The sequence below is a fragment of the Pseudooceanicola profundi genome, assembly GCF_050897955.1.
Classification (GTDB): Bacteria; Pseudomonadota; Alphaproteobacteria; order Rhodobacterales; family Rhodobacteraceae; genus Pseudooceanicola.
Genome location: NZ_JBPAXZ010000001.1, coordinates 2,939,078 through 3,047,687, shown reverse-complemented (window position 1 = coordinate 3,047,687; position 108,610 = coordinate 2,939,078). Strand labels below are relative to the sequence as shown.

Here is a 108,610-nt window from a genome sequence, read left to right as displayed (position 1 = left end):
GGCGGTTGATGCCGCCATGCGCCTCGCCCTCGGGGCCGTCGAACCCGGCGGCGAGCGTTTCGACCGGGGCGGAGGCCAAAGCGGCGTCGCGGTCGGCGACACGGCCCAGCCAGGCGATGCGGCAGGTGTATTCGGTGAGCTTGAGGGCAGGCATGCGGGCTCCGGATCTTAAGTGGGCAGCGTGAGCGTAAAGAAGAGCCGGCGGAATGGGAACAGGGCGGTGCCATCGGGGCGCAGCGGATAGGCGGCGCTGACGGCTTCGTCGTAGATCGTGGTGATGAAGGTCTGTTCATCTTCGGCCAGCACGTCCAGCACGGGCCGCGCGAAGGTGGAGGAGGTGAACTGCCTGACCGGGTGGCCCTGCGTTTGCGCCGGAAGGTGCTGGTAGTATTCCGTTTCCCACAGCGACAGGGTACCGAGATCGTTCAGGATATCAAAGAACTCAACCGTTTCAGGGATGCCGGGGGCCTTGGCCGGGTCGAACCGGCCGGGGAAATGGGTCTGGACGAGATCGAGCCAGAGCCGGTGCGACGGCGCGCCGTTCTGATGCGGAACCTGCACGGCCAGCGTGCCGCCGGGCGTGATCTTGCCGGCCAGACGCGGCAAAAGACTGGCGAGATCGGGCAGCCAGTGCAGCGCGGCGTTGGAATAGATCAGCGCCGGCGGGGTTTCGGGATCCCATGTGTTGATATTGGCGTTCATCGTTGCCGTATAGGCGCCGGTGCCCATGGCGGCGGTCAGCATGGCCGGGGAATTATCGACCCCCATCCGGTCTCGCCTGTCAAACCGTTGTTTCAGCGCCGGACCGATGGAACCATTGCCACAGCCAAGGTCGATCACGGCACCGGGCGGCAGATCGGGCACACGGGCCAGAAGGTCGAGCGCCGGGCGCATGCGGACATCGGAAAATTGGGCGTAATGGGCAGGATTCCAGTCAGACATCTTGGCCTCACTTCATTGTATACCGCCGCATACTACACCCGCCCTGGCTGAAACGACAAGGGCCGGAGCGATGCTCCGGCCCTTGTGAATTTGATCCGATCAGGCGGTCGGTTCCGGTTCCATCCCGCCGGAGCCGGGCTTGGAGCGCGGCTTGGTCTTGGGGATCGCCGCGACGGAGGGGGCGGAGCCCGCATCGTTATCCTCATCCTCGCTGGAATGGGGCGGCTCGCCGTTCATGACGCGCTTGATCTCGTCGCCGGTCAGGGTCTCGTATTCCAGAAGGCCCTGAGCCAGACGTTCCCAGGCATCCTTGTGATCGGTCAGGATCTGGTAGGCATGGGTGTAGGCATTGTCGATCATGCGCTTCACCTCTTCCTCGATCAGCTCTTTCGTATGAGCGGAGATCGAGAAGCCACCGGCGCCATTGCCGTTATAGCCTTCGTGGGCCTGTTCGTAATCGACGTTACCGACCTTGTCGGACATGCCCCAGCGGAGAACCATGGCACGGGCCAGCGCCGAGGCCTGCTGGATATCGCCGGCCGGGCCGTTCGAGACCTCGTCATCGCCGTATTTCATGATCTCGGCCGCCTTGCCGGCCATCGTCATTGCAAGCTTTTGCTCACATTCGGATTTGTGCCAGTTCAGACGGTCGATTTCCGGCAGGGAGACAACCATGCCAAGCGCGCCGCCGCGCGGGATGATCGTCGCCTTATAGACCGGGTCACATTTCGGCAGGGTCAGGCCGACCACGGCATGGCCTGCCTCGTGATAGGCAGTCTTTTCCTTCTGCTCCGGTGTCAGGACCATGCTGCGACGCTCCGCGCCCATCATGACCTTGTCCTTGGCGTTTTCGAAATCGACCATGGTCACGAAACGGCGGCCGACACGGGCAGCCATCAGCGCGGCCTCGTTCACGAGGTTCGACAGATCCGCACCAGAGAAGCCGGGGGTGCCGCGGGCAATGATCCGCAGGTCCACATCGGGGCCCAGCGGGGTCTTGCGGGCATGCACGCCGAGGATTTTCTCGCGGCCCTTGATATCGGGGTTGGGCACGGTGACCTGACGGTCGAAACGGCCGGGACGCAGCAGCGCGGGGTCCAGAACGTCACGGCGGTTGGTGGCGGCGAGGATGATCACACCCTCGTTGGCCTCGAACCCGTCCATTTCGACCAGCAGCTGGTTCAGCGTCTGTTCGCGTTCGTCATTGCCACCGCCGTAGCCTGCGCCACGATGGCGGCCGACGGCGTCGATCTCGTCGATGAAGACGATACAGGGCGCGTTTTTCTTGGCCTGTTCGAACATGTCGCGGACACGGGAGGCGCCGACACCCACGAACATCTCGACAAAGTCAGAGCCGGAGATGGTGAAGAAAGGCACGCCAGCCTCGCCTGCAATAGCGCGGGCGAGCAGCGTCTTACCGGTACCCGGAGGGCCCACCAGCAGCGCGCCTTTGGGGATCTTGCCGCCGAGGCGGGAGAATTTCTGCGGATTGCGGAGGAATTCGACAATCTCCTCCAGCTCTTCCTTGGCCTCGTCGATGCCGGCGACATCGTCAAAGGTGACGCGGCCATGCTTTTCCGTCAGCAGCTTGGCGCGGGATTTGCCGAAGCCCATGGCCCCGCCCTTCCCACCGCCCTGCATGCGGTTCATGAAGTAAATCCAGACCCCGATCAGCAACAGGATCGGCAGCAGCGAGACGATGAAGGCCTGGAATCCCGACTCTTCCTGGCTCTTGGCCGAGACGGGGATGTTGTTGGCGATCAGCGTGTTCGTCAGCTCTGCATCATCGGGCTTGATGGTCACGTAATCCTGACCGTCGGTGCCGCGATAGCGAACCTGTTCTCCATCCAGTGTCACGGAGCTGACATTGCCAGCCTCTACGTTCCGGATGAATTCGGAATAAGCGATTTCGCGGCTCTGCAGCGTGCTGCCGGTGCCGCTGAACAGGTTGAACAGTGCCACGATCAGCAGCAGCAGAACGACCCAGAAAGCGAATTGTCTCGCGTTGCCCAAGGAAACGTCTCCTCCGATAGGGGATAGGCAGCGCCTATCACAGCGCGTCAGGACATTAAATAAGTATCATGCCGCAGGGTTCAATGTATCGCGAACGCTGCGTAAAAGTCCTTATCATCCCGCATCAATCTTGCGCTGAATCCGTTGTGGAATCCAGCGAGCGGTGCGCTGACAAGCGCGGTGTCGTCCCACAGGGCAGGAGCGGCGATGAGGCTGGTCCGGGGAAGATCGGCGTTTCTCCAGTCGGGGCAGTGGGTTAGCCCCTCCTCTCCGGTCGCCCGGATTTGCAGGCCATCTTTCGCCGGTCCGCTCAGCCGCCAGCGTCTGTCCCAGATTTTGGCGGGCCCGGCGACCTGTCGCGCCACGGCGGCATATTCACGGGTGACCCGCAGAATGCCGCGACGTACGGTCACAAGGCAGCCCGAGAGCGGCTGTGTCGCACCATTTTCCAACCCGTCGAGGATGACCGAGAGAGGCTGACGGCGGGCCGGGTATTCGGCCCCCGACACCCAGCCGAGCGCCGCCTGCACCAGCCTGCGGGCGATTTCCGGCGGCAGGTCGCGCAGGGCCGCGACGGGGATCAGCACATCGCCCCGGTCGAGCGTGACATGGTCCCGCGCGGCGTCCTGCGCGTAACGGGCGAGTGCGGCACGGGCGTCTGACAGGTTGGCGGCGACGGCCGACAACGCCTCCACCGTCAGCCCCTCGGGCTCCAGCTGTTCCAGCGCGCGGCGCATGCGGACGCGGTCATAGCGGGGGTCGGCGTTCGAGGGGTCCTCGGCCCATTCGATGCCGCGCCGCATCAGAAGCGCCTGCAGCTCGGCACGGCGGAAATCCATAGCGGGGCGCAGGAAGGTCACGCCGTTCTGCACCCAGCTGCGCCGCATGGCCGAGAGCCCGTCGACGCCCGCCTCCCGCGCCATGCGCATCAGCAGCGTTTCCGCCTGATCGTCTGCGGTATGGGCCAGCGCGATGCGGTAGATCCCTGCCTCCGCGCCCCAGTCCGCCAGCAGGGCATAGCGGGCGCGCCGGGCCATATCCTGCAGGTTGCCGCTGCCGTCCCAGTCGGTCCAGTGCAGCGTGGTATGGGGATGACCAAGTTTTGCCGCGAGGTCTGCCACCATCGCGGCCTCCTCCGCGGCTTCGGATCGCAGGCCATGGTCGACGGTCACAACGTGCAGCTCGCGGCCCAGATCATGCAGCAGCACCATCAGCGCAAGGCTGTCCGATCCGCCGGAGACGGCAACACCGAGGACCCCGGCCCCCTGCCCGAGGGTTTCGGTCAGAGCCTGCCTGAGGCCCTCGGATTTTGTCATGAACAGCCGAGTGTCGCGCGCTGCGCCTGAGCTTCGGCAACTTCGGGCGCGCCGGGGAAGCGGTTCGCGACCTCGCCCAGCGTCGTGCAGGCCTCGGCCGTCTGGCCCAGCTGACCAAGCCCCTTGCCGAGATTGAAAAGCGCAGAGGCCGCCACCGGCCCGTCGGGTGCGGCGGAGAAGGAGGCGAGATAGGCGCGGGCGGCCTTGGTGATCTCTCCCTGCTGTTCCAGCGCCTGACCACGGGCAAGATCTGCCAGCGGTTGCAGTGGCGACCCGGGGTAGGTCTTCACGAAATTCTCAAAGGCGGTGATGGCACCGGCGGCGTCCCCGCCGTCGAGCATCGCTTTGGCGGCTTCGAAATCGGCCTTTTCGGCGACGGCCAGCTCCATGCCGTCGATGGATGTGCCCCCCGTCGAGGCGCCCCCCGTCGCAGGCGGAGGCGTCGCAACGGCGGTCGCGCCTTCCGGCATTTCGCCGCCCAGCGTCGAGGTTTCGCCGAGCTTGGAGAGGTCACCGCCCTCAAGCTCCACCAGACGGAACTCCAGATCGCCGATCCGGTTGGTGCCATCGGCGACGATGGCATTGATGCGATTCTGCATCTGCTCCGTCCGGGCGGTGAGCCGCTGCGCCTCCGCCTCCAGCTGGTCCATACGTTCCAGGACCGACCCGCCCACCGTCACGCCCCCGGCATTGCCGGAGGTGGAGAGTTCGCGTTTCAGCTTCTGGATTTCCACGTTCAGCACGGTCAGCTCCTGCCGGATATCGGCGAGGGTCTGGTCGTTGGACTGGGCCCAGCCTGCGACAGGCAGGGCCATGAACACGGCGAGAAGGAGGGGGCGCAGGGTCATGCGATGCTCCGGATCAGCTCAGGCCGCCTGCCGCCAGAACGGTGACGGCGCGGCGGTTCTTGGCATAGCAGCTTTCGACCGAGCAGACCTCGATCGGGCGTTCCTTGCCATAGGAGACGGTTTTCAGGCGGGAGCCCGCAACGCCCTGGGTGATCAGGTATTCGCGGGCGGCATTGGCACGACGTGCGCCTAGCGCGAGGTTGTATTCCCGCGTGCCCTGTTCATCGGCATGGCCTTCGATTGTGGCGATATAGTCGGTGTTGGTGTTCAGCCACTGCGCCTGGCCGTTCAGGGTCTGGCGTGCTTCCGGCGTCAGGGTCGACTGGTCGACGGAGAAGAGCACGCGGTCACCCACGGCGGACTGGAAATAGAGCGGAGAGGCCGGGTCATTGGCCGACCCGGGGATCACGCCGCCTGCACCAGCGCCGGCACCGGCGCCAAGAGCCACGTCATTGTCAAAGCGCTCGTTCTGCGAACAGGCGGCCAGCGCCAGTGCGGAGATCAGAAGGATCGCGCGGGGGAAGAGTTTCATTCAGATGCCTCGTTCATGGTTGCCGCATCCTACCACGGGACTGCGGAGAGTGAAGTGCGGGGTCAGTTCTGCAGTGGCGACCAGGACGGGTCGGAGGCTGCCCCTTCGGTCCGGACCTGTTTCAGGTTCCGGCCGGTGATATCGACGGAATAAAGGGCCGAGGCGCCGGCGGCGCCCTGGGTTTCGCGGGTGAACATGATCACGCGTCCATTGGGCGACCAGGTCGGGCCCTCATCGAGGAAAGAGGCGGTCAGCAGACGCTCCTCCGACCCGTCGAGGCGCATGACGCCAATGTGGAAACGGCCCTTGTTCTGCTTGGTGAAGGCCACGAGGTCTCCACGCGGCGACCAGACGGGCGTGCCGTAGCGGCCCTGCCCGAAGCTGATGCGCGTGGGCTCTCCGCCGCCTGCGGGCATGACGTAGAGCTGCTGATTGCCGGAGCGGTCGCTCTCGAACACGATGCGCGATCCGTCGGGGGAGAAGCTGGGCGCGGTCTCGATGGAGGGGGAGGAGGTCAGCCGCGTCGACTGGCCGGAGTTGATATCCATCGAATAGATGTCGGTATTGCCGCCCTGGGTCAGCGAATAGACGATGGTCTGCCCGTTGGGCGAGAAGCGGGGGGAGAAGGTCATATCGCCTTCGCTGGAGGGCAGCGCGCGGCGGCCGACGCTGGCCACGTCCAGCACGTAGATGCGGGGGAAGCCCGTCTCGTAACTGGTGTAGAGCACCCGGTCGCCATTGGGCGAGAAACGCGGCGCCAGCACGATGGAGGCGCTGTCGGTCAGGTACTGCACATTGGCGCCGTCGTAATCCATGATGGCCAGCCGCTTGCGGCGGTCATCCTTGGGGCCCGTCTCGGCCACGTAGACAACGCGGCTGTCGAAATAGGGCCCCTCCCCGGTGATACGGGAATAGACGGCATCGGCCACCTTGTGGGCCATGCGCCGCCAACCCGCCTGGGTGCCCGCGAATTGCAGGCCGGAGCCCATCTCCTGACCGGAAAAGACATCGTAGAGCCGGAATTTCACCGTCACCCTGTCACCCTGCACGTTGACCGCGCCGGTGATCAGCGCCTGTGCGTTGATCGCCTTCCAGTCGGCATATTGCACGGGGCTGGCAAAGCTGGTGATCCGGCCGATGTGGGCGGAGGCCGGGATTTCGCGGAAGAGCCCGGTGCCGGAGAGGTCTTCGGAGACCACGCGGGACAGGTTCGCGGCAAGGTCGACGGCCGCGCCATTCTCCGCCTCGAAATTCGGGACGGCGAAGGGCAGCGGTTCGATCACGCCTTCGGTGATGGTGATCCTGAGCGGGCCATCCTGCGCCATGGCCGGTGTGGCCAGGGGGGCTGCCATCAGGGCGACGGCCAGAAAGGGCGCCGCAAGGGCGGAGAGGGTTCTGGTCATGGTGTTCATCATTTAATCCGCATGTTCTCTGGATCGAACGTCATTTCAATGTCGCGCCACTGGCCGAATTTGTCGACCGGCAGGCCAAAGCCTTTTGCCCCGCAGCGGATGATCGCGCGGCGGGCGGCCTCAAAAGCCTGCTGCGCCGCCTGGTTCGATCCGCCGGAGGAGGAGATCATCCGGATCGTTTCGATCCGAGGCGTGGCATTCTCATTCATCTCGACCCCCACGACGACGGAGGTGCGCAGCGCATCGGTCGACAGGCTGCCGGTGTTCCAGCAGGCCGAGACGGCGACGCGCAGCGCGTCCTTCTCGCCGGTGGTGAGCGGCGGTCCGGAGGGGCCGGCGGGCGGGGTCGAACTGTCGGAGGTCGAGGTAGACCCGGCCAGCGCCTTTTCCAGCGCGTCGTTGATGGCCGACTTCTGGGCAGGGTCGACCTTGGGCGCCTCAGCCGTCTTTTCTGCCGGTTTTTCAGCCGGTTTCGGGGCGGGCTTCGCCTCTTCCTTCGGCGCCTCGGCTACGGCTACGGGGCGGGAGGACGGCGGGCGTTTGGAGGATTTCGGCGGCCCGTCACCCTTTTCGGCCTCGGTCACGATCTTGGTCGTAGCCTCTTCGGGGGCCTTTTCCTCTTCCTGCGGGGGCTTCTGCTCCGCGGGTTCGGGGCTGGGCAGGGATTTGGGCGTGGCGACCTCATCAGGCGTCGCTTCCGGCGAGGGGCGTTCCACCGGGCGCGGGGCGACGCGTTTGATATCGCGCGGCGCCTCGTCGGATTTTTCGGGCACGAGGACGGCCACATCCTCCGTCGGGGGGGTGATTTCCGGCGTGCTGTCGGTCACCTCGGCGGGCGGCGTGGCGATTTCAGGTTTTTCGGGCGCGGGGTCGCTCTGCGGCGCGGCAGCCTCCGGCGGCGGGGCCTGTTCCGGTGCGCTGTCGGCGGCAGAGGCCAGTTCGGGCGCGTCACTGGCGGGCGCGGGCTGGGGCAGCTCCTCGATATTCGTATCGGCCCCCGGCGCAGTGTCGGCCGTGGTCAGGGCCTGGAATTCCTCAAGGCTGACGAGGTCCACGTCGGTGACGGCCACCGGTGGCTCCTCCGGCAGGGAGAAGCCACCGACGATCATCCACGCGAACAGGGCCAGATGGCCGGCCCCCGATATGATATGCCCTGTGTGCACGATGTGCCGCCCGTCAGTTGCCCGGGCCCGCGCCAGCGCCCATGCCGGGCCCGCCGGGGTCGGTCACCAGACCGATATTAGTGAAACCGCCCCGGTTGAGGGCGCCCATGACCTGCATGACAGTCTCATACGGCACGGAGCCGTCAGCGCGCAGGTAGATGCGGTTGCTGTCACGCTCTGCCGCGATGGCCTGCAGTTTGGGGATCAGCTCGTCCCGCGCGGTTTCCGTCGTCTGGATGGTGATCAGGCCATCGGCGGTGACGGTAACGGTCAGCGGTTCCTCCTGATCAGTCGGCAGGGAGGTGGCCGCCGTTTCCGGCAGTTTCACCGGCACGCCCACGGTCATGAGCGGCGCGGCCACCATGAAGATGATCAGCAGCACCAGCATCACGTCCACAAAGGGCGTGACGTTGATTTCGGCCATGGGGCGGGCACGACCGCCGTGACGGCGGCCCCTGCGGCCCCCGCCGCCAGATTTTGCTATGACGCCAGCGCCCATGTCTCAGGCATCCAGCTGGCGGCTGAGGATTGTGGAAAACTCGTCGGCAAAGGCCTCGTAGCCGCCGACGATCCGGTCCGCATCACCCGACAGTTTGTTGTAGAAGATGACCGCGGGAATAGCGGCAATCAGCCCGAGCGCCGTAGCCAGGAGCGCCTCGGCGATCCCCGGGGCGACAACGGCCAGAGAGGTGTTCTGGCTTTCGGCAATGCCCACAAAGGCATGCATGATGCCCCAGACCGTGCCGAAGAGCCCGATGAACGGGCCGGCAGAGCCGATGGTGGCCAGAACGTTCAGGCCGGATTGCAGCCCCTCGGATTCCTTGGCGATGGCCACGTCCATGGAGCGGTCGATGCGGGCCTGTGCGCCCGCGATCATGCCGCCGTCCTCGCGCTGCGAGCGGTTCCATTCGGTCATGCCGGCGGCAAAGACGCGATGCGCGCGGCCCGAAGGCTCCGGCCCGATGGCCTGATAAAATTCGTCCAGCGGCTCTCCGGACCAGAAGGACTGGTCAAAACGGTTGGCCTCGCGCCGGGCGGCGCGGTAGGTGATGATCTTCTGCACGATGATCGACCACGACCAGAAGGACGCGCCGATCAGCATCAGCATCACAAGTTTCACGGTAAAGGTCGCGCGGGCAAAAAGGGCCCACATGGAAAAATCCATGGCCTGCGCCGCGGCGAGTGTCTCTGCTTCCATATGCCTGCTCGTTCGAAACCGGGGTTTCAGCAATAGTGTTCGGGCCGATCTGTCGCAGCCTCGTTGCCCGGTTACATACAGTATCGCAAGGCGCAACGCCAACACATTGCTGAGAGCGGCCCGAAATGCTGAGGCGTCAATGCACCAGCAGGCGGATATTTGCCGGAAGCCGCGCGGGATGGCCGGTCTCTGTCAGGCAGACGATGGTGACATGAGAGGAAAACAGCACCTCACCGTCCCGCAGAACGTCCTGTTTCAGGATGATCCGGGCGCCGGTCACCGTCTCTGTCACCGTCTCCACCACCAGCTCATCGTCGAATTTCGCGGGGTGGAGATAGTCGGCCTCGACCCGGCGGACGGCAAAGACCAGCCCCTCTTCCGCCTTCATCTCCCGCTGATCCACGCCAATGGAGCGGATCCATTCGCTGCGGGCGCGTTCGATGAATTTCAGGTAGTTGGCGTAATAGACGATCCCGGCAAGGTCGGTATCCTCGTAGTAAACGCGCAGGGTAAATCGATGGGTCATTTTGGGTCCGTCTGGATCGGTCGGCGGGGTCGGGCGGACCATGCCCCCTGCCCCGTTCCCGGGCAAGCGAAAGCTCAGGCGGCGCGCCTTGTTTCGGGCATCGGGCCGGTATCCTGCACCGGGTCGACCAGCGGGCGGCGCTGGTTCTTGCGGTGACGGTTGACGAGATTGCGGGCCTTCTTGCCCTCGACCATCGGGCGGGCGGGGTCCATCTGCGGGCGGCCTTTGACGAATGGCACGTCGCCGATGAGGGTCTTTACCTCTTTCCACTGCGCCTGTGTCAGGATGTCCCGTGTAGTGCGGCCCACGTAAAGGCTTTCGCAGGGGGCATCTTCGGCCAGCAGGACCCGGTGGGCATCGACCAGCAGATGCATATAGCAGACCTCGGGCAGGTTGTTGGCCAGCGTGATCCCGGGCAGACCAATCAGGTGTTTGGCGGCAATCAGCACCTCCGGCACGCCGCAGACCTTTTCGACGATCTTGGATCGCAGCATCACCCGGTGCTGCTGCGAGACCATCAGATCCCGTGCGGGCAGACCGTCGCCAAGCGCCCCGGCGGCAATCCGGACCGGGCGGGAGCGGTCGTTATAATGCATTTCCAGCCGGTTCACGACGCGGTAGCCGGTCCAGCGCACAGGCACGCATTTGCCCTCCGCCGTGCGGACAAGATCACCCGGCCGCAGATCCTCCACCAGACGGGTGCCGGAGGGTGTGGCAATGCGCGTGCCCGCGGTGAAACAGACATAGAGAGAGCTGTAGGCGACGGAGGGGTCGTTTGTCGGCCCTTCGTTGATCACCTGATACTGCTGCCCAGGCTTCAGACGATGTTCGGTTACAATACCAGAGGCGCGACCGCTGGTATCCATGTCATAGGCGTAGACATAGAAATATTCGGACGGATCGGTCGAGCCGACAGGCCGCACCAGGTAGAAGTATTCGGGCGTGATGTCCGCCCCTGCCGGCCGCGTCGTCCCGTCCTGCGTGACGCTTTCGGCCAGATTCTGGGAGCCGTCCCCATCGTCGAACAGGCCGTCATTGTCGGTAATTGTGAAGGTGTCGGGTTCTGACGTGACCGAGAAAATCGCGCCGTTGGCAGACCCATTGGCGGAGAGGTCATCCTCAAACGGGTCGGACCCCGAATGAATGACGATATCGGAGGCATCGTAGCCTGCAATTGTATACGTCGCCATTGTACCACCCTAACACCAGGACCCCTCCATGCTCCTTAATGGGGGTCTGAAATTCCTCTTCACGGCATGTATACTTCTTCAATCTGGCAGCTTTCGGGCGGGACGGAAAATTTGACGCATACGCGCGCCAGATGAATGGCTCACTGACGCCACGTAACGTCAGGGTGATGCGGAGGCACTGTATTTGCAGAGCAAACAATTGCCCTTGCTGCATTGCATTCACTGCCATCCTTGCAAAAATAGACGGTACGACTTTGCAGGAAAGCAACTTATACGTGCACGGCCCGAAAAGGGGGACATGTTTCAGCCATAATTGCGCATGGCGCGGGCCAGAATCCGGAATGCAATTGCGGGGTTGCGCGAATCGTCCGGAAGGACCGGATCATAGGCGGCGCGCAGGACCGCGGAAATGTCCGGCCGCAGACGCGCGATGCCGTCGCCCCCCTGAACGAGAGGGGAGGTCTGAGCGAAAGCGGCGACAGACCAGTCGAGCATTGCTTTCACCGCCAGTTCCAGGCCGATCTCTTCCGCCGGGCGGCTGGCAAAATCGCCGGTCATGCGCAGAAAGACAAAGGCAGCACGGATGGCGCCGTTTTGATCAAAGCGGAACAGTCGGTACTGGCTGGCATCCGCCGCGATCAGCCTTGGGACAAGGGCGTCAAGTTCAGGCACCAGCCGGTCGAGGTTGTCCAGCGCCGTCAGCTCCTCCCAGTCCTTCAGGAAAAAGACCATGAGGTTGGTGCCCAGCTCCGGGTCGACCTCGGCCATGCGGTGCCCTGCGGCCAGCACGACCGCCTCGATCGCGCCTTTCAGCGGCGGGAGGCTGGCCTCTTCCACGCCGAAGATAACCGGAACAATCGGGTGCCCCCATCTGGAGAAGTGAAAAGTCCCGTCCTCGCGCGTGAAAAGACGCTCAATCTCTTCCGGGGCGGGCGGTGTCATCTCGGTCAAGGTAGCGGCCCCATTTTCGGTCGAAAGCTTGGGCCAGGTCGATGCCCTGCCAGTCCGCGAAGAGCAAGAGGAAACCAAACAGATCGGCCGCTTCGTCCTCCTGCTGGCGGCGCAGCGTGGCATCGTCTTCGCCCTCTGTCCGGGCCAGACCGGCCAGCTTGAGATGTGCCGCGACCAGTTCCCCCGTCTCCTCGGTCAGCTTGCCGATGTAGAAGGCCGCGTCCCTTTCGATGCCGAATGCCTCCGCATATAGCGTGCCGACACGGGCGGCGCGGGCCTGGAGGTTGTCCAGGCTGCGGGTCATTCGAAAAGCTGCCCCTGCCCCGCGGCGCGTGGCGGTTCCAGCCCGATGTGACGCCAGCCCTTGGCGGCCAGCATCCGGCCGCGCGGGGTGCGCTGGATCAGGGCCTGTTGCAGCAGGTAGGGTTCGATCACCTCTTCAACGGCATCCCGGCTTTCGGACAGGGCCGCACAGAGGGTTTCGATGCCCACCGGCCCGCCCTGATAGTCGACGCCGATCATATTGAGGTAGCGCCGATCCGCCCCGTCGAGGCCAAGCTGATCGACCCCCAGCCGGGTCAGCGCATTGTCCGCCAGTTTCTGGGTAATCGTGCCGTCGCCTTCGACCACGGCAAAATCGACCACCCGGCGCAGCAGCCGCCCGGCAATCCGGGGGGTGCCACGTGCCCTGCGGGCGATCTCCCGCGCGCCGGCGTCATCGGCGGGGGCGCCCATCTTGCGGGCGTTGCGGGTGACTATGTCGTGCAGTTCATCCTCGGTATAGAACTGAAGCCGGGTCGGGATGCCAAAGCGGTCGCGCAGCGGCGTGGTCAGCAGGCCGAGGCGCGTCGTGGCGCCGACCAGCGTGAAGGGCTGCAATTCGATCCGGACCGTGCGCGCGGCGGGGCCTTCGCCGATCACCAGATCAAGTTCGAAATCCTCCAGCGCGGGGTAGAGCACCTCTTCCACCGCCGGGTTCAGCCGGTGGATCTCATCAATAAAGAGGACATCGCGCGCCTCCAGGTTCGTCAGGATCGCCGCCAGATCGCCCGCCTTGGCCAGAACCGGGCCGGAGGTCATGCGGAAATTCACCCCCAGTTCGCGTGCCATGATCTGCGCGAGTGTCGTCTTGCCGAGGCCCGGCGGCCCGTGGAACAGCGTGTGATCCATCGCCTCCCCCCGCTGGCGGGCGGACTGGATAAAGACCCTGAGGTTCGCCCGCGCCTCCTTCTGCCCGATGAAATCGTCGAGCGTCTGTGGCCGAAGGGCGCGCGTGTCGTCGGCATCCTCTGGCAGGCGGTCGGGGCGGAGGGTGGGGTCGGAGCTCATCTTGCCAGACTATATGCCTTCGGCACGGGCGGCGCGCCAGCCCATGACGCAGAAGCCCAGCATGGCCAGGTTGGCGACAAAGTCGATCGCCATGCCTGCCGTGAACAGCGGCTCTATATAGAGGAACCAGTAGTTGAAGACGAAGAAAGGCAGCAGGGCCAGACCGTAGACCAGAAAGCTCCACCGCGTGAAGCGGGATGTGAGGATGAAGATGGAACAGAGCACGGCCTGCGCCCCGAAGGCGCCAAGCGCCACCGCGAGGATGCGGTCGTCCAGCCGCACCTCGGGCCGGAAGGCGACCCATTGGACAGAGGTGGGCCAGAGCAACGCCCATGCGCCAAGCGTCAGAAAAGGAACGGCAATCAGTAACTGCCACGTGCGGGCGGAAATCATTATCAGGTGTCCTTCGGAGCGAGTTTCCTGAGCGCCGCGCGGATCAGAGCGGGGGTGTCGGCCTCCGGGCTTTCCCCGGCGGCCTCTGCCACGGCCGCGGCGGCCTCGGACGGACTGTACCCGAGGTTCGACAGGGCCGAAAGCGCCTCTGCCTGCGCGGCGCCGGAGGGGGCGGCGGGCGGCGGGGCAGTCCGCGCGGTCGTCTCGATCACCTCGTCCTGCTCTGCCGGGGCCGTGGCCGTGGCAGGCGCAGTGCCCCCCATGGCCATGACGGCGGGGGCCTTGTCCTTCAGTTCCAGCACGATGCGCTGCGCGGTCTTGGGGCCGATGCCCTTGGCGGCCTTGACCGAGGCCTGATCGCCCAGGGCAATCGCGCGGTTCAGCCCGTCCGGCCCAAGCGCGCCGAGTATCGCCAGCGCCCCCTTGGCCCCCACCCCCTGAACGGAGGTCAGCAGGCGGAACCATTCCTTTTCGACCATGGTGGGGAAGCCGTAGAGCTGCAGCAGGTCTTCGCGCACCACAAGCTCTGTATAAAGCGCCGCCGCCTCGCCATTGCCCGGCAGGGCCATCAGCGTCCGGTCGGAGACAAAGACGATATAGCCGATGCCGCGCACGTCGATCAGCACGTGATCGGGGCCGCGCATCTCGATCCGGCCAGCGACGCGGCCGATCATGCGCGCACCTTTGCGGCGCGCGTCAGGGCGGCGGCCGATCCCATGTGATGGGCGTGACAGATGGCGATAGCCAGCGCATCGGCGGCGTCGGGCCCGGCAAAGCGGACGCCGGGGAGTTGCAGTTTCACCATGTGCTGCACCTGATCCTTGGTGGCATGGCCGACGCCGACGACGGATTTCTTGATCGTGTTCGGGGCATATTCGCCCACCTCCAGCCCGGCCTGGGCGGGCACCAGCAGGGCGATGCCCCGCGCCTGCCCCAGCTTCAGCGTACCGGCGGCATTGGTATTGACGAAGACCTGTTCGACGGCGGCGGCCTGCGGTTCATGTTCGGCAAACACGGCGGTCAGGGCGGAATGCAGGGCATTCAGGCGGTCCGCCATCGCCTCTCCCACCCCCTGGCACTGGCCGTTTGCGATGTGAGTGATTCGACTTCCCACCACGGAAATGACGCCCCAGCCGAGGCTGCGCAGGCCCGGATCGATCCCGATGACTTTCATTCCGTCCCTCTGTGCTGCCCGAGCCACAGTCTTTTTCCGACTGTTTTGCCACAAATAGCACGAAACGAGAACATAGGCCAAGCCTATGTGATCCGTCGCAAGACATTCAATTTGCGACCATTTGGTCAAAAACGGCGACGAACCCGTTTCATTTGCGACATTTGCCGTCAAAAAACGACGCGCCAGGGGGAAGATTTTTAACCAATTTTCAACAGCTTGATGGCGTTTTTGAGACATGCAGCCATCGCATGGGACCCATGCAGAAATGCCCCTTTCTCATGCAGCCATGCTCGAATATTGGGCGGTTTGTAAACTCATCGAACCCTATTCCTGATGGAGCCCTAAAATGACTGTGTACAATCACTCTTCCGCGCCGCTCTCCGGCGCTGCCGTTGTCTTCGGCCAGATCGGCCGTAGCCTGTCCGCCCTGCACCTGACGCTGCGCGACTGGAATGACCGTCGTGTGACCCGCCGCCTGCTGAACGGCCTGACCGACCGCGAACTCTCCGACATCGGCCTGATGCGCGGCGATATCGACGCCATCAACTAACCCCTTCTTCGGCTCCGGTGCCGATGAGAAAGGCCGCGTCCACTGGGCGCGGCCTTAATCATTTGGGGACTATGACGCTGCGGCCAGAGGGGGTCAGCCTGCGGCCGTGCCCTGAACAGGTTCGGCGGGCTCGGCGGACTGCGCGGGCTTCCAGGGCTGATCGCGGATCTGATCGGCGATGAAGGTGCTGACCGGGTCTGTCTGCATCAGGAATCGGCCCGCCCTGTCCATCACGCCGTCACCGCTGAACTGCTCCAGCCGCGATGCATAGGCTGCGTCGCCCATCCGGGACATCAGGAAGCCTTTGTAGCCCAGACCAACGGCCGCAATGATCAGCGCCGCCTTCCACGGAATGAACCGGCTGATATTGCGCCCGTAGTGGGGGACGGGGCGCAGTTCCACAAGCCCGGATTCGTCGATCTCGGCCCGCGCGCCTTCGCGCAGCGCGGCCTTCTTGCGGTCCAGGTCCCGGACCCTGCGGTCAAATTCGGAATATCCGTCGGTCATACTGCTCTCCACCCGGGTCTCTGCCCGTCAAATCTCGGTGGGTAAGATGCACCGCGAATACGGCCATAATTTGACGCGAAAGCAGATCAATTTTTCACCGCGTGATGCGCTTCGGCGTCAGGTCGGTTTTTGCAGCAGAAGCGTGGTCCAGTCGCCGATCTGCGTGGCCTCGGCCTGGGTCAGGCCCTGGACGATATAGGCCGCCGCGACCTCTTCGGCCTGATCGTTCAGAAGGCCCGACAGGATCGCATAGCCGCCCGGCGCCAGATGGGCGGCCAGATCGGGGGCCAGGTCGATCAGCGGACCCTTGAGGATATTGGCGAAGATCAGGCCATAGGGGGCTGCGGCGTGGATCGCCTCGTGATCGAACCCGGTGGCCTCAAGGCAGGTCACGCGGCCTGCCATGCCATTGGCGGCGAGGTTGGCCTCTGCCACCTCCACCGCGACCGGGTCGATATCCGAGGCGACCGGCACGCCCGGCCAGATGCGGGCGGCGGCCATGGCCAGCACGGCGGTGCCGCAGCCGATATCGGCGGTCCGGTCGGTCGAGAAGCCCTGCGTCGCCAGACGGTCCAGCGCCTCAAGACAGCCCTGCGTGGTGCCGTGATGGCCGGTGCCAAAGGCCATGGCGGCCTCGATCAGCAGCGGCTCGCAATCCTCGGGCACAGTGTCCGCGTCGTGGCTGCCATAGAGGTAAAAGCGCCCGGCCCGGACCGGGGCCAGTTCACGTTTGACCTTGGCGACCCAGTCGGTCTCCGGCAGTTCGGATACGGCGAAAGGTTTGGCGCCATGGATCGTGGCCAGCAGGGCGAGGCCCGCCGCATCCGGCGCCTCGTTGAAATAGCCGCCGACCTCAAAGAGGCCCGACCCATCCTCGATCTCGAAGACGCCCACGCCATAGGGTTCGGGGGTCAGGGCCTCCATCGCCTCGCCCAGAGCCTCGGCGGCGGGTTTCCCGGGAAGAGTGGTCAGGGCGGTATAGGTCGGCATGGGCGGTCCTTTCTGCGACCCCGGCGGGGTAAGCGGCGCGCGCGCCCGCGTCAAGCCGGGCCTATTCTGCGGCGGCAGGCAAAGGCCGGGCAAAGATCGTCTCATGCCCCGGTTCGGGGTGGCGCGGCATCAGCAGCGACAGGATCAGCGACCCGGCCGCCATACAGGCCGCCAGAACGAAGACGGCCCCCGGCGAGATCAGCCAGAGATAGCCCAGCCCCGCCGGCAGGAAGACCGCCGCGATATGGTTGATCGTAAAGGCCACGGCCGCCGTGGGCGCGATATCGCCCGGATCGGCGATCTTCTGGAAATAGGTTTTCAGCGCCAGCGCCAGCCCGAACAGCAGGTTATCGATCACATAGAGCGCGGAGGCCAGCAGCACGCCCCAGCCGAAATAATAGATCCCGCCATAGAGCGAAAAGACCGTCACCAGCCCGATGTATTCGAACCTGAGCACCCGCGCCTCGCCGAACCGCGCCACGGCCCTGCCCATCTGCGGCGCAATCAGCATATTGGCGACGAGGTTGATGAGGAACAGCCCCGTCACCTCATGCACGTCAAAGCCAAAGCGCTCGACCATCATGAAGCCCGCGAAAACGACAAAGATCTGCCGTCGGGCCCCCGCCATGAACTGCAACAGGTAATAAAGCCAGTAGCGTTTCCGCAGGATCATCTTCTTGTTCTGCGGATTGGGCGCCTCGAACTGCGGGAAGGCGATCAGCGCATAGATCGCCACCAAAGCGGTAAAGCCGCCCGACAGCATGTAGACGATATTATAGGTCAGCCCCAGCGGATCCCAGAGCAGCATGATCAGCCCATAGGCCACCAGCGTTGCGGCCGATCCGGTGGCCAGCAGCCGCCCCAGCACCCGGGGCGCCTCTGCCTTGGGCAGCCATTGGAGCTGCAGCGACTGGTTCACCGTCTCATAATAGTGGAACCCGATAGAGCTGAGCAGCGTGATCGTCAGGATGCCGCCAAGGCTGGGGAACCAGGCGGTGACCGCCGTGGCCACACCCAGCATGGCCAGTGACACCAGCCCCAGCACCTGTTCGCGGATAAAAATGATCAGCGCGATCACCCCGATGGCGAGGAAGCCCGGGATCTCCCGCACCGTATGCAACCAGCCGATGTCAGAGCCATCAAACTGGGCCACCTCGATGACGAAGTTATTCAGCAGGGCCGACCAGGTGGCAAAGGCCACCGGCATGGCCGCGGCCATGAGGAACAGCAGCGTCCGGGGGCGCCGCCACAGCGGCATCTGCCGCGCATCGTCAAGAGGGATCGTCTTCATAGCTTCAGCCAATACGCCTGACGCCGCGCCTTGGCGAGTGGAATGATCCACATCAATGCACAGACGCCCCTGCCCTGTCATAGCTCTCCGCGCAACAGGCGGAGGCGAAGATGGACCTGATCCCCCTGATCGACCGTATCGGCGAGGCCCCGGTGGCCGCGCTGATCGGGCTGGTGACCGGCGTGACCTTCGGCGTGGCGGCGCAGCGGTCGCGGTTCTGCCTGCGCGCCGCCACGGTGGAATTCGCCCGTGGCCGGATGGGCGACAGCGTCTCGGTCTGGTTCCTGACCTTCTCGACGGCGCTGGTCTGGGTCCAGGCGGCACGTCTCGCCGGTCTGCTCCGGGTGGAGGACGCGCGGATGATGGCCGTGCCCGGCAGCTGGTCCGGCGCGGTGATCGGCGGGCTGATCTTCGGGGTGGGCATGGTGCTGGCGCGGGGCTGCTCGGGGCGGCTGCTGGTGCTGGCGGCGACGGGCAATCTGCGCTCCGTCGTCTCGGGGCTCATCTTCGCGGTAGTTGCGCAGATGTCACTGGGTGGCTGGCTGGCGCCGCTCAGGGACCGCATCGCGGCGCTGGCCATCACCAGAGGCGGCCATAACCTCAACCTGCTGACCTGGGCGGGCCTGCCGGACTGGTCCGGCCTCGCCATCGGCATGGGGTTCGCGGGCCTTGCACTTGCGCTCGCCCGGCGCAACCGGATCGGACCGTCCCGGCTGATCTTCGGGGCGGGCGTCGGGTTCGCCGTGGCGCTTGGCTGGGTCCTGACCTCCGCGCTCTCGCAGGTGGCCTTCGAGCCGGTCCAGATCGAAAGCGCCACCTTTACCGGCCCCTCGGCCCATACGCTGATGTTCTTCCTCGACCGCGCCGCCGTGCTCGATTTCGACGTCGGCCTCGTCGCGGGGGTCTTTCTTGGCGCGGCCATCTCGGCAGGGCTGACAGGGGAATTCCGCCTGCAGGGGTTCGACGGGCCGGGTCCGATGCGCCGCGCCATGATGGGCGCGGCCCTCATGGGATTTGGCGGCATGCTGGCCGGGGGCTGCGCCATCGGCGCCGGTGTCACCGGCGCGTCCATCTTCGCAGGCACCGCCTGGCTTGCCCTTTTTGCGATGTGGATCGGCGCAATGACAACCGATCTGCTGCTGGATCAGCGCAGCACAACCGCCACAGCCTGATCGCGGCAGGTCTTCTTTGGTCCTGAAATATCCCGGGGACCGGCCCATGCCCCGCATGGGCCGGTGGGGCGGAGCCCCATAAAGCATGGAATGCGCCGCAGGCGCGCCTTTGGATCACGCCACCGCCACTGGCAAACTCAGAAGAACGACTGCGGGTCGATATCCACGGCAACGCGCAGGTCCTTGTCGGGGCGCAGCTGGGCGATCCAGCGCGCCATCGCCTCCTGCAGCGCCGCGCCCTTTTCGGCCTTCACCAGCATGCGCACCCGGTGCCGACCCCGGATCCGGGCAATCGGCGCGGGCGCGGGCCCGAAGACCTGGGCGGAGATCGCCTGCAGCGGCCGTGTCCGGTTCGCCAGATCCTGCCCGGCGCGAAACGCCAGCTCCGCCTCGGAGGCCGAGAGGATCACCGCCGCCAGCCGTCCATAGGGCGGCATGCCCGCCGCGCGCCGCCCGTCCGCCTCCGCCCGCCAGAAATCCTCCTCATCGCCGGTCAGGATGGCGCGGATCACCGGGTGTTCCGGCTGGTAGGTCTGCAGGATCGCCTCCCCCGGCGCCTCCGCCCGGCCTGCCCGGCCCGCGACCTGCCGCATCAACTGGAAGGTGCGTTCCGCCGCCCGCAGGTCCGATCCCTGCAGGCCCAGATCGGCATCGATCACCCCGACCAGCGTCAGCTTGGGGAAGTTATGCCCCTTGGCCACCAGCTGGGTGCCAATGACGATATCCGCCGCGCCCTCCGCGATCTCCACAATGGCCTGTTTCAGCGCCCTTGCCGAAGAAAAGAGGTCCGACGACAGCACCGCCACCCGCGCCTCCGGGAAGGTCTCCGCCACCTCCTCGGCCAGCCGTTCGACCCCGGGGCCGACCGGTGCCAGCTTGCCCTCGACCCCGCAGCTGGGGCAGGCCTCCGGCATCGGCTTCGTCTCTCCACACTGGTGGCAGACGAGGCGCTTCAGGAACCGGTGTTCGACCATCCGCGCGTCGCAATGTTCGCAGGCGATCTGTTCGCCGCAGGCCCGGCAGATCGTCACCGGCGCATAGCCGCGCCGGTTGAGGAACAGCAGCGACTGTTCCCCCTTCTCCATCCGCTGCCGCACCGCATGGGCCAGCGAGGGCGAGATCCAGCGGTTCGGCTGCATCTGTTCCGCCCGCATGTCGAGCGTCCGCATCTGGGGCAGGACCGAGGGGCCGAAGCGCGCTTCCAGATCGAGCCGGTCGTATTTCCCGGCATCCGCATTGGCCCAGCTTTCCAGCGACGGCGTGGCAGAGGCCAGCACAACCCGCGCCCCCGCGATCGCCGCCCGCAGCACGGCCATGTCGCGGGCATTGTATAGAACGCCATCCTCCTGCTTGTAGGAGGTGTCATGCTCCTCATCCACGACGATCAGGCCGAGATCGCGAAAGGGCAGGAAGAGCGCGGAACGCGCGCCCACCACCAGCTCCGCCTGCCCCTGCCCGATCATCTTCCAGGCGCGGCGGCGTTCGGTCATGGTCACGCCCGAATGCCATTCGACGGGTTTCGCGCCGAAGCGTGCCTCCACCCGCACGAGGAATTCAGCGGAAAGTGCAATCTCCGGCAGCAGCACCAGCGCCTGCCGCCCGGCGGCGAGGCAGGCGGCGACGGCCTCCAGATAGACCTCCGTCTTGCCGGACCCGGTGACGCCGCGCAGGAGCGTCGTGCCATAACCGCCGCTGGCGATCCCTTCGGCCAGCCTGCCCGCCGCCAGCGCCTGCGCCTCGGTCAGCGCCTTGCCGTGGCGGTCGGTGTCGAGCGGCGGATAGGGCGTGTCGCGCGGCGCCTCCTCCTCCCAGACCGCGCCGCTTTCGACCAGCCCCTTGACCACACCGGTGGAGACACCGGCCAGTTCCGCCAGCTCCTTCAGTGTGAAGGCCAGCCCGCCGTATTCGTCGAGCGTTTCCAGCACCCGGGCGCGGGCATCGGTCATGCGGGGCGGTTCGCGGTCGCCCCTGCGGTAAACCTTCTGCATCGAGGGCGGATCGGTCAGCCCCGGCGCGCGGGTCGCCAGCCGCAGCATGGCCGAATGCGGGGTCAGCGTGTAATCGGCGGAGCGGATCAGGAATTCCCGCATCTCGTCGCGCATCGGCGCCACGTCCAGCACCTTGTTCACCGCCCGGATTTTCGACAGGTCGTAGTTCCCCTGCCCCGGCCCCCAGACCACGCCCATCACCAGTCGCGGGCCCAGCGGGACCTGCACATAGGCCCCCTGGTAACAGCCCCCCTCCGGCGCGCGATAGTCCAGCAGCCGGTCGATGGGCTGGGTCGTCAGGACCGAGACAAGCGTGCCGGTGTCGTAGAAGGAGGGCAGGTCCAAGCGGGTCTCCGGAAGCGCGCGCGGCGGGCGGCAGGTGTTAGCGATAGCAGGCAGGGGGTTTCGGAACGCCCCCCTATCGGGTAAATCGCCGGTGACGACTTTCCAACCCCCGGCGCGTCACTCTGTCGTGGCCGGCCGCACCGAACGAGGTTCCGGATGAAGTTTTTCGTAGATACCGCCGATGTCCCGGCCATTGCAGAGCTGAACGCTCTGGGCATGGTCGACGGCGTCACCACCAACCCCTCGCTGATCAAGAAATCCGGCCGCAACATTCTGGAAGTGACCAAGGAGATCTGCGATCTGGTCGACGGCCCCGTCAGCGCCGAGGTCACCGCGACCGATGCCGACGAGATGATCGCCGAGGGCCGCAAGCTGGTTGAAATCGCCGATAATATTGCGGTGAAAGTGCCGCTGACCTGGGACGGGCTGAAGGCCTGCAAGGTGCTGTCGGGCGACGGGCATATGGTCAATGTGACGCTGTGTTTTTCGGCCAATCAGGCGCTTTTGGCGGCCAAGGCGGGGGCCACGTTCATCTCTCCCTTCATCGGGCGTCTTGACGATATCAACCTCGACGGGCTGGACCTGATCGCCGATATCCGCACGATCTACGACAATTACGGCTATGAGACAGAGATCCTCGCGGCCTCCATCCGGACGGCGAACCATATCGCGGACTGCGCCAAGATCGGCGCCGATGTGATCACCGCGCCGCCCGCCGTCATCAAGGCGATGGTCAGCCATCCGCTGACCGACAAGGGGCTGGATGCCTTCCTTGCCGATATCAAGGCGGCCGGGATTACCATTCTTTAACAACGTGTTTCTTTGAGGACGCACCCGGCGGACGCCGCACCGCCGGGGGCAGAAAATCCTGCCCATCTGCCCGGCCTCTCTGGTATCCAGAGAAAAACAAGACCGAGGCAGACAATGAGCACCCAGACAAGCATCGACGCGGATCTCCGCGCCCGTATCCTTGCCGAACCTTCTTCGATTCTCGACGATCCCGACCTGATGCAGGCGCTCGTGAAAGAGCATGACAGCATGGCCGGCTCCAATGTGGTTGATCTGCGCGGCATTGCCATGCAGCGGCTCGAAACCCGGCTGGAGCGGCTGGAGGACACCCATCGGTCCGTGATCGCTGCCGCCTACGAAAACCTCGCCGGGACCAATCAGGTGCATCGCGCGGTGCTCCGGATGCTGGACCCGATGGAGTTTGAGCCCTTCCTGCGCGATCTCGACGGGGAGGTGGCCGATATCCTCGGCGTGGATCACATGCATCTGGTGCTGGAGTCGGTCTCGACCGAGGAAGACCCAGTCGTGGAACGGCTGGGCGCGGTGCTCAAGGTCGTCTCACCCGGCTATTGCGAGATGTATGCCGATGGCGGGCGCGGCGCGCCGCCGCGGCAGGTCACGCTGCGGCAGGTCCGCGACGGGGACGAGCTGGTCTATGGCGAAGCGGGCGCGGATATCCGGTCGGAGGCGGTGCTGCGTCTCAACTTCGGCAAGGGCCGTCTGCCGGGCATGCTGGTGATGGGGTCCGAGGATCCGCATCAGTTCACGCCGCAGCACGGGACCGACCTCATGGCCTTCTTCGCCGGTGTCTTTGAACGGACGATGCGGCGCTGGCTGAAGGGCTAAGGCGGTGAGCCTCCTCATCTCCGACGCCGCGCGGGATGCGCTGTCCGACTGGCTGTCGGGCATGCGGTCGCTGCGCGGTGCGTCGGAAGCGACGGTGGAGGCCTATCGCCACGACCTGATCGATTACCTGTCCTTCATGACCGAACATCACGGCGGGCCGCAGGGGCTGGCTGCCCTCTGTGGCGTCGGCACCTCTGACATGCGGGCCTGGATGGCGCGCGAACGGTCGCAGGGGCTGGGCGCGCGGTCGCTGGCGCGGAAACTCTCGGCAGTGAAGACCTTCTACCGCTGGCTGGCCGAACGGGAGGGGCTGGATGTGACGCCGGTCCTGTCGGCCCGGGCCCCGAAATTCCAGCGCTCCCTGCCCCGGCCCCTGGCCGAGGATGCGGCGCGGGCGATGATCGATGCCGTGGGCACGGGCGACAATCGCGCCTGGGTGTCGGCCCGGGACGCAGCCGTGGTGACGCTGCTCTACGGCTGCGGGCTGCGGATATCGGAGGCTTTGTCCCTGACGGTGGATGACCTGCCGCTGGGCACGTCGCTGCGGATCGTCGGCAAGGGCGGCAAGGAACGGGTCGTGCCCGTCATCGCGCCCGCGCGCGCTGCGGTGGAGAGCTATCTGGCGATCCAGCCGCATCCGATGGCGGCGGGCGATCCGCTGTTCCGCGCGATCAAGGGCGGCGCGCTGTCGCCCCGCTCCGTCCAGAAGGCGATGGAGACGGCGCGGATGGCCCTGGGCCTTCCCGCCACGGCGACACCACATGCGATGCGACACAGCTTCGCCACGCATCTGCTCAGCGCGGGGGGCGATCTGCGCTCCATTCAGGACCTGCTGGGCCATGCCTCGCTATCCACCACACAGGTCTACACCGCCGTGGATACCGCAAGACTGATGGAGGTCTACGAGGCCGCGCATCCCCGGGCGGCAGGCGGCAAAGGCTGACGGCGAAACCGCCCGGGCCCGTCCGGCAAACAACACCCGCCCCCCTTCATCTTTCCAAAAAATACTCCCGCCGGAGGCAGGGTTCCGCAGGAACCCGCTGCCGGAACGGCAGCCAATTATGCCGCCAGAGGCTTGCGCGACATCCAGTCCCGCAGGATATCCGATACTTCATGCGCGGCCTCCAGCGTCGGCAGGTGCCCGGCGCCCTCGATCTGCGAATAGCTGCCGTGGCTCAGCATTTCGGCCATGAAGGCCTGCCGTTTCGGCGTGACCAGCGTGTCATGCGCGCCGCCGATCACCCGCACCGGGCAATGCACCATCCGCAGGGTCGCCTGATGGTCGCGGCGGCGCTGGAAGGCGCGGGTCTGGGCGATCATGCCCTGTGGCCCGAAACTGCGGGCCATGCGGCGGTAATAGTCCAGAACCTCGCTGCGATAGGGTCCGGGCGCCAGTACCTCCTCCGGCAGAGACACCGTCAGGGCATCGTCGATATGGCCGGCGCGGGCATGCACGATCACCGGCTCGCGTGCGGCAATGGCCTGCGGTGCCTCAACAAGCGCATCGGTGGAGATCAGACAGGCGCGGGTCACACGTTCCGGGGCACGGCGCATGATCTCAAGCGCCACGATCCCGCCGAGGCAGGCTCCGACCAGCGCGAAGCGCGGTGGCAGGGAGGGCAAGAGCGCAGAGGCCATCTCCTCGCACCTTTCGCCCAGCAGGGGCGCATTGATCACGGTATGGGAATGCGACAGGTGCAAGACCTGCGCGAGATACATCTGCGGATCGCACAGGTATCCCGGGAGAAACACAATCGGAGTGCTCATTTTCTGCTGCCCTGCCTCGGCATTATTATTGTTAACAGGGTCTCACATCCGCAGACCGAATCAAGCAAATCCTTTGGATTCGGCGGATTTCCGTGCAGTCAGGTCACAGATCCGGCAAAGGCGTCACAGCCGGGCCAGAACCTTTTCCACCGACTTTTCGATCAGCACCAGGCATTCCGGGTCGGAGAAGCGGTGGTCCGCGCCTTTGACAAGCGTCAGGCGGATATCCGGGCCCTCCGCCCGCTCCATCAGCCGGAGCGCAACCGATAGATCGACATCCGCATCCGCCGTGCCCATCAGGAATCGCACCGGGAAGGGCAGCGGGATGGTATCACGCAGCAGCAGGTGGTTGCGGCCATCCTCGATCAGGCGCTTGGTGATGATATAGGGCTCTCCGTATTCCGAAGGCAGGGCGACCTGTTCCACCATCTCCAGCGCATGGCGCTGTGCCTCGTCAAACCCGGCCCACATGCTGTCTTCGGTGAAATCGGGCGCAGCGGCGATGGTGACAAGGCCCGCGATCTGGTCGGGGATACGTTTGGTCATCAGCAGGGAAATCCACCCCCCCATGGAGGAGCCGACCAGCACCTGCGGGCCATCGGTCAGCTGCGTGATCGCCTGCTGCGCATCCTCCGCCCAGTCGCCAATGCAGCCGTCGGTGAAGGCGCCGGAGCTTTCGCCATGGCCGGAATAGTCGAACCGGAGGAAGGCGCGGCCGGTGCGCTTCGCCCAGGCCTCCAGCGCCACGGCCTTGGTGCCGCCCATGTCGGAGTTGAAGCCGCCGAGGAAGATGACCCCCGGCCCTGCCCCCTCCGTCTTATGGTAGGCGATGGTACGGCCCTGCGGGGTGGTGAGGGTCTGCGGTGCGGTCATCCGGGCCTCCTGTCTGCTGGGCCCGGTGTGCCATGCGAAGACGCAGGGCGCAACGTTCAGGCTTCAGCATCCTTGAGGGTCAGCGCGGTCAGCCCGCCGAGGGCAGCCATGACGGCGAACCCCGCCAGCGCCCAGCCCGGGCTGACCGATCCCAGCCCGCCGCCAAAGGCGCCGACCGCCAGCAGGATCAGCCCGATGGAGAGGTTCGCTGTTGCCGCATAGCCCGCCCGCTGTGCGTCAGGAGAGATATCGACAAGGTAGGTCGACCGCCCCTGCCGTACGCCGTGATAGGCGATCATCAGACCGAAGAGGACAAGCGGCCCGGCCCAGACGGTTGTCGCAAGACCAAGTGCAGAGAGCCCCAGCAGGATCAGCAGAGTGCCCGCGGCAGAAAAGCCCGCGAGGGACAAGACCAGTCGGGAGGACCTATCCGAAAGCCGCCCCCAGACGAAGGAGCTGAGGAAGGAGGCGGCGGCGGAGGCCAGCACCAGCGCACCCAGCTGTTTCAGCACAGCGCCGTCGCCGCTGCTGGACATCACAACGATCCAGGGCGGGGCTAGGGCGGTGGAGACAAGCAACCCGCGCACGAGGATGAACCGGCGGAGCATATGATCCTCGCGCAACATCGTCAGCACCGGGGGCAAGCCCGCGTCTTCGTCATGTTTGGCCTCCGGTTCTGCCAGGGTGGAGAAGAGCGCCCCGGCGGTCAGCCAGAAGACCCCCGCCAGCGCAACCGCGATCAGCACCGGCGTCTTCTGCTGAAGCAGCCCCGACATCAGCAGCAGCGCAAAGATCACCACGGCGATGGAGGCGGCAGAGCCCGCGAGCCCGGTCACCGCCCCCCGCCGGGTTTTTTTCACCGTCCGGCCCAGCACATCCTTGGTCGAGACGGAACAGGCGGCGCGGGATATGGCCAGCAGCGCCAGCAGGCCGCAGATGGCGTAGCCTGCCATGCTCCCCTCCAGCGTGAGTCCAGCCAGAGCTATGCCCAGTGCGGAGAGCCCCTGCCCCAGCGACCCAGCCACCCAGAGCCATTTGCGGTGGCGCAGCCGGTCATTGATCCCCGCGAACACAACCTGCGGCAGAAGCGCCCCGGCCTCCCGTATGGGAACCAGCGTGGCGGCGAGGGCCGCAGGCGCGCCGAGAGCGGTCATCAGCCAGCTGAGCACCAGCTTGGGGTCGATCAGCCCGTCAGAGATTTTCGTCATCGACAGGGCACCGATCAGGGTCAGACCATTGCGCCCCTCCGTGGCATCAGGCCCGTCACTCCCGTCCGCACCGCTGATACGGGCGAAAAGGCGGGCTGATGCAGAGCTGTCGGAGGGCGGGGCCTGAAGGGTGTCGGTCATCGGTTCGTCGGCCTTTCTATCTGGCGTCTCGCTGGACAGGGCATAGGGCATACGCGTCGCGCGGGCGTCCGGATGACAGGGCCCCGGCCCGCCGGTCCGCAGATATACCACTTTAACCAAACGGCTTACTGTACGGGGTGGTTCCCCGGCGCTGCGCTTTGTCGCAGATATTCGGCCTCGGGCACGCGGGCCGTTGACAAGCCCGCCCGACCGTCGCATCCCTGCCCCCGCAACATAACCCGCAACCGGGCGTTCCGTGGGCGCCAAACCGACGAGGAGGACTCTTATGTCCCAGATCACCCTCACCTTCCCCGATGGCAATTCCAAACAGGTTGATGCTGGCATCACGCCGGCACAGGTGGCCGCCGATATCTCGACCTCGCTGGGCAAGAAGGCCATCAGCGCGACGGTGAATGGCGCGCATTACGACCTGCAGTGGCCGATCGACGGCGATGCCTCTATCGCGATCCACACGATGCAGGACGACGATCAGGCGCTGGAGCTGATCCGGCACGACCTCGCCCATATCATGGCGCGCGCGGTGCAGGAGATCTGGCCGGACATCAAAGTCACCATCGGCCCGGTCCGCGACTATGGCTGGTTCTACGATTTCGACCGGGCGGAGCCCTTCACGCCCGAAGACCTCGGCCAGATCGAAGCGAAGATGAAAGAGATCATCAACGCCCGCGACGATGTGAAGACCGAGGTCTGGTCGCGCGCAGATGCCATTGCGCATTACGAAAAGACCGGCGAGCCCTACAAGGTCGAGCTGATCAACCGCATCCCCGGCGATGAGCCGATCCGGATGTACTGGCATGGCGACTGGCAGGATCTCTGCCGCGGGCCGCATCTGCAGTCCACGGGGCAGGTTCCGGCGGATGCTTTCAAACTGACCCATGTGGCCGGTGCCTACTGGCTGGGCGACAGCACGCGGCCGATGCTGCAGCGGATCTACGGCGTGGCCTTCAAGAACCGCAATGACCTCAAGGCGCATCTGACCATGCTGGAGGAGGCCGCCAAGCGCGACCACCGCAAGCTGGGCCGGGAGATGGACCTGTTCCACATGCAGGAAGAGGCGCCCGGTCAGGTCTTCTGGCATCCGAATGGCTGGACCATCTATACCACGCTGCAGGATTACATGCGGCGCAAGCAGCGCGCGGGCGGCTATAAGGAGGTCAACACGCCTCAGGTCGTCGACCGCAAGCTCTGGGAAGCCTCGGGCCACTGGGACAAGTACCAGCACCATATGTTCATCGTCGAAGTGGACGAGAGCCGCGATGGCGAGAATGACGATGCCGCCGCGACGAGCCGGGAACACACCCGCATCAACGCGCTGAAGCCGATGAACTGCCCCTGCCATGTGCAGGTGTTCAACCAGGGTCTAAAATCCTATCGCGACCTGCCGCTGCGGCTGGCCGAGTTCGGGTCCTGCGCACGGTTTGAACCCTCAGGCGCGCTGCACGGGATCATGCGGGTGCGCGGCTTTACCCAGGACGACGGGCACATCTTCTGTACCGAGGATCAGATCCAGTCGGAATGCGCGCGGTTCATCGCCTTCCTGGCCGACATCTATGCCGAGCTGGGCTTTGCCAAATTCGAGATCAAATTCGCCACCCGGCCGGAAAAGCGCGTCGGAACGGAGGAGAGCTGGGATTATGTCGAGGCGGCGCTGGAAAACGCGATCAAGGCTGTCGGGCATGAGTATACTTTGGAGCCGGGCGATGGCGCATTCTACGGGCCGAAGCTTGATTTCTACCTGACCGATGCGATTGGCCGGGTCTGGCAGTGCGGCACCTTCCAGGTGGACCCGAACCTGCCGGAGCGGCTGGGCGCAAGCTATATCGGGGCGGATGGCGAAAAGCACCGGCCCTTTATGCTGCACCGCGCGACGCTGGGGTCGTTCGAACGGTTCATCGGTATTCTGGTGGAGGACAGCGCGGGCCGGCTGCCGGTCTGGCTGGCGCCGCGTCAGGTCGTTGTCGCCTCTATCGTGTCGGATGCGGATGACTATTGCCGGGAGGTCGCCGCGATGCTGAGCGCTGCGGGCATCCGGGCCGAGGTCGATCTGCGCAACGAAAAGATCAACTACAAGGTCCGTGAGCATTCACTTGGCAAGGTGCCCTATATCCTCGCCTGCGGGATGAAAGAGGTGGAGGAGCGGACCGTTTCGACCCGTATCCTGGGGGAGAAGCAGACCAAGATGCAGACGCTGGAGGAAATTCTGGCAGAGCTGAAGCTGGGCGCGCTGCCGCCGGATCTGCGCGGCTGACCGGGACCGCCGGGGCCCGGTCGGGTGTCTTTGGGCCTGCGGTGTCGGACCCTGTAGAGGTAAGTTAAGCCTGCGCAGGTGGCGATGTCGGATGCCTCCGGCGGGAGTATTTTGGGAAAGATGAAGGGGGGCGTGGCGCGAAAAGACCATGCCCCCCAGTCATTATTCCTGTTATTCAGATCAGATGGCTACCAGCGCAGCCAGCGCCCGGCGATGGCGCCAATTCCGGTGCTGGCCAGAATGCCCAGAGTATACCAGGTGCCGTAGAAAAGCGGCGAATCCTCGGTGCAGAAGGTCGAATAGAGCGCGGCACCGAGCCCCCCGGCGGCCAGCCCGGCCAGTGCGCCTGCCAGATGAGGGCGCAGCGGCGCGCCGCGGCGCAGGGCGGCGATGAGGCCGGTCAGGATCGGCATGGACAGCAGCGTGATCGCGGGCAGGCAGACCGGGATCGAATGGCCCAGCCAGTCGGTCACACGTTGCGAGGCGGGCGTGGTCACAAAGGCCCAGACAACAAGCGCGGCGCCAATCACCGGAACCACCCAGATCAGCCGCTTCGGCGTGCCGGGGGCGGCGGCAGGGCGGGAGGCGCGCAGACCCAGCATCAGCGCCAGCGCAAAGAGCGCCAGCGGCAGCAGGGTCTTGGCCAGAATGACCGGCTGCATCATCGCGGCCTCCAGCCCCGCGCGCGGGCCCAGCACCAGCCAGTAGCCCAGCACCGCCACGACAAGGCCCGCGACAATGCCCAGAGCCGCCCGCTGCGCGACGGGTGCGGCGGGCTGGGGGGCGGCATCCTGTGCCAACATGGATATGAGGTCGTCGGTCTTCATCTGTCTCGTGTCTCTGGTCTTCTGTCCGTTCCGTTCGTTCCGCTAGCCGTCTTCCGACATGGCCAGGTCCTTCAGCCGCAGCATGGCGCGGTGGTAGGCCACCCGCACCGCGCCCTCGTTCATCCCGAGCTCTGCTCCGATCTCTCCGGCGCTTTGCCCTTCCAGCCCCAGGGCCTGCACGATCTGTGCCGACCTCTGGTCGATCTTGCCCAGCAGCACGCGCAGATCGCGGGCGGCTGTTGTCTCTCCCCCCTCCTCCGGCAGAACCTCGACCAGATCGTCGATGGGCACCTGCGGGACCGTGCGGCCCCGGCGGCGCAGAGCATCGGCCGCCTTGTAACGCGCAATGGCATAGAGCCAGGGCGTCACCGGGTCTTCCTCCCGCCATGTATGGCGCTTGGCGTGAACCGCAAGCAGGACCTCCTGCAGGATGTCTTCCGTATCTTCCGACCCGCCGGTCCGGGCGCGGACGATACTGCGCAGCACGGGGGCAATCTCTGACAGGAAGGCGGCATAGGCCGGACCTTCCCCACGCAGGCCCCTGCGCAGCAGATCGCTCCAACGGTCGTTGCGGTCGGGCATCTGCCACTCCATTCGCCCCCAAGTGGGCAAACGTTACAGCGGGGACGGAAAAAACTGCAATCCCATCACTCGTTCGTGAGCGGTGTAACAGATCGGGTCCGGGCGGCGAACAGCATGGCACGGACGCCAGAGAGGCGCCGCCACACCGCGCCATCCCGGCGCAGAGACCCAAACGCCGCAAGGCGTACATATACGGAGAGACCCATGTCCAACAAAGCTCTGATGCTGACCGCCATCGCCGCCGCCTTCACCGCAACCGGTGCAACCGTTGCTTCCGCCGAAAGCGCCGTGAAGTGCTACGGCATCTCCATGGCTGGCAAGAATGGCTGTGCCGCGGGCCCCGGCACCACCTGCGCCGGCACCTCCAAGGTCGATTACCAGGGCAACGCCTGGACGCTGGCCAAGGAAGGCACCTGCGAATCCGCCATGCCGACGCTGGCCGACGGCACCATGGTCGAGCTGCCCGAAGGCAAGATGGGCAGCCTGATGGCGCTGGAGCGTGACCTGCCGATGGAAGGCTGAGGCCATCCGCGCGGGGCGGGTTCTGCCCGCCCCGTCGCTTTCCGGGCCCGCGGGCCCCTGACCTGACGGAGGATCCCATGTTTCCCACGCAGCTTCCCGCCGCCCCCGGTGTCGGCTTCAAGCCCCAGCATTACGACGCGCTGATCGGCGATCCCGCGCCCGTCCGCTGGCTGGAGATCCATGCGGAGAATTACATGGGCGACGGCGGACGGCCGCTGGCCATGCTGCGCCACCTGTCAGACCGATTTGAATTTTCCGTGCATGGCGTGGGCCTGTCGATCGGCGGTGAAGGCCGTCTGGATCCGGACCATCTGGCACGGCTGAAACACCTGTGCGACTGGCTGCAACCGGCCAGCTTTTCCGAACATCTGGCCTGGTCGACCCATGACGGGGCCTATCTGAACGACCTGCTCCCCCTGCCCTATACGGAGGCCACGCTTGCCCGCGTCGCCGACCATGTCGACGAGGTGCAGGAGGTGCTGGGGCGGCCGATGCTGCTGGAAAACCCCTCCTCCTACCTCGCCTTTGCCGAGAGCACGATGTCGGAGACCGACTTCCTGCGGGAGGTCGCGCGGCGTACCGGATGCGGTCTGCTGCTCGATGTGAACAATGTCTTTGTCTCTGCGGTAAACCTCGGGATGGATGCGCGCGCCTATGTGGCCGATTTCGCGATGGACCGGGTGGGCGAGATCCATCTAGGCGGGCATGACGAGGATATGGACGACCTCGGCGCCCCGCTGCTGATCGACAGCCACGGGCGGGAGGTGGCCGATCCGGTCTGGGCACTGCTGGACGATGTGCTGGCGCGGTCCGGTGCGGCGCCGCTGCTGATCGAATGGGATACGGATGTGCCGGACTGGCCGGTTCTGGCGGCAGAGGCGCGCCGCGCCGCAGATGCGCTCAGCCGCGCCGCGCAGAGGGCTGCGGCATGACCACCGGGCAGACCATGCTGCGGTCCGCGATCCTCGACCCCGCACGCGCGGTGCCCACCGGGCTGACGGACGGTCAGGGGCGCCCCGCCGGGCGCCGGTTCTCCGTCTATCGCAACAATGTGGCTGTCAGCCTGACGGAGGCGCTGGCCGAAGGCTTTCCCGCCTGTCGCGCTGTCTTGGGGCCGGAGATGTTCGGCGGAATGGCCGGGGAATATCTGCGTCAGAGCCCGCCCTGCAGCCCGGTCATGGCGGATTACGGTCATGACCTGGACAAGTTCCTCGCAGCCGCGCCGCAGCTGGAGAAACACCGCTGGCTGGCGGACCTCGCCCGGTTCGAATACCTGCTGCGCGTCTCCTACCACGCGGCGGATGCGGTGCCGGTCTCGGCCGATCACTTCGCCGCCCTGCCGCCGGAAGAGCTGGGGGGTCAGCGTTTCGCCCTGGCCCCCGCGCTCCGGTTCCTGCAATCGCGATGGGCCGTGCTGTCGATCTGGCAGGCGGCGATGACCGGCGATCCGCTTGCCACCCTGCCGCAGCGTCCGGAAAACGTGCTGATCCTGCGGCCCGCCTATGACCCGGAGGCGCATCTGCTGCATCCCGGCGACGCCGTATTCCTGACGGTGCTGGGCGATGGTCAGACGCTGGAAAGTGCCGCGCTCGCCGCCGCCGCGATTGCCGAGGGACATGATCCGACCCGCCTGCTCAGCCTGCTGTTGCAGAATGGCGCCCTTACCCGCCCCAAGACGGAGACCTGAGATGACCGACCCGACCGCCCCCCTTGCCCGCCTATCACCGGTTCTGCCGCTGCTGGCTCGGGTCAGCTTCGCCGCCGTTCTGCTGGTCTATTTCTGGGCCTCGGCGCTGACCAAGCTGGGCAGCGGGATCACCGGGCTCTTCAAGCCCTCGCTCAACGCCTATGCGCAGATCTTTCCCCGCGCCACGGAGGCGGCAGGCTATGACCTGTCGCAACTTGGCATCTTTCACTGGCTGGTGGTTCTGGGCGGCACCTGGGCGGAATTCATCCTGCCGCTGATGGTGGTGCTGGGCCTGCTGACGCGGCTGTCATCGCTGGGCATGATCGGGTTTATCGCGGTGCAGACGCTGACCGACCTCTTCGGTCACGGTGCGCTTGGCCAGCCCGAAACGCTGGGCGCCTGGTTCGACCGGGTGCCGGATGCGCTGATCCTCGATCAACGGCTGCTCTGGGTGATGCCGCTGATGACGCTTGTGGTGATGGGCGGCGGGGTGCTGTCGCTTGACCGGGTACTGTTCAGAAATGCGCCTTCGGCTCATCCGGCTTCCCCGCAGCCAGCGCAATAACGCCTGCCGCGCCACAGAAGGCGATGGGGAAGAGCGTGAAGAACGTGATCCCGAACCCCAGGTACATGCCAAGGCAGGCCAGCAGCAGCAGCACCCCGCCCCAGAGCGCCCGCGCCTTGGCCATGCCTGCCCCGGCCAGGGCCAGAATGGGCGACAGCAGGGCGGCGGTGCGCAGCAGTTCGACATTGCCGACCTGTTCGAAGAGCCCCTCGATCTCGCCATATTGTTCGATGAACGTCGTATAGCCGAAGCTTAAGAAACCGACGATCAGCCCCATGAGGCCGCCGATCATGCCAAGGGTCAGCGCCGCATTGCGCATGGGTCAGGACCTTTCCGCAACTGCCGACTGGACATCCTTGGTCCAGCCCAGGAACAGGGCACCATCTGCCATGATCAGGGGGCGCTTCATCAGCGTGGGATAGGCGCGCAGCAGGGCGCGATCCTCCTGATTTCGCTGGCTTTCATCCAGCTCCCGCCAGGTCGTGGACCGGCGGTTCACCAGATCAGAGCCGAATTCCGCAAGCGCCGCGTCGAGATCGGCATCAGATAACGGTGATTCCCGAACATCGGAAAACTCTGCATCTGGCAATGCTTTGCGCGCCTTGCGGCAGGTGTCGCAATTTTTCAGCCCGAATATGCGCATGCCGTTCCTTTCATTAAGCGTTTCGACTTAGATAGGTAACAAATGCCAAGGATGCACCCGGGTTTCGCTTGCTTTTTACATCCACCCTACACTCTTCTTAACGTGTGACATGGGACGTCGGCATTTGCCCCGGTCAGGTAAGGCCCGCGCCTTTGCATGTCATGGCCCGCAATTCCGCGGGGGAGACGACAAAAGGAGATGCGGCATGCCGGTCGGCACCGTTAAATGGTTTAATACTACCAAAGGCTACGGGTTCATCGAACCCGAGGAGGGAGGCAAAGACGTTTTTGTCCATATTTCCGCCGTTGAGCGGTCCGGACTGACCGGGCTCGCCGATAACCAGAAGGTCGGTTACGAACTTCAGGATGGGCGGGACGGGCGTAAGATGGCGTCTGACCTCAAACTGCTCTGATCAGTTCCAGTGCGATGTGCCCCGGCCGCTGTGGCCGGGTTTCTTTTGGCGACTGCCTGTATCAGGCAGGATCGCGACCGGGTGTTTCGATCCAGGATTCACCCATGGCCACGATGCAGCTTTGTCCCGTGGCGTAGGTGATGACCATCGTCCAATCACCCTGTTGGTCTGTCCAGACCTCTACAATCTGTTCCGGCCCCCGAAGGCCCATAGAGTGGCGCGTGCTGCCCAGGGAAGTGGCCAGCTTCTGCTCCATCCGGGCCTTGGGTTCACAGATAACCTCGGCAATGGGGTTGGCGGTCAGCGGCGCGGCTGACAGGACAAGGGCAATTGAGAGAGCGAGACGGAGCAACGCGGGAGCCTGTTGAACTTGTTTTCTCAAGTGTAACAGAAATATGACGGCCTGCACATGTCTCTCTCTGCTCCGAGCATAAAAAAACGCGCCTCAGAGGCGCGTTCCACGCTCGTCTTGCAGATCGTGCCGCGTCCGGGCCCGACGTCGGTGTCAGTTCCGCGGAGATTTGGAGCCGTTCCAGCCCTGCGGAGATTTAGACCCGTAATAGGTCGGCGCCGGGGCATAGTAGCGCTTACGCGGCACGGGATGCGCCTGATACTGGGCGTATGTGACATTCTGGTTGGGAACGCCGCAGCAGATCACCCCACCCATCTGAATAGGCTGCAGCCCCTGCGGGCAGTAATTGGCCTTGGCCGGATAGGGGAAGAGCTTGGCATCCGCCGCGGCCGCGCCTGCGGTCGCCATCAGGCCAAGCCCTGCGATCATCAGAATTTTTTTCATTCAGTCTGCCCTCGTAATCAGCCGCTTCGGCGGCAATCTGCTGACAGATTAACACCTTGAGTCGAAAACGCAAAACCTTGTTTACATGCGAAAGATCATGCGGGTGATTATCACCCCGAGTACCGCAGCGACCCCCGTGAGAACCGTCCCCCAGGCCAGGTCGAGCGCGACCATCTTTGGTGCCCAGTCCTTGAGCGTGGCATAATTGGTGAATTCGTAGGTGCCATAGGCCATCGCGCCGATCAACGCGCCATTGCTGAGAGCCTGAAGGGGCGCATTCGCCCGCAAAGCGGGGAGGGAGACGAACCAGACCAGTGCACCCACGTAAAACAGGTAGAAGACTGCTGCGGGACCGATGCGGAGATCCTGCAAAAGCAGGTTGCCGATCCGGGTTTCGAACACCGGACGCATGACTTTTTTCAGCATAAGCGCATCGAGGCCCAGAAAGATCAGGGCGGTCGAGAGGTAGAGGGTCAGGGTCTGCATATCGGCCTCCTTTGCATGACATACGCCGGGCAACGGCAGCTGGATCATCGGGGCCGCGCGGCTTTCATGATGGATGTCGCCGGCAAGGGGCGGGCAAACGACCGGCTGCGGTGAGATCAGCTCCGCCGGCGCAGCAATTCCCTGGTCACGTAGCCTGTCCCCGTCTCCGCCGTGGCTGCGGCTGCCGATACCTCCTGCCAGTCAGCCTCTTCCAGCTGCGGGAAATAGGTATCCGCCCCCTCTACGCTCAGGTCGACCTCTGTCAGAAGCAACCGGTCCGCCAGCGGCAGCATCTCTGCGTAGATCGAGGCACCGCCAATGCCGTAGATGCGGAAATAGCCCTCCGCCCGGGCGACCGATACGGCCTCTGCCACCGATGCAACGACGTGATCCGTCAGGTCACTGTCGCGCGAGACGACGATATTCATTCTATTTTTCAGAGGCTTCACCGGAAGGCTCTCCCAGGTCCGGCGCCCCATGACGATCGCACCACCCGTGGTTTCACGCTGAAACAGCTTCATGTCGCCCGGCAGGTGCCAGGGGATGTCATTGTCCCGCCCAATCGCGCCATTGCGGTCGCGCGCCACAACAAGCGTAATCACAGGATCACCACGCCAGTTATCCGCGGCCGATTGCCCGCTGTTTGCCCTACCCCGGCACCTCTGTTCATCTGATCACTCCTTTGATCCGGCACCGTCACAGGCGGGACCTCAGGCCCGGCGGCACCCCGATGCAGCGCGCGCGCCATGCAAGGCCATCTCCGCTTCATTTCAACACGCTCACACGGCGACATCCGCGCGGATCGCGGCATGGGGCGCGTATCCCTCCACCTCGAAATCTTCGATCCGGTAGTCGTCAATGCTCTTTGCCTGACGCAGCAGCCGCATGCGGGGAAGCGGGCGCGGCTCCCGGGTCATCTGCTCGCGCGCCTGATCGAGGTGGTTCAGATAAAGATGTACGTCGCCGCCCACCCAGACCAGCTCTCCGGGTTGCAATCCGGCCTGCTGCGCCAGCATCAGCTGCAAGGCGGTGGCGCCGACATAGTTGAATGCCGCCCCCAAAAGCAGGTCGACCGAGCGCTGGAACAAAAGGCAGTTCAGCCGCCCGTCCGATGTCACGTGATACTGGTAGACCATATGACAGGGCGGCAGAGCCATGCTGCCCAGTTCGGGAACGTTCCAGCCATGAAACAGCATGCGGCGGCTGGAGGGGTTTTCCCGCAGCGTCCGAACCAATTCGGCGATCTGGTCATATTCCTTGCCATCCGCGCCCAGCCAGCGCCGCCACTGTTTGCCATAGACGGGCCCAAGCTCGCCCCAGCGTGCGGCAAACGCGTCGTCTTCGACGATCCGAGCCTCGAACGCCTCCTGAGAGATATCTTCGCCGGTTTCCTTCCGGTAGGCGGCCAGCGGCCAGTCCGACCAGATCCGGACATTTTCGCGCAGGAGCGGCTGGATATTCGTTCCCCCCGTCAGGAACCACAGCATTTCCTTGACCGCGGTCTTCCAGTAGACGCGCTTGGTCGTGAGGATGGGAACAGTGCCCTGCGACAGGTCAAACCGCACCATGGCCCCAAAGATGGACCGCGTCCCGACACCCGTTCTGTCGATACGTTCATCCCCGTTTTCAAGAACCTGTGCCAGAAGGTCGAGGTATTGATATTCAGGATGACGCATCGGCGGACCTCGCGGGGATGAGGGGGCAAGAGTATGGGACCGACCTTACCGAAGGCCGCCAACCGCTTCCAGCAGAGTGGCGGGTCCGAAACCGCAGAGCGGCTGGCACCCGTGCCGCCGGCCCTGCGGGCGCAGATGGCCGAGCGATACGATCCTGCAGGACCAAAAGCAGTTCTTTATTGTGACGCATGAACATCCTCGGGGCGGCGCGGGTCGACGAAGGCGCGAGTCCCTCCGGAGCATATCTTGTAAGGATACGGATTTAAACCGCAACATCGGGTAGAGACAAAAGCGCCGCACCGGGAAAGGAATCCGCCCGCACCGCCTTTGAAACATTGACTTACTGCGGCCCGGACGGGACTATCGCGCCAACGGGGCCGCAGAGCCCGCAGGATCGAGGCAGTTTGGAATGTTGACGCGTTTGGCGCTCTCCTTTGGTATGGTGGCTCTCCTTTCGGGATGTGCGGGCAGTACCAACCCTTTCATCGAAAACGACCCGGATGCCGAGGATACCGTCCGCGACGACCTGCCGCCGGGGACAGAAAACCCGAGCGCGCGGTCCGTGATCACGCGGTCCGAAGCCGAGACGGAAAGCGGCGGCGGCACCGCTCTGGGCTATGAATACCGGGGCGATACCGATGAATTTTACGTCGACAACCTGCCCTTTGACGCCGACAACGTCTATGCGCGCGGCACCTCGATTTCATCGATCGGGCCGACCTCGGCCTTTCAGGTCTATGAAAGCGACTCCGGCACGATCGACCCGGTGACAACGACTCCGGTCAGCACGTTTTCCTACCGTGCAATTTACGGGCAGTCGCGGTCCGGTCAGGTTCAGTTCGCAATTGTCCGGTCCGGAAACTACGTGGATTACGGGTTCGGCGGCTATGTCTACCAGCGCAATGGCGAGACGACCGACGGCACGGCCACGCCATTTGTCCTGCCGGACTGTTCCGGCGCCTGCCAGGCCGATTATCGCGGCGATTATGCCGGGATCCGGGTGTTCGAGGGCAGCGGCGGGCTGGAGTACACGCAGGGCGAGGCCCAGCTCAAGGTCGACTTCGAAGACTTTAACGAACAGCGCACCGGCGCCGTTCTGTTTGTCCGCGACCGCCGGCTGTTCGATGTGAACGGCAATGATATTACCGCCAGTTATCTGGCTGCTCTCGAGGATCTGGACCCGTCCACGCGGATCATCAACGACGAAGTCGAGGACGGATATATGCCGACCATAGTGTCTGTCGTCGATCCGACCAATGTCGATACGAATGGCGAGATTGCCGGCGAAATTTCCAGCTATGTCGGCGATTCAGGCGGTACGGTGACCGAGCTGGACAGCGGCAACTACTATGCGATTCTGTCCGGGGAAGGGGCCGAAAGCGAAGTCGTCGGCATCGTCGTTGTCGAAAGCAGCGATCCGCGATTTGGCGGCGCCGTATCGGTGCAGGAAACGGGCGGCTTTATCCTTTACCGCCAGTAGGCAACCGGCCATGGTCCCGTTGCGGCCCCTTTTGACCCTGCTCCTGATCGCGCGGCGCGCCCTTCTGGGGCTGGCGCTGGCATATGGATGCGGGGCTGCGGGCAGTGCTATGGCACAGGGCCAGGCGGTTTCACCCGGAGAATTACGGGAGCTGGCGGTCAAAGCGCTCGACGCAGGTTATCCCGCGACGGCGCTGGACATGACGTCGGCCCTCCTGCGGCGGGATCCGCAGGATGTGCAGACCCTGCTCATCCGGTCGCGCGCGGCACGGGACACGGGCGACCACCCCCTGGCCCGGGCGACTGCGCGCCAGGCATGGGATCTGTCTGCCACGGACGACCGGGTGCGCTATTCGGCAGCGCTTGCCATGGCTCAGGCCCTGAGTTCGGAAGGCAAACGCACCCGGGCGCAGATCTGGCTGCGGCGCGCGGCCCAGATCGCCCCCGATGCGCAGACAAAATCCCGCGCCGTCAGGGATTTCCGGTACGTTCGCAGCCGAAACCGCTGGACGACAGAGCTGAATTTTAACCTCGCTCCGAAATCCAATATCAATAATGGCAGTTCCCGATCGACCGTAACCCTTCTGGTGTTTGACCAGCCCATCGAGGTCCCCCTGCCCGGCGCCACCCGCGCGCTGTCCGGGCTGGAATATTCGGGTGGCCTGTCCACACGTTTCCGCCTGGCCGAAACCACGCGCCGGGCGACCGACCTGACATTTTCGGCGCGCTACACGACCTATACGCTCAGCGGGTCCGCCCAGGCGGCCGCACCGGGGACGCAAGGGTCGGATTTTGCGCTCGGAACCGTGTACGGCGGCCTTTCGCATAAATGGCTGACGCAGAGCGGCCGGGCCGAATACACCATCGCCGGCGCGTTCGGGCGATCCTGGTACGGGGGGCAGGCCTATGGCAACCACAGTAATCTGTCGGCCGGGGTCAATATGGCGTTTGGCAAGCGGGACCGGCTGGGCGTCACCTTCAGCGCCGATCTGACACGCGGACCGGCAGCGCCGCATGCGGATGCTTTTGCCGTGTCGCTGCGCCATACGCATCGGACCCGCAGCGGCGCGATGCTGGGGGTCTGGACCTCGGCCACGCGCAGCCAGTCCGACATTCCGACGGCCGATTTCACGGATTTCGCCGCCGGGATCGATTTTGCCCCCCGCATCCTTGTGATGGGGGCGCAGCCGCGTTTCGGGATCGGCCTGCGGAGCAGAGACTACCCGTTTTCAGCCTATGCCCCCGGCTACAGAACGGATTTCGAACAGAATGCGTGGATCGACCTGACGTTCAAGAAGATCGACTATTACGGATTCCATCCGACGGTGCGGATGCAGCTGGCGCGCCCGGATTCCAATATCAACCTGTTCGACGTCGACCGCTCCGGGATCTCTTTCGGGATCACATCCGCGTATTGACGGGGCCCTCAGCCGCGACCTGTCCGGACTGGCCCCTCGACACGGGCGCCGCTTCCACTATCCTCCTCCTCGTTCGGAATTTAGGAGCTGTTCATGAAAGTCCGCTATCTGCACACGATGGTCCGTGTGAAAGACCTTGAAAAGAGCATGGCATTTTATGAGTTGCTCGGCCTGAAGGAAACCCGCCGGATCGAGAGCGAGGCCGGCCGCTTTTCCCTTATCTTCATGGCTGCGGAAGGCGATGAAGACTGCCCCGTGGAACTGACGTATAACTGGGATGGCGACAACGACCTGCCCTCTGACAGCCGTCATTTCGGGCATCTCGCCTATGCTGTGGAGGATATCTACGCCATGTGCGATCACCTGATGAAGAACGGGGTGACGATCAACCGGCCGCCCCGCGACGGGCGCATGGCTTTCGTTCGCTCGCCCGACAACATCTCTGTCGAGCTGTTGCAGGCGGGGGACGCGCAGGCACCGGCAGAACCCTGGGCGAGCATGGAAAACACCGGACATTGGTAAGACTTTTTTCAGCCCTTGCAGCGATCCTGATTGGCGCTGGCACTGCCCAGGCCGAATGTCGGCTGGCGCTAGTGCTGGCACTGGATGTCTCTGCTTCGGTTGATGAAGGGGAATATCGGCTTCAGCGCGACGGGCTGGCTGCCGCGCTGGACCGGCCGGAGATCCGGCAGGCAATTCTGACCGGCGCGCCCGGCCATGTCGCCCTGTCCGTCTTTGAATGGAGCGGGCGGTACCATCAGCACGTTGCGCTGGAGTGGATGGCGTTGACGGATACCGCCGCCATAGACCAGGCGGTCGCCAGGCTTGCGTCGGTCACCCGGTCCTATTCCAATATGCCGACCGCGGTCGGCTATGCTCTGGGCTATAGCTCGGGGTTGCTGCGCCGGGGGCCCGACTGCGCGCGGCAGGTTGTCGATCTGTCAGGTGACGGCATCAATAATGAGGGGTTCGGGCCGGAGCTTGCCTATCGTAATTTCCCGTTCGACGGGGTGACCGTGAATGGGCTGGTCATCGAGGGCCGGAACCGGGAGCTTGTCACCTTCTATGACCAGGAAGTGTTGCGCGGACCGGACGCGTTTCTTGAGCTCGCCTCCGGCTTTGACGAATTTGCCGAAGCGATGGCGCGCAAGCTTTACCGGGAACTTGGCGGGCTGTCGGTGGGCGCGCTGGAGGACGAGACACGGGCACCGGGATGAGATGTGTTGCGCTCGCGATCTGGCTGATTGCCGCGCTCCCCTGCCTCGCGCAGTCGACGAATGCCTGCCGCCAGGCGCTTTTGCTGGCGATCGATGTCTCGGGATCGGTGGATGCGGAGGAATATCGGCTTCAGCTGGAGGGGCTGGCCGCCGCGCTTGAGCATCCTCAGGTGGTGGCCGCCCTCACCGCAATGCCGGATGCACCGGTTCGTCTGGCCGTGATGGAATGGTCGGGGCCGGATTATCAGCGCATGATCCTGCCGTGGCGGACGATCCGTTCCGCGGCCGATCTGCCCGAGCTGCGGCAGCAGCTGCGGGCGACCCGGCGGGTCGAGGCGCCGCTCTCCACGGCGATCGGGTCGGCGCTGCTGCGTGGGCAAGCCGAGTTGGCCAGGGCCGGGCAGGCCAAATGCTGGCGCCGGGTCATCGATGTTTCCGGTGACGGGAAATCCAACACCGGCCCCCTGCCCGGCCAAATCTCAGAGAGTCTGGGCGATGTGCTGGTCAACGGTTTGGTCATCGCCGAGGCGGTGCCGACGGCCGGAGAGGGACGGCAGCCGGAACCGGGAGAGCTGGTCGCGTATTTCCGGGCCTATGTCCTGCACGGGCCCGATGCCTTTTTGGAAACCGCCTTCGGGTTCCGCGATTTTGAAGCTGCCATGGTCCGGAAATTGCTGAGGGAACTTTCGATCGAGCCGCTCGCGTTTCGGATGGATACCGCCAACTGAGGGGGCGCCGGGTTCAGGGCCAGAAAGACGTAAAGGCGCATGCGGTCATCAGGCAGGCACGGCTGGTTCGCAGGCGAGACGGCTGTGGAATGCGGGCGGCTCCTTTGCCGCCATTTGGCGGCGGTCGCGCGATGTCGGCCGGGCGCTGCCCCGGCCCGCGCGTCGATCCAGCCTACAGCCCGCGCGTCGATGCAGCAGCCGGGCCTGGCGACCCCGGTTTCAATCGCAGAGGGGTGAGAGTGGGAGCCGGCCGGACCGGCCGGCTCCGCTCTTCTACCCACATATCTGCCAGAAAGCTGACAGCCCAAGACAGATGCCGGAATGCATCTCTCTCCCAAAAGTCCTTTCTGGACAGACACCACGTCGGGTGATCCTCTGACGCCTAGCGAGAGGCGGTTACTTAATAAATATAGCGAATCTGTTCCGTCCAGAATCGTTCGACCCGTCGCAGTGACGTATTGACGAGGTCGAGCCCGTTGGCATCCAGGACCTCCCTATCCTCTATGTCGCGCGCTTGCTGGGCAAAGAGTGCCGCGACGGTTTCCTGCACCTCGCGGCCCTTGGGTGTCAGCCTGACGCGGACAGACCGCCGGTCGATCTCGCACCGCTGGTGGTGCATGTATTCCATCTCAACCAGCTTTTTCAGATTGTAGCTGACATTCGACCCCTGGTAGTAGCCACGGCTTTTGAGCTCTCCAGCGGTTACCTCATTGTCGCCGATGTTGAACAACAGCAACGCCTGAACTGCGTTGATCTCCAACAGGCCGACACGTTCGAATTCGTCCTTGATCACGTCGAGCAGCAGACGATGCAGCCGTTCCACCATGGCCAGGGAATCCTGATAACTGTCCAGGAAGGCCTGTCGTCCCGCAGAATTCGGTACTGCGTTTTGATATGACATCTGGTGTCCCTCGTCGTTCCGCCTCGGAGGGACAATCGACGAAAATGACAAAAAAAGCGTTAACCCGTCAGGATTATTGAAATTTCGCGCCGGTGGAGACTGCGACGGAGATCCGCGCAATCATATCCGAGAGCTCTGCCGGTGCAGGCTGCTGGCCGGTAATCCACTGATAGAGGTCCTGATCGTTCTCCGAAAGAACCATGTCGTACAGCTCAAGCTCGGGGTCCGAGAGGGTTTCCAGATGCGAGTCTGCAAACCGAATCAGAAGGATATCCATCTCCTTGATGCCACGCCGCATTGATCGCATCCGCATCCTCCGGATGCGCTGGTCGCGGGGTTCGTTGGCAGGCCGCGGTTCAGACATCTTCTTTCAACTTTCCACGCAACTGCTTTTCCAGCACGGCGAGCCGGTCCGCCTTGACGGTAAGATCGACGCGCAGATCTCGGATCTCTCCCAGAATAGAGGCGATGTCGCCGGGAAGATCGCCCGCCTCTCCCGGCGGGGCCACGTCATTGCCGATCCCCGTCAGAAGCCATGGCAGAGAGACCCCAAGAACGCCGGACACCATCTGGAGCTTGTTGGCCCGCGGTTCTGTCAGATCGTCTTCCCAGCCCCGGACCGTGGACAGTTTTACGCCCAGCCGCTTGGCCAGCAGGCTCTGGCTCATGCCGGCGGCCTCGCGCGCGGCGGCCAGCCGGTCGCCAAAGGTCGCGCTTTCGGAACTGTACCATCCGGTGGTTTCGGTTGCGCTGTGCTGATCGGTCATGTTGCCCTTTCCGCCGTTCCCGCTTGAACGGCTTCCTCCACGCTTCTATGACAGGGCCCATCGAAACTCAAACCCCGGGGGCCCCCGATGCCTTTCCTTTCCGACACCCTGTCCCGCGTCAAACCATCGCCGACCATCGCCGTGACCAACAAGGCCCGCGAGCTGAAGGCGGCCGGCAAGGACGTGATCGGTCTGGGGGCCGGTGAGCCTGATTTTGACACGCCCGAGAATATCAAGGCTGCGGCAATTGCGGCGATCAATGACGGGAAAACGAAATACACCGCCGTCGACGGTATCCCCGAGCTGAAACAGGCGATCTGCGCCAAGTTCAAGCGCGACAACGGGCTGGACTATACGCCCGACCAGGTCACCGTGGGCACGGGCGGCAAGCAGGTGCTTTACAACGCTTTGATGGCGACGCTGAACCCGGGCGACGAGGTGCTGATCCCGGCGCCCTACTGGGTGTCCTATCCCGATATGGTTCTGCTGGCGGGCGGCGAGCCGACCTTTGTCGAGGGCCAGCTGCAGACGAAATTCAAGATCACGGCCGAACAGCTGGATGCGGCGATCACGCCCAAGACCAAGTGGTTCATCTTCAACTCGCCGTCGAACCCGACCGGCGCCGGCTATTCCCGCGAAGAGCTTAAGGCGCTGACGGATGTGCTGAAAAAGCACCCGCATGTCTGGATCATGACCGACGACATGTACGAGCATCTCGCCTATGACGATTTCGAATTCTGCACGCCCGCAGAGGTCGAGCCGGAGCTGTATGATCGCACGCTGACGGTCAACGGCGTCTCCAAGGCCTATGCGATGACAGGCTGGCGGATCGGCTATGCGGCAGGCCCGAAAGAGCTGATCAAAGCCATGGGCAAGATCCAGTCGCAGTCGACCTCCAACCCCTCTTCGGTGTCGCAATGGGCGGCGGTCGAGGCGCTGAACGGCCCGCAGGATTTCATCCCCACGAACAACGAAACCTTCGTGCGGCGTCGCAATATGGTCTGCGAGATGCTGAACGCGATCGACGGCATGACCTGCCCGGTGCCCGAAGGGGCGTTTTACGTCTATCCCTCCATCGCCGGGCTGATCGGCAAGACGACGCCCAATGGGGTGAAGATCGAGAATGACGAGGTCTTCGCGACCGCGCTGCTGGAAGACAAGGGCGTGGCGGTTGTCTTTGGCGCGGCCTTCGGCCTCTCGCCCAACTTCCGCGTGTCTTACGCGACCTCCGACGAGAACCTGAAAGAGGCCTGCACTCGCATTCAGGACTTCTGTGCCGGTCTGACGTGAGCGATCCGGCGATGCTCACGGGCGGCTGCCTCTGCGGGGCGGTTGCCTATGAGGTGCCGGATGCCTTCGACTACGCCCTCATCTGTCATTGTTCCCAATGCCGTCGCGCCACCGGTGCGGCGGCAAAACCGTTTGGCGGTATTGCCCGGGCGGCGCTGCGGGTCACGGCAGGCGGTGACCGGCTGAAGCTTTACGGCGACGGGCCTGACGCCTGCGACATGTTCTGTGGCGACTGCGGCTCCCTGCTCTGATCGGTGGTCCGTGACGGGTCCTTCGTCCATGTGACCTATGGCACGCTGATCGACCCGCCGACCCTCGGGCCGACCGCTCATATCTTCACCGGGTCCATGGCGCCCTGGGATCATATCGGCGACGATCTGCCCCGGCATGAGACCTTCTGACACGGCACCGCACCTGTATGCAGGTGGCGCGTTGACAAGCCCCGCCGGCCTTGCGCATTAGTCCCGCACGGTTAAAGGGGAGCGACATGTCAGCAGAATTGCCCGAATATTACTTCCGCGTGCGCGAAAACGGTGCGTTCGCCTTCCGCGTGGATACCGCCGACCGCGCCCGCCGGATCGAGATGGAGCAGATTGCCGTCGTGAACATTCGCAATGGCGAGATCAAGCCAAATGGCGACCGGGAGCTGACGGCCGAAGATCTGGCCGCGATCAAGACCTGGATGGAAGAGCGTCTGGCGATCCTCGCCGCCCGCGATATCGACGACATCCATCGTGCCGCCGACTACCTCAACCAGACCACGCACTGGGCGCAATCCAAGGCGACCGATGACCAGCTTGATCTGGTGACCGATACGCTGCTTCTGGCCATGCATGACCTGCGCACCGTGCTGGTCCGCAAAAAGGCCGACCGCGTGCTCAAGGCGCGCGGCATGGCCTGACGTCACGCCCCTCGTTCTTCGTGCACCTGGCGCCCCGGGGGGAGGCAGACACATGCGTTGCATGTGCCGGAGGGGGTAGCGGCCCCTTCCCCGGCCGATATTTGCACTTTCTTTGGAATAAGCCGCCGCGGTCGCAACAGGCCGCCACGTTTCGCCTCGGCGGCGCTGCAAACAACGGTTAGACTGGCCCCCTGCCCGGCCCGCCGCAGCAGCGTCAGGCTGTGACGGAGTCCCGCACCCGCAGGGCAGGAAAGACCCGCCCCCAGAACCACAGCATCATCAGCGCCGCGGCCAGTGCCAGCCCCGCCGCGAGACCCAGCCAGATGCCGACCCCTTCCCAGCCCAGACCAAAGCCCAGACCGTAGGCCACCGGCACGCCGACGCCCCAATAGCTGACCACCGCGATGATCATCGGCACCCGCGTGTCCTGGACGCCGCGCAGCAGCCCGACCGCCATGACCTGTGCCGCATCGGCCAGCTGAAACAGCGCGGCGGCCGCCAGCAGCGGGATGCCGATGGCGATGACCATATCCCGCGCCGGTTCAGAGGGATCGAGGAAGAGGCCGATCAGCGGCCTTGGCAGGCCGGTGAAGAGGATCACCGTCAGCACCACGACCAGCCCGGCCATCATCAGCGCCGTCAGCGCCCCGTCGCGCAGGCCGGCCCAGTCGCGGGCCCCGTTGGCGCGGCCTGCCCGGATGGTGGCCGCATTGGACAGGCCAATGTGGATCATGAACACAAAAGACGTGATCTGCAGCGCGATGCCATGCGCCGCCAGCGTGAGCTCCCCCAGCCAGCCCATCATGACCGACGAGGCGGTGAACAGCGCGACTTCCGACAAGGTCGTCAGGCCAATGGGCAGGCCCAGGGCAAAGATCCGCCGGAAGGCCTCCCAATCGGCGCGCCACATCCGCACGAACATCTCATGATCCGGCATCTTCTGATTGATGTAGCGGACCATGATCGCGGCCGAGGCCAGCTGCGTCAGGGCAGAGGCCAGCGCGGCGCCGCGGATGCCCATCTCCGGCAGGCCCAGATGTCCAAAAATAAGGAGATAGTTCAGCAGGCCGTTGATCACCGCCGCCGCCAGCGTGACCCAGAGCACGATCCGCGTCTGCTCCATCGCCGACAGGTAGCTCTTGAAGACCATGACGACCAGCGCCGGGAAAAGCCCCCAGCCCGCGATGCGCAGGTAAGACTGGGCGAGCTCTGCCACCGGCTCCGTCTGACCCGTCGCGCGCAAGACCGGGCCCGAAAACAGCAGCACCGGCAGAACCAGCGCGCCGAACAGGCAGACCAGCCAGAGCGACATGCGCGTGGCGCGGCGCGCCTGGGTGGTGTCGCCGCGCGCCTCGGCCTCTGCGACGATGGGGGTCACGGCCCAGGCAAAGCCTGACACGGTTATGAAAGCCACAAAGAAGACACCGCCGGCCAGCACCTGTGCGGCGAGCGCCGTCACATCGTACCAGCCCAGCATGACCGTATCGGTCATGGTGATGGCAAACTGCGCCACATGACTGCCGATCAACGGCAGGCCGAGGCGCATCAGCGCCCCCGCGTGGTCGCGGTATGACATCTTCTGTCGGGTCATGCCGGCATCCCTTAAGCCCGGCAGATGAGGACGGCAAGACAGGAAGCGGTCCCGCCCGGCCCCGGGTCAGAGTGACCGCATCAGCAGGTCGAACGACACCAGCGTCACAAGCAGCCCCGCGCCGAGTTCCAGCGCGGCAGCGGCCCGGGCCGTGGCCTGCGGGGATGGCAGCAGGGCGCCCAGCCGGTCGATCCCGGAGCGGCGCATCCAGCTGGCCGCAAGCGCGGCGGCAACCGTGACGGTCGCCGTACCTGCCCCCATGGCAAAGGCGCCGGCAATGCCAGCGGCAAAGATCTGCATCTGCCAGGCGATAATCAGCAGGAACAGGGCGCCAGTGCAGGGCCGGATCGCAATGGCCAGGATCAGCAGTACGGCATCGCGCAGGCTGCGGACATTTTCGGCCTGTTCGGCCGTCGGGCCATGCACATGGCCGCAACCGCAGGCCGATCCGGCGCTATGTGCCTCACACTGTGTGCCGTGGGGATCATGCGCGTGATCATGTCCGTGCGGCTGCCCCTGTTCCTGTTTCTGGCCCTGCCCCGCCCGGTTGCGCATCGCGTCCGGCGATGCGGGCAAGTGGGTGTGAGGATCACTATGCATGTGAACATGGGGGGCCGGGACCTGCGCCATGCCCGGAGCGGCAGCCAAAATGCTCTGCCCCCCGGGCAGGCGGATCGGCGGCAGGCTTTGCCACAGGGCCCGTGCGCCGCGCAGGGCCAGATAGAGGCCCACCAGCGCAACAGCAGCGTAGGAGCTTGAGGCAAGGGTGCCATCGGCCAGGGCCGTCATTTTCCCGCGGACAATCCCAAGCAGTCCGAACCCGGCGGCGACCAGCAGGACCGCCGTCGCGGCCTGCGCCATGCTCGACGCAATCGCCAGCCCCGACAGGCGCAGCGCCGCCACAGGCCGGGCCAGCCCGTAGCCGCCAAGCAGCAGCTTGCCATGTCCGGGCCCGGCGGCATGGAAAAGACCATACAGGAAGCACAGGGCCATAAGCGACAGGAACGCGCCGCCCTGCCCCTGCCGCAAGCCGCGCAGGGCGCCGGCCAGACCGGACTGCGCCTCTTTCTGTCCGGCCGCCGCCCAAGCCGCGATCTGCGCCATCCCCGGCCCGAGCCAGAGCCAGCCGGCGCATCCGATCAACGCCAGAAACGGCAGCCAGAGAATTACCCGGCGGAGTCGCATCGGACCTCCGCCGTTTCGGCAAACAGATGCCCCAGCATCGGCACGTCCGTGGCGTCCTCGGGATAGACGGCCATCAGGCTCCGCGCCTCCTGCGCGGCCTTGCCCTGATCCGGGGCCGTGATGGTCACAGCGCAGTCATCGGCAGAGACCGTGACCCCGAGGCTCAGCGCATAAGCGGTGTAAAACTCCGGATCATAGGCGCGTGCCGTCAGGCCCTCGACCGGGGTGGCCGGGCGGATCGACCGGCGATGACGGCTCTCGATCCGGCCGTCGGTCACGGTTGTTCCCAGATCTTCGGGCGCGCCCAGATTGACCTCCGCCCCCGTGGCATCGGTCAGGTAAAGATCGCCGGCGAACCCCTCCACCCAGGCCAGGTCCCATTTCTGGAGCGACTGCACCTCTTCTTCGGTGAGCACACCATCGGCATCGGGATCGAGGTTGCGATCCTCGAAGATCAGCAGCGAATAGAAATCGTCATAGCGCCAGGTCACCTCGACGGCCGTTGCCTGCCCCTCGGCATTTACCAGCAGGCGCAGGGCGGTATCGACGTAGATATGCGGATGCGTCCGGCCCGGCGCGGCTGCGCCGATCACCAGGCAGGTTCCCAGAATTGCGGCTGCGCGACGATACATGCCACTGCCTAGCCCGGCCCCGCGCGCCCGACAAGCCGGGGTTTGGCAGAAGGGCGCCAAGCCGCCGATCGCGGCGCCGCGACGCGGCGTGACAAAATGCCACGCACGGCTTACGCTCCCGAAAGCGGACCGCCTGACGGATGTCAGCCCGGCCCGCAGATGAATGGGAGGATTCACATGATGTTTTTGAAGAAGCCGGCTTTGGCCGGGCTGATGCTCTGCGCCTTTCTGGCAGGACCGGCGCTGGCCGAAAGCCATGCCGATATGAGCTGGACCGAGTCGCCCTACGGGCCGGACGATGAAATTGGCGCCGCCAATCTGCTGACCCCCGAGCGTGCCAAGGCTGCGGCCGGTCTGGTCACGGAGGGGAAGACCTATTCGCTGGGCCTTGTTCTGGACAGCACCGTGCCGGCCTTTGCGCCGCGCTCCATGTCGGTGGCGATCCTGCAGCCCGGCCAGGCGAATAATTCCGGGCTTGGACCGACGAAATCCACCTATAACGACGATATCTTCATGGGCTGGCTGGGGATCGGGTCTCAGATCGACGGGCTGGGGCACCTTGGCGTCGATCACGTCTATTACAACGGGAACAAGGCCAGCGATTTTGCACAGGCGGCCGGGCTGACCAAGCTCGGGATCGAAAAGGTGCCGCCCATCGTCACGCGCGGCGTGATGCTGGATATGGCCAAATTCTACGGTCAGCCTATTCTGGACGAAGGCACGGCCTATACGCGGGAGGACATCATGTCCGCCGCCGAACAGCAGGGCGTGGAAATCCGTGAAGGCGATGTGGTTCTGTTTCATTCCGGCTGGCTGGATCTGCTGAAGGAAGAGACCCGGGATGCCGCGCGCTACGGATCGGTGGAACCCGGGCTGGGGCTAACCGGGGCCGAATATCTGGCCGAAATCGGCGTGATCGCGATCGGCGCGGATACCTGGGGCATGGAGGCCGTGCCGTTTGAGGAAGGCGTCGGCATTTTCGAGGTGCACCAGTTCCTTCTGGCAAAGAAGGGCATCTACATCCTCGAGAACATGGTCACTGAGGAGCTCGCCGCCGATGAGGTGCATGAGTTCATGTTTGTCCTCGGCCAGGCCAAGGTCCGCGGCGCTGTGCAGATGATCATCAATCCGGTCGCCATCCGGTGACCACGAGGTACGGCCGGCGTCGGGCATGACCCGATGCTGACCGGAAGGCGGGCGGGTCGAGGAGGGCGACCAGCCCGCTTTTTTGTGGCCCGGAACCAGCGGCGCAGCAGGGCGGGCGTCACGACATCGGTCTTCCATCGGATCACAGGGGGCTGCGGTGCTTGCTGGTGTCCCGCCGCTTGCGTATGACATCCGCGACGGATGACGGCCCGGATGACCGGGCAAGACAGGGGGCGACCGCGACATGGCCGAAACCGGATATCGGTTCATCTGCCTGGACCCACGCAAGCGCAAGCGGAGCATGGTTGCCACTGTGCTGGACCCGCTGGGGCCGGTGCGCTGGCTGAGCCTTGCCCCGATGAGCCTGCGCTCCTTTCCGGAAACCCGGTCCCGGGCGATCGCGGCGGCGGCGGCGGCGATCCGGCAACCGCGCAGCGCCCTGGGTCGCGGGCTGAAGCTTCAGCTTCTGAAGCTGCAGTATAACGGCGCGCGGCGGCTGTTTTTGCGCAATCCCGACGCTGTTGCGGTGGCCTGGAACGGGCTGAACGGGACCCGCCGCGTCTTTATGGACGGCGCGCAGGATGCCGGGGTTCAGCGGCTCTTCTTTGAACTCTGCCCGTTTCCGGACCGGATCACCTGCGACCCGGAGGGCGTGAATGCCGCCAATATGCTGCCCGATACGATCGGGCCCTATCAGACGTGGCTCTCGGGCCGTGGGCAGGTGCCGGACTGGCGCGCCCTCGGCCGCGATTTTCGCCAGCGGGCGCCTGTGGTCGCCGCCCCGGCGGCGGCCTCCGGACCGGAAAGCGCCGGTGCGTTGCAGGATGCGCCCTCCCTGACCAAGCCATTCCTGTTTGCGCCGCTGCAGGTCGCAGGCGACAGTCAGCTGCGACTGTTCGGCGGCGCGTTTCCGACGGTCGAGACCTTCGTTCAGGCGCTTGGGCGGGCCTGCGCTGCCCTGCCGGCGGGCTGGCACCTCCGGATCAAGGAACACCCCTCCAGCAAGATCGCCTACGGCGATCTTATCAGGTCGCTTGCGGCAGATTTGCCCGTGATCCTCGATAACGAGACCGATACGTTCGATCTGGTGCGCGCATCGCGGGCTGTGGTCACGGTCAATTCCTCTGTCGGGATGGAGGCGATGTTTTTTGACAAGCCGGTTCTGGCCTGCGGGCGGGCCTTCTGGGCGATTGACGGTGTCGCCCGGCAGGCGGCGACGGAGGACGATCTGGCGGCGGCTTTCGCGCAACCGGACAGCATCACCTTCGACAGGGCGGCGCGGGACGCCTTCATGGGCTATCTGACGGAGGTCTATTATCCCCGCCTCAGTGCCTTTGACGGTCCGGACGGAGCCACTGAGGCCGACAAGATCCGGGCCAGGCTGATGCGAGGGCGGCCTGCCCTGCCCGGTCTCGGCCCCTCCGCCTGACAGAGCCCTGTCAGATCCCGGGTCTTATTTCAGCTGGCTGTCCTTTGACCCGCGCCTGTTGACGCCGCCGCGCTGCGCCGGGCGACCATCCCGTTCGGACTGACAGTCGATGCAGAGTTTGACGCCGGGTATCGCCAGACGACGCTTTTCGGGGATTTCCTCTTCGCATTCCGCACAGAATTCCAGGCTCTCGCCATGGGGCACGGGGCGGGATTTCATCCGCTTCAGCTCATCGGCGATGGATGCCTCGATCTGTTCGCTTACCGCACCGTCGCGGGCCCATCCTCCGGCCATGGCATCTGTCCTTTCCGATGTGTCGATGCATCCGGATATGGTGCCACTAACGGGCAAGGGCGCGCAAGATCAGCGCGCAGTGGTGTCTTATCTGACTGTCATCCGGTCGCGCCGCGGTGGCTGAAGGCGCCACGGCCCCGTCCTGGCCCTGCGCCGCCATCGCCGCGGTCAGATCGGAAAGCCCATGGATGGCGGACCATGTGAACTGTTCCTCTGGCGGGCCCGGCTTTCGGATGACCCCGGTTCGGTGCAGGTCTTCCAGGGCGCGGGACAGCCAGAGGTAGGTGTTGGGCCTGCCGTCCGGCGGCAAAGCACCACGACCATAGGGGCCGAACATCAGACGCCAGAGGCCGTAATGCGCGGTCGCAAACCCGACATAGGCCGCACCGATCGCCATGAACCTGTCGCGCGCCTCCTCCTCTGTGCGGGGCGGGAATGCGAGAGGGGCTGCTGTGTCGAATGCCTCTGCCAGCATGTCGAACCCCTGAAGGGCCAGCGCTTCAAACAGCGCTTTTTTGTCTGCGAAATGCCGATAGACGGCTGCAGGTGAGACATTGAGGTCTCGGGCAGCGCGACGCAGCGACATGTCGTCGATCGTGCCCATCCGCGCCAGCGACAGGGCGTAGCTGACAAGATCGGCCTTCAGCGATCCATGGTGATGCGGGCGTTTGGCTGGCGCAGTCATGGCGTAATTGTAAACACTGTTTACTTTAGCCGCAAGTCACCCTATGTAAACAGTGATTACATCGGAGGTTTTTCGTCATGCACGCACATGACCGGACAATTCAGACGCCCGCTGGCAATCTCTGGTCGCGCGACCACGGCGGTAACGGGCCGGCGCTTGTGCTCTGGCCTTCGATCTTTACGGACCATCGGATTTTCGATGCGCTGCTGCCTGCCCTTGTCCCTCACTTCAGGGTGATCGTGGTCGATGGCCCGGGTCATGGGCGCAGTACGGCCGGACCTGAGCTGTCGCTATCGGCTCAGAGCCGGGCGCTGAACACCATCATTGACGTGTACGGGCTTGGCGCATGCTGGGTGGGCGGATGTTCCTGGGGTGGGCTGGTCGCGACACAGCTTGCCCTGGACAATCCCGCAACGGTCCGTGGGCTGGTGCTGATGAACACGCCTATGGATATCGACGGCGCTGCTCCGGGCGGCAGGGCGCGGCTGATCACGCTGGGCGCACGGGTCGGGCTGTGGTCGGGGGTGTTCCGCAACGGCGTCGCGCGGAGCTTTTTTTCTCAGACCGCGCTGGACGCCGCGCCCGACTATGCCCGCCATTTTCACGATATGCTGCGTCAGGCATCGCCCGCGGGGCTGGCGCGGGCCGTCGGGTCTGTCCTGCTGGCCGGCACGCCGCTGGTGGACAGGATGCCCGACGTCACCAGACCGACGCTTGTGATCGCCGGGCAGGACGATCCGATGTACGCGCCGGACCGGCAACAGGCCGCGGCCCGACTGTTGCCCGACGGGTATTTCGCCGCCGTGCCAGGTCGGCACATTTCACCGGTCGAGGCCCCGGGCGATGTGGCGGCTGAAATCCTCCGGTTCATACGGCAACGGACATAACCAGATGCCTGTCCTGCGGGACCGGCCCCGGATGTCGCGGAGTCATTCACCCTTTTGGTTGACTGAATGCGGTGAATCGTTTTATTCAACCTTATGGGTGAACGAGAAGCAGAACAGTTGACGGAGATCCTCAAGGCGGCGTCAGACCCGACACGACGGGCCATTCTGACGTTTCTGGTACAGGACGGGCCGATGCGGGTGACAGCGCTCGCCGATCGGTTCGAGATGAGCCTCAATTCGGTCTCCAAACATATCAAGGTGCTGGAACGGGCAGGCCTCGTGACACGCCGGACAGAGTGGCGCGAACATCTGATCGCGCCGGAAATGGGCCCGCTGCGGCTGATCGACCTCTGGTTCGGTCAGCTCCGGTCGAGCTGGGACATGCGGCTGGATCAACTGGCCGAGATTGTAGGAGAAGACGAATGACTGTGGATTTGATGCTGAAACTGACCCGGACCATTCCCGCGGCGCCGGAGAAGGTGTTCGACGCCTGGCTCGACCCCGAGACGATGACGCGTTTCATGGCGCCGGGCGGGCGGCCGACACTGAGTGCCGAGACCGATCCGAAAGTGGGCGGCGCCTATGAGCTGGTGATGACGAATATGGAGGGCACGCCGCTGCGCCACTGGGGCGAATACCGGGTGATCGACCGGCCGAACCGGCTGAGCTTTACCTGGAATTCGCCGCATGCGGAGCCCGACAGCATCGTGGAGCTGACGTTCGAGCCTGTGGAGGGCGGAACGCTGGTGACGCTCACGCATGACCGGTTCCCCAGCGAAGGGTCGCGCAGCGGACACGAGGGCGGCTGGACCTCGATCCTGGAGCTGCTGGAGGCGGAATTCGCCTGAACTGGGCCCGGCACCTCCGCGCGGGCGGAGGGTGCGGATGCCTCCGGCGGGAGTATTTACGGAAAGATGAAGGGGGCGGCGGTCCGGTCGGGACTGCCGCTTTCGCTTGTTCCATGGGTCGGAACGCGTAGGGTTCGACGGCGGATCGAGGGAGGACAGGATGCGCGAACGCGATGTGAACTTGCAGGGTGAGGTGTTTCACCTGAGGGAATGGGGCACGAAGGGTCAGCCGAAGCTATTGATGCTGCACGGGTTTCCGGAATACGGCGGGGCCTGGGCTGAGGTGGCGGAGCGCCTGGCGGACCGGTTTCACTGTATTGCGCCGGACCAGCGGGGCTATGGCGGCTCCTTTGCGCCGGCGGAGGTGCAAGCCTATCGGATGAAGCATCTGGTGGGGGATCTGGTGGCGCTGGTGGCCGAGCTGGGCGGCGGGCCGCTGGGGGTCGTGGGCCACGACTGGGGATCGGCCGCAGCATATGGGCTGGCGATCGCGCGGCCCGATCTGGTGTCGCGGCTGGTCATCCTGAACGGGGTGCATCCGGCGCCCTTTCAGCGGGCGCTTGCCACCGGCGGGCCGCAGGCGGAGGCGTCGCAATATATGACCTTCCTCAGGCGGGAGGGGTCGGAGGACATTCTTTCGGCCAATGGTCATGACCGGCTTCTCAAGCTCTTTGCCGAAGGGATGGATATGTCCTGGATGGGGCCGGAACGGGCGACGGCATATATTGCAGAGTGGTCAAAGCCCGGGCGTCTCAGGGGCATGGTGAACTGGTACAGGGCGTCGCCGGTTGTGGTGCCGCTGCCGGGAGAGACTGCCCCAGTGCCGGACCTGCCGGTGGAGAAGCTTCGGGTGCGGATGCCGCATCTGCTGATCTGGGGCCTGGGGGACCGGGCGCTGCTGCCGGTCTCGACCGAGGGGCTGGAGGCCTATTGCGAGGACCTCACGCGGGTTGAGGTGGCGGATGCGGATCACTGGATCGCGCATCAGAAGCCGGATTTCGTGGCGACGACGATCCGGGACTGGCTCGCGGCCCCTTGATTTCGGTTGGCCCCGGGGACCAGCTGCGCCATGTTGCGCCGAAAGGGGAGACCGGTATGGGTGACGGGTTCGCGAGTTTCGTTCCGGAGGCGCAGGACTACTGCCAAAGGCTCAGTGAGAACATGAACCGGGCGTGGTTCCTGGAGCACAAGGCAGAGTATGAGGCGAAGCTGAAGCGCCCTGCCGAGCTGTTGCTGGAGGCGCTGGCGCCCAAGGTCGGCGCCCTGGCTGGCGGGCCGGTCAAGGTGAAGCTGTTCCGGATCAACCGGGATGTGCGGTTTTCAAAGGACAAGACGCCCTACAAGGATTACCTGCATATGCTGTGGTATGCGCCCTCGGATGCGCCCTGCCCGCCCGGCTGGTTCTTCGGGATCGAGAAGGACCGGGTGCGGGTCGGCGCGGGGTTCATGTCCTTCGACGGGGCGGCGCTGACGCGGTATCGGGAGGCGGTGGCAGGGCCGGATGGCGAGGCGATTGCCGAGGCGGTGCAGGGCCAGCTGGCCGATGGAGCGACGATGCGGGAGGCTGCGCTGAAGCGCGTCCCCGCGCCTTATGGTCCCGATCACCCGCGCGGAGAGCTGTTGAAACGGAAGGGCCTGGCGTTCTGGCGGGACCTGGCGCCGGAGGGCGATCTTGGCGCCGCGATTCTGTCGGAGTTTGACCGATTCCAGCCCGGGGTGATGCCGATCCACGCCGCGCTGAATAGCTGAGGTGGCGTGATCCAGCGGAGCGCCCGTTCCGGGCGCATGCGATTGCAGCGCGATTTTGCAGGCAAAATCGCCGTATTGCCTCCGGCGGGGATATTTTCGGGACCGAAGAAGGGCAATGAGGGGGGAATCCGTCGCGGAACGCTTGTGGCGGAGGCATGGCCCCTGTCATACTAAGCCCCAACCAATGAAAAGAGCAGCAGCATGGCCAATGATCTTTTGAGCGATACCGCGCCCGAGACTTACGACGCATCCTCTATCGAGGTTCTGGAAGGGCTGGAGCCTGTCCGCAAGCGGCCGGGCATGTATATCGGCGGCACGGATGAGCGGGCGCTGCATCACCTCGTGGCCGAGGTCCTGGACAACTCCATGGACGAGGCGGTGGCGGGGCATGCCAACCGGATCGAGGTGGAGCTGCATGCGGATTATTCGATCACAATCCGCGACAACGGGCGCGGCATGCCGTTTGATCCGCATCCGAAGTTTCCCGGCAAGTCGGCGCTGGAGGTGATCCTGTGCACGCTGCATGCGGGCGGCAAGTTCGGCGGCAAGGCTTATGAGACCTCGGGCGGGTTGCATGGCGTCGGCGCCTCGGTGGTGAACGCGCTGTCGGATTCGCTGGTGGTGCAGGTGGCGCGGGACCGCAAGCTGGTGGAGCAGCGGTTTTCCCGCGGCGTACCGCTGGGGCCGTTGCAGGAGATCGGGGCGGCGCCGAACCGGCGCGGCACCACGACGACCTTTCACCCGGATGCAGAGATTTTCGGGTCGCATAAGTTCAAGCCGGCGCGGCTGTTCAAATCGATCCGCTCCAAGGCCTATCTGTTTTCCGGCGTGGAAATCCGCTGGAAGACGGCGATTGATGACGGCGAGACGCCACTTGAGGCGGTGTTCCACTTCCCCGGTGGTCTGGCCGATTACCTGGGAGAGACGCTGACCGGGGCCATGGTTTATGCCGATGCGCCCTTTGCGGGCCGCGTGGGGTTCCAGGAGCGGTTTGGCGTGCCCGGCCGGGTGGAATGGGCGATCAACTGGACGCCGGTGCGTGACGGGTTCGTGCAATCCTATTGTAATACCGTGCCGACGCCCGAGGGTGGCACCCATGTGGCGGGTTTCTGGGCGGCGATCCTCAAGGGGATCAAGGCTTACGGCGAGCTGGTGAACAACCGCAAGGCCGCGCAGATCACCCGGGAGGACCTGATGGCGGGCGGTTGCGCGCTGGTCTCGACCTTCATCCGGGAGCCGGAATTCGTCGGTCAGACCAAGGACCGGCTGGCCACAGTGGAGGCGCAGCGGCTGGTGGAAAATGCCGTGCGCGACCATTTCGACAACTGGCTGGCGGCGGATACGAAATCGGCCGGCGCCATCCTCGACTTTCTGATCCTGCGGGCGGAGGAGCGCCAGCGGCGGCGGCAGGAGAAAGAGACACAGCGGAAATCGGCGACGAAGAAACTGCGCCTGCCCGGCAAGCTGACCGATTGTTCCGCCGGAAACCGGGCCGGGACGGAGCTTTTCCTCGTCGAGGGTGACTCGGCCGGCGGGTCGGCCAAGATGGCGCGGGACCGGAAACTGCAGGCCCTGCTGCCGCTGCGCGGGAAGATCCTGAACGTGCTGGGCGCTGCGTCGTCGAAGATCGGGACGAACCAGGAGATCAACGATCTCTGCCAGGCCATGGGCGTGGGCATGGGGACGAAATTCAACGTCGACGATCTGCGCTATGACAAGATCATCATCATGACGGATGCAGATGTCGACGGGGCGCATATCGCCTCGCTTCTGATGACCTTCTTCTTCACGCAGATGCGGCCGATGATCGACAAGGGACACCTGTATCTGGCCTGCCCGCCGCTTTACCGGCTGACGCAGGGGGCGCATCGTGTCTATTGTGCCGATGAGGCGGAGCGGGATGAATGGCTGGCCAAGGGGCTGGGCGGCAAGGGCAAGATCGAGGTCAGCCGCTTCAAGGGTCTGGGCGAGATGGATGCCAAGGACCTCAAGGAAACCACGATGGATGTGAAGACGCGCAAGCTGATCCGCGTCACCGTGGATGAGGAAGCCCCGGGCGAAACCGGCGATCTGGTGGAACGGCTGATGGGCAAGAAGCCGGAGCTGCGGTTCCAGTATATCCAGGAAAACGCGCGGTTCGTCGAAGGGCTGGATGTGTGACACCCGGCCTGTCGGGGCCGGGGTCATGTCTTGCGCGATGTAAGGGGCCTGGGATCAGGCCCGCTTAACTGATGTTCCTGATGTTCCCGGGCTACAGCCGGAACGGATCAGACCGTGGCGGGCTTTGCCGACCGCGCGGCGTCCAAAGACCAAGGACCCGGGCCCGCAAAGACGAAATAGAGAAAGACGAAGCAATAGAGGATCGCCGCGTCGCCCCCATTATTGACCGGGAACGGGCTTTGCGGGGCATGTGCCATCCAATAGGCGCAGGCCATCAGACCGGACAGGACAAAAGCCACCGGGCGGGTGAACAGGCCGATGATCAGCAGCGCGCCGCCAACCAGTTCCAGCACTCCCGCGATCCAGGGCAGGGAGAAGGCAGCCGGGTCCATCCCCGCCGGGAAGCCCAGGATCTTCTGGGTGCCATGCGCGAAAAAGATCAGGGCGGAGACAATGCGCAGGATGCTCAGCATCTTGGGCGCGTGAGTGGTGAGAGTGTCAGCGTTCATTCAGGGGCCTTTCGGGTCGATGAATTGAGGTCGAAGTAAGACGTATCCTGGCAGATAGCTGGGTGGGTGGAGATTGATAGGGCTCTGCGCGCACAGGATATGTGCAGCTACGCGGAACGGGCTCGGGTCAACCGGTCAGACGCCCGCCCTCCAGCCGGACGGTCCGGTCCATACGGGCCGCGAGGTCGAGGTTATGGGTCGCAACCAGTGCCGCGAGGCCGGTCTGCCGAACCAGGTCCATCATGGCCGCAAAGACCCTGTCAGAGGTATCGGGATCGAGATTGCCGGTCGGTTCATCCGCCAGAAGCACGCGCGGGCTGTTGGCCAGCGCCCGGCAGAAGGCGACGCGCTGCTGTTCGCCGCCCGACAGCGCGGCGGGCCGGTGACCCGCCCGTTCGGCCACACCCACCGTTGCCAGCAGCTCATGCGCGCGGGTCTGGGCGGCGGCGCGGGCCGTACCATTGGCAAGCTGCGGCAGGATGATGTTCTCCTCTGCCGTGAATTCGGGCAGCAGGTGGTGGAACTGGTAGACAAAGCCCACATCGTCGCGCCGGATCGCGGTGCGGCGGCGGTCGTTCAGCCCGTGCATCGCCTCTCCGCCGATCCTGACCTCTCCGGCATCGGGCAGGTCCAGAAGGCCGGCAATATGCAGAAGGGTGGATTTTCCTGCGCCGGAGGGCGCAACCAGTGCCACCGCCTCCCCCGGTTTCAGCGCCAGCTCGATGCCACGCAAAACGCGGATTTCGCCCGGCTGGCCGGGGTTGTAGATCTTCTCGATCCCGCTCAGTTCGAGGGCCAGCTCACTCATAGCGCAGCGCCTCCACGGGGTTCATCCGGGCCGCACGGCGGGCCGGGAAGATGGTGATGATAAAGCTCAGACCCAGCGAGAGCGCCACTGCGGAGAGCACGTCTTTCCATTGCAGCAGCGCCGGCAGGGCATAGATGCCGCGCACCGACGGATCCCAGACGCCACCGCCCGACATGCGGTCGACCAGCGCAAAGATCGGGTCGATATAGATGGCAAACAGGCAGCCGATGATCAGCCCGATTGCCGTGCCGATCAGCCCGGTCGATGCCCCGCAGAGGAAGAAGACCCGCAGAACAGAGGCCTCCGTCAGCCCCATGGTGCGCAGGATGCCGATGTCGCGGCCCTTGTTCTTCACCAGCATGATCAGGCCCGAGACGATGTTCATGGAGGCGATCAGGACAAGGACCGAAAGGATGATGAACATCACATTATCCTCGATATCCAGCGCGCGGAGGAAGCTGCCCGCACTGTCGCGCCAGGTCCAGATCAGCGCGCGGTCACCTGCGGCGTTGAGAAGCGGGATCGTCAGGTCGTCCACCCGGTCCGGCGCGGTGACCAGCACCTCTATTTCATCGGCCACGCCTTCCCGGTTGAAATAGCTCTGCGCCTCCGCGAAGGGCATATAAACGCGGGTGCGGTCGATGTCGTAGCGCCCCGCCGTGAAGATGTAGGTGACCTCAAAGGTCTTGACCCTGGGCGAAGTGCCGAAGGCGGTTTTCATCCCGTCGGGCGAGATGAGCTTGATCCTGTCACCCAGCGTCACGTTCAGCGTGCGGGCCACGCCCGACCCGATGGCAATGCCTTCGTCGAACCGGGACAGATCGCCCTGAGCGGTGTCGGGGTTTGCGATGCGGGGGATCGTCGCCAGATCTTCCTGGGCGATGCCAAAGACTTCGACACCGGAGGTTTCGCCCTGCGCGGTTGCCATGACCTGCCCTTTCACCAGAGGGGCGGCATGGGACACGCCGGGCACGGCCGCAATCCTGCCGGCCATTTCGGTGTAGTCGGGAATGGTCCGCGACAGGACCCCGTTCTGATCCGGCGCGGCGGAATTGTAGATCGTGACATGGGCATTGGCGCCGAGGATCGTGTCGACAAATTCGGCGCGGAAGCCGGCGCGCACCGACAGGGTGATGATCAGCGCGGCCACCGCCAGCGCGATCCCGATCAGGCTGATCCAGGTCATGACAGAGACGCCGCCCTCGGCCCTGCGCGCACGCAGATACCGCCAGGCGATGATCCATTCGAATTTGGCAAAAGGCGGTGTTCGGGTGGCCATACTGGCTCCTTCTTCGGGGTCCGGGAACATGTGTCGGCTGGCGGGACGGGCGTCAAGTCGCCTTTGCGCGAGGTCGGAACGGGTAGAGGATCAGCGCGGCCAGCCGCCGGATGAGGGAGACGAGCGCAAGGCCCGCCAGCAGCCCGAGGGCAGCAAAGATGAGGCCCTCAAAGGTCAGCGGCAAAGCGGGGCTGAAATCCTGCGCCGCGCGGGCGGCGATCTGCGGGTCGATGAGGTGGCGCATCTCATAGGCGCGCAGGAAGGGACCAGCGCCTCGGAGCGCGGCCAGATCGGCCTGCAGCGCCTCCAGCCGGGTGAAGGTGGCCGTCATGTCGGCGCGGCGGCGGTCGAGGAAGGGCGTGCCGGTCATCTGGTCGAGCGCCGCCTCGCGGGTGAGGTCAGCGGCGTGGGCGGAGGCATCAAAATCCGCGGCCACGCGGGTCAGCTCGTCCACCGCGCCGGCCAGACGTTGGGTGTATTGCTGCGAAAACTCGGGGAACTGCGCGAAAGTTGCGGCCCCGGCCAGCCCTCCGGCGAGGGTCAGCGCGCGTGTGATCATCTGCTCTGCCTCTCTGGCTTTTGCCTGGCAGGATAGCGCAAAAGCGGGCTGCGGTCAGGGGATGGCGTAGGCGACAGCAACCAGCGCCTGGTCGAGCGATATCATACCCGCTTCCTCCAGACAGGCGTCGTACCAGACGGTGACGGTCCAGCCCGTCTCCCAATGCGCGGTATAGGCGCCGAGGTTCGGCCCGTCCTCAAAACAGAGCGACCCGAAATGCCAGAAGTTCGACCCGGCCCCCATGTCGCGGCGGAAGAGACCCATGGTGTAGGTGACCGGCCCGAAGACCTGCTGCGCGGGCAGCTGGTCGATCTGGCCGGGCAGGATGCCATTGTCCCCGACCGCATAGTCCATGAGCTGCGCGTAGTCGGCCACGCTCATCCGCCAGCCGCCCCAGGGCAGGTAGGCGGCAAAGAGCGGATCGGGGCGGGCGGTGACCCCGGCGGGGGTCAGAACCCTGTCGCGGCAGGCGGTCTCATACCCCTCATGGGTGACGCCTTCGATGATCGTGCCGAGGACCGCATAATTCTCATTGCTGTAGTAATAGTCCGGCGTGCCCGGGGTCAGGCGGCCGGGGTCCAGCGCGGGCGGTGTCACCTCCGGCCAGCGCGGGGTGGGATCGCCGCGCCACCAGCTCATCGGGCCCTGCGTGCGGTCATGCTGCAGGCCCGTAGCATGGGAGAGCAGCGCGCCGGTGGTGATCGGTGCGGCCTGCGGCAGGTTCAGGACCTTCCGCACCTCCGTGTCGTAGGACAGCTGGCGATCCGCGACCAGCCGCGCGACGCAGAGCGCGGTGATCATCTTGGACAGCGAGGCCAGCGGGCGCATCAGATCGGGGTCGGTATTGATCCCGAAAGCGGCGACAGGCGCATTGTCATGGCGGATGGCGATGGCGCCGGTGCGGGCACCCTGCCCGGCCATCCAGCCTTGGAAGGCGTCCCGAAAGGCCGCTGCCCGGGCCGCATCATCGGCCCGGAGGGGCGCGGCCAGCAGGAGCAGAAGCAATGCCAGCCGCAGCATGGGATCAGAGCCCGGCGTAGATCGCCGCGACTTTCTTCACCGCCTCTTCGGGCGGCAGCTCCTCGCTCTCGCCGGTCCGGCGGGAGGTCAGTTCGACCACGCCGTTCTTCAGGCCACGGGGGCCGACGGTGATCCGCCAGGGCAGGCCGATCAGGTCCATCGTGGCGAACTTGCCGCCCGCCCGTTCGTCCGTGTCATCATAGAGCGGGTCGAGGCCCAGGGCCTGGAAGCTGGCATAGAGCGCCTCGCAGGCGGCATCGGCCTCTGCATCGCCGGTCTTGAGGTTGACGATGCCGACATGGAAGGGGGTCACCCCCTCCGGCCAGATGATGCCCTTGTCGTCATGGCTGGCCTCGATGATCGCGCCCAGCAGGCGGCTCACGCCGATCCCGTGGGAGCCCATGTGCAGCGGCATCTTGCCCCCGTCGGAGGTCTGGACATAGGCGCCGAGCTTTTCCGAATATTCGGTGCCGAAGTAGAAGATCTGGCCCACTTCGATGCCACGGGCGACGCGGCGGCGCGCCTCCGGGATCTCGTTGAAGACGGCCTCGTCATGGGTTTCGTCGGTACGGGCGTAGCGGGAGGTGAACTCTTCCAGCACGGCCTGGCACTGGGCCTTGTCGTCGGGGTCGACCTCACGGTCGCCGAAGGTCAGATCGGTGATCTCGCTGTCATAGAAGACCTCCGACTCGCCGGTTTCGGCCAGCACGAGGAATTCGTGGGTGTAATCACCGCCGATCGGGCCCGAATCCGCGCGCATCGGGATGGCCTGCAGGCCCATCCGTTCGTAAGTGCGCAGGTAGCTGACGAGGTGGCGGTTGTAGGCGTGCAGCCCATCTTCCTTGGTCAGGTCGAAGTTATAGCCGTCCTTCATAAGGAATTCCCGGCCACGCATGACACCGAAGCGGGGGCGGACCTCGTCGCGGAATTTCCACTGGATATGGTACAGCGTCAGCGGCAGCGCCTTGTAGGAGGTCACGTAGTTGGCGACGATCTCCGTGATCATCTCCTCGTTCGTGGGGCCGTAGAGCATTTCGCGATCATGGCGGTCCTTGAAGCGCAGCATCTCGGGGCCGTAGGCGTCATACCGGCCGGACTGGCGCCAGAGGTCGGCAGATTGCAGCGTCGGCATGAGCATCGGGATATGGCCGACGCGCTGCTGTTCCTCGTGCACGATGTTCTCGATCTTGCGCAGCACCTTGAAGCCCAGCGGCAGCCAGGAATAGATGCCGGCCGACTGCTGGCGGATCATGCCGGCGCGCAGCATGTAGCGGTGGCTGACGATCTGGGCGTCGGCGGGGGTTTCCTTGAGAACGGGCAGGAAGTAGCGGCTCAGGCGCATGGCGGATCCTTTGGTCAGGCGTCTGCAAAGCGGTTTACTGGCGCAATGACCCCTGCACAAGGGCGTGCGATCGCTACGACCCGGTGCATTTTGTCGTCGGACCCGCGCCGCCCAGGAAGAGGAAAGATCGGCGCGGGCCCTGTGCCGCATCCGAGGGTCAGAGGATGCGGTGACTGCCATTTCCCGGTCGCCGCCCACCTATGCCGGGCCGCCGGGACCTTGATCGTTCCACGGGTCAAACCCTGACCGGGGCCAAGCCCCTGCGGTCGGAACATCCACAGGTTGACCCAAGGGAAGATCGCGCGACAGTCCGGGATTCCATACCCCCGCGATACGCGGGACAGAGACATCATCCGGGGGGCTTGCGATACGACGGCGAAACCACGATGTTGCAGACTGGATCAGAGGACCGCAGCACATGGCTTTGCCCGTCAGGGATCAGATGAAATACTGGGGAATTGCCACGGCGGTCTTTGTTCTGGCGCTGTGGTGGCTGGGCGATGTCATCCTGCCCTTCGTGCTGGGGGCGGCGGTGGCCTATTTCCTTGACCCGGTCGCAGACCGGCTGGAGGCGGCGGGGCTGTCGCGGGCCATGGCGACGGCGATCATCACGCTGGGCGGCATCCTGATTTTTGTCATTCTGGCCTTGCTGGTCGTGCCGACGCTGATCAATCAGCTGGTCTCGCTCGTCGATACGGCGCCCAAACTTTTTAACGACCTGCAGAAATTCCTGACGGCCAAGTTCCCGTCGCTGCTGGAAGAGGGCTCGACCCTGCGGCAATCCCTGACCGCGATCGGGCAGACCATCCAATCCAAGGGCGGACAGCTTCTGCAGACGGCGCTGACCTCGGTCGGGTCGCTGATCAATGTTATCATGCTGTTTGTCATCGTGCCGGTCGTGGCCTTCTACCTGCTGTTCGACTGGGACCGGATGGTGGCGGAGGTGGACAGCCTGCTGCCACGCGAACATGCGCCGACAATCCGGCAGCTGGCCCGCGATGTCGACAAGACGCTGGCGTCGTTTATCCGCGGCATGGGTACGGTCTGCCTGATCCTCGGCTCCTATTACGCGATTGCGCTGATGGTCGTGGGGCTGCAGTTCGGGCTGGTCGTGGGGGCCTTTGCCGGGCTGATCACCTTCATCCCTTATGTCGGAGCCCTGCTGGGCGGGGCGCTGGCCATCGGTCTGGCGCTGTTTCAGTTCTGGGGCGACTGGCTGTCCATCGGGCTGGTCGCCGGCATTTTTGTGCTGGGCCAGGTGATCGAGGGGAATATCCTGACGCCAAAACTGGTCGGCAATTCTGTCGGCCTGCACCCGGTCTGGCTGATCTTCGCGCTGTCGGTCTTCGGGTCGCTTTTCGGCTTTGTGGGGATGCTGGTCGCGGTGCCGGTTGCGGCCGCGCTTGGGGTGCTGATGCGCTTTGCCATCGGTCAATACAAGGACAGCCGGCTGTATCGCGGGGCCGAGCCGCCGATGGCCGAACGCACCCGGCCGGACCTCCGGGACTAAGCTATGCAACCGCCGCTGCCCATGGATCACCCCCGTCGCCCGGGGCTGAGCCGGTCCGATTTCGTGACCGCGCCCGGCAATGCGCTGGCCCTGGCTTTGATTGACGGCTGGCGCGACTGGCCGTCGGGCAAGATGCTGCTGACCGGGCCTTCGGGGTCGGGCAAATCGCATCTGGCGCAGATCTGGGCCGAGCAGAGCGGCGCGCGGATCCTGGCGGCTGCAGGGCTGTCGGGGCAGGATATTCCGGCGCTGGCTGCGGGCCCCGTGGCGGTGGAGGACCTGCACCTGCTGCGGCACCGCGCCGACGAGGAGGCGCTGTTTCACCTGCACAACCTTGTCCTGGCGGCGGGGCAGCCATTGCTGATCACCGGAACCGGCGTCGTCGAAGGCTGGCCGCTGACGCTGCCCGATCTGAAAAGCCGGGTGCAGGGCGCTGCTTCGGCGCGGCTGGAGCCGCCGGATGACGTTTTGCTGGGCCTCGTCCTGGTCAAGCTGTTTGCGGAACGTCAGCTGCAGGTGGCGCCGACCGTGGTAACCTACCTGCTGAAACGGATGGACCGGTCCTTTGACGGGGCCGCCCGCGTCGTTGCGGCGCTGGATGCAGCATCGCTGGCGGAACGTCGGGGAATTAATGTGCCGTTAGCCCGGGAGATCATGGACAAATTCGGTATGCCCGAGTCATAAAAGCGTCTTGTTAAACTTTGTACAAGCGGGCCAAAGACCCGTGGGACAGACCAAATGACCAGTGCCGACTTCCTCAAATCTCCCCTCGCACCGGCACAGATCCTGCCGGATTGTGACCTGACCGGTCCGGGCCGGTTCGTAAACCGGGAGCTGAGCTGGCTGGGGTTCAACTGGCGGGTGCTGGAAGAGGCGGAAAACCCGCGCGTGCCGCTGCTGGAGCGGCTGCGGTTCCTGTCCATCTCGGCCACCAATCTGGATGAGTTCTACACCGTGCGGGTCGCAGGTCTGCGCGAGCTGAAGCGCGAGGGGCGCACGACGCCGGCTGCCGATGGGCTGACCCCCGCCGAACAGCTGGCGCTGATCGATGAGGACGCCCGGCGGCTGATGGACCGCCAGCAGGAGATCCTGGGCAAGCTTCAGGCCGAGATGCAGGAGGCGGGGATCCGCGTGCTCAAGGCCGGGGATATCACCGAGGCGGACCGAAAACATCTGGCCGATGTGTTTCTGTTCAAAGTCTTTCCGGTCCTGTCGCCTCTGGCTGTGGACCCGGCGCATCCCTTCCCCTTTATCCCAAATATGGGGTTTTCCTTTGCGCTGATGCTGGAACGGCGGCGCGACGGGCGCGCCCTGCAGGCGCTGCTGCCGATCCCGCAGCAGATCGACCGGTTCATCCTGCTGCCGTCCGAGGACGGGGTGCTGCGCTACCTGCCGCTGGAAGAGCTCTTGCTGCTGAATATCGGCCAGCTCTTTCCCGGCTACCGGACCATCGGCTCCTGTACCTTCCGGGTGCTGCGCGACAGCGATCTGGAGGTGGAGGAAGAGGCCGAGGACCTGGTGCGCGAATTCGAGACGGCGCTGAAACGGCGGCGGCGGGGGGAGGTCGTGCGGATGAAGATCTCTGCCGACGCGCCGGCCGCTCTGAAAAAGGTCATCATGCGGGAGCTGCATGTCGGCCAGGAAGAGGTGATCGAGGTCGACGGGCTGATCGGCATATCCGATCTGAGCGAGCTGGTGACGGATGCGCGTCCCGATCTGCTCTGGCCGTCGTTCAATCCCCGGGTGCCGGAACGGGTGCAGGATCATGACGGCGACATGTTCGCGGCAATCCGGCAGAAGGACATGCTGCTGCACCACCCTTACGAGACCTTTGACATGGTGGTGCGCTTCCTGAAGCAGGCGGCGCAGGATCCGGATGTGGTGGCGATCAAGCAGACGCTTTACCGGACCTCGAAAAACTCGCCCATCGTTGAGGCGCTGTGTGACGCGGCGGAGGACGGGAAATCCGTCACCGCGCTGGTGGAACTGAAAGCGCGGTTCGACGAGGCGGCCAATATTCACCAGTCCCGGCGGCTGGAACGGTCGGGCGCCCATGTGGTCTATGGTTTTGTCGACTGGAAGACCCATGCCAAGATCTCAACCGTCGTGCGGCGGGAGGGGGACAAGCTGGTCACCTATACGCATTACGGCACCGGCAATTACCACCCGATTACCGCGCGTATCTACACCGATCTGAGCTTTTTTACCTGCGATGCGGCGCTTGGCCGGGATGCGACCAAGGTGTTCAACTACCTCTCGGGCTATGCGCAGCCGGACAGTCTGGAGAACCTGCGGATCTCGCCTCACATGATGAAGGATTTCCTGCTGGAGCGGTTCGAGGCGGAGGCGGAGCATGCCCGCGCCGGGCGTCCCGCGCAGATCTGGGCCAAGATGAATTCGCTGATCGAGCCGGATATTATCGACGGGCTCTATGCCGCCTCAAAGGCCGGGGTGAAGATCGATCTGGTGATCCGGGGGATCTGCGGGATCCGTCCCGGCGTCGTGGGGCTGTCGGAGAATATCCGGGTGAAATCCATCGTGGGCCGGTTCCTGGAACACAGCCGGATCGTCTGTTTTGGCAATGGCCACGGGTTGCCGTCGCGCGGGTCGCGGGTCTTTATCTCTTCCGCCGACTGGATGGGGCGCAACCTGAACCGCCGGGTGGAGACGCTGGTGGAGACGGTGAACCCCACGGTGAAGGCGCAGATCGTGAGCCAGATCATGGCCGCGAACCTTGCGGATCAAGCGCAGAGCTGGGTGATGCAGCCCGACGGGCATTTTGCGCGCGCGGTGGTGCCCGAGGGCGAGTTCGCCTTCAACTGCCACCGGTTTTTCATGGAAAATCCGTCGTTGTCGGGGCGCGGGTCGGCGGGGGCGTCGGACGTGCCCATGCTGACGCATGATGCGGAGTGAGGTCGGCCTGCGCGTCTGGCGCGGGCGGGACGCCTCCGGCGGGAGTATTTTTGCCAAGATGAAGAGGGGCGCGTCAGGGTTGCGGCGCGTCCTGCGTGATCATCCAGCGGATGCCCCAGCGGTCGCTCAGCATGCCGACGAGCGGCGACCGGGGTTGCGGGGTGAGGGGCATGCGGAGCGCTCTTTTCCAGGCCGGCATGTCGAAGGTTCGCCGCGTCGTGACCTTGTCGGGGTCGGACGTAAAGAGGGAGGCGCCGGCTATGGCGGGTGTCTCGCCGGTCGGGTCGTCGCTGGCATAGCGCCAGCCCTGCCCCACCGGCCGCGCCGCATAGATGGCCTGATCGGGCCGGTCCCCGGTGATGGGGCCGCGCGCCTCGGGCGGCATATCGCGGGAGGATATGAGCTGGAGCTGGTCGGCCGTGCCGAAGAAGCCTGCGCTACGGGCGCGCTTCGGACAGCGTGCCTGCCCAGCAGACACGGGGTGACGTTGCGCCAACGGGCCGGGGCCATTTCCCGCCCGGGGCAGCGCTTGGTTGACGGGTCGGGTCTGCGCTGCAATTAAGACAGGCGACGAAGGATCGGGCTGACATGATGGATGATGGTCAGGACAGTGCACGGCTCGATGCCGAGACCGGGACGGACTGGGGCGGTTTCGGGCGCCCGCTTTTTGCCGATCCTTCCGTGCGCGATCTGCGCCGGGTGGGCGTGGTCGATGTGGGGTCGAACTCTGTCCGGCTGGTGGTGTTTGACGGGGCGGCGCGCAGCCCGGCCTATTTCTACAATGAAAAGATCATGTGTGCGCTTGGCGCGGGCCTGTCGGAGACGGGCCGGCTGAACCCTGAGGGACGCCGCCGGGCGCTGGCCGCGATCCACCGGTTCCAGCTGCTGGCGCATGGGATGGATGCCGTGCCGCTGACCGCCGTGGCCACCGCCGCCGTGCGGGAAGCCGAGGATGGCGCGGAGTTTGTCGCGGATGTGGAGCGGCAGACCGGGCTGCGGATTCAGGTGATCCCCGGCGATGAGGAGGCGCGGCTGTCGGCACAGGGCGTGCTGCTGGGCTGGCCGGGGAGCTATGGGCTGGTCTGCGATATCGGCGGGTCGTCGATGGAACTGGCGGAGATCAAGGGCGGCGAGGTTGGCCGGCGCATGACATCGCCGCTGGGGCCGCTCAAGCTGACCGAGGTGAAGGGGGGCCGCAAGGGGCGCCGCGCCTTCATCAAGGAAGAAGTCCAGAAGATGGCGGCGCAGATGGGGATGCAGCGCGACCGCCTGTTCCTGGTCGGCGGGTCCTGGCGGGCGATTGCCCGGATCGACATGGACCGGCAGAATTACCCGCTGCATGTGCTGCATGAATACCGCATGTCGACCAAGGCGGTGCGGGCCACGGCGGAATATATCCGCGAGCAGGATCTGGGGGAGCTGCGCAACCGCTGTGGCATCTCCTCCGCCCGGATGGAGCTGGTGCCGCTGGCCTCCGAGGTTCTGGCGGAGGTGGTGCGCACCTTCCATCCGCATGACATCGCGGTGTCGAGCTATGGCATTCGCGAGGGGATGCTCTACCAGCAGATGCCGCCCGAGCTGCGCGACCGCGATCCGCTGATCGAGGCCTGCCGCTTTGCCGAGGCCAAGGATGCGCGACTGCCGGGCTTTGGCCGGACGCTCTACGATTTCATCCTGCCGATCTTCCGCGCCGCCAAGCCGGACCGGCAGCGGATCATTCGTGCCGCCTGCCTGCTGCATGACGTGACCTGGCGGGCGCATCCCGATTACCGGGCGGAGGTCTGTTTCGACAATGCGACGCGCGCCAACCTCGGCGGGCTGAAGCACTCGGAACGGATCTACCTTGGGCTGGCGCTGCTGCACCGCTACCGCAACAAGCGGGAGGGCACTTCGTTCGAGGAACTGTACCAGTATATCCCGCCCGAGGATCGGCTGCAGGCAGAGATCGTCGGCAAGGCGATGCGCTTTGGTGCGATGCTCTGGCTGGAAAAGGGGGCGATCCCCGGGGAATTCCGCTGGTTCCCCAAGAAGAAGGTGCTGGAGCTGCGCCTGACGGAGGCCGCCTGGCCGCTGCTGGGAGAGGTTGCCATGTCGCGGCTGAAATCGCTGGCCTCTTCGCTGCAAGCGGAGATCGACCTGAAGATGGTGCGCTGAGGGCGCTTAGAGGTCGATCTGGCCGTTTTCGTCAGGCTTGGCCTCTTCGACGTGCGGCGGTTCGGGCAGTTTCTTGCGGATGATGATATCGCCATTGGGCAGGATTTCCGGGGCCTCATAGGCGGAGAAATCCTTGATATCCTGGAATAGTTCGGACAAGGCCGGCCCCATCTCCTCGATAAAGCTCATGAGGGCGGGGCCATGTTCCTCCGCCAGCCGCTGCATGTCGCGGATGGCGGGGGCCATTTCCTCCGTCAGCCCGCGGAAGAAGAGCTTGGCGCCGCGCTCCATGAGCGACGGGGCCTCCTCCGTCTCTGCCTCAGGCGTTTCGACTTCCTGCGCGGGGGCGGCCACGGGCAGCAGCGCCAGCGACAGGACGGCAGAGAGGGCGGGGATCAGGCGGGGGCGTGTCATGGCTGCAATATAGGGGGTCGCGCGGCGCGCCGGTAGGTCAGATGTCGATATCCAGCACCACCGGGAAATGGTCGGAGGCGGTTAACAGCGCATCGCGCAGCTCCGGCGTCTGCCAGCAGGCCGGGTCGTCGAACGGGTGCCAGATGCGCCAGCGCGGGGTGTGCGCCGTGAGGTCGGGGGAGATCATGATGTAGTCGAGCAGCGCCTGCAGGTAGCGCCCCTCCGGCTGGATGAAGAACCGGGCGGAGGTCGGCGCGGCGGTCAGTTTGGCGGTCAGGGCGCGGGCGGCGTGCGGGTCGGTCAGGGCCATGTCCCCTTCCCCCATCACGATCTCCACCGAGGAGCGGCCAAAGAGGTGTTCGTATTCGTCAAGGCCGGGGCCATCGTTGAGGTCGCCCATGACGATGATCGGCTCTTCGGCGGCCAGGTGATCCTCGATCCGCTGACGGAGCCAGATCGCCTGGGCCAGCTGCTTGCGCCGGTTGGCGATGGACAGGCGCATGACCGCGTCGCGGCTGCGGGCGCCATGCGGGGCCTTGGATTTCAGATGCGCGCCGATCAGGCGGAGTGTGGTGCCGTTCCGGGTGGTCACCGCCAGTTCCAGCGGCGGTTTGGAGAAGGTCACCCTGTCTTCGGTCGCATCGATATCCAGATCGATATGGAAGGTGCTGTCGAAGCGGGGCGCGCGGGTCGTGCCCGGCTCCCCCTTCGGATCATGGCGCGGCGTCAGCGCCGCCGGATCGTAGAGCAGCGAGATTTCCTGTTGCGTGTCATTGGGATAGCCGATCACGGCTTCCTGCGCGCGCAGATCGAAGGCCCGGGCGAAGTTTTGCAACGCCCTCACCGTGCTGCGCTGGCGGTTCTGGTCCGGCGCCTCGATGATCATGATCGCGTCGGCGTCGAGCGCGGTGAAAACGACGCCAAGCGCCTCGATCTGCTGGGCGCGCGTGATGTCGCGACGGGCGGACCAGCCACTGTCCATGATCAGATGCCCGGCATCGTCAAACAGCCCGTCGAACCATTCGACATTATAGGAGGCGATGCGCATCGCCTATTCCGCCGGTTCCCCTGCCCGGGTCCGCTTGGCCGAGATCTCCTCCCATGCGCGGTTGAGGTCGATCATCCGCCGCTCCGCCATGCCAAGCGCCTCTTCCGGCAGGCCGCGCGCCATCAGCCGGTCCGGGTGGCTCTCCCGCACGGCGGCCTTCCAGGCGGCGCGGGCTTCCTCCAGCGTGGCGCCGGGATGCAGGCCGAGGATGGAATAGGGATCGGCAATGGCATCGGGCACGAAGCGCGCGCGGCGGTTGCGGAACTTGGCCTCGTCCATGCCAAAGATGCGGGCGACCTCCGCCAGGAATTCGTCCTCCGCCGGGTGATAGCCGCCATCCGCCATGGCGATGTGAAACAGCCCGTCCATGATATCGCAGAGGGTATCGCTCTGCGGGCCGAACATGTCGGCGATCCGGCGGGCGTAGACGTCGAACCCCGCAACGTCCTGCCGGGCCAGGTTAAAGACCCGCGCCGCCTGCGCCTCGTCCCGCTGGGCGATCTGGAACACCTCGCGAAAGGCCGTGACCTCATCCCGGGTCACCTGCCCGTCCGCCTTGGCCATCTTGGCGCCAAGCGCGATCACCGCGATGGTGAAGGCGACCGAACGTTCCGGCGGCGTGCGCAGGCTGTCGAACACCGTCGACAGGCTTTCGCCCCGGGCAAGCGCGGACAGGGCTTCGGATATGCGGCTCCAGATGGACATGGGGGCATCCTAACGGCCCGCCGCGCGCTTGTCAGAGGATTTTCTGCAGCAGCACAAGGTCCAGCCAACGGCCAAACTTCCTGCCTGACTGGGGCAGACGGCCGCAATCCTCATAGCCCACGGCTTTGTGAAAGGCGATGCCTGCGTCATTCTCCCCGCTGACGCCCGCAACCATGGTATGGACGCCGCCCGCGCGGGCATGGTCTTCGACTGCCTGCATCAGCCGCCGCCCGATCCCCTGCCCGCGTGCGGCCGGGCCCAGGATGATCGTATGTTCCATCGCATGGACATAGCCGTCCCCGGCGCGGAACTGGTCGTAGGAGGCGAAACCGGCGATCTGGCCCTCAACCTCCGCCACGAAAAACTCCCGCCCCCGGGACCGTCGGCCTTCAATATAGTCACCAAGCGTTTCCAAAGTCTTTTCTTCGGAGGCGAAAGTGACCGTCGTCTCCCGGTAATAGGGGGTCCAGATGGCGATGATCTGGGGGTAATCGTCGGGCGTGGCCGGGCGCGGGTCGGTCATGGGGCAGTCCTTGGTGGTCTTTTGCCATCTGTCGCGGTTCGGGCGGCGAAGACAAGGTGCACGGAGGGTCAGCGGCGCAGGCTCGACCGATCCGGGCCGGATATGCTACCGCGCAGGGCACACCCGCCCGCGACATACCGGAGAGCGCCATGACCGACAGCAAATACAGCAGCCTCAAGCAGCTTGGCGGGCCGACCGTCATCCCCACCACCCCCGAAGAGGCAGAGCTGGAGCGGGTGCCCAACAGCCAGACCGACATCACCTATAACGTCCGCTTCACGGCGCCGGAGTTCACCTCTCTCTGCCCGATGACCGGCCAGCCGGATTTCGCGCATCTGGTGATCGACTATGTGCCGGGGGACTGGCTGGTGGAGTCGAAATCGCTGAAGCTTTACCTGACCTCCTTCCGCAATCACGGCGCGTTTCACGAGGATTGCACGATCTCCATCGCGCGGCGGCTCGTGGCGTTTCTGGAGCCGCAATGGCTGCGGATCGGCGGCTACTGGTATCCGCGCGGCGGCATTCCGATCGACGTCTTCTGGCAGACCGGGCCGATGCCCGACGGCGCCTGGATCCCGGATCAAGGCGTGCCGCCCTATCGCGGTCGGGGCTGAGGGCCGGCTGACGGCATTTTTGCGCTGTGACTTGATCCCCGGGTGACGCGGATCATCTCGATAGGGATGAGACTGTATGCCCTTCTTGCCATTCCACTCCTCGCCGCCTGTGCAGGCGGCGTGCCAGATCAGGCGCGCATCGTCGTCGCGGGCGATTCCGTCATGGCCTGGAACCGGATCGGCGGCGGGTCCGTCGCCGATGTGCTGGAGGCGCGGCTGGGGGTTGCGGTTGGCGATGTGTCGCTGCCCTTTGCGCAGATCGCGGGCGGGCGAGGATCACTGAATATCCCGACGCAGCTTGACGGGGTCCAAGCCGATTGGATCGTGCTGAACGGCGGGGCGAACGATCTGAGCGGGGGCTGCCGCAATTCCGACTGTCGTCCGGTGCTGGACCGGCTGATTTCCGAGGATGGTCAGCGGGGCGCGATCCCGGAGCTGGTCGCCGATCTGCGGCGGCGCGGGGCGCGGGTGATCTGGGCCGATTACTACACCTCGCCGCGCTATGCAGGAACCGCCAGCGAGGCGCCCTACCGCATACTGGAGGCGCGGCTGGCCCGGATGGCGGCCTCCGATCCGGGGGTGTGGCTGGTGGATATGGACGATGTCTTCAGCCCGGAGGATGCAAGCCTCTTTGCCATCGACCGGATCCATCCCTCCGCCAAAGGGTCGGCCCGCATCGCGGGGGTGATCGCGCCGGTCATCGGGCGGTAAAAAGCCCCCGGCACCTGCGTGTCAGGGGCTTTCGCTGACGTCAGATAGCCTCAGGCCGCGCGCGCCTCGCGGATCAGCTTCAGGATATCCTGCGCGGCAGTTGGGATATTGGTGCCGGGACCAAAAATCGCCTTCACCCCGGCTTTCTTCAGGAAATCGTAATCCTGCTGCGGGATAACACCGCCACAGATCACGATGATATCGCCCGCGTCTTTTTGCTTCAGCGCCTCGATCAGCTGCGGGGCGAGGGTCTTGTGACCCGCCGCCTGGGAGGAGATGCCGACGACATGCACGTCATTGTCGATGGCGTCCTGCGCGGCCTCGTCCGGCGTCTGGAACAGCGGGCCAACGTCCACGTCGAAACCGATATCGGCAAAGGCGGTGGCGATGACCTTGGCGCCGCGATCGTGGCCGTCCTGACCCATCTTGACCACCAGAAGACGGGGGCGGCGGCCCTCCTCTTCGGCGAAGGCCTCGATATCCTTCTGGATGGCGGCGAAGCCCTCGTCGCCCTCGTAAGCCGCGCCATAGACGCCTGCCAGTGTCTTGACCTCCGCCCGGTGGCGGCCGAATTCCTTCTCCATTGCCATGCTGATTTCTCCGACTGTGGCCCGGGCGCGCGCGGCCTCAACCGCGGCGTCGAGCAGATTGCCGCCCTCCTTGGCGCGGCGGGTCAGTTCGTCGAGCGCCGCGGTGCAGGCGGCCTCGTCGCGGGTGGCGCGGATCTTTTCCAGCCGGGCGATCTGGCTGTCACGCACCGCCATATTGTCGACGTCGAGGATGTCGATCGGGTCTTCCTTGTCCTTGCGGTATTTGTTGACGCCGACGATGACCTCCTCTCCGCGGTCGATCATGGCCTGCCGCCGCGCTGCGGATTCCTCGATCCGGAGCTTGGGCATGCCGGAGGCGACGGCCTTGGTCATACCGCCCATCTCCTCAACCTCTTCCATCAGCGCCCAGGCCTTCTGGATCAGCTCGTCTGTCAGGCTCTCGATATAGTAGGAGCCGGCCAGCGGATCGACGACCTTGGTCACCTGCGTCTCCTCCTGCAGGATCAGCTGGGTGTTGCGCGCGATCCGGGCGGAAAAATCGGTGGGCAGGGCAATCGCCTCGTCCAGAGCGTTGGTATGCAGCGACTGGGTGCCGCCCAGAACCGCGCTCATCGCCTCATAGGCCGTGCGGATGACGTTGTTATAGGGGTCCTGTTCCTGCAGCGACACCCCGGAGGTCTGGCAATGGGTGCGCAGCATCTTGGAGCCTTCCTTCTGCGCCCCGAATTCCGTCATGACCCGGTGCCAGAGCGTCCGCGCGGCGCGCAGCTTGGCGATTTCCATGAAGAAATTCATGCCGATAGCGAAAAAGAACGACAGGCGCCCGGCGAATTTGTCGACATCCATCCCGGCGTCGATCGCGGCCTTCACGTATTCCCGGCCATCGGCCAGGGTATAGGCCAGCTCCTGCACAAGGTTCGCGCCGGCCTCCTGCATATGGTAGCCGGAGATCGAGATGGAGTTGAACTTGGGCATCTCGTTCGACGTGTATTCGATGATGTCGGAGATGATCTTCATCGAGGGCTGGGGCGGATAGATATAGGTGTTCCGCACCATGAATTCCTTGAGGATATCGTTCTGGATCGTGCCGGAGAGCACGGCGCGGTCATGGCCCTGCTCCTCCCCCGTCACGATGAAATTGGCCAGGATCGGGATCACCGCGCCGTTCATCGTCATGGAGACGGAGACCTGATCCAAAGGGATGCCGTCGAAGAGGATCTTCATGTCCTCGACCGAATCGATGGCCACGCCCGCCTTGCCGACATCGCCCACCACGCGGGGGTGGTCGCTATCATAGCCCCGGTGCGTCGCCAGGTCGAAGGCGACGGAAACGCCCTGCTGACCGGCGGCCAGGTTGCGGCGGTAGAAGGCGTTCGATTCCTCTGCCGTCGAAAACCCGGCATATTGGCGGATCGTCCAGGGGCGGCCGGCATACATCGTGGCGCGCGGGCCGCGGGTGAAGGGCGCCATGCCGGGCATGGAGCCCATATGGTCCAGCCCCGCCGTATCCTCTTCGGTATAGAGCGGCTTGACCGTGATCCCTTCGAGCGTGTCCCAGTCGAGCGCATCCAGCGGCTTGCCGCGCAGCTCCTTCTCAGCGAGAGCGCGCCAATCGTCCTTCTTCGATGCCATGATGTGTTCCTCTTCCTGTCAGGACGTCAGGCGGGGTTGGCCCCGCCTTTCCGAACCAGCTGATATGTTTTCCCCGACCCAATACCGGGGCGACCCGGTCCGGCCTTGTATGTGCTGCCCTGTCGCGACCGGCACCGGCGGGTGTCCAGGGCGACAGCGCCAGATCCGCCAGCCCCTCCGCCCCGGTGCCCAGCCAGTCGAGATCCGAGCGATATTGGCTGCGCAGCCTGGCGGCCTGGGTCGCGTCGAACACCGACCATTCATCCCCGCGCGCCATATGCACGGCCGCGACGGCATTGCCCCGGTCCCAGATCATGCGCCGCATCATGGCGGCGTCCGGTGCCGCGTTCAGATGTGCGCGGGCCGATTTGGCGGGACCATGGACCGCCCCCCCTGTCATGTGAAACAGCCGACGTTCCGGCAGGTTCGCGATGCTCTCATGGGTAAGGACTGTCAGCCGGGCCCGGCCCGCAGCCCCGGCGACATCCCGGACAACATCGGACCAGCCCCGCGTATCCGCCACCAGGCCGGACAGCGCGTCTTTGGTCGGCAGGTCAGCGCCCTGACAGATCGCGGCGGCCATGGCCGAGGTCCAGAACGTGTCCTGAGACCGCAGGGTGAGCGTCAGCCTGTCGACCGCCCCGTCAAAGGCGGCAAGATACCGGCCAACCCAGTCGCCCGCGCAGGGATAAAGACGCGAAGACCCGCGATTATGCGCCATCGGGCCAAGCAGCGTTCCATCGCTGACAATGAGATGGCGCACCCCGGCCTTCGCGGCGCCGTGCAGGGCAGTGCCGATGCGGCGGCGTGCCAGGTCGAACTGGTGCTGACGGCTGATCGACCCCATGCGCGGGTCGATGCCCGCGAACATGCCGCCCCGGGTCTGACGCCGGTCCCAGACCCCGACGCCACGGCGCTGCAAGGCCGCCCGGTTGGCACGCAGGTAATAATGGAACGACATATTCGCCGTTCGATGCGCGCCGAGGTGAAGCGTGACATGCATGGGCCGGACCTTTGCGGAACGCAGTGCTCTGCGCGGAGATATCAGAGGGGCAGGAACTGGCCGCATTATCTCCTCCCTTCCATGGAAATGCCCTTAACGGCAGGCAGAATTATTCGGGGCGCCGCCTTTGACATGGCGATATGCCGCCGAGTGATTATATTCGATCCGGAAGGAGACCCCCGATACATGCCAAAACGCGCGATCCTACTGGCCCTTGCGGTGCCGACCCTGCTGGACCCGGCGCATGCGCAATCGGCTGCGGTGCAGGCCCCGGCCGCCGAGACCGCGACCGAAGACAGTCTTTTCCCGTCTGGCACCGCCGCCGGGCTGGACGAATACCTCTGGCAGAAGAGGATCGTGGCGGTCTTTGCCGACAGCCCCAACGATCCAAATTTCCAAAGGCAGATCAAAGCATTGCAAGACGACCCGGAGGCGCTGCTTTTTCGTGACGTCATCGTTTTGACGGATACGGACCCCAGTGTGGAGAGCGCGCTGCGCGAAAAGTTCCGGCCGCGGGGGTTCATGTTGGTTCTGGTCGGCAAGGACGGCCAGATCAAACAGCGAAAGCCGTTCCCCTGGACCGTCCGCGAACTCTCTCGGGCGATCGACAAGACCGAGCTGCGGCAACAGGAACTGCGCGACATGGGACAGCGCGGCGGCTGACCCGCACCACAGGGCCGGCGCCCGAAAGCACGCACCGGCGCAGGTCGGAGACCCGTCCCGGTGACATGCCGATGGGTCGCAGGCCCCGGCATGGGTTATTCGAACTCCATGATCACTTCGTCCACGGCAAGGCTGTCGCCGGGGCCCGCATTGATCTTGGACACCACGGATTTCTTCTCGGCCCTGAGAATATTTTCCATTTTCATGGCCTCGATCGTGCAGAGCGCCTGCCCCTCCTGGACCTCCTGCCCTTCTTCGACATCGATTTTGACCACCAGCCCGGGCATCGGGCAGAGCAGCAGTTTCGAGGTATCGGGCGGCAGTTTCTCCGGCATGAGTTTCGCCAGCTCCGCATGGCGGGGCGAGCGGACATGCACCTTGAGATCCGCGCCGCGCGAGCGGATGCGGAACCCGCCGGAAATCTTGCCCACCTTCAGGACAAGCGGCGTACCGTCGACGGCCATCTCGGCCAGCTGGTCGCCCGGGGTCCAGGCGCCTTCGACTTTCAGCGCCGACCCGTCGCCGAACGTCACGGTCGCCCCGCCGGGATAGGCGGCGACGGTGGTGTCGAATTCATGGCCCTGCAGCATCACGTTCCAGACATCCCCCACCTTGCGCTCGTGGTTGTCCATGGTGCCGGAGATTCGGGTGCGGCGGATTTCGGCCACGCGGTTCATCGCGGCACAGGCGGCGGCGATGCGCTTGAGATCGCCCTCGGGGAGTTCTACCCCCTCAAAACCTTCGGGATATTCCTCTGCGATAAAGGCCGTGGTCATTTCACCCGAGACGAATTTCGGATGATCCATCACCGCCGCAAGGAAGGGCAGGTTGTGACCAATGCCTTCGACCTCGAAACTGTCGAGCGCCACGCGCATCGCCTCGATCGCCGCGGCGCGGGTCGGCGCCCAGGTGCAGAGCTTGGCGATCATAGGGTCGTAATACATTGAAATCTCGCCGCCCTCATAGACGCCGGTATCGTTGCGGACCACGACATCCCCCGCAGCGCCCGCAGCGGTGCCGGGGGTATAGGCTTCGGTTTCCGAAGGCGGACGGTAGCGGGACAGGCGCCCGATGGAGGGAAGGAAGCCGCGATAGGGATCTTCGGCGTAAAGCCGGTTCTCGATGGCCCAACCGGTCAGTTTCACGTCGTCCTGCGTGATGGTCAGCGGCTCGCCATTGGCGACCCGGATCATCTGTTCGACGAGGTCGACGCCGGTGATCAGTTCGGTCACCGGGTGTTCCACCTGCAGGCGGGTGTTCATCTCGAGGAAGTAGAAGTTCTTCTCTCCGTCGACGATGAATTCCACCGTGCCGGCCGAGGCATAGCCCACAGCCTTGGCCAGGGCGACGGCCTGTTCGCCCATGGCCTTGCGGGTGGCCTCGTCCAGGAAGGGCGACGGCGCCTCTTCCACGACCTTCTGGTTGCGGCGCTGGATCGAACATTCCCGCTCGCCCAGATAGATGCCATTGCCATGCGCATCGCACAGCACCTGGATCTCGATGTGGCGCGGCTGGGTGACGAACTTCTCGATGAAGATCCGGTCGTCGCCGAAGGAGTTCGCCGCCTCATTTTTCGAGGACTGGAAACCCTCGCGCGCCTCCTGATCGTCCCAGGCGATCCGCATGCCCTTGCCGCCACCGCCGGCGGAGGCCTTGATCATCACCGGATAGCCGATCTCGCCCGAGATCTTCACGGCCTCGTCGGCATCCGCGATCAGGCCCATGTAGCCGGGAACGGTGGAGACGCCTGCCTCCTGCGCGATCTTCTTGGAGGTGATCTTGTCGCCCATCGCCTCGATCGCCTTGACGGGCGGGCCGATGAAGGCGACGCCGGCGGCGTCCAGCGCCTGGGCGAATTTGGGGTTTTCGGACAGGAAGCCATAGCCCGGATGCACCGCCTGCGCGCCGCTTTCCTTGATCGCCGCCATGACCTTGTCGATGACGATATAGGACTGGTTGGCGGGCGGCGGGCCGATATGGATGGCCTCGTCCGCCATTTCGACATGCAGCGCATTTTTGTCGGCGTCAGAATATACGGCGACCGTCTTGATACCCATTTTACGCGCGGTCTTGATGACCCGGCAGGCAATCTCGCCACGGTTGGCGATCAGGATCTTGTCGAACATGTCAGTCCCTTCCCGGTATTTGGCCCCGGTCCAGGCGGGGCGAATTGGCACGCAAAAACCCGCCGCGGCAGCTGCCACGACGGGTTTTCGGGTGAGTATGGTCGGGCCGGTCGAGCCGGTCCGAAATCAGATCAGACGTACGATCAGTTGCAGGCGCCAGGATTGGTCTGGCAATAGGCGACGTTTGCCCCTGCCCCGACCAGTGCGCCGGTGCCGACATTGCCGCCCGTGACGGCCGCAGCGCCGATCCCGGTCGCGCCGCCGACAAGCGCCTGTTCGCCAAGTGTCTGCCCGCAGGCCGCAAGCCCGGCAGAAGCTGCCACGGCGAGAAGAACGGTTTTTGCTCGTCCAAGTTGAATGCGCATTGTTCAGTGACTCCAGATTTGGTTCGTATCACTGGATTAACATCGCGCTTTGAAAAATGTTCCATCCTACCTGAGGGCGGATGCGCCGGTTTGGCGCCGGCACGCCGATCCGTCGCACTGGCTGGCCGGTTTCCGCCGTCGACCGGGTATATTGCGCCGGCTGTGGCAGCACCGTTTGGTGGCATGGCTGTCTGTTGGAAGGATGCGGCCGATGTCACTGACCCGGCAGAAAAAATCACCGGCACCAAATTGGGCGGCCTGACCTTGGGGACATCAGACCGCCCGTTTGGGGAAGGGTAACGGTAGTGACACATCCCCTGGAAGATCTGAGCAAGCTTCCCTGGGACATATCTTACCGTGCATCCGATTCCCGCTTCCGCCAAGTCACGGATTCCAGTGCAGGCAGAAGCGGCTGAATCCTGCCTAAAATTCTGTATACAGGGCAGAAAGATGCTCATCCCGAGGTTGTGTCGGCTCATTCCCACGGCGTGTCATCCTCATCATCATCACTTGCCGAGAAAATCTGAGGATAGGACTGGCGGGCCGCCGAGACGTCCAGGCGCAGCAGCGCATCATAATCAGATGGGTCGAAGGGGTCGTCTGCGGGGATAACTTCGCGTCCGAACAGCCAGCTCAACCGCCCGGCGTCGAGATTGCCACGCTCGAACGGTTCCTCGCCGAAATGGTCCCACAGCGCGGCCAGAAACAGCTCGTCCGCCTTGCGGTCAATTGCCTTGCGATCACGGAACCGTTCCCGCCGCGTCAGTGGCGTCACGCCCTTCGGATTTGCCCGGCGGATGGTGAACTGGAAATCGGATCCGGGCATACGGCCCGGGAACCCCCTGTGCTTCAGCATGGCCATGTGCCTCCGACGGGGCGCAGGGCCGGGGATACCGGGGCGGGCCTGACGGCCCAGCCCCGACTGTACAAATTACTTGTACTTGCCGGTGTAGACGGGCTCGACCGAAATCGGCTCCGGCTGAACTTCGACATACTCTTCCTGCTGTGCGCACGCGGCTGCGAACGACACAAAGCCGAGGGCGAGAACGATTTTGATGCTCTTGGACATCCAGAACTCCTGTTACTACATCCAATCGGGTGCAGCGGAGGAATTTCCGCAGCCCGACATGTTGAAGGCGCGTCTTGGGAACCGCCTCGTGTCAACATAGCGGAAGTGTCGCAGATTTCATATCCAAGGCAAGTGTGCTCCCTTCCATGTGGCGTGAAAGCCTCAGTCGGGGCCGGCTCCGGCATGCGGGCGGTCCCGGCATGCGCTGAGAAAAAGGGCGTCATCAGAACGGCTCCCATTGGCAGGTGTCGTCGATCAGGCTGAAGGCCTCGAAAAACTGGGTGACGCCGGGGGCGGCGAGCCCGAATTCAGTCTCTTCGGAGGCGATGGAAATCACCGCCTGCGCCGCGTCGGATTCGCCGGCCGCCACGTAGGGCAGCACCTGGGTCTCGCACAGGGCGGCAAAATCTTGCCGAACGGTTTCATATCCTTCCGACGCGAGTGAAGGCGCGACATAGCGGAACCGCAGCCAGAAGGTTCCGTCGGACTGCTCCTCCCGAAGCACTTCCTGCAATGTCAGATCAATTCCGGAGGGCACGGACGGGGCCCCCTCCTGGCCCCGTACCGTGGTCGCGACGGCCAGCAAGGCCCCCGATATCGCGACGAATTTCATGAACTCAGGCATCGGCCCGCCTCTCTGCATGAGAGATCCAGCGGCGACGATTGCCGGCATCGGCCAGAACGGCGGTGATGACACTCTCCACCCCGGCAGGTTGGCGCCCGGCGACCAGCTCTCCGCCGGCACGGATGTGCAGGTGGCCGGGACGCTGGGCGGCCGTGACCACCGGCGCAAAGCCGCGCAGATCACGCAGCGCACGCCAGATATCCTGACGGATCTGATGCGCCATGCGCCGCAGCGACACCACGCCGGAGACCGTCAGCTGTGTCTCCGCCACGATGTCGAAGCGCGCGGGCAAGCGGCGCGCGACCGTCACCGCGTCGGGTTCAACGACAACATGCCAGCCGCGCCGGGTCACAGGCAGTGCTCCGGGTGGCATCCGGCAATTTGGGGCAGGGAAAAGGTACAGGGCGTCATGGTGTCAAAGCGGGATATTGTCGTGCTTTTTCCACGGGTTCTGAAGCTTTTTATTGCGAAGGGAGGCAAAGGCCCGCGCCACCCGTTTGCGCGTGGACCGCGGCTGGATCACCTCGTCGATAAAGCCCTTTTCGGCGGCCACGAAGGGGTTTGCGAACCGTTCCTCGTAGCTTTGCGTCCGGGCCGCGATTTTCTCGGGATCCCCCAGTTCCGAACGGTAGAGAATCTCGACAGCGCCCTTGGCGCCCATCACCGCGATCTCGGCGGTTGGCCAGGCGTAGTTGAAATCGCCGCGCAGGTGTTTCGAGGCCATCACGTCATAAGCGCCGCCATAGGCCTTGCGCGTGATCACGGTGACCTTTGGCACCGTCGCCTCGCCATAGGCAAAGAGCAGTTTCGCGCCGTGCTTGATGACACCGCCATATTCCTGGCCCGTGCCGGGCAGGAAGCCCGGAACGTCGACGAAGGTCAGGATCGGGATTTCGAACGCATCGCAGAAGCGGACAAAGCGCGCCGCCTTGCGGGAGCTGTCGATGTCGAGACAGCCGGCCAGAACCATGGGCTGGTTGGCGACAACGCCGACGGTCTGACCTTCGAGCCGGATGAAGCCGGTGATGATGTTCTTGGCGTAATCTTCCTGAATCTCGTAGAAATCGCCCTCATCCGCGACCTTCAGGATCAGCTCCTTCATATCGTAGGGAGAGTTGGCATTTTCCGGGATCAGCGTATCGAGCGAGGTTTCGATCCGGCCCGGTTCATCGAAGAAGGGGCGGACGGGCGGCTTTTCGCGGTTGTTGAGCGGCAGGAAATCGACCAGGCGGCGCACCTCGGCCAGCGCCTCCACATCATTTTCGAACGCGCCGTCGGCGACGGAGGATTTTTTCGTATGGGTAGAGGCGCCGCCCAGTTCCTCCGCGGTCACAACTTCGTTCGTCACGGTTTTCACGACGTCCGGGCCGGTGACAAACATGTAAGAGCTGTCTTTGACCATAAAGATGAAATCGGTCATCGCGGGGGAATAGACCGCGCCGCCTGCGCAGGGCCCCATGATGACGGATATCTGCGGTACCACGCCAGAGGCCATGACATTCCGCTGGAACACGTCGGCATAGCCGGCCAGCGAGGCGACGCCTTCCTGGATACGGGCGCCGCCCGAATCGTTCAGGCCGATGACGGGCGCACCGTTTTGCACTGCCATATCCATGATCTTGCAGATCTTTTGCGCATGGGTTTCCGACAGCGACCCGCCAAAGACGGTGAAATCCTGGCTGAAGACATAGACCATTCGGCCGTTGATCGTGCCCCATCCAGTCACCACGCCATCGCCATAGGGGCGCTGTTCCTCCATGCCGAAATCGGTGCAGCGATGCGCCACGAACATGTCGAATTCCTCGAAACTGTCATGGTCGAGCAGCAGCTCTATCCGTTCGCGCGCGGTCAGTTTGCCCTTGGCATGCTGCGCATCGATGCGCTTCTGACCACCACCCAGCCGCGCCTCTTCGCGCCGGCCCTGCAGCTCCTGGAGAATATCCTTCATCGTGGCATCCCTTTCTTCGCGACCTCTTCCCGTCACCGAGTCGCCATCGGGCGGCCCGACCGGTTTGAACGGCACCATAGAAACAAGGACGCGTTGAACAAAGCGTTATTGCGCAAATTTGCAAATCTCTTGCGACCCTTGGTCGGAATATTGCAAATCATGCAAATTAGATGTTACCAGCATGGACTTTGACCAAGGCCGGCTATAACGCATGCGCGATGTCCGACAGCCCCGCCCCCAGGTATATGAACAAGAGGTCCGCGCCGCATATTACGACGCTGATCCTGCTTGCCAGTATGACGGCGCTGGCCATGAATATCTTCCTGCCATCGCTGCCAAAGATCGCCGACCATTTCGACACGCCTTATCACGTTGTTCAGTTGTCTGTTGCCATCTTCCTGGCCGTGAACGGGACGCTTCAGCTGTTTATCGGACCGCTTGCGGATAAATACGGTCGCCGCCCGATCATTCTGACCGGGCTGGCCGTTTTCTGCGTGGCAACGCTGGGCTGCCTGTTCGCGCCAAATGTTCAGACATTCCTTGCCTTTCGCATGTTACAGGCGACGGTGGCCGCGGCCATGGTTCTGTCGCGGGCGGTGGTTCGGGACATGAATACGGCGGAAACGGCCGCCTCTGTCATGGGGTATGTCACGATGGGCATGTCCGTCGTGCCGATGATTGCGCCAGCACTGGGCGGGCTGCTCGATCAGGCGTTCGGATGGCAATCCACGTTCTGGGCGCTGTTCCTATGTGGCGTCGCCGTTTTCTGTATCACCTGGCTCGACCTGGGCGAAACCGGTACAAAAAGCGATCTGTCGCTGGGCGCACAGTTCCGGGAATATCCCGATCTTCTGACCTCGCCCCGGTTCTGGGGCTACTGCCTGGCCTCGGCACTGGCGTCCGGGTCGTTTTTTGCCTTTCTGGGCGGCGCCCCCTATGTCGCCAGCAGCATCTACGGCATGACCCCGGCCCAATTCGGCTATTTCACGGGGGCGCCGGCGGTTGGCTATTTTCTGGGTAACTGGATCACCGGCGCCGCGGCCGCACGGATTGGGATGAACCGCATGGTTCTGATCGGGACGGCCGTGATCTGGGGCGGGCTTGGGACGGCCATCGCGCTGACGGCGACGGGGCTGGGCGGGCCGCTGGTGTTTTTCGGCTTCATGGCCTTTGTGGGACTGGGCAACGGGATGACCATCCCGTCGGCCACGGCCGGGATGCTGTCGGTGCGGCCCCATCTGGCCGGTACGGCGTCGGGCCTGGGCGGAGCCATTATGATCGGCGGCGGCGCGATCCTGTCGGCCCTGGCTGGCGTGCTGCTTGGCCCCGGGCGCAGCGAGATGCCGCTGCTGGTCATCATGTTCCTGACGGGGCTTGGCGGGTTCGTGGCCATCCTGATGGTTATCCGGCGGGAACGCCGGATCTTCGGAAGCGGCGGCTGACCAACCTCAACGCCGGCCTTGCAACCAGAGTTTTGCAAATTTAGCTTTGTAATCCTATCTGTTTGCAAATTCGGAAAGTCGCATGTCCGTAAAGAAACTCTATGCAGGCGCAAAGCTTCGGGAAACACGTCAGAAACTCGGGTTGACGCAAAAGGATTTTGCCAAAAAGCTCGGCGTGTCCCTGCCCTATCTCAATCAGATGGAAAACAACAACCGGCCGGTCTCGACCACGGTTGTTCTGGCGCTGGCGCGGGAATTCGGGTTCGACGTCACTGAACTTTCGGCTGGTGACAGTGAAAGGCTGGTGTCTGATCTGCGCGAGGTCATGGCCGATCCGGTACTGGCAGATGTCGCGCCGCCGCTGACCGATCTGCGCCTGACGGCATCCAATGCGCCCGCCTTTGCCCGGGCCTTCCTGCATCTGCACCAGGCCTATCGGCAGACCCATGAGCGGCTGGCTTCACTGGATGAAGCGCTCGGGCGCGGGGATTCCCGCTCTCTGCCATCGCCCTGGGATGAGGTGCGCGACTTTTTCCATTATTGCGACAACTATATCGACGCTGTGGACCGCGCCGCCGAAAACTTTGCCACGCCCGGTGGTGGCGAGCGCAATGTCCGGGTCCGCGCCGTGTCTGCCCTGGGCAATCTTGGCGTGACGGTCAGTTTCGAAGAAACGGATATGTTGCGCCATTACGATGCGGCTCAGAAACGTTTGGTCCTGTCACAGCGCGCCGCGACGGAAAGCCAGACCTTTCAGCTTTTGCTGCAGGTCGCGTTGTTGCAGCAGGACAAGCTGTTGGAGGCAACGCTGGACCTTGCGCGATTTCAGAACGATGCGGCACGGGGGATCGCAAAGATCGGGCTGGCCAATTATTTCGCCGGCGCGGCGATGATGCCCTACCGGCCCTTTCTTGATGCCGCGCGGGAGCTTCGCCACGATCTGGAGCTGCTGTCCGTCCGTTTCGGCGCATCCATCGAGCAGGTCGCGCATCGCCTGTCTACCCTGCAACGCCCCGGAATGAAAGGGATCCCGTTCTTTTTCGTCCGGGTCGATCAGGCCGGGACAATTACCAAACGGCATTCGGCAACACGGCTGCAATTTGCGCGATTCGGATGGGCCTGTCCGCTGTGGAACGTGCATCGCGCGTTCGAGGCCCCGGGCCGTTTCCTGCGGCAACTGGCCGAGACCCCGGACGGCGTGCGCTACATTTCTCTGGCCCGCGATGTCAGCAAACCTGGCGGTCACTGGGGGGCGCCCGACCGCCGGTTCTCGATTTCGCTAGGGTGCGAGATCGAACATGCACCGGCGCTTGTCTATGCGGATGATCTGGACCTGTCGCGACCGGATATCTTTGAGCCGATCGGCATTTCCTGTCGCATCTGCGAACGGGAAAACTGCCACCAGCGGTCCGTGCCGCCGCTGGAGCGGCGGCTGACCATTGATCTGAATACGCGGAAGACCCTGCCTTACGAGGTCGGGTGAAGCGCCTTAATCATGCCGAAGAGCTGGTCCTTGACCTGTGCGCGTTCCTTGCGCAGCCCGATGGCCGCCAGATCGTCCATCGGTTCGATATTTGTCTCGACGCGGTGAATCTGGCGGTTCAGCATGTGATACTTGTCTGACAGCCGCGCGAAATGAATGTCCGCCGATTTCAGGCAGGCAATTACCGAAGCATAGTCCGGAAATTCTTCGTGCAGTTCGTGAGGTGTATGTGACATCTCTGATCCCTTTCCTGCTGTCATTACAGATTGGGACAGAATTCCGCCCCGCGCCTTGACCGGGATCAAATTGAGGTAAAATTTACCGATTTGGCCCCGATCTGTTCAGGATTGCGTGGTGCCCTTCACCTCACCACCCCGCCGGACGTCGCCCCCTCCCCACGGCTCATCCTAAACGCGCATCCTGTATACCGCCGCATTCTGACCACGTTGCGTCGCAAATCGCAACCCTGTCGTTGCATGATTTTCAATTCAGGTCAGATTCAGCCGGTCGGCCCTTGGCACGGGCTGTGGAACACCGGCTTTGCGGTTGACGCCCCGGCGAAGGCATGCGGAATATGCTTCCGCATAACGGGAGGAACATTATGGATATCAGCACGCTCTTTTCACTTGAGGGCAAGATCGCGGTTGTCACCGGCGGATCGCGCGGGATCGGCAAGCATTTCGCGCAGGCTTTCCTGCAGGCCGGCTGCGCCAAGGTCTATATCACCGCGCGCAAGGCGCAGGCCTGCGTGGACACGGCAGAGGAGCTGGGGCCGAACTGCATCCCCCTGCCACATGATCTGTCAACGCTGGAGGGGATCGAGGCCTTTGTCGCCGATCTGAAATCCCACGAGGACCACGTCGATATCCTGATCAACAATGCGGGCGCCGCCTGGGGGCAGGATTACCTCGAATTCACCGAGGCGGGCTGGGACAAGACGATGGATCTGAACCTGAAGTCGCCCTTCTTCCTGACGCAGAAGATGCATGACCTGCTGACCAAGAATGCGACCGCGGAGGAGCCGTCGAAGGTAATCAATATCGCCTCCATCGACGGGCTGCGGCTGAACCCGTGGGAGACCTACGCCTATCACGCCTCGAAATCCGGGCTGATCTATCTGACGCGGCGGGTGGCGGCGCGGCTCTTGGAGGATAATGTGCTGGTCAACTGCATCGCGCCGGGCGCCTTTGCCTCCGACATGAACCGGGCGGCGCGGGATCATGCGGATTCGGTGGCCAAACGCATTCCGCTGAAACGGATCGGCAATGGCGAGGATATCTCTGCCTGTGCGATCTATCTGGCGGCGCGGTCCGGCAATTATGTGGTGGGTCAGACGATTGCCGTGGATGGCGGGCTGGTCTGGGCGACCATCGGGTCGTCGATCGACGCCTGAATTATCAATTGCGGATGGCAGGGCCGGTTTCCCGGCCCTGCCCCGGGTTATTCGCGCCGGATCCGGCGCTGGTTGAAATCAGCATCCTCATAGACATCCAGAAAGCCTTTGCATTTGGTCGGATCCTTGATCGTCTCGACCTCTTCCCAGCCGGACGGCGGGTCAAAATTGGCGCAGATGTCCAGGGTCTTGTTCTCGCCAAGGTTCTCGTAATCGCTGACGATCCAGACATTATAGAGACCGGACGCGCAGCCTTCCAAATCTTGAGTAGCGTCATTTGTCGCAATGAAACCGGCAGGGATGCTGTCGCCTTTGCAGATGACGCGGTTCGGGCGCACGATAGAACCACCGGGGTTGGAGGGCATGCTGACCGAGACCCGCATGCAGGTCAGCCGGCCGGACTGGTTCGAGATATCGCCGACGCAGCCCGGCCAGTCATCCAGCACCGTCGCAGCCCATGCGCCGCGCGACCTGCGCTGGCAGTCTGCCTTTATCTGTGTGACACCCGACCGGATATTCCGGCAGGTCTTCTGATAGCTGCCTGGCGGAAATGTCGCGGTCTGACGCCGGCAGTCCAGAACGCCGTCCATGTTGCGCACCGCGGCGCGGCAATCGCCCAGCACAGTTTCGGCATAGACATAACTGCCGTTCTGTTTGCGGCATGTCGCGCGCAGCCAGTGGCGGTCATTCACGATGGGGGCCCAGATATTGTCGCAGCTCGTCTGATAGGTTCCCGCCGGTTTGCTGCCCGGAAAGGTGCAGACAAGGCGGCCGTCATCGTTCTCGATACCGGTTGTGCAGGCCTTCCAGTGGATCAGGCTGGCGGCCGAATAGCTGCCGTCCTTCCGCCGGCAGGTGGCGTAGAGCTGGCTATTTGTGGCATGCGGGTCGATGCAGCTGTCGCGAAATGATCCGGCAGCCGCAATATCGGGAAATGTGCATCTGAGGTTCCCGTCATCATTGCGCACATTGGATTGACAGAGGCTGACCTTGTGCAACGCCGTTCCGCGCCAGTTGCCGTTCTTGGTCTTGCATTGCGCCGTCAGCACGTCGTTGCTGAACGCCATGTTGCGGCAGCTGTCGGCATAAGAGCCCGGCGGAAGCGCCTGAGCGGCAACGGGCGGGGGTAGGAAAACCGCATACAGACAAAGGACTACGGACGCAAAATATCGCATGGGAGGCTCCCATTATTGGATTTTGTGAAGACCCCGGGGGGGTGGCGGCACTTATGTCTTGCTGAAAGGGCAGTCGTAATTTGTTCGCCCGCGTCAGGATCAGGCGGCCGTGCGCGGGCATCAAGTTCGGCGCGGCTTTGATGGCGGCAGGAGCGGAAATCCGCTGCGCCGACCGGGTGCGATCGGCGGCTCTGCGCGCAGGTCAGGAATACCGGAATACCGCAGACATGACCCTGCGATTTAGACTCACCGATCCCGGGCTTGCAGGCGCGCGGGTTCAGTCCAGTTTCTGGGCGGGCACCGGCGGGGTGATGCGGCGCCTGTTCAGCTGATGCTCCCGCCAGGTGATATAGCTGATGGCCCCGATGATCATGCCGCCACCGAGAAGCACATAGGGATCCACCGGTTCACCAAAAGCAACCGCGCCCAGCGACACGGCCCAGACCAGCTGTAGGAATGTTACCGGCTGGGTCACGGTGATGGGCGCGGCCCGAAATCCGAGGGTCATCATATAATGCCCCAACGTGGCAAACACGGCGACCGCCAGAAGTATCGCCAAATGGTGCCATTCCGGCGTCACCCAGACCGGCGCGGCGATCGGCAGCAGGCCAATGGCAACCCAGAGCGACAGCATCGTGATCACCGCCAGCGGTTCGGTATCATCCGTCAGTTTCTTGCCCAGGAGATAGGATCCGGCAAAGACAAAGGCTGTGCCCAGCATGGCGTAATGGCCGGATTCGATCTCACGAAAGCCTGGGCGAAGAATGATAAAGGCACCGGCGAATCCGACCAGAACAGCGACGATCCGGCGCCAGGCCAGCCTCTCTCCCAGGAAAATCGCGGCACCGATGGTGATATAGATCGGCGACAGGTAATTCATTGCCGTGACATCCGCGAGCGGGATGCGCGCCATGGCATAAAACCAGAGCGTCACTCCGACCGAATGCAGAACGCCGCGCAGGGCGAACATGACCCAGTTCCGACGGGTCAGGCGCAGCCGCATGATCTGCCGCGCGACCGGGATCATCAGAACCAGCCCCAGCGAATATCTCAGAAACGCCGCTTCGGAGGCGGGAATGACCGGCCCGAGGTATTTCACCAGTGCATTGACGGCGATGAACAGAACGCCGGAACCGAAGGTCCAGAGAATACCCTCGACGGGCCGGTGAATAGCTGCGGATGTCATGTTTTCTGGTTGGCACGTCGTGGCAGGCGCCACAAGATGGAAACGTTACCAAATCAGAGAAAGCGCGATGGCGAACATGACGACACCGATCAAGAGATCGAGCACGCGCCAGGCCGCGGGCCGTGCAAAAACGGGGGCCAGAAAACGGGCTCCATACCCCAGGGAAGTAAAGAAAACGGCTGAGGCCGTTGCCCCGCCCAGGCCGAAGGCCAGCTTGTTTTCATACGGGGCCGAGACGGCCCCCATGAGCGCCAGCGTGTCGAGATAGACATGCGGATTGCCCCAGGTCAGGGCCAGGCAGATCGCCAAAGTGCGGCCCAGGCTGGCCCCCTGACCGTCGGCCTGTTCGAGTTGCGCGCCGCCGCGCCAGGCGTTGCGCAGCGCCAGCGCCCCATAGGCAAAGAGGAAAGCCGCCCCGCCATAGCGCATGACCGGCTCAAGCCAGGGCAGCCTTTGGGCAAGCTCGCCAAAGCCGGCGACGCCGAAGCCGATCAGCAAAGCGTCCGATATGGCGCAGGTCAGGACCACACCCAGCACGTGCTGGCGTCTGAGGCCCTGGCGCAGGACAAAGGCGTTCTGGGCTCCGATGGCAAGGATTAGCGACAGACCAAGCCCGAAAGCCGCAAAGAATGCCGAGATGAAATTATCGTCCAAAAGAGCCCCCTTGCTACCGGCGCTGCATAGCCGGGAACATCAGCGGATGCCAGTGAGCCGGATTGACCTGCCATGACTGTGCAGTCAGTCTCCGGCCATCATTTCAGTCAGGAGCCCGCGATGTCCGGAACCGCTTTCACCTATTCCGCCGGAGGGGCGGACTGCATCGGCTATCTGGCCCTGCCGGAGGGCGATGGCCCCTGCCCCGGCGTGCTGGTTTCTCCGGCCTTTCGTGGCCTGTCGGATATGGAGCGGGGGAGCTGTGACCGGCTGGCGGCAATGGGCTATGTGGCGCTCGGGGTGGATTATTATTCCGGCGGGCGGGAGACGACGGAGCGGGCCGAAGCCGCAGGCTGGATGGCGGAGCTGCAGGGCAACCGGCCTTTGCTGGCGGCGCGCATGCAGGGGGCGCTGGCGGCGCTGACGGCCCAGCCGCGTGTCGCGGGGCAGAAGATCGGCGCGGTCGGCTATTGTCTGGGTGGCAAATCGGTGCTCGATCTGGCGCGGTCGGGGGCGGAGTTTGCCGCCGGGGTCACGTTCCACGGAGTTTATGACGCGCCGCCGGAGGGGTCGCAGCCGATGAAGGCGGCACTGCTGATCTGTGATGGCTGGGATGACAGTCTCTGCCCGCCGGGGGCCAAGGTGGCGCTGGCAGAGGAGCTGACGGCGCATTGCCCGGACTGGCAGATGCTGGCCTTCGGGCAGACGGGCCATGCCTTCACCAACCCGGCTGCGGCCGTGGGCAATGGCTTTGGCTATTCGGCGGCGGCGGAGCGGCGGTCCTGGGCGGCGATGTCGGGCTTCTTTGAGGAGATGCTGCGCGGCTAGTCGCGCGTGGTTTTCAGGGGGCAAGGCCGGGGGCTTTGCCCCGGACCCCCAGAGTATTTTTGCCAAGATGAAGGGGCGAGGTTTTTCGGTCTGTCCCGTCGGGCGACATGACAACGCCCAGCGCAAGGCCGGGCGGTCTGAGGTTTTGGCAGGTGCGGGGCGGCTCAGAGCTGCTCCATCACCTCGTCGGAGGCTTCGAAGTTCGCGGTGACGCGCTGGACGTCGTCATCGTCTTCGAGCGCATCGACCAGTTTCATCAGCTTCTGCATGCCGTCGAGGTCAAGTTCGGTCGTGGTGACCGGTTTCCAGATCAGCTTGGTCGAGTCGCTTTCGCCAAGTTCGGCTTCGAGGGCCGTGGCGACTTCGTTGAGGTCGGTGTCGGCGCAGTAGATGAAATGGCCCTCTTCCGAGCTTTCGACATCCTCGGCGCCCGCTTCGATCGCGGCCATCATGACGGTGTCGGCATCGCCCGCGCCGGCGGGATAAGCGACCTCGCCCTTGCGTTCGAACATGAAGCCGACGGAGCCTGTTTCGCCCAGGTTGCCGCCATGCTTGCCGAAGGTGGAGCGCACGTTCGACGCGGTGCGGTTGCGGTTATCGGTCATCGCCTCGACGATGACGGCGACGCCGCCGGGGCCGTAGCCCTCGTAGCGGATCTCTTCGTAATCGTCGCCCTCACCGGCCTGGGATTTCTTGATGGCGCGGTCGATCACGTCCTTGGGGACGGATTGCGATTTCGCTTCCTTCACGGCGAGCCGCAGGCGCGGGTTCTTGTCGGGATCGGGATCGCCCATCTTGGCGGCGACGGTGATCTCCTTGGAGAGCTTGGAAAAGAGCTTGGACCGCGCGGCATCCTGACGCCCCTTGCGGTGCTGGATATTTGCCCATTTTGAATGGCCGGCCATAACGTCCTCTTGGAATCTGGGATTTGGTCGCGCCTCTATAGTGCAGGGGGCCGGGTTTCGGCAAGGTGGTCGCGGCAAAGCCGTTTGACGGGGGCCGCAGGATGCCTATGTAGGAGAGGCGGTTCGCCGCTTCCTCCCATTGCCGCCCCCCTTTGCAAAGGACGCCATGCCGCCCTCCCTCTTTGAGCAGTTCGTCATCCTCTGGGTCGTGATTGACCCGATCGGCACCATTCCCGTCTTTGTGGCGGTCACGGCGGGGCTGGCGCCGGAGGCGCTGAGGCGGGTGGCGGTTCAGGCCAGCGTCGTGGCGGCGGGGGTGCTGGGGTTCTTCCTGGTACTGGGGCAGTTCCTGATTGACGCCCTTGGGATTTCGCTGCCGGCCTTTCAGATCGCGGGCGGGCTGATCCTGTTCCTGTTTGCCCTGACGATGATCTTCGGCACGCCGATGAACGGGGCGGGCGCCGCGGATGTCCGCGAACGTGGTGACGGGATGCCGGCGATCTTTCCGCTGGCGGTACCCTCGCTGGCCTCGCCCGGCGCGATGCTGGCGATTGTTCTATTGACGGACAACAACCGGTTTTCCGTGCCGGAACAGGCGATAACGGCGGCGATGATGCTGCTGGTGCTGGGGGCGGCGCTGGTCATGATGCTGCTGGCCGGGCCAATCCTGCGGGTCATCCGGACCTCGGGCGCGGCGATTGTCAGCCGGGTCATGGGCATGGTTCTGGCCGCCGTGGCCGTCGATAACGTGATCGAGGCGGTGACGCAGCTGGTGGCGTGACGATTTCCTCTGTCCGGAGCGGCGTGTCGGGTTAGATCAGCGGGATGGACATGGATCAGATCATCCTTTTCGCGATCTTCTTCGCGGTGTTTGCGCTGCTGCTCTGGGGGCGGTGGCGCTATGATATCGTGGCCTTTGGCGCGCTGATGGCGGGCGTGGTGCTGGGGCCGGTGGAGGTGGAGAACGCCTTTTCCGGGTTCGGGCATGAGGCGACGCTGGTGGTGGCGCTGGTGCTGATCGTCTCCGCCGGGCTGGTGCGGTCGGGGGCGGTCTACCTGATCACGCGGACGCTGGTGGACAGCGGGCGGGCGCTTGGCGCGCATATCGCGATCATGGGCGGGATCGCCGGGGTGCTGTCGGCCTTCATGAACAATGTGGCGGCGCTGGCCCTGCTGATGCCGGTGGATATCCAGACCGCGCGCAAGGCGGGGCGTGCGCCGGGGCTGACGCTGATGCCGCTGAGTTTCGCCACGATCCTGGGCGGGATGGCGACGCTGATCGGGACGCCGCCCAATATCATCATCGCCTCGATCCGGCAGGACAATCTGGGCGAATCTTTCCGGATGTTCGACTTTGCGCCGGTGGGCGGGGTGACGGCGCTGGCTGGGCTGGTCTTTGTGGCGCTGATCGGCTGGCGATTCATCCCGACGCGGGAGGATGCCGCCGTTCAGGCCAAGGACATGTCGCCCTATGTGGCCGAGCTGACCGTGCCGGAGGGCAATGCCCGCGTCGGCAAGCGGGTGGGCGAGCTGATGGAAGCGGCGGAGAAGGCGGATGTCGCCATCATCGGGCTCATTCGCAACGGCAAGCGGCTTTATGGCAATGCGCGCAGCAATATCATTCAGGCCGGCGATGCGCTGGTGCTGGAGGCCACGCCCGAGGCGCTGGATGAATTCCGCTCGGCCCTGTCGCTGGCGTTTTCCGATGACCGGCGGGAGGAGCTGCTGAAGGCCGATAGCGAGGGGCTCGATGTGATTGAGGTCGTCGTGAAGCCCGAGAGCCGGATCGCCGGGAAGACAGCCCAGTCGATCGGCCTTTCGTGGCGGCAGCGCGCCGTGCTGATGGGGATTTCGCGGCAGGGGCGGCGCATCACCTCGCAGGTGCGGAAGACAGTGATCGAGCCCGGCGATATCCTGCTGATGCTGGTGCAGAAGGATACCGGGCCCGATGTGGCGGACTGGGCGGGCGGGCTGCCGCTGGCCGACCGTGGGCTGGCGGTGACGCAGGACAGCAAGACCTGGTCGGCCATCGGGGCCTTTGCCGTTGCCGTGCTGGCGGCAAGCGTCGGGCTGATCGACCTGCCGATTGCCCTGGGGATCGTCGTGATCGCCTATGTTCTGTTGCGGATCCTGCCGCTGCAGGAGCTTTACGATCATGTCGAATGGCCCGTGGTGGTCCTGCTGGGGTCGATGATCCCGCTGGGGCAGGCGCTGGAAGAGACCGGGGGGACGGAGCTGATCGCCGGCAGCCTTGTCTGGCTGACCGACGGCTGGCCCGCCTGGGCGATCCTCGCGGCGCTGATGATCGTGACGATGACCCTGTCGGATGTGCTGAACAACACGGCGACGGCGATTGTGGCGGCGCCCATCGGGATCCAGATGGCCAAGGGGCTGGATGTCTCGCCCGATCCGTTTCTGATGGCGGTGGCGGTGGCGGCGTCTTCGGCCTTTCTCACGCCGATCGGGCATAAGAACAACACGCTGATCCTTGGCCCCGGGGGGTATCGGTTCGGAGATTACTGGCGGATGGGCCTGCCGCTGGAGGTGCTGGTCTGTGCCGTGTCGATCCCGGCGATCCTGATCTTCTGGCCGCTCTGATCAGCCGCGCAGCATGCGCCAGAGGCTGAGCGCAATGTCCGACAGATCGCCCGCCCGGGCCAGCAGGTGTTCCCGTTCAAGCCCACCATGCCGGGCGGCGTCGAGGCGTCTGAGCATGCGATCCAGGCGGCGGCGATGGGTGCCGGTGGCCAGCTGGACCGGATCGGCCACGATCCCCGCAAAGGTGGTGAAGAGAGAGGCGCAGACCGAGAGCACAAGGCCAGTGATCAGCAGCTGCGAGGGGCCGATATGGCTGGGGAATACACCGTAGTAGAGACGGCCAAGGCCGGAGCCCAGGGGGAAATCGGCGATGGCGGTGCTTTGCGCGCGCAGTTCGGCCACCGGACCGGCGAGGGTCATCACGCCGAAGGTCGGCGTGTGGAAGATGAAGAGGCCGGAGGCGATGACGAGCAGGGTCGTCGCAATCTCTGCCACCGCGCTGCGGGTACCGACGTAATCGGCGATGACGGCGCGGCGCAGCGGCTCCGGGCTGGGGACGATCAGGCCCTGCTCTGCCATCTCCTGCAGGAGCACGTCGAGACGGCGGCCCACCTCCTGCGCCACTGCTGTCGGCAGCAAGATGCGGCGGGACGCCAGCCAGTCCGACAGGCGCCGCAGACGCAGCGCCCTTGCCAGCAGGGCCAGCAGGCGGGTCAGCAGAAAGACCGGCGCCAGCACGACATTCAGCGGCGCCTTGAGCAGGTCCCAGCCAAGCGCCGCGCGATGCAGCTGCAATGTGCCACGCAGGCCGAATGTCGCCCGGCAGAAGCCGCGCAGCCGGGCGCGGCGGGCCTTGGAGGTGTCGGGGTCTGGGGTCACTCTGATCTCATGGGGACGGGTCCTCCGCCCCCATATGGGCGCTCCGGATCACATCGGCCAGTAGAGCGGGATGACAGCCGACACGATCAGCCCCATCGTCAGGTTCAGCGGGATGCCGATGCGCATGAAATCGGTGAATTTATAGCCGCCCGGCCCGTAGACCATCATGTTCGTCTGATAGCCGATGGGCGTGGCAAAGCTGGCCGAGGCCGCGATCATCACCGAGACGACCAGCGGGCGCGGGTCGATCCCCATGGCCGTCCCCAGACCGATGGCGATGGGGGTCACCACCACGGCGACGGCATTGTTCGACACCAGTTCGGTCAGGACGGAGGTCAGCAGGTAGATGGCCCAGATCACAAAGAATGGCGGCAGTTCCGTCAGATAGGGCGCGATGGCGTTGACGATAAGTTCGACCGCGCCGGAATGCTCCAGCGCCGCGCCGACGGCCAGCATGGCGAAGATCATGGTCAGCAGCCTGCCCTCGACAAAGGAAAACGCCTCATCGGCGTCGATGCAGCGGGTCAGGAGGACGATGGCCACGGCAAAGACCGTCAGCATGAAGATCGGGGCGACGCCCAAAGCGGCCAGACCCACGATGCCCGCCAGCGCGGCGACGGCGATGGGGGCATGGCCGCGGCGGTAGGCGCGGGCGGTGGGCTGGGTGACGTCGACCATCTCCATATCCTGGGACAGGCGACGGATATCCTCCGGCGCGCCTTCCAGCAGCAGGGTGTCGCCGACGCGCACGACGGTCTCGTCCAGCTGACGGCCGATATTCTGGTTCCGGCGATGCACGGCCAGCACATAGACGCCATAACGGCGCCGCAGGCGGAGGGAGCCCAGCTGGCGGCCCACCATGCGGCAGCCGGGGGTGATCAGCGCCTCGACCGTGGAGGTCTCCACCGCCGAAATTTGGTCGACCCGTTTCAGCCCCTTGGTACGCTGCAGGCTGAGGAGTTCGGTGATCTGGGAGCGCAGCACGACGATATCGCCCACCTGCAGGACAACCTCCTTGAGGTTGCGCCGGAGGCTTTCGTCACCGCGCACCACGTCGATCAGCCGCACGCCCTCGCGTTTGAACAGCTGGACCGAGAGGACCTCCCGCCCGATCAGGTTGCTGTCCGGGGGAATCACCGCCTCCGTGAAGAATTTCATGCGGGAACGGTCCTGCAGCATGTCGGCCATACTGTCGCGTTTGGGCAGCAGCATCGGCCCGATGACCGACAGATAGAACATGCCCCAGAGCACCACGATAATCCCGATGGGGGTGACCTCGAAGATCGAAAACGGCTCCAACCCGCGGGTCCGGGCCACACCATCGACGAGCAGGTTGGTGGAGGTGCCGATCAGGGTCAGCGTGCCGCCCATGATCGCGGCATAGGACAGCGGGATCAGCAGCCGCGACGCGGTTACCCCGAGTTTGCGCGCCAGCTGGATGAAGACCGGGATCATCACCACGACGACGGGGGTATTGGCGACAAAGGCAGAGGCGATGATGACAAAGGCCAGCATGGCCGCGATGGCGCGTTTGGGCCGATCCGTGTAGCTGACCGCGCGCTGCGTAAAGGCATCGAGCGCGCCGGTGCGCACCAGCGCGCCCATGATGAGGAACATGGCCCCGATGGTCCAGGGCGCGGGGTTTGAGAGCACCTCCAGCGCCTTGTCATAGGGCAGCAGACCCAGAAACATCATGAGGGCTGCGCCGCCAACTGCCACGACTTCAACCGGATAGGTCTCTCTCAGGAAGAGAAGAAACATCCCCAGAACCACCAGCAGGGTCACCGCCGCCATGCCGGTCTGGGAGAGAGAAAGAAATTCGATCAAAATGGGTCGGTCCTAGGTCTTCCTGTGGCAGGATCGCCGGGGCCTATCTAGGCGTCGGGGCCCGCATCAGGCAAGGGCGCGATTGACGCGGCCCCGGGCCGTGGCTGCACCAGCGCCATTCCGGCAAGCATCAGAACAAGCGATGCCCAGATCGTGGGCGCATAGGCCTCACTCAGCAGGATGACAGACCAGATGACGCCGAAGATCGTCACGAGATAGCTGACCTGCACGGCAAAGATCGCTCCGGCGCGCCCGACAATCCAGACATATCCCGAATAGACCAGCGCATGGATCGCGGCGGAGAGCGCCAGCGCGGCCTCCGGCATTCCTAAGGCAACGGGCCAGATCATCTGGCCGGTGACCAGCGCCAGCGGCAACGACAGGACCGCCCCGACGGCGGAGGCAAGAAAGAGGGTCTGGACCGCAGTCATGCCGGCCGTGCCGATTTTGACGACGATATTGCCCTCCATCGCATAGAAGACCGGGGCGATCAGGGCGATCGGCACCCAGAGCAGCATGGCAGGGTCCGGCAGGCTCGCGTCTGGCAGGACGATCAGCAGAACGGCGACGAGCCCGATGGCGAGCCCGGCGAAGCGGCGCAGGTCGAAGCGGTCGGTGGCCATGAGGATGGCGATGGGAAAGCTGATCATCGGGATGAGCGACAGCAGGATCGACACAATGCCCGCCGGCAGATTGGCCAAGGCCCGGAAGGAAAAATAATTGGGCAGCAGCGTGCCGACCAGCGCAACGGTGATCGCGATCATCCATTGCCGACGCGTGGGCCGGAAAAGCTGGCCACGGACCGCCAGAAGGGTGCCGAGGAAGGCCGCGCCGATCAGCGTCTGCCAAAAGATCAGTCCAAAAGGCTGGTAGCCGAAGGAGACGACGATCTTTGACAGCGGCAGGGTCAGGGCCCAGCCGATGCCGATCACGAGCAGCGCGGCAGCGAGGGTCAGCCGATGCATTTTACTGTGGCTCCCTGCCGGGGCGGGGTCCTGTCGGACCGTATCGCAAACGGGACGCGGCCCATGTCAGACCGGCCCCGGCCCGGACTGGGCCAGACGCCCGCCATGGCGCACCATCTCGATCCGCGTGGCAAGGCCGGTCCGGTCATCGGTTTCGACATAGGCGCCTGACAGGGTCGCCTCGCCCTTTGCCGGTTCGAACCGGCCCTTGGACATGCCGGTCACAAAGCGGCGCAGCGGTTCGGCCTTGTCCATGCCGATGACCGAATTGTAGTCGCCGCACATGCCGGCATCGGACAGATGCGCCGTGCCGCCGGGCAGGATCTGAGCGTCCGCCGTGGGCACATGGGTATGGGTGCCAACCACGAGGGAGGCCTTGCCGTCGCACCAGTGGCCCAGCGCCATCTTCTCCGACGTGGCTTCGCAATGCACATCGACGATGGTGGCCTGAACCAGCCCGCCCAGGCGATGTTTGTTCAGCACGCCCTCGATGGCGGAAAACGGATCGTCGAAGGCGCGCTTCATGAAGACCTGGCCCAGAACCTGCGCCACTAGCACCTTGCGGCCACCCGGCGCGTCGAAAATGCGGTAGCCGAGGCCCGGCGCGGTCTTGGCGTAGTTGACGGGGCGGATAATGCGCGGCTCTGACTGGATGAACTGCATCATGTCCTTCTGATCGAAGGCGTGATCGCCCAGGGTCACCACATCGGCACCGGCATCGAGGATCAGCTTCGCATGATCGCCCGAAAGCCCCGCGCCGCTGGTCGCGTTTTCCCCGTTCACCACAACAAAATCGAGCTTCCAGGCCGCCCGCAGACGGGGCAGTTCGGAAGCGATGGCCGCGCGTCCGGCGCGGCCCATGACGTCACCGAGGAAAAGCAGTTTCATTCCTCTGCCCTAAGCCGGTGCCGGGCGAAGGGCAAGCGCGGCCTGCGTCAGAAGCAGGATTGCGGGATTCTATGCTGCGTCTATCGCTCGGCCAGTGGCACGTCGCGCAGGCGCAGGCTCATCTCCGCAACCTGCTCCGGCGTCCATCTGGAGCGTTTGCGGGTTGCCGACGGCGGATCAAGATCCAGCCCCGTGCCGACGCCGTCCCGGTTTGAGCTGCGCGGCCGGATAGGACGCGGCACGAAGCCACCGCCGCAGGTGGCGCAGACGTTGTGCAGCACCGTCTCGACGCAATCCGCGCAATAGGTGCATTCGTAGCTGCAGATACGGGCGTCCAGGCTGTCGGGCGGCAGGTCCCGGTCGCACCATTCGCAATTGGGTCGCAGTTCCAGCATATGGGCCTCCTGTTGGTCGCCCGAGCCTAGACTGGTGCTGCGCGCCCGGCCAGAGTCTTCGCCGTCAGAGGGCGCGGGATTCAGACCCTCTGCTATTTCAGAATCGGTGGTTTTTCCGGATCGCTGCCGGGGGCGATGCGGTCTACCCGTGTCGGCTGTTTCGGCTCCGGCAGGTCGAACCGCAGGCCGTGGCGGGACAGCACCTCTGCCGCCGGGTCGTCGGCCGCAAAGAAACCCACGTCCAGCGTGCCAGCCTCCAGCCCGGAAAAGGTCAGCGCCTCGCTTGTCGCCTTGGCCAGGGCCGGCTCCGCCCCGGGTTTTGCGTCGATGAAGGCCAGCAGATGGCCGCGGGCGCCCGACTGGGCGGAGGTCGCCACCAGATAGGCCGTCGCCGCCAGCCCCGCTGACATAGAGAGTTTGATGTCGAGCGCGCGCAGCAGTGCCTCCGGCAGATCGGTGGGCCGCTGGAATGCAGAAATACGTTCCTCCACCTGCGCGGGCGCATTGGCCAGAGTTTCGGCCAGCCAGTCCACCGCCTCTGCCGGGATCAGGATTGACGATGGCGCGACCTCGGGGTTCAGCGCCAGGCCAACCCCCTGCCCGGCCAGCGCGCCGACAATCGCGCGGCCCGAGAGCGCGGCATAGGGCACAGGCTTTTCGGCGAAAGCGGCCAGCCGCTCCTCCCGGTCGAAGACCAGCGCATAGACGGCATCGGGCAGTTCAAAGAGGTCGGGGGCAAAGGTCTCTCCCCTCGCCTCTTCGGTCAGCATGATGAACAGCTCGCTGTCGGCGAGACGTTCGTAGAATTTCAGCCTGGCGGCGTCATTCTCCGGCGCGGCCTCCATCCCGGCATGGGCCAGATCAAGCGGGGTGTCGGTCATCGAGCGCCTCCTTCACCCTGGCGCGCAGTACCGGCAGCAGCTCTGCCTCGAACCAGGGGTTTTTCCTCAACCATCCGGTATTGCGCCAGGAGGGATGAGGCAAGGGAATAGCGGGACCATAAGCGCGGAAGTCCCGCACGACCTGCGTGACCGGGGCCGTCATGCCCAGATGATACCGCTGTGCATGGGCGCCGATGATGATCTTCAGCCGGACGTCCGGCAAGGCCTGCATGACCTGCCCGTGCCATGTCTCGGCGCAGAGCTTCGGCGGCGGCAGATCGGCCCCCCGCGCATCGTAGCCCGGAAAACAGAAGGCCATGGGGACAATTGCGATCCGGTCCCGGTCATAGAAGGTGTCGCGGTCGATCCCCAGCCAGTCGCGCAGCCGGTCGCCGGAGCGGTCGTCGAAAGGCCGCCCCTTTTCATGCACTTGCAGGCCCGGCGCCTGCCCCGCGATCAGCAGCCGGGCGCCGGCGCGGAACCAGGGCACGGGCCGGGGCGCATGGCGCGTGGCTGTCGCGGCAAAGCGGTCGGCGCAGAGACGGCAGGCGCGGATCTGGTCGGGCAGGTCGGTCGGATGCTCCATTTCCGGGATGATGCAGTCCGGGCCGCAGAGGTCAAATCCTTCATTTCGAGTTTTGTCGAAATAAATCTTGCCACGCGAGAAAGATTCGATATCACTAGAAATATGAAAACGACTCATCTTGATATCCCCCTTGAGCGCGCCGCCTCAACCTTTGCGGCGCTTGGCAGCGAACAGCGGTTGTCCGTTTTGCGGACGCTGGTGCGGGCCGGTCCCGGAGGCGCCACGATCGGGGAGCTGGGAGAGCGGACGGGCATCACCGGCTCCACCCTCACCCACCATATGAAAATTCTCACCCAGGCGGGGCTCGTCCGGCAGGAAAAGCGAGGGCGCAGCATCATCTGCGCCGCCGTCGCCTATGACGAGCTGCGCGAATTGTCCGGCTTCCTGCTGCGCGAATGCTGTGCCGATGCGGGCCCCGGATGCGATACAGAGGACCACGATCATGAGTGACACGACCCATAGCCATGGCGCCCCGGGGCTGTCGCGGCGCATCGACAAGGCCTGGCTCGCCAGCGGGCTGATCCTGCTGGGGCTGGGGCTGTTCGACCCGGCGCAGCTCTGGCCAACGGTCGGGTTTGCGGGCCGGGCGCTGGCCAATACCGCGCCGATCATCGGGGTCGCCGTGCTGGCCATCGGCTATCTCAAGGCCACAGGGGCAGAGACGCTGCTGGCCCGCGCCTTTACCGGCAACGAGGCGCGGATGATCGTGATGGCAGCGCTGATGGGAGGGCTCTCGCCCTTCTGCTCCTGCGAGGTCATCCCCTTTGTCGCGGCCCTGCTGGCCGTGGGCACGCCGCTGTCGGCGGTCATGGCCTTCTGGCTGGCCTCCCCGCTGATGGACCCGGCGATGTTCGCGGTGACGGCCGGGTCGCTGGGCCTGCCCTTTGCGCTGGCCAAGACGGTGGCCGCCGTTGGTGCGGGTCTGCTGGGCGGGTTCGTGGCCAGGGCTGCGCGCAACTCTCCGGTCTTTGCCGATCCGCTGCGCGCCAAACCGCAGGTCGGTGGCTGCTGCGGTGTCAAAAAGCCCTTCTCCGGCCAGCCGGTCTGGCGGTTCTGGCAGGAGGCACCGCGTCGCGAGACCTTCCGCGACACGGTGCTGGAGAACGGTGTGTTCCTGCTGAAATGGCTGGTGCTGGCCTATCTGCTGGAAAGCCTGATGCTGGCCTACGTGCCGGCGGACTGGATCGGGTCGATCCTCGGCGGCACGGGTCCGATGCCAGTGGTGCTGGGCGCGCTGGTCGGGGCCCCGGCTTACCTCAATGGCTATGCGGCGGTGCAGCTGGTCGACGGGCTGTTGTCGCAGGGCATGGCACCCGGTGCGGCGATGTCCTTTGTCATCGCGGGCGGCGTGACCTGTATCCCGGCTGCGGTGGCGGTCTGGGCGCTGGTCAAGCCGCGGGTCTTTGCCGCCTATGTCGGGCTGGCCGTCGTGAGCGCATTGATCGCCGGGTTTGCCTGGGGCGGCATCGCCGGCCTGATCTGACGCGGCCCTGGCAAAGACAGGCGCAATGCCCTGAAAAACCTAAGAAAAATACCAAACCGGCGCCGGGGCGCCGGTTTTTTTCGTCGACCAACACATTTTTACCGTCTTTTCTTGGCAAGATTGCTGGAAATCCGGCATATTGTGTCCAACGACCAACGTGCCAACAACGACGCGCCAGCAAGGCGTGCGAGTGAGCAGACCGGAGCGAGCGATGCTCGAATTCGAAAATGTCAGCAAGTCCTTCTGGACTGGCTCTCAGCGCAAGGTGATCCTGGAAAAGGTGTCTTTCCGGGTCGAACTCGGCCGTTCGCTTGGCATCCTTGCGCCAAATGGCACCGGCAAGACCACGCTGATCAATATGATGGCCGGGCTGGAAAAACCCGATGAGGGGATCATCCGGCGCGATTGCCGCATCTCTTTCCCGCTGGGGTTCATGGGCGGGGTGATCGGCAAACATTCGGCGATGGAAAATTCGCGCTATATCGCGCGGATTTACGGTCTGGATCCCGACTATGTGGAAAGCTACTGCCGGTGGCTGTGCGGTCTGGGCGAATATTTCGATCAGCCGCTGGGCACCTATTCGACCGGTATGCGGGCGCGGTTTTCCTTTGCGCTTTTGCTGGCGCTGGATTTCGACATGTATCTGATCGACGAGGGCATGCCCGGATCGACGGATGTGGAATTCAACCGCAAGGCAGGCGAAATCCTGCAGGAGCGGCTGCGTAATACCACTGTGGTCATTGTGTCGCACAACCCGCGTGTGCTGGAAAAGTTCGCCACAGAGGCGGCGGTATTGATGGGCGGTCAGCTTTATATGTTCGACTCCCTGGAAGAGGCGAAGCAGCTTTATGACTACGAAACCCAAAGCTAGAAAATTCCGCATCCGGACGCAGCCCACGGCCCAGGATGGCGCGCCGCAGGAGGCGTCGCAGAGCCCGGCCCAGCCGGAGCCGCAGGCGCGTCCCGCCCCCTCTGCCGCGGATGTCGCCAAACGCCGCGCGGCAGCGCTGGCCGCGTTGAAAGCCGAACAGCGCGCCGGGGGGGCCGCCAATACCCCCCGCGAGACCGCGCCGGAGCCCGCGCGCCCGACGTCGGGCCCGATGCCTGTCGACGATGGCGAACCCTATATTCCCGACACGACCGAAACCCGTATGGGAGAGGTCTCCAGCCGCGCCGAAGTTGCGGGAGAGACCGATATCGATGCGATCCGGCAGGAAGGTCTCACCGGGCGCCAGCTGCGGATGGCGCGGCGCGTGGCGCAGAAATACGGTTTGGCGCCGACGTCGGATTTCGACGCGGTTCGCCAGCTGCGCGAACGCGGGATCGACCCGTTCAAACCGACCAATATGCTGGAACTGGTTGTCCCCGGGACAGGCCGCCGTGCCGATCTCGACGAGGACGAGCCGAAACTGCCGGCCAGAACCGGCGAACGGCTGCCGAAAACGGTGCCGCTGGACGAGGCCACCCTGCCGTCGACAGAGGTGAACCCGACGCTGCGCCGCCAGAAGGAAATCATGGATATCCAGCGCGATATCGCGCGGCGGCGGCGGCGGCGGCTGTTCCTTCTCTTTACCCGGCTGGCTTTTTTCGTCTTCGCGCCGACGATCCTCGCGGGGTATTACTTCTACGTGGTCGCCACGCCGATGTATTCGACCAAGTCGCAGTTCCTGATCCTGCAGGCCGACAATGCCGGGGGCTCCGGTCTGGGCGGGTTGCTGCAGGGCACGCAGTTCGCAACCAACCAGGATGCCATTGCGGTTCAGAGCTATCTGCAATCCAAGGATGCCATGGTGCGGCTGGACAGCGATGTGGGGTTCAAGGCGCATTTCAGCCAGGACTGGATCGATCCGATCCAGCGGCTTGAAAATGAACCGACCAATGAACAGGCCTATTCGGTTTACCAGAAATACGTGAAGATCAGCTATGACCCGACCGAGGGCGTCATCAAGATGGAGGTCTCGGCCGCCGACCCCGAAGTGGCCGCGAACTTCTCCCGTCACCTTATCGACTATGCCGAGGAACGGGTGGATGAGCTGTCGCGGCGCAAGCGCGAAGACAGCATGCAGTCGGCCCGTGAAAGCCTGGAACGCGCGAAGGTAGAGCGCCGGGAGGCGCAGGAGGCGCTGGTCAGGCTGCAGGAGCAGAATTTTGTCGACCCCGAAGGCTTTATCGCCTCCCTGCGTCAGCAGATCAGCAATTACGAAGTGCAGCTTCAGGAAAAACAGCTCCAGCTCCAGGCGCTGCTGGACAATGCCCGGCCGAACCAGAGCCGGGTCGAGGGCACGCGCGGCGATATCCGCCGGCTGTCCGCCCTGCTGGCCGATCTCAATGCAAAAATGACCGAAGCCACGTCCGGCGAGGCGTCGCTGGCCGAAACGGCGGCCCGGATCCAGATGGCGCAGGCCGATCTGGTGACGGCCGATCTTTTCCTGCAATCCGCCCTGACCAACGAAAAACAGACGGAGCTGGAGGCGAGCCGGCAGGTGCGCTACCTCACAACCTCCGTCAATCCGGTGGCGGCGCAGGATCCTTCCTATCCGCGGTCGTTCGAGAATACCGTGTTGGCTTTCTTGATCTTCGCGGGCATCTATCTGATGCTCTCGCTGACAGCATCCATTCTCAGGGAACAGGTCTCTACCTGATATGAAGACAGTAAAAATCGGAGCGCTCGGGGTCGGCAATGACCAGCCCCTGACGCTGATCGCCGGTCCGTGCCAGCTTGAAAGCGCGGATCATGCCCAGATGATCGCCGGCCAGATGGCCGAGATCTGCGCCAAGGCGGGCACCCAGTACATTTTCAAGGCCAGCTACGACAAGGCCAACCGCACCTCCGTTTCGGGCAAGCGGGGCCTTGGCATGGAGGCCGGGCTGAAAGTTCTGGAAGGGGTGAAGAAATCCATCGGCTGCCCGGTGCTGACCGACATCCATTCGGAGGCGCAATGCGCCCCCGTGGCAGAGGTCTGCGACGTGATGCAGATCCCCGCCTTTCTCTGCCGTCAGACCGATCTGCTGCTCGCGGCGGGCGAGACGGGTGCGGTGATCAACGTCAAGAAGGGCCAGTTCCTTGCGCCCTGGGACATGCCCAATGTGGTGGCCAAGATCGAGAGCACCGGCAACGAGCGGATCCTGCTGACCGAACGCGGCACGTCGTTTGGGTATAACACTCTTGTCGCCGATATGCGGTCGCTGCCGCAGATGGCCAAGGGCGGTTATCCGGTGGTGATGGACGCGACCCATTCGGTGCAGCAGCCCGGCGGACAGGGCGGCAGCTCTGGCGGACAGCGCGAATTTGCGCCGGTTATGGCGCGTTGTGCCGTTTCCTTGGGCATTGCGGCGGTTTTCATCGAAACCCATGAGGCGCCAGATACCGCGCCCTCTGACGGGCCCAACATGATCCCGTTACAAGACATGGAGAAACTGGTCGAAACCCTCATGGCCTTTGACCGGCTGGCCAAGGCCGACCCGATCCGCCTTTGATTTGCTAAATTAACTGAACGACGAGAAAGAGTTTCAAGTGACCAAACCCATTGCCGACGTGACGCCGAATACCTGGGAATTCCTGCGCGATGCGATGATCAAGCCGACGGGGTTCCGCGAATATGACGCCCGCTGGAAATATCCCGATGAGATCAACCTGCCGGGGATGACGGCCCTCGGGCTTGGCCTTGGCACGCAGATGATCAAACGCGGCATCAAGCCGGAAATCGCCGTGGGCAATGATTACCGGGACTATTCGCTGGCGATCAAGAATGCGCTGATGCTGGGCCTCATGCAGGCCGGGATCA

Annotated in this window: 121 protein-coding genes (2 of these 121 cut by a window edge); 47 read left to right on the top strand and 74 right to left on the bottom strand. The window is 64.6% G+C overall.

The genetic code is table 11. The features are described from left to right. The 18 genes from ACRARG_RS15435 to ruvC form a co-directional block, all read right to left on the bottom strand. A protein-coding gene (locus ACRARG_RS15435) for an MOSC domain-containing protein (RefSeq protein WP_432690905.1) crosses the window boundary here: on the bottom strand, positions 1-154 show its 5' end (the start). It extends 437 nt beyond the left edge of the window; the window shows 154 of its 591 coding nt (coding positions 1-154); the start codon lies at positions 152-154; the stop codon falls past the left edge of the window. A 14-nt stretch (positions 155-168) separates the two neighbouring features. Further along, on the bottom strand, positions 169-942 hold the full coding sequence (locus ACRARG_RS15430) for a methyltransferase domain-containing protein (RefSeq protein ID WP_432690904.1): 774 nt from the start codon (positions 940-942) through the stop codon (positions 169-171). A gap of 99 nt (positions 943-1,041) precedes the next feature. Beyond that, on the bottom strand, positions 1,042-2,955 hold the full coding sequence (ftsH, locus tag ACRARG_RS15425) for an ATP-dependent zinc metalloprotease FtsH (RefSeq protein WP_432690903.1): 1,914 nt from the start codon (positions 2,953-2,955) through the stop codon (positions 1,042-1,044). Positions 2,956-3,035: 80 nt separating this feature from the next. Further along, positions 3,036-4,271 (bottom strand): tRNA lysidine(34) synthetase TilS, encoded by a 1,236-nt coding sequence (tilS, locus tag ACRARG_RS15420; protein WP_432690902.1) that lies wholly within the window; start codon positions 4,269-4,271, stop codon positions 3,036-3,038. Beyond that, entirely contained in the window at positions 4,268-5,119 is an 852-nt protein-coding gene (gene ybgF, locus ACRARG_RS15415; protein ID WP_432690901.1) for a tol-pal system protein YbgF, read from the bottom strand. Before ybgF ends, tilS begins: the two co-directional genes overlap by 4 nt. 13 nt (positions 5,120-5,132) lie before the next feature. After that, positions 5,133-5,651, bottom strand: a complete 519-nt coding sequence (gene pal, locus ACRARG_RS15410) for a peptidoglycan-associated lipoprotein Pal (protein ID WP_432690900.1) — start codon at positions 5,649-5,651, stop codon at positions 5,133-5,135. Positions 5,652-5,713: 62 nt separating this feature from the next. Then, on the bottom strand, positions 5,714-7,054 hold the full coding sequence (gene tolB / locus ACRARG_RS15405) for a Tol-Pal system beta propeller repeat protein TolB (protein ID WP_432690899.1): 1,341 nt from the start codon (positions 7,052-7,054) through the stop codon (positions 5,714-5,716). A gap of 8 nt (positions 7,055-7,062) precedes the next feature. Further along, positions 7,063-8,226 carry a cell envelope integrity protein TolA gene (gene tolA / locus ACRARG_RS15400; protein ID WP_432690898.1) on the bottom strand — a complete coding sequence of 388 codons (1,164 nt, stop codon included), beginning with the start codon at positions 8,224-8,226 and terminating at the stop codon, positions 7,063-7,065. Between the two features lie 13 nt (positions 8,227-8,239). Then, entirely contained in the window at positions 8,240-8,725 is a 486-nt protein-coding gene (tolR, locus tag ACRARG_RS15395) for a protein TolR (RefSeq protein WP_432690897.1), read from the bottom strand. A gap of 3 nt (positions 8,726-8,728) precedes the next feature. Continuing rightward, positions 8,729-9,424: a protein TolQ gene (gene tolQ / locus ACRARG_RS15390; protein WP_432690896.1), complete on the bottom strand. Its 696-nt coding sequence runs from the start codon at positions 9,422-9,424 to the stop codon at positions 8,729-8,731. A 136-nt stretch (positions 9,425-9,560) separates the two neighbouring features. Further along, positions 9,561-9,950: a tol-pal system-associated acyl-CoA thioesterase gene (gene ybgC / locus ACRARG_RS15385; protein ID WP_432690895.1), complete on the bottom strand. Its 390-nt coding sequence runs from the start codon at positions 9,948-9,950 to the stop codon at positions 9,561-9,563. Between the two features lie 74 nt (positions 9,951-10,024). Continuing rightward, entirely contained in the window at positions 10,025-11,140 is a 1,116-nt protein-coding gene (locus ACRARG_RS15380) for a Hint domain-containing protein (protein WP_432690894.1), read from the bottom strand. Positions 11,141-11,443: 303 nt separating this feature from the next. Further along, positions 11,444-12,082 carry a hypothetical protein gene (locus ACRARG_RS15375; protein WP_432690893.1) on the bottom strand — a complete coding sequence of 213 codons (639 nt, stop codon included), beginning with the start codon at positions 12,080-12,082 and terminating at the stop codon, positions 11,444-11,446. Next, positions 12,054-12,395 (bottom strand): nucleoside triphosphate pyrophosphohydrolase family protein, encoded by a 342-nt coding sequence (locus tag ACRARG_RS15370; RefSeq protein WP_432690892.1) that lies wholly within the window; start codon positions 12,393-12,395, stop codon positions 12,054-12,056. The genes ACRARG_RS15375 and ACRARG_RS15370 overlap by 29 nt, the downstream gene beginning before the upstream one ends. Further along, the gene (ruvB, locus tag ACRARG_RS15365; RefSeq protein ID WP_432690891.1) at positions 12,392-13,420 is read right to left on the bottom strand and encodes a Holliday junction branch migration DNA helicase RuvB; all 1,029 of its coding nucleotides are present in this window, start codon (positions 13,418-13,420) and stop codon (positions 12,392-12,394) included. The genes ACRARG_RS15370 and ruvB overlap by 4 nt, the downstream gene beginning before the upstream one ends. 9 nt (positions 13,421-13,429) lie before the next feature. Next, complete coding sequence (locus tag ACRARG_RS15360) at positions 13,430-13,813, bottom strand: hypothetical protein (RefSeq protein ID WP_432690890.1); 384 nt, start codon at positions 13,811-13,813, stop codon at positions 13,430-13,432. Positions 13,814-13,815: 2 nt separating this feature from the next. After that, positions 13,816-14,487, bottom strand: coding sequence for a Holliday junction branch migration protein RuvA (gene ruvA / locus ACRARG_RS15355; RefSeq protein WP_432690889.1), 672 nt, complete (start codon positions 14,485-14,487; stop codon positions 13,816-13,818). Further along, positions 14,484-14,987: a crossover junction endodeoxyribonuclease RuvC gene (gene ruvC / locus ACRARG_RS15350; protein ID WP_432690888.1), complete on the bottom strand. Its 504-nt coding sequence runs from the start codon at positions 14,985-14,987 to the stop codon at positions 14,484-14,486. Before ruvC ends, ruvA begins: the two co-directional genes overlap by 4 nt. A gap of 346 nt (positions 14,988-15,333) precedes the next feature. Between ruvC and ACRARG_RS15345 the strand changes: the two genes are divergently transcribed. After that, a complete protein-coding gene (locus ACRARG_RS15345) occupies positions 15,334-15,537 on the top strand; it encodes a DUF1127 domain-containing protein (protein WP_432690887.1) in 204 nt (67 codons plus the stop codon). Positions 15,538-15,630: 93 nt separating this feature from the next. On the opposite strand, the gene ACRARG_RS15340 is transcribed toward ACRARG_RS15345, so the two are convergent. From ACRARG_RS15340 to ACRARG_RS15330, 3 genes are all read right to left on the bottom strand, one after another. After that, a complete protein-coding gene (locus tag ACRARG_RS15340) occupies positions 15,631-16,044 on the bottom strand; it encodes a hypothetical protein (protein WP_432690886.1) in 414 nt (137 codons plus the stop codon). Positions 16,045-16,161: 117 nt separating this feature from the next. Beyond that, positions 16,162-17,034: a 50S ribosomal protein L11 methyltransferase gene (locus tag ACRARG_RS15335; protein ID WP_432690885.1), complete on the bottom strand. Its 873-nt coding sequence runs from the start codon at positions 17,032-17,034 to the stop codon at positions 16,162-16,164. Between the two features lie 61 nt (positions 17,035-17,095). Next, positions 17,096-18,325 (bottom strand): MFS transporter, encoded by a 1,230-nt coding sequence (locus ACRARG_RS15330; RefSeq protein ID WP_432690884.1) that lies wholly within the window; start codon positions 18,323-18,325, stop codon positions 17,096-17,098. A 110-nt stretch (positions 18,326-18,435) separates the two neighbouring features. Here ACRARG_RS15330 and ACRARG_RS15325 point away from each other — a divergent pair, with 110 nt between their 5' ends. Further along, entirely contained in the window at positions 18,436-19,497 is a 1,062-nt protein-coding gene (locus ACRARG_RS15325; protein WP_432690883.1) for a YeeE/YedE family protein, read from the top strand. Positions 19,498-19,634: 137 nt separating this feature from the next. Here ACRARG_RS15325 and ACRARG_RS15320 read toward each other — a convergent pair whose 3' ends face one another. Then, complete coding sequence (locus ACRARG_RS15320) at positions 19,635-21,824, bottom strand: primosomal protein N' (RefSeq protein ID WP_432691377.1); 2,190 nt, start codon at positions 21,822-21,824, stop codon at positions 19,635-19,637. A gap of 162 nt (positions 21,825-21,986) precedes the next feature. Here ACRARG_RS15320 and fsa point away from each other — a divergent pair, with 162 nt between their 5' ends. The 3 genes from fsa (at position 21,987) to ACRARG_RS15305 (ending at position 24,408) form a co-directional block, all read left to right on the top strand. After that, positions 21,987-22,640 (top strand): fructose-6-phosphate aldolase, encoded by a 654-nt coding sequence (gene fsa / locus ACRARG_RS15315; RefSeq protein WP_432690882.1) that lies wholly within the window; start codon positions 21,987-21,989, stop codon positions 22,638-22,640. A gap of 114 nt (positions 22,641-22,754) precedes the next feature. Then, positions 22,755-23,465, top strand: coding sequence for a DUF484 family protein (locus tag ACRARG_RS15310; RefSeq protein ID WP_432690881.1), 711 nt, complete (start codon positions 22,755-22,757; stop codon positions 23,463-23,465). Positions 23,466-23,469: 4 nt separating this feature from the next. After that, the gene (locus ACRARG_RS15305; protein WP_432690880.1) at positions 23,470-24,408 is read left to right on the top strand and encodes a tyrosine recombinase XerC; all 939 of its coding nucleotides are present in this window, start codon (positions 23,470-23,472) and stop codon (positions 24,406-24,408) included. 116 nt (positions 24,409-24,524) lie between these two features. Here ACRARG_RS15305 and ACRARG_RS15300 read toward each other — a convergent pair whose 3' ends face one another. The 3 genes from ACRARG_RS15300 to ACRARG_RS15290 form a co-directional block, all read right to left on the bottom strand. Then, complete coding sequence (locus ACRARG_RS15300; RefSeq protein WP_432690879.1) at positions 24,525-25,232, bottom strand: alpha/beta fold hydrolase; 708 nt, start codon at positions 25,230-25,232, stop codon at positions 24,525-24,527. 123 nt (positions 25,233-25,355) lie between these two features. Continuing rightward, entirely contained in the window at positions 25,356-26,105 is a 750-nt protein-coding gene (locus tag ACRARG_RS15295; protein WP_432690878.1) for an alpha/beta fold hydrolase, read from the bottom strand. Positions 26,106-26,161: 56 nt separating this feature from the next. Continuing rightward, the gene (locus ACRARG_RS15290; protein ID WP_432690877.1) at positions 26,162-27,454 is read right to left on the bottom strand and encodes an MFS transporter; all 1,293 of its coding nucleotides are present in this window, start codon (positions 27,452-27,454) and stop codon (positions 26,162-26,164) included. 286 nt (positions 27,455-27,740) lie between these two features. Here ACRARG_RS15290 and thrS point away from each other — a divergent pair, with 286 nt between their 5' ends. Beyond that, positions 27,741-29,723 (top strand): threonine--tRNA ligase, encoded by a 1,983-nt coding sequence (gene thrS, locus ACRARG_RS15285; RefSeq protein WP_432690876.1) that lies wholly within the window; start codon positions 27,741-27,743, stop codon positions 29,721-29,723. Positions 29,724-29,911: 188 nt separating this feature from the next. Here thrS and ACRARG_RS15280 read toward each other — a convergent pair whose 3' ends face one another. Continuing rightward, entirely contained in the window at positions 29,912-30,550 is a 639-nt protein-coding gene (locus ACRARG_RS15280; RefSeq protein ID WP_432690875.1) for an NrsF family protein, read from the bottom strand. A 42-nt stretch (positions 30,551-30,592) separates the two neighbouring features. Next, complete coding sequence (locus ACRARG_RS15275) at positions 30,593-31,132, bottom strand: sigma-70 family RNA polymerase sigma factor (protein WP_432690874.1); 540 nt, start codon at positions 31,130-31,132, stop codon at positions 30,593-30,595. Between the two features lie 204 nt (positions 31,133-31,336). On the opposite strand from ACRARG_RS15275, the gene ACRARG_RS15270 reads away from it, so the two are divergent. The 4 genes from ACRARG_RS15270 (at position 31,337) to ACRARG_RS15255 (ending at position 33,906) form a co-directional block, all read left to right on the top strand. Beyond that, positions 31,337-31,654: a BufA1 family periplasmic bufferin-type metallophore gene (locus ACRARG_RS15270; protein WP_432690873.1), complete on the top strand. Its 318-nt coding sequence runs from the start codon at positions 31,337-31,339 to the stop codon at positions 31,652-31,654. 77 nt (positions 31,655-31,731) lie between these two features. After that, positions 31,732-32,586, top strand: a complete 855-nt coding sequence (bufB, locus tag ACRARG_RS15265; RefSeq protein WP_432690872.1) for an MNIO family bufferin maturase — start codon at positions 31,732-31,734, stop codon at positions 32,584-32,586. After that, the gene (locus ACRARG_RS15260) at positions 32,583-33,341 is read left to right on the top strand and encodes an HvfC/BufC family peptide modification chaperone (RefSeq protein WP_432690871.1); all 759 of its coding nucleotides are present in this window, start codon (positions 32,583-32,585) and stop codon (positions 33,339-33,341) included. Before bufB ends, ACRARG_RS15260 begins: the two co-directional genes overlap by 4 nt. A gap of 1 nt (position 33,342) precedes the next feature. Beyond that, positions 33,343-33,906 (top strand): DoxX family protein, encoded by a 564-nt coding sequence (locus ACRARG_RS15255; protein ID WP_432690870.1) that lies wholly within the window; start codon positions 33,343-33,345, stop codon positions 33,904-33,906. Here the strand turns inward: ACRARG_RS15255 and ACRARG_RS15250 are convergent. Together ACRARG_RS15250 and ACRARG_RS15245 are read right to left on the bottom strand one after the other, a co-directional pair. Next, positions 33,857-34,225: a hypothetical protein gene (locus ACRARG_RS15250; protein WP_432690869.1), complete on the bottom strand. Its 369-nt coding sequence runs from the start codon at positions 34,223-34,225 to the stop codon at positions 33,857-33,859. The two genes, ACRARG_RS15255 and ACRARG_RS15250, sit on opposite strands and share 50 nt — an antisense overlap. A gap of 3 nt (positions 34,226-34,228) precedes the next feature. Continuing rightward, positions 34,229-34,549, bottom strand: coding sequence for an ArsC/Spx/MgsR family protein (locus tag ACRARG_RS15245; RefSeq protein ID WP_432690868.1), 321 nt, complete (start codon positions 34,547-34,549; stop codon positions 34,229-34,231). A 205-nt stretch (positions 34,550-34,754) separates the two neighbouring features. Here ACRARG_RS15245 and ACRARG_RS15240 point away from each other — a divergent pair, with 205 nt between their 5' ends. Continuing rightward, positions 34,755-34,961 (top strand): cold-shock protein, encoded by a 207-nt coding sequence (locus tag ACRARG_RS15240; RefSeq protein ID WP_009807312.1) that lies wholly within the window; start codon positions 34,755-34,757, stop codon positions 34,959-34,961. 61 nt (positions 34,962-35,022) lie between these two features. Here the strand turns inward: ACRARG_RS15240 and ACRARG_RS15235 are convergent, their stop codons facing one another. The 5 genes from ACRARG_RS15235 to ACRARG_RS15215 all read right to left on the bottom strand — a co-directional run bounded on the left by ACRARG_RS15235 (position 35,023) and on the right by ACRARG_RS15215 (position 37,919). Next, the gene (locus ACRARG_RS15235) at positions 35,023-35,313 is read right to left on the bottom strand and encodes a hypothetical protein (protein ID WP_432690867.1); all 291 of its coding nucleotides are present in this window, start codon (positions 35,311-35,313) and stop codon (positions 35,023-35,025) included. Between the two features lie 153 nt (positions 35,314-35,466). Continuing rightward, entirely contained in the window at positions 35,467-35,757 is a 291-nt protein-coding gene (locus tag ACRARG_RS15230) for a hypothetical protein (RefSeq protein ID WP_432690866.1), read from the bottom strand. Positions 35,758-35,838: 81 nt separating this feature from the next. Further along, the gene (locus ACRARG_RS15225) at positions 35,839-36,243 is read right to left on the bottom strand and encodes a DUF2177 family protein (RefSeq protein ID WP_432690865.1); all 405 of its coding nucleotides are present in this window, start codon (positions 36,241-36,243) and stop codon (positions 35,839-35,841) included. A gap of 116 nt (positions 36,244-36,359) precedes the next feature. After that, positions 36,360-36,845, bottom strand: a complete 486-nt coding sequence (locus ACRARG_RS15220; protein ID WP_432690864.1) for a dihydrofolate reductase — start codon at positions 36,843-36,845, stop codon at positions 36,360-36,362. 177 nt (positions 36,846-37,022) lie between these two features. Next, the gene (locus ACRARG_RS15215; RefSeq protein WP_432690863.1) at positions 37,023-37,919 is read right to left on the bottom strand and encodes a thymidylate synthase; all 897 of its coding nucleotides are present in this window, start codon (positions 37,917-37,919) and stop codon (positions 37,023-37,025) included. A gap of 439 nt (positions 37,920-38,358) precedes the next feature. Between ACRARG_RS15215 and ACRARG_RS15210 the strand changes: the two genes are divergently transcribed. The 5 genes from ACRARG_RS15210 (at position 38,359) to ACRARG_RS15190 (ending at position 42,761) form a co-directional block, all read left to right on the top strand. Beyond that, positions 38,359-39,399 carry a hypothetical protein gene (locus ACRARG_RS15210; RefSeq protein ID WP_432690862.1) on the top strand — a complete coding sequence of 347 codons (1,041 nt, stop codon included), beginning with the start codon at positions 38,359-38,361 and terminating at the stop codon, positions 39,397-39,399. A 31-nt stretch (positions 39,400-39,430) separates the two neighbouring features. Further along, entirely contained in the window at positions 39,431-40,816 is a 1,386-nt protein-coding gene (locus tag ACRARG_RS15205) for a hypothetical protein (RefSeq protein WP_432690861.1), read from the top strand. A 93-nt stretch (positions 40,817-40,909) separates the two neighbouring features. Then, positions 40,910-41,338, top strand: coding sequence for a VOC family protein (locus ACRARG_RS15200; protein WP_432690860.1), 429 nt, complete (start codon positions 40,910-40,912; stop codon positions 41,336-41,338). Next, a complete protein-coding gene (locus ACRARG_RS15195; RefSeq protein WP_432690859.1) occupies positions 41,332-42,033 on the top strand; it encodes a DUF1194 domain-containing protein in 702 nt (233 codons plus the stop codon). The genes ACRARG_RS15200 and ACRARG_RS15195 overlap by 7 nt, the downstream gene beginning before the upstream one ends. After that, positions 42,030-42,761 carry a DUF1194 domain-containing protein gene (locus ACRARG_RS15190; protein WP_432690858.1) on the top strand — a complete coding sequence of 244 codons (732 nt, stop codon included), beginning with the start codon at positions 42,030-42,032 and terminating at the stop codon, positions 42,759-42,761. Before ACRARG_RS15195 ends, ACRARG_RS15190 begins: the two co-directional genes overlap by 4 nt. A 400-nt stretch (positions 42,762-43,161) precedes the next feature. Here the strand turns inward: ACRARG_RS15190 and ACRARG_RS15185 are convergent, their stop codons facing one another. From ACRARG_RS15185 to ACRARG_RS15175, 3 genes are all read right to left on the bottom strand, one after another. Further along, positions 43,162-43,662: a MarR family winged helix-turn-helix transcriptional regulator gene (locus tag ACRARG_RS15185; protein WP_432690857.1), complete on the bottom strand. Its 501-nt coding sequence runs from the start codon at positions 43,660-43,662 to the stop codon at positions 43,162-43,164. A gap of 73 nt (positions 43,663-43,735) precedes the next feature. Further along, a complete protein-coding gene (locus tag ACRARG_RS15180) occupies positions 43,736-43,969 on the bottom strand; it encodes a succinate dehydrogenase assembly factor 2 (RefSeq protein ID WP_432690856.1) in 234 nt (77 codons plus the stop codon). 49 nt (positions 43,970-44,018) lie between these two features. Next, on the bottom strand, positions 44,019-44,429 hold the full coding sequence (locus ACRARG_RS15175) for a helix-turn-helix domain-containing protein (protein ID WP_432690855.1): 411 nt from the start codon (positions 44,427-44,429) through the stop codon (positions 44,019-44,021). A gap of 87 nt (positions 44,430-44,516) precedes the next feature. On the opposite strand from ACRARG_RS15175, the gene ACRARG_RS15170 reads away from it, so the two are divergent. From ACRARG_RS15170 to ACRARG_RS15155, 4 genes are all read left to right on the top strand, one after another. Beyond that, the gene (locus ACRARG_RS15170; RefSeq protein WP_432690854.1) at positions 44,517-45,719 is read left to right on the top strand and encodes a pyridoxal phosphate-dependent aminotransferase; all 1,203 of its coding nucleotides are present in this window, start codon (positions 44,517-44,519) and stop codon (positions 45,717-45,719) included. After that, entirely contained in the window at positions 45,716-45,970 is a 255-nt protein-coding gene (locus tag ACRARG_RS15165) for a GFA family protein (protein WP_432690853.1), read from the top strand. Before ACRARG_RS15170 ends, ACRARG_RS15165 begins: the two co-directional genes overlap by 4 nt. A gap of 3 nt (positions 45,971-45,973) precedes the next feature. After that, positions 45,974-46,120, top strand: coding sequence for a GFA family protein (locus tag ACRARG_RS15160; RefSeq protein WP_432690852.1), 147 nt, complete (start codon positions 45,974-45,976; stop codon positions 46,118-46,120). Between the two features lie 86 nt (positions 46,121-46,206). After that, positions 46,207-46,620: a hypothetical protein gene (locus ACRARG_RS15155; protein WP_432690851.1), complete on the top strand. Its 414-nt coding sequence runs from the start codon at positions 46,207-46,209 to the stop codon at positions 46,618-46,620. Positions 46,621-46,834: 214 nt separating this feature from the next. Here ACRARG_RS15155 and ACRARG_RS15150 read toward each other — a convergent pair whose 3' ends face one another. From ACRARG_RS15150 to ACRARG_RS15140, 3 genes are all read right to left on the bottom strand, one after another. Further along, the gene (locus tag ACRARG_RS15150; protein ID WP_432690850.1) at positions 46,835-48,211 is read right to left on the bottom strand and encodes an MATE family efflux transporter; all 1,377 of its coding nucleotides are present in this window, start codon (positions 48,209-48,211) and stop codon (positions 46,835-46,837) included. Between the two features lie 66 nt (positions 48,212-48,277). Next, complete coding sequence (locus ACRARG_RS15145) at positions 48,278-49,396, bottom strand: HoxN/HupN/NixA family nickel/cobalt transporter (RefSeq protein WP_432690849.1); 1,119 nt, start codon at positions 49,394-49,396, stop codon at positions 48,278-48,280. Further along, on the bottom strand, positions 49,378-50,028 hold the full coding sequence (locus ACRARG_RS15140) for a DUF1007 family protein (protein WP_432690848.1): 651 nt from the start codon (positions 50,026-50,028) through the stop codon (positions 49,378-49,380). The genes ACRARG_RS15145 and ACRARG_RS15140 overlap by 19 nt, the downstream gene beginning before the upstream one ends. Before the next feature lie 180 nt (positions 50,029-50,208). Between ACRARG_RS15140 and ACRARG_RS15135 the strand changes: the two genes are divergently transcribed. Further along, positions 50,209-51,174 carry a cyclase family protein gene (locus ACRARG_RS15135; protein WP_432690847.1) on the top strand — a complete coding sequence of 322 codons (966 nt, stop codon included), beginning with the start codon at positions 50,209-50,211 and terminating at the stop codon, positions 51,172-51,174. A 244-nt stretch (positions 51,175-51,418) separates the two neighbouring features. Beyond that, the gene (locus tag ACRARG_RS15130) at positions 51,419-52,603 is read left to right on the top strand and encodes a capsular polysaccharide export protein, LipB/KpsS family (protein ID WP_432690846.1); all 1,185 of its coding nucleotides are present in this window, start codon (positions 51,419-51,421) and stop codon (positions 52,601-52,603) included. Between the two features lie 24 nt (positions 52,604-52,627). On the opposite strand, the gene ACRARG_RS15125 is transcribed toward ACRARG_RS15130, so the two are convergent. Both ACRARG_RS15125 and ACRARG_RS15120 read right to left on the bottom strand, forming a co-directional pair. Beyond that, positions 52,628-52,897 carry a DksA/TraR family C4-type zinc finger protein gene (locus ACRARG_RS15125; RefSeq protein ID WP_432690845.1) on the bottom strand — a complete coding sequence of 90 codons (270 nt, stop codon included), beginning with the start codon at positions 52,895-52,897 and terminating at the stop codon, positions 52,628-52,630. A 46-nt stretch (positions 52,898-52,943) separates the two neighbouring features. After that, positions 52,944-53,582: a TetR/AcrR family transcriptional regulator gene (locus ACRARG_RS15120; RefSeq protein ID WP_432690844.1), complete on the bottom strand. Its 639-nt coding sequence runs from the start codon at positions 53,580-53,582 to the stop codon at positions 52,944-52,946. Between the two features lie 77 nt (positions 53,583-53,659). On the opposite strand from ACRARG_RS15120, the gene ACRARG_RS15115 reads away from it, so the two are divergent. The 6 genes from ACRARG_RS15115 to parE all read left to right on the top strand — a co-directional run bounded on the left by ACRARG_RS15115 (position 53,660) and on the right by parE (position 59,226). After that, on the top strand, positions 53,660-54,469 hold the full coding sequence (locus ACRARG_RS15115; RefSeq protein ID WP_432690843.1) for an alpha/beta fold hydrolase: 810 nt from the start codon (positions 53,660-53,662) through the stop codon (positions 54,467-54,469). Positions 54,470-54,562: 93 nt separating this feature from the next. After that, positions 54,563-54,895, top strand: coding sequence for an ArsR/SmtB family transcription factor (locus ACRARG_RS15110; protein WP_432690842.1), 333 nt, complete (start codon positions 54,563-54,565; stop codon positions 54,893-54,895). Further along, complete coding sequence (locus tag ACRARG_RS15105; protein ID WP_432690841.1) at positions 54,892-55,317, top strand: SRPBCC family protein; 426 nt, start codon at positions 54,892-54,894, stop codon at positions 55,315-55,317. The genes ACRARG_RS15110 and ACRARG_RS15105 overlap by 4 nt, the downstream gene beginning before the upstream one ends. Before the next feature lie 160 nt (positions 55,318-55,477). Beyond that, on the top strand, positions 55,478-56,356 hold the full coding sequence (locus ACRARG_RS15100) for an alpha/beta fold hydrolase (protein WP_432690840.1): 879 nt from the start codon (positions 55,478-55,480) through the stop codon (positions 56,354-56,356). 56 nt (positions 56,357-56,412) lie between these two features. After that, positions 56,413-57,066: a DUF2461 domain-containing protein gene (locus tag ACRARG_RS15095; RefSeq protein ID WP_432690839.1), complete on the top strand. Its 654-nt coding sequence runs from the start codon at positions 56,413-56,415 to the stop codon at positions 57,064-57,066. A 201-nt stretch (positions 57,067-57,267) separates the two neighbouring features. Continuing rightward, positions 57,268-59,226, top strand: coding sequence for a DNA topoisomerase IV subunit B (gene parE / locus ACRARG_RS15090; protein ID WP_432690838.1), 1,959 nt, complete (start codon positions 57,268-57,270; stop codon positions 59,224-59,226). A 107-nt stretch (positions 59,227-59,333) separates the two neighbouring features. Here parE and ACRARG_RS15085 read toward each other — a convergent pair whose 3' ends face one another. The 6 genes from ACRARG_RS15085 to proS all read right to left on the bottom strand — a co-directional run bounded on the left by ACRARG_RS15085 (position 59,334) and on the right by proS (position 64,743). Beyond that, a complete protein-coding gene (locus tag ACRARG_RS15085) occupies positions 59,334-59,735 on the bottom strand; it encodes a DoxX family protein (RefSeq protein ID WP_432690837.1) in 402 nt (133 codons plus the stop codon). A 127-nt stretch (positions 59,736-59,862) separates the two neighbouring features. After that, entirely contained in the window at positions 59,863-60,543 is a 681-nt protein-coding gene (locus ACRARG_RS15080) for an ABC transporter ATP-binding protein (protein ID WP_432690836.1), read from the bottom strand. Further along, complete coding sequence (locus ACRARG_RS15075) at positions 60,536-61,822, bottom strand: lipoprotein-releasing ABC transporter permease subunit (RefSeq protein ID WP_432690835.1); 1,287 nt, start codon at positions 61,820-61,822, stop codon at positions 60,536-60,538. Before ACRARG_RS15075 ends, ACRARG_RS15080 begins: the two co-directional genes overlap by 8 nt. A gap of 52 nt (positions 61,823-61,874) precedes the next feature. Continuing rightward, positions 61,875-62,381, bottom strand: a complete 507-nt coding sequence (locus tag ACRARG_RS15070; RefSeq protein ID WP_432690834.1) for a DUF2937 family protein — start codon at positions 62,379-62,381, stop codon at positions 61,875-61,877. Positions 62,382-62,435: 54 nt separating this feature from the next. Beyond that, on the bottom strand, positions 62,436-63,386 hold the full coding sequence (locus tag ACRARG_RS15065; RefSeq protein WP_432690833.1) for a serine hydrolase domain-containing protein: 951 nt from the start codon (positions 63,384-63,386) through the stop codon (positions 62,436-62,438). Positions 63,387-63,405: 19 nt separating this feature from the next. Next, positions 63,406-64,743, bottom strand: a complete 1,338-nt coding sequence (proS, locus tag ACRARG_RS15060; RefSeq protein WP_432690832.1) for a proline--tRNA ligase — start codon at positions 64,741-64,743, stop codon at positions 63,406-63,408. Between the two features lie 418 nt (positions 64,744-65,161). On the opposite strand from proS, the gene ACRARG_RS15055 reads away from it, so the two are divergent. From ACRARG_RS15055 to ACRARG_RS15045, 3 genes are read left to right on the top strand one after another with little or no spacing between them, the layout of a single operon-like run. Continuing rightward, complete coding sequence (locus tag ACRARG_RS15055) at positions 65,162-66,253, top strand: AI-2E family transporter (protein WP_432690831.1); 1,092 nt, start codon at positions 65,162-65,164, stop codon at positions 66,251-66,253. Between the two features lie 3 nt (positions 66,254-66,256). Next, on the top strand, positions 66,257-66,937 hold the full coding sequence (locus tag ACRARG_RS15050; protein ID WP_432690830.1) for an HdaA/DnaA family protein: 681 nt from the start codon (positions 66,257-66,259) through the stop codon (positions 66,935-66,937). A 54-nt stretch (positions 66,938-66,991) separates the two neighbouring features. Further along, positions 66,992-69,166, top strand: a complete 2,175-nt coding sequence (locus ACRARG_RS15045; RefSeq protein ID WP_432690829.1) for an RNA degradosome polyphosphate kinase — start codon at positions 66,992-66,994, stop codon at positions 69,164-69,166. A gap of 73 nt (positions 69,167-69,239) precedes the next feature. On the opposite strand, the gene ACRARG_RS15040 is transcribed toward ACRARG_RS15045, so the two are convergent. Continuing rightward, positions 69,240-69,644 (bottom strand): VOC family protein, encoded by a 405-nt coding sequence (locus tag ACRARG_RS15040; protein WP_432690828.1) that lies wholly within the window; start codon positions 69,642-69,644, stop codon positions 69,240-69,242. Positions 69,645-69,757: 113 nt separating this feature from the next. On the opposite strand from ACRARG_RS15040, the gene ACRARG_RS15035 reads away from it, so the two are divergent. Then, on the top strand, positions 69,758-71,320 hold the full coding sequence (locus tag ACRARG_RS15035; protein ID WP_432691376.1) for a Ppx/GppA family phosphatase: 1,563 nt from the start codon (positions 69,758-69,760) through the stop codon (positions 71,318-71,320). A gap of 6 nt (positions 71,321-71,326) precedes the next feature. On the opposite strand, the gene ACRARG_RS15030 is transcribed toward ACRARG_RS15035, so the two are convergent. Genes ACRARG_RS15030 through ACRARG_RS15015 form a run of 4 tightly spaced genes read right to left on the bottom strand, consistent with a single transcriptional unit; the run spans position 71,327 to position 74,010 of the window. Then, the gene (locus ACRARG_RS15030; protein WP_432690827.1) at positions 71,327-71,734 is read right to left on the bottom strand and encodes a hypothetical protein; all 408 of its coding nucleotides are present in this window, start codon (positions 71,732-71,734) and stop codon (positions 71,327-71,329) included. A 37-nt stretch (positions 71,735-71,771) separates the two neighbouring features. Beyond that, positions 71,772-72,782, bottom strand: a complete 1,011-nt coding sequence (locus tag ACRARG_RS15025; RefSeq protein ID WP_432690826.1) for an endonuclease/exonuclease/phosphatase family protein — start codon at positions 72,780-72,782, stop codon at positions 71,772-71,774. A gap of 3 nt (positions 72,783-72,785) precedes the next feature. After that, the gene (locus ACRARG_RS15020; protein WP_432690825.1) at positions 72,786-73,487 is read right to left on the bottom strand and encodes a TerB family tellurite resistance protein; all 702 of its coding nucleotides are present in this window, start codon (positions 73,485-73,487) and stop codon (positions 72,786-72,788) included. A 31-nt stretch (positions 73,488-73,518) separates the two neighbouring features. Next, the gene (locus tag ACRARG_RS15015) at positions 73,519-74,010 is read right to left on the bottom strand and encodes a GNAT family N-acetyltransferase (protein ID WP_432690824.1); all 492 of its coding nucleotides are present in this window, start codon (positions 74,008-74,010) and stop codon (positions 73,519-73,521) included. A 149-nt stretch (positions 74,011-74,159) separates the two neighbouring features. On the opposite strand from ACRARG_RS15015, the gene queF reads away from it, so the two are divergent. Further along, positions 74,160-74,624, top strand: coding sequence for a preQ(1) synthase (gene queF, locus ACRARG_RS15010; RefSeq protein ID WP_432690823.1), 465 nt, complete (start codon positions 74,160-74,162; stop codon positions 74,622-74,624). A 66-nt stretch (positions 74,625-74,690) separates the two neighbouring features. Continuing rightward, on the top strand, positions 74,691-75,335 hold the full coding sequence (locus ACRARG_RS15005) for an SGNH/GDSL hydrolase family protein (RefSeq protein ID WP_432690822.1): 645 nt from the start codon (positions 74,691-74,693) through the stop codon (positions 75,333-75,335). 50 nt (positions 75,336-75,385) lie between these two features. Here ACRARG_RS15005 and scpA read toward each other — a convergent pair whose 3' ends face one another. Further along, entirely contained in the window at positions 75,386-77,518 is a 2,133-nt protein-coding gene (scpA, locus tag ACRARG_RS15000) for a methylmalonyl-CoA mutase (protein WP_432690821.1), read from the bottom strand. Next, positions 77,481-78,521: a hypothetical protein gene (locus tag ACRARG_RS14995; RefSeq protein ID WP_432690820.1), complete on the bottom strand. Its 1,041-nt coding sequence runs from the start codon at positions 78,519-78,521 to the stop codon at positions 77,481-77,483. The genes scpA and ACRARG_RS14995 overlap by 38 nt, the downstream gene beginning before the upstream one ends. A gap of 186 nt (positions 78,522-78,707) precedes the next feature. Between ACRARG_RS14995 and ACRARG_RS14990 the strand changes: the two genes are divergently transcribed. Further along, positions 78,708-79,184, top strand: a complete 477-nt coding sequence (locus ACRARG_RS14990; RefSeq protein ID WP_432690819.1) for a DUF4174 domain-containing protein — start codon at positions 78,708-78,710, stop codon at positions 79,182-79,184. A gap of 95 nt (positions 79,185-79,279) precedes the next feature. Here ACRARG_RS14990 and ACRARG_RS14985 read toward each other — a convergent pair whose 3' ends face one another. The 7 genes from ACRARG_RS14985 to ACRARG_RS14955 all read right to left on the bottom strand — a co-directional run bounded on the left by ACRARG_RS14985 (position 79,280) and on the right by ACRARG_RS14955 (position 85,317). Beyond that, a complete protein-coding gene (locus tag ACRARG_RS14985; protein ID WP_432690818.1) occupies positions 79,280-81,310 on the bottom strand; it encodes an acetyl-CoA carboxylase biotin carboxylase subunit in 2,031 nt (676 codons plus the stop codon). 143 nt (positions 81,311-81,453) lie between these two features. Then, positions 81,454-81,675 carry a hypothetical protein gene (locus tag ACRARG_RS14980; RefSeq protein WP_432690817.1) on the bottom strand — a complete coding sequence of 74 codons (222 nt, stop codon included), beginning with the start codon at positions 81,673-81,675 and terminating at the stop codon, positions 81,454-81,456. 475 nt (positions 81,676-82,150) lie between these two features. Next, entirely contained in the window at positions 82,151-82,531 is a 381-nt protein-coding gene (locus ACRARG_RS14975; protein WP_432690816.1) for a hypothetical protein, read from the bottom strand. Between the two features lie 75 nt (positions 82,532-82,606). After that, on the bottom strand, positions 82,607-82,744 hold the full coding sequence (locus ACRARG_RS14970) for a hypothetical protein (protein ID WP_432690815.1): 138 nt from the start codon (positions 82,742-82,744) through the stop codon (positions 82,607-82,609). A gap of 223 nt (positions 82,745-82,967) precedes the next feature. Next, positions 82,968-83,357: a DUF6497 family protein gene (locus ACRARG_RS14965; protein ID WP_432690814.1), complete on the bottom strand. Its 390-nt coding sequence runs from the start codon at positions 83,355-83,357 to the stop codon at positions 82,968-82,970. Between the two features lie 4 nt (positions 83,358-83,361). Next, on the bottom strand, positions 83,362-83,742 hold the full coding sequence (locus ACRARG_RS14960) for a hypothetical protein (RefSeq protein ID WP_432690813.1): 381 nt from the start codon (positions 83,740-83,742) through the stop codon (positions 83,362-83,364). Positions 83,743-83,784: 42 nt separating this feature from the next. Then, positions 83,785-85,317 (bottom strand): acyl-CoA carboxylase subunit beta, encoded by a 1,533-nt coding sequence (locus ACRARG_RS14955; RefSeq protein WP_432690812.1) that lies wholly within the window; start codon positions 85,315-85,317, stop codon positions 83,785-83,787. A 218-nt stretch (positions 85,318-85,535) separates the two neighbouring features. Between ACRARG_RS14955 and ACRARG_RS14950 the strand changes: the two genes are divergently transcribed. Both ACRARG_RS14950 and ACRARG_RS14945 read left to right on the top strand, forming a co-directional pair. Beyond that, positions 85,536-86,759, top strand: a complete 1,224-nt coding sequence (locus ACRARG_RS14950; protein WP_432690811.1) for a multidrug effflux MFS transporter — start codon at positions 85,536-85,538, stop codon at positions 86,757-86,759. Between the two features lie 82 nt (positions 86,760-86,841). Next, positions 86,842-88,242 (top strand): helix-turn-helix domain-containing protein, encoded by a 1,401-nt coding sequence (locus ACRARG_RS14945; protein WP_432690810.1) that lies wholly within the window; start codon positions 86,842-86,844, stop codon positions 88,240-88,242. Here ACRARG_RS14945 and ACRARG_RS14940 read toward each other — a convergent pair. Then, complete coding sequence (locus ACRARG_RS14940) at positions 88,227-88,478, bottom strand: HP1242/YdcH family protein (protein WP_432690809.1); 252 nt, start codon at positions 88,476-88,478, stop codon at positions 88,227-88,229. The two genes, ACRARG_RS14945 and ACRARG_RS14940, sit on opposite strands and share 16 nt — an antisense overlap. 365 nt (positions 88,479-88,843) lie before the next feature. Between ACRARG_RS14940 and ACRARG_RS14935 the strand changes: the two genes are divergently transcribed. After that, positions 88,844-89,635 (top strand): SDR family oxidoreductase, encoded by a 792-nt coding sequence (locus tag ACRARG_RS14935; protein ID WP_432690808.1) that lies wholly within the window; start codon positions 88,844-88,846, stop codon positions 89,633-89,635. Between the two features lie 47 nt (positions 89,636-89,682). Here the strand turns inward: ACRARG_RS14935 and ACRARG_RS14930 are convergent, their stop codons facing one another. The 3 genes from ACRARG_RS14930 to ACRARG_RS14920 all read right to left on the bottom strand — a co-directional run bounded on the left by ACRARG_RS14930 (position 89,683) and on the right by ACRARG_RS14920 (position 92,650). Next, positions 89,683-90,810: a CVNH domain-containing protein gene (locus ACRARG_RS14930; protein ID WP_432690807.1), complete on the bottom strand. Its 1,128-nt coding sequence runs from the start codon at positions 90,808-90,810 to the stop codon at positions 89,683-89,685. 277 nt (positions 90,811-91,087) lie between these two features. Continuing rightward, entirely contained in the window at positions 91,088-91,996 is a 909-nt protein-coding gene (locus tag ACRARG_RS14925; RefSeq protein ID WP_432690806.1) for a DMT family transporter, read from the bottom strand. A 45-nt stretch (positions 91,997-92,041) separates the two neighbouring features. Beyond that, positions 92,042-92,650, bottom strand: coding sequence for a LysE/ArgO family amino acid transporter (locus ACRARG_RS14920; RefSeq protein ID WP_432690805.1), 609 nt, complete (start codon positions 92,648-92,650; stop codon positions 92,042-92,044). Positions 92,651-92,770: 120 nt separating this feature from the next. Between ACRARG_RS14920 and ACRARG_RS14915 the strand changes: the two genes are divergently transcribed. Continuing rightward, positions 92,771-93,478, top strand: coding sequence for a dienelactone hydrolase family protein (locus ACRARG_RS14915; protein ID WP_432690804.1), 708 nt, complete (start codon positions 92,771-92,773; stop codon positions 93,476-93,478). Between the two features lie 164 nt (positions 93,479-93,642). On the opposite strand, the gene ACRARG_RS14910 is transcribed toward ACRARG_RS14915, so the two are convergent. Then, positions 93,643-94,383, bottom strand: a complete 741-nt coding sequence (locus ACRARG_RS14910) for a YebC/PmpR family DNA-binding transcriptional regulator (RefSeq protein ID WP_432690803.1) — start codon at positions 94,381-94,383, stop codon at positions 93,643-93,645. 166 nt (positions 94,384-94,549) lie between these two features. Between ACRARG_RS14910 and ACRARG_RS14905 the strand changes: the two genes are divergently transcribed. Both ACRARG_RS14905 and ACRARG_RS14900 read left to right on the top strand, forming a co-directional pair. Next, positions 94,550-95,164 (top strand): MarC family protein, encoded by a 615-nt coding sequence (locus ACRARG_RS14905; RefSeq protein WP_432690802.1) that lies wholly within the window; start codon positions 94,550-94,552, stop codon positions 95,162-95,164. A 44-nt stretch (positions 95,165-95,208) separates the two neighbouring features. Further along, positions 95,209-96,981, top strand: coding sequence for an SLC13 family permease (locus tag ACRARG_RS14900; protein ID WP_432690801.1), 1,773 nt, complete (start codon positions 95,209-95,211; stop codon positions 96,979-96,981). Here the strand turns inward: ACRARG_RS14900 and ACRARG_RS14895 are convergent, their stop codons facing one another. The 7 genes from ACRARG_RS14895 to ACRARG_RS14865 all read right to left on the bottom strand — a co-directional run bounded on the left by ACRARG_RS14895 (position 96,982) and on the right by ACRARG_RS14865 (position 103,342). Beyond that, entirely contained in the window at positions 96,982-97,800 is an 819-nt protein-coding gene (locus ACRARG_RS14895; protein WP_432690800.1) for a DUF6635 family protein, read from the bottom strand. 48 nt (positions 97,801-97,848) lie between these two features. Continuing rightward, positions 97,849-99,594 carry an SLC13 family permease gene (locus ACRARG_RS14890; protein WP_432691375.1) on the bottom strand — a complete coding sequence of 582 codons (1,746 nt, stop codon included), beginning with the start codon at positions 99,592-99,594 and terminating at the stop codon, positions 97,849-97,851. Between the two features lie 80 nt (positions 99,595-99,674). After that, a complete protein-coding gene (locus ACRARG_RS14885) occupies positions 99,675-100,592 on the bottom strand; it encodes a DMT family transporter (protein WP_432690799.1) in 918 nt (305 codons plus the stop codon). A gap of 66 nt (positions 100,593-100,658) precedes the next feature. Beyond that, entirely contained in the window at positions 100,659-101,480 is an 822-nt protein-coding gene (locus ACRARG_RS14880; protein WP_432690798.1) for a TIGR00282 family metallophosphoesterase, read from the bottom strand. Positions 101,481-101,560: 80 nt separating this feature from the next. Then, positions 101,561-101,875 carry a DUF1272 domain-containing protein gene (locus ACRARG_RS14875; RefSeq protein ID WP_432690797.1) on the bottom strand — a complete coding sequence of 105 codons (315 nt, stop codon included), beginning with the start codon at positions 101,873-101,875 and terminating at the stop codon, positions 101,561-101,563. Between the two features lie 92 nt (positions 101,876-101,967). After that, positions 101,968-102,756, bottom strand: a complete 789-nt coding sequence (locus ACRARG_RS14870; protein WP_432690796.1) for an SseB family protein — start codon at positions 102,754-102,756, stop codon at positions 101,968-101,970. Continuing rightward, positions 102,737-103,342, bottom strand: a complete 606-nt coding sequence (locus ACRARG_RS14865) for a uracil-DNA glycosylase family protein (RefSeq protein ID WP_432690795.1) — start codon at positions 103,340-103,342, stop codon at positions 102,737-102,739. Before ACRARG_RS14865 ends, ACRARG_RS14870 begins: the two co-directional genes overlap by 20 nt. Positions 103,343-103,444: 102 nt before the next feature. On the opposite strand from ACRARG_RS14865, the gene ACRARG_RS14860 reads away from it, so the two are divergent. The 6 genes from ACRARG_RS14860 to ACRARG_RS14835 all read left to right on the top strand — a co-directional run. After that, a complete protein-coding gene (locus ACRARG_RS14860) occupies positions 103,445-103,792 on the top strand; it encodes an ArsR/SmtB family transcription factor (RefSeq protein WP_432690794.1) in 348 nt (115 codons plus the stop codon). Beyond that, a complete protein-coding gene (locus tag ACRARG_RS14855) occupies positions 103,785-104,825 on the top strand; it encodes a permease (protein ID WP_432690793.1) in 1,041 nt (346 codons plus the stop codon). Before ACRARG_RS14860 ends, ACRARG_RS14855 begins: the two co-directional genes overlap by 8 nt. Positions 104,826-105,036: 211 nt before the next feature. Beyond that, positions 105,037-105,696 (top strand): ABC transporter ATP-binding protein, encoded by a 660-nt coding sequence (locus ACRARG_RS14850; protein ID WP_432690792.1) that lies wholly within the window; start codon positions 105,037-105,039, stop codon positions 105,694-105,696. Further along, positions 105,674-107,467 carry a KpsE/RkpR family capsule polysaccharide export protein gene (locus ACRARG_RS14845; RefSeq protein WP_432690791.1) on the top strand — a complete coding sequence of 598 codons (1,794 nt, stop codon included), beginning with the start codon at positions 105,674-105,676 and terminating at the stop codon, positions 107,465-107,467. Before ACRARG_RS14850 ends, ACRARG_RS14845 begins: the two co-directional genes overlap by 23 nt. Before the next feature lies 1 nt (position 107,468). Continuing rightward, positions 107,469-108,302, top strand: a complete 834-nt coding sequence (gene kdsA, locus ACRARG_RS14840) for a 3-deoxy-8-phosphooctulonate synthase (RefSeq protein ID WP_432690790.1) — start codon at positions 107,469-107,471, stop codon at positions 108,300-108,302. Between the two features lie 37 nt (positions 108,303-108,339). Continuing rightward, positions 108,340-108,610: the beginning of a phosphomannomutase/phosphoglucomutase gene (locus tag ACRARG_RS14835; protein ID WP_432690789.1), read on the top strand. It continues 1,226 nt past the right edge of the window; 271 of the gene's 1,497 nt are visible here — the first part of the coding sequence; its start codon is at positions 108,340-108,342; the stop codon falls past the right edge of the window.

What these genes read in the sequence shown, in the direction of transcription:
- ACRARG_RS15430 (WP_432690904.1), bottom strand. Translation starts at nt 942, where the DNA reads ATGTCTGACTGGAATCCTGCCCATTACGCCCAATTTTCCGATGTCCGC.
- tilS (WP_432690902.1), bottom strand. Translation starts at nt 4,271, where the DNA reads ATGACAAAATCCGAGGGCCTCAGGCAGGCTCTGACCGAAACCCTCGGG.
- ybgF (WP_432690901.1), bottom strand. Translation starts at nt 5,119, where the DNA reads ATGACCCTGCGCCCCCTCCTTCTCGCCGTGTTCATGGCCCTGCCTGTC.
- pal (WP_432690900.1), bottom strand. Translation starts at nt 5,651, where the DNA reads ATGAAACTCTTCCCCCGCGCGATCCTTCTGATCTCCGCACTGGCGCTG.
- tolB (WP_432690899.1), bottom strand. Translation starts at nt 7,054, where the DNA reads ATGACCAGAACCCTCTCCGCCCTTGCGGCGCCCTTTCTGGCCGTCGCC.
- tolR (WP_432690897.1), bottom strand. Translation starts at nt 8,725, where the DNA reads ATGGGCGCTGGCGTCATAGCAAAATCTGGCGGCGGGGGCCGCAGGGGC.
- tolQ (WP_432690896.1), bottom strand. Translation starts at nt 9,424, where the DNA reads ATGGAAGCAGAGACACTCGCCGCGGCGCAGGCCATGGATTTTTCCATG.
- ybgC (WP_432690895.1), bottom strand. Translation starts at nt 9,950, where the DNA reads ATGACCCATCGATTTACCCTGCGCGTTTACTACGAGGATACCGACCTT.
- ACRARG_RS15380 (WP_432690894.1), bottom strand. Translation starts at nt 11,140, where the DNA reads ATGGCGACGTATACAATTGCAGGCTACGATGCCTCCGATATCGTCATT.
- ACRARG_RS15375 (WP_432690893.1), bottom strand. Translation starts at nt 12,082, where the DNA reads ATGACACCGCCCGCCCCGGAAGAGATTGAGCGTCTTTTCACGCGCGAG.
- ACRARG_RS15370 (WP_432690892.1), bottom strand. Translation starts at nt 12,395, where the DNA reads ATGACCCGCAGCCTGGACAACCTCCAGGCCCGCGCCGCCCGTGTCGGC.
- ruvB (WP_432690891.1), bottom strand. Translation starts at nt 13,420, where the DNA reads ATGAGCTCCGACCCCACCCTCCGCCCCGACCGCCTGCCAGAGGATGCC.
- ACRARG_RS15360 (WP_432690890.1), bottom strand. Translation starts at nt 13,813, where the DNA reads ATGATTTCCGCCCGCACGTGGCAGTTACTGATTGCCGTTCCTTTTCTG.
- ruvA (WP_432690889.1), bottom strand. Translation starts at nt 14,487, where the DNA reads ATGATCGGCCGCGTCGCTGGCCGGATCGAGATGCGCGGCCCCGATCAC.
- ruvC (WP_432690888.1), bottom strand. Translation starts at nt 14,987, where the DNA reads ATGAAAGTCATCGGGATCGATCCGGGCCTGCGCAGCCTCGGCTGGGGC.
- ACRARG_RS15345 (WP_432690887.1), top strand. Translation starts at nt 15,334, where the DNA reads ATGACTGTGTACAATCACTCTTCCGCGCCGCTCTCCGGCGCTGCCGTT.
- ACRARG_RS15340 (WP_432690886.1), bottom strand. Translation starts at nt 16,044, where the DNA reads ATGACCGACGGATATTCCGAATTTGACCGCAGGGTCCGGGACCTGGAC.
- ACRARG_RS15335 (WP_432690885.1), bottom strand. Translation starts at nt 17,034, where the DNA reads ATGCCGACCTATACCGCCCTGACCACTCTTCCCGGGAAACCCGCCGCC.
- ACRARG_RS15330 (WP_432690884.1), bottom strand. Translation starts at nt 18,325, where the DNA reads ATGAAGACGATCCCTCTTGACGATGCGCGGCAGATGCCGCTGTGGCGG.
- ACRARG_RS15325 (WP_432690883.1), top strand. Translation starts at nt 18,436, where the DNA reads ATGGACCTGATCCCCCTGATCGACCGTATCGGCGAGGCCCCGGTGGCC.
- fsa (WP_432690882.1), top strand. Translation starts at nt 21,987, where the DNA reads ATGAAGTTTTTCGTAGATACCGCCGATGTCCCGGCCATTGCAGAGCTG.
- ACRARG_RS15310 (WP_432690881.1), top strand. Translation starts at nt 22,755, where the DNA reads ATGAGCACCCAGACAAGCATCGACGCGGATCTCCGCGCCCGTATCCTT.
- ACRARG_RS15300 (WP_432690879.1), bottom strand. Translation starts at nt 25,232, where the DNA reads ATGAGCACTCCGATTGTGTTTCTCCCGGGATACCTGTGCGATCCGCAG.
- ACRARG_RS15295 (WP_432690878.1), bottom strand. Translation starts at nt 26,105, where the DNA reads ATGACCGCACCGCAGACCCTCACCACCCCGCAGGGCCGTACCATCGCC.
- ACRARG_RS15290 (WP_432690877.1), bottom strand. Translation starts at nt 27,454, where the DNA reads ATGACCGACACCCTTCAGGCCCCGCCCTCCGACAGCTCTGCATCAGCC.
- thrS (WP_432690876.1), top strand. Translation starts at nt 27,741, where the DNA reads ATGTCCCAGATCACCCTCACCTTCCCCGATGGCAATTCCAAACAGGTT.
- ACRARG_RS15280 (WP_432690875.1), bottom strand. Translation starts at nt 30,550, where the DNA reads ATGAAGACCGACGACCTCATATCCATGTTGGCACAGGATGCCGCCCCC.
- ACRARG_RS15275 (WP_432690874.1), bottom strand. Translation starts at nt 31,132, where the DNA reads ATGCCCGACCGCAACGACCGTTGGAGCGATCTGCTGCGCAGGGGCCTG.
- ACRARG_RS15270 (WP_432690873.1), top strand. Translation starts at nt 31,337, where the DNA reads ATGTCCAACAAAGCTCTGATGCTGACCGCCATCGCCGCCGCCTTCACC.
- bufB (WP_432690872.1), top strand. Translation starts at nt 31,732, where the DNA reads ATGTTTCCCACGCAGCTTCCCGCCGCCCCCGGTGTCGGCTTCAAGCCC.
- ACRARG_RS15260 (WP_432690871.1), top strand. Translation starts at nt 32,583, where the DNA reads ATGACCACCGGGCAGACCATGCTGCGGTCCGCGATCCTCGACCCCGCA.
- ACRARG_RS15255 (WP_432690870.1), top strand. Translation starts at nt 33,343, where the DNA reads ATGACCGACCCGACCGCCCCCCTTGCCCGCCTATCACCGGTTCTGCCG.
- ACRARG_RS15250 (WP_432690869.1), bottom strand. Translation starts at nt 34,225, where the DNA reads ATGCGCAATGCGGCGCTGACCCTTGGCATGATCGGCGGCCTCATGGGG.
- ACRARG_RS15245 (WP_432690868.1), bottom strand. Translation starts at nt 34,549, where the DNA reads ATGCGCATATTCGGGCTGAAAAATTGCGACACCTGCCGCAAGGCGCGC.
- ACRARG_RS15240 (WP_009807312.1), top strand. Translation starts at nt 34,755, where the DNA reads ATGCCGGTCGGCACCGTTAAATGGTTTAATACTACCAAAGGCTACGGG.
- ACRARG_RS15230 (WP_432690866.1), bottom strand. Translation starts at nt 35,757, where the DNA reads ATGAAAAAAATTCTGATGATCGCAGGGCTTGGCCTGATGGCGACCGCA.
- ACRARG_RS15225 (WP_432690865.1), bottom strand. Translation starts at nt 36,243, where the DNA reads ATGCAGACCCTGACCCTCTACCTCTCGACCGCCCTGATCTTTCTGGGC.
- ACRARG_RS15215 (WP_432690863.1), bottom strand. Translation starts at nt 37,919, where the DNA reads ATGCGTCATCCTGAATATCAATACCTCGACCTTCTGGCACAGGTTCTT.
- ACRARG_RS15210 (WP_432690862.1), top strand. Translation starts at nt 38,359, where the DNA reads ATGGTGGCTCTCCTTTCGGGATGTGCGGGCAGTACCAACCCTTTCATC.
- ACRARG_RS15200 (WP_432690860.1), top strand. Translation starts at nt 40,910, where the DNA reads ATGAAAGTCCGCTATCTGCACACGATGGTCCGTGTGAAAGACCTTGAA.
- ACRARG_RS15190 (WP_432690858.1), top strand. Translation starts at nt 42,030, where the DNA reads ATGAGATGTGTTGCGCTCGCGATCTGGCTGATTGCCGCGCTCCCCTGC.
- ACRARG_RS15185 (WP_432690857.1), bottom strand. Translation starts at nt 43,662, where the DNA reads ATGTCATATCAAAACGCAGTACCGAATTCTGCGGGACGACAGGCCTTC.
- ACRARG_RS15180 (WP_432690856.1), bottom strand. Translation starts at nt 43,969, where the DNA reads ATGCGATCAATGCGGCGTGGCATCAAGGAGATGGATATCCTTCTGATT.
- ACRARG_RS15175 (WP_432690855.1), bottom strand. Translation starts at nt 44,429, where the DNA reads ATGACCGATCAGCACAGCGCAACCGAAACCACCGGATGGTACAGTTCC.
- ACRARG_RS15170 (WP_432690854.1), top strand. Translation starts at nt 44,517, where the DNA reads ATGCCTTTCCTTTCCGACACCCTGTCCCGCGTCAAACCATCGCCGACC.
- ACRARG_RS15155 (WP_432690851.1), top strand. Translation starts at nt 46,207, where the DNA reads ATGTCAGCAGAATTGCCCGAATATTACTTCCGCGTGCGCGAAAACGGT.
- ACRARG_RS15150 (WP_432690850.1), bottom strand. Translation starts at nt 48,211, where the DNA reads ATGACCCGACAGAAGATGTCATACCGCGACCACGCGGGGGCGCTGATG.
- ACRARG_RS15145 (WP_432690849.1), bottom strand. Translation starts at nt 49,396, where the DNA reads ATGCGACTCCGCCGGGTAATTCTCTGGCTGCCGTTTCTGGCGTTGATC.
- ACRARG_RS15140 (WP_432690848.1), bottom strand. Translation starts at nt 50,028, where the DNA reads ATGTATCGTCGCGCAGCCGCAATTCTGGGAACCTGCCTGGTGATCGGC.
- ACRARG_RS15135 (WP_432690847.1), top strand. Translation starts at nt 50,209, where the DNA reads ATGTTTTTGAAGAAGCCGGCTTTGGCCGGGCTGATGCTCTGCGCCTTT.
- ACRARG_RS15130 (WP_432690846.1), top strand. Translation starts at nt 51,419, where the DNA reads ATGGCCGAAACCGGATATCGGTTCATCTGCCTGGACCCACGCAAGCGC.
- ACRARG_RS15125 (WP_432690845.1), bottom strand. Translation starts at nt 52,897, where the DNA reads ATGGCCGGAGGATGGGCCCGCGACGGTGCGGTAAGCGAACAGATCGAG.
- ACRARG_RS15120 (WP_432690844.1), bottom strand. Translation starts at nt 53,582, where the DNA reads ATGACTGCGCCAGCCAAACGCCCGCATCACCATGGATCGCTGAAGGCC.
- ACRARG_RS15115 (WP_432690843.1), top strand. Translation starts at nt 53,660, where the DNA reads ATGCACGCACATGACCGGACAATTCAGACGCCCGCTGGCAATCTCTGG.
- ACRARG_RS15110 (WP_432690842.1), top strand. Translation starts at nt 54,563, where the DNA reads ATGGGTGAACGAGAAGCAGAACAGTTGACGGAGATCCTCAAGGCGGCG.
- ACRARG_RS15105 (WP_432690841.1), top strand. Translation starts at nt 54,892, where the DNA reads ATGACTGTGGATTTGATGCTGAAACTGACCCGGACCATTCCCGCGGCG.
- ACRARG_RS15100 (WP_432690840.1), top strand. Translation starts at nt 55,478, where the DNA reads ATGCGCGAACGCGATGTGAACTTGCAGGGTGAGGTGTTTCACCTGAGG.
- ACRARG_RS15095 (WP_432690839.1), top strand. Translation starts at nt 56,413, where the DNA reads ATGGGTGACGGGTTCGCGAGTTTCGTTCCGGAGGCGCAGGACTACTGC.
- parE (WP_432690838.1), top strand. Translation starts at nt 57,268, where the DNA reads ATGGCCAATGATCTTTTGAGCGATACCGCGCCCGAGACTTACGACGCA.
- ACRARG_RS15085 (WP_432690837.1), bottom strand. Translation starts at nt 59,735, where the DNA reads ATGAACGCTGACACTCTCACCACTCACGCGCCCAAGATGCTGAGCATC.
- ACRARG_RS15080 (WP_432690836.1), bottom strand. Translation starts at nt 60,543, where the DNA reads ATGAGTGAGCTGGCCCTCGAACTGAGCGGGATCGAGAAGATCTACAAC.
- ACRARG_RS15075 (WP_432690835.1), bottom strand. Translation starts at nt 61,822, where the DNA reads ATGGCCACCCGAACACCGCCTTTTGCCAAATTCGAATGGATCATCGCC.
- ACRARG_RS15070 (WP_432690834.1), bottom strand. Translation starts at nt 62,381, where the DNA reads ATGATCACACGCGCGCTGACCCTCGCCGGAGGGCTGGCCGGGGCCGCA.
- proS (WP_432690832.1), bottom strand. Translation starts at nt 64,743, where the DNA reads ATGCGCCTGAGCCGCTACTTCCTGCCCGTTCTCAAGGAAACCCCCGCC.
- ACRARG_RS15055 (WP_432690831.1), top strand. Translation starts at nt 65,162, where the DNA reads ATGGCTTTGCCCGTCAGGGATCAGATGAAATACTGGGGAATTGCCACG.
- ACRARG_RS15050 (WP_432690830.1), top strand. Translation starts at nt 66,257, where the DNA reads ATGCAACCGCCGCTGCCCATGGATCACCCCCGTCGCCCGGGGCTGAGC.
- ACRARG_RS15045 (WP_432690829.1), top strand. Translation starts at nt 66,992, where the DNA reads ATGACCAGTGCCGACTTCCTCAAATCTCCCCTCGCACCGGCACAGATC.
- ACRARG_RS15035 (WP_432691376.1), top strand. Translation starts at nt 69,758, where the DNA reads ATGGATGATGGTCAGGACAGTGCACGGCTCGATGCCGAGACCGGGACG.
- ACRARG_RS15030 (WP_432690827.1), bottom strand. Translation starts at nt 71,734, where the DNA reads ATGACACGCCCCCGCCTGATCCCCGCCCTCTCTGCCGTCCTGTCGCTG.
- ACRARG_RS15025 (WP_432690826.1), bottom strand. Translation starts at nt 72,782, where the DNA reads ATGCGCATCGCCTCCTATAATGTCGAATGGTTCGACGGGCTGTTTGAC.
- ACRARG_RS15020 (WP_432690825.1), bottom strand. Translation starts at nt 73,487, where the DNA reads ATGTCCATCTGGAGCCGCATATCCGAAGCCCTGTCCGCGCTTGCCCGG.
- ACRARG_RS15015 (WP_432690824.1), bottom strand. Translation starts at nt 74,010, where the DNA reads ATGACCGACCCGCGCCCGGCCACGCCCGACGATTACCCCCAGATCATC.
- queF (WP_432690823.1), top strand. Translation starts at nt 74,160, where the DNA reads ATGACCGACAGCAAATACAGCAGCCTCAAGCAGCTTGGCGGGCCGACC.
- ACRARG_RS15005 (WP_432690822.1), top strand. Translation starts at nt 74,691, where the DNA reads ATGAGACTGTATGCCCTTCTTGCCATTCCACTCCTCGCCGCCTGTGCA.
- scpA (WP_432690821.1), bottom strand. Translation starts at nt 77,518, where the DNA reads ATGGCATCGAAGAAGGACGATTGGCGCGCTCTCGCTGAGAAGGAGCTG.
- ACRARG_RS14995 (WP_432690820.1), bottom strand. Translation starts at nt 78,521, where the DNA reads ATGCATGTCACGCTTCACCTCGGCGCGCATCGAACGGCGAATATGTCG.
- ACRARG_RS14990 (WP_432690819.1), top strand. Translation starts at nt 78,708, where the DNA reads ATGCCAAAACGCGCGATCCTACTGGCCCTTGCGGTGCCGACCCTGCTG.
- ACRARG_RS14985 (WP_432690818.1), bottom strand. Translation starts at nt 81,310, where the DNA reads ATGTTCGACAAGATCCTGATCGCCAACCGTGGCGAGATTGCCTGCCGG.
- ACRARG_RS14980 (WP_432690817.1), bottom strand. Translation starts at nt 81,675, where the DNA reads ATGCGCATTCAACTTGGACGAGCAAAAACCGTTCTTCTCGCCGTGGCA.
- ACRARG_RS14975 (WP_432690816.1), bottom strand. Translation starts at nt 82,531, where the DNA reads ATGCTGAAGCACAGGGGGTTCCCGGGCCGTATGCCCGGATCCGATTTC.
- ACRARG_RS14970 (WP_432690815.1), bottom strand. Translation starts at nt 82,744, where the DNA reads ATGTCCAAGAGCATCAAAATCGTTCTCGCCCTCGGCTTTGTGTCGTTC.
- ACRARG_RS14965 (WP_432690814.1), bottom strand. Translation starts at nt 83,357, where the DNA reads ATGAAATTCGTCGCGATATCGGGGGCCTTGCTGGCCGTCGCGACCACG.
- ACRARG_RS14960 (WP_432690813.1), bottom strand. Translation starts at nt 83,742, where the DNA reads ATGCCACCCGGAGCACTGCCTGTGACCCGGCGCGGCTGGCATGTTGTC.
- ACRARG_RS14955 (WP_432690812.1), bottom strand. Translation starts at nt 85,317, where the DNA reads ATGAAGGATATTCTCCAGGAGCTGCAGGGCCGGCGCGAAGAGGCGCGG.
- ACRARG_RS14950 (WP_432690811.1), top strand. Translation starts at nt 85,536, where the DNA reads ATGTCCGACAGCCCCGCCCCCAGGTATATGAACAAGAGGTCCGCGCCG.
- ACRARG_RS14945 (WP_432690810.1), top strand. Translation starts at nt 86,842, where the DNA reads ATGTCCGTAAAGAAACTCTATGCAGGCGCAAAGCTTCGGGAAACACGT.
- ACRARG_RS14940 (WP_432690809.1), bottom strand. Translation starts at nt 88,478, where the DNA reads ATGTCACATACACCTCACGAACTGCACGAAGAATTTCCGGACTATGCT.
- ACRARG_RS14935 (WP_432690808.1), top strand. Translation starts at nt 88,844, where the DNA reads ATGGATATCAGCACGCTCTTTTCACTTGAGGGCAAGATCGCGGTTGTC.
- ACRARG_RS14930 (WP_432690807.1), bottom strand. Translation starts at nt 90,810, where the DNA reads ATGCGATATTTTGCGTCCGTAGTCCTTTGTCTGTATGCGGTTTTCCTA.
- ACRARG_RS14925 (WP_432690806.1), bottom strand. Translation starts at nt 91,996, where the DNA reads ATGACATCCGCAGCTATTCACCGGCCCGTCGAGGGTATTCTCTGGACC.
- ACRARG_RS14915 (WP_432690804.1), top strand. Translation starts at nt 92,771, where the DNA reads ATGTCCGGAACCGCTTTCACCTATTCCGCCGGAGGGGCGGACTGCATC.
- ACRARG_RS14910 (WP_432690803.1), bottom strand. Translation starts at nt 94,383, where the DNA reads ATGGCCGGCCATTCAAAATGGGCAAATATCCAGCACCGCAAGGGGCGT.
- ACRARG_RS14905 (WP_432690802.1), top strand. Translation starts at nt 94,550, where the DNA reads ATGCCGCCCTCCCTCTTTGAGCAGTTCGTCATCCTCTGGGTCGTGATT.
- ACRARG_RS14900 (WP_432690801.1), top strand. Translation starts at nt 95,209, where the DNA reads ATGGACATGGATCAGATCATCCTTTTCGCGATCTTCTTCGCGGTGTTT.
- ACRARG_RS14890 (WP_432691375.1), bottom strand. Translation starts at nt 99,594, where the DNA reads ATGGCGGCGGTGACCCTGCTGGTGGTTCTGGGGATGTTTCTTCTCTTC.
- ACRARG_RS14885 (WP_432690799.1), bottom strand. Translation starts at nt 100,592, where the DNA reads ATGCATCGGCTGACCCTCGCTGCCGCGCTGCTCGTGATCGGCATCGGC.
- ACRARG_RS14880 (WP_432690798.1), bottom strand. Translation starts at nt 101,480, where the DNA reads ATGAAACTGCTTTTCCTCGGTGACGTCATGGGCCGCGCCGGACGCGCG.
- ACRARG_RS14875 (WP_432690797.1), bottom strand. Translation starts at nt 101,875, where the DNA reads ATGCTGGAACTGCGACCCAATTGCGAATGGTGCGACCGGGACCTGCCG.
- ACRARG_RS14870 (WP_432690796.1), bottom strand. Translation starts at nt 102,756, where the DNA reads ATGACCGACACCCCGCTTGATCTGGCCCATGCCGGGATGGAGGCCGCG.
- ACRARG_RS14865 (WP_432690795.1), bottom strand. Translation starts at nt 103,342, where the DNA reads ATGGAGCATCCGACCGACCTGCCCGACCAGATCCGCGCCTGCCGTCTC.
- ACRARG_RS14860 (WP_432690794.1), top strand. Translation starts at nt 103,445, where the DNA reads ATGAAAACGACTCATCTTGATATCCCCCTTGAGCGCGCCGCCTCAACC.
- ACRARG_RS14855 (WP_432690793.1), top strand. Translation starts at nt 103,785, where the DNA reads ATGAGTGACACGACCCATAGCCATGGCGCCCCGGGGCTGTCGCGGCGC.
- ACRARG_RS14850 (WP_432690792.1), top strand. Translation starts at nt 105,037, where the DNA reads ATGCTCGAATTCGAAAATGTCAGCAAGTCCTTCTGGACTGGCTCTCAG.
- ACRARG_RS14845 (WP_432690791.1), top strand. Translation starts at nt 105,674, where the DNA reads ATGACTACGAAACCCAAAGCTAGAAAATTCCGCATCCGGACGCAGCCC.
- kdsA (WP_432690790.1), top strand. Translation starts at nt 107,469, where the DNA reads ATGAAGACAGTAAAAATCGGAGCGCTCGGGGTCGGCAATGACCAGCCC.